This is a genomic window from Streptomyces sp. NPDC045022, assembly GCF_056432605.1.
In genome coordinates, this window is the sequence record NZ_JBWKIR010000030.1 from 1 (window position 1) to 89,460 (window position 89,460).

At 73.0% G+C, this 89,460-nt stretch carries 74 protein-coding genes, 1 tRNA gene, 4 pseudogenes and 1 riboswitch; of the genes and pseudogenes, 29 read left to right on the forward strand and 50 right to left on the reverse strand.

The window, feature by feature from the left end:
* Positions 1-314 precede the first annotated feature (314 nt).
* Entirely contained in the window at positions 315-866 is a 552-nt protein-coding gene (locus AC07C1_RS34385; RefSeq protein WP_478945547.1) for a YciI family protein, read from the forward strand.
* Between the two features lie 273 nt (positions 867-1,139).
* Positions 1,140-1,514: a hypothetical protein gene (locus tag AC07C1_RS34390; protein WP_478945548.1), complete on the forward strand. Its 375-nt coding sequence runs from the start codon at positions 1,140-1,142 to the stop codon at positions 1,512-1,514.
* A gap of 119 nt (positions 1,515-1,633) precedes the next feature.
* Here the strand turns inward: AC07C1_RS34390 and AC07C1_RS34395 are convergent, their stop codons facing one another.
* The 4 genes from AC07C1_RS34395 to AC07C1_RS34410 form a co-directional block, all read right to left on the reverse strand.
* Positions 1,634-2,875 carry a sensor histidine kinase gene (locus AC07C1_RS34395; protein WP_478945550.1) on the reverse strand — a complete coding sequence of 414 codons (1,242 nt, stop codon included), beginning with the start codon at positions 2,873-2,875 and terminating at the stop codon, positions 1,634-1,636.
* A gap of 75 nt (positions 2,876-2,950) precedes the next feature.
* Entirely contained in the window at positions 2,951-4,690 is a 1,740-nt protein-coding gene (locus AC07C1_RS34400) for a sodium/solute symporter (protein WP_478945552.1), read from the reverse strand.
* A 31-nt stretch (positions 4,691-4,721) separates the two neighbouring features.
* On the reverse strand, positions 4,722-5,105 hold the full coding sequence (locus AC07C1_RS34405; RefSeq protein ID WP_478945553.1) for a hypothetical protein: 384 nt from the start codon (positions 5,103-5,105) through the stop codon (positions 4,722-4,724).
* A gap of 127 nt (positions 5,106-5,232) precedes the next feature.
* Positions 5,233-6,045 (reverse strand): LytR/AlgR family response regulator transcription factor, encoded by an 813-nt coding sequence (locus AC07C1_RS34410; protein ID WP_478945555.1) that lies wholly within the window; start codon positions 6,043-6,045, stop codon positions 5,233-5,235.
* Positions 6,046-6,217: 172 nt separating this feature from the next.
* Here AC07C1_RS34410 and AC07C1_RS34415 point away from each other — a divergent pair, with 172 nt between their 5' ends.
* On the forward strand, positions 6,218-7,261 hold the full coding sequence (locus tag AC07C1_RS34415; RefSeq protein WP_478945557.1) for a bifunctional class I SAM-dependent methyltransferase/NUDIX hydrolase: 1,044 nt from the start codon (positions 6,218-6,220) through the stop codon (positions 7,259-7,261).
* A gap of 6 nt (positions 7,262-7,267) precedes the next feature.
* On the opposite strand, the gene AC07C1_RS34420 is transcribed toward AC07C1_RS34415, so the two are convergent.
* The 7 genes from AC07C1_RS34420 to AC07C1_RS34450 all read right to left on the reverse strand — a co-directional run bounded on the left by AC07C1_RS34420 (position 7,268) and on the right by AC07C1_RS34450 (position 17,876).
* Entirely contained in the window at positions 7,268-9,643 is a 2,376-nt protein-coding gene (locus AC07C1_RS34420) for a glycoside hydrolase family 65 protein (protein WP_478945558.1), read from the reverse strand.
* Positions 9,640-11,736 carry a xanthine dehydrogenase family protein molybdopterin-binding subunit gene (locus AC07C1_RS34425; protein WP_478945559.1) on the reverse strand — a complete coding sequence of 699 codons (2,097 nt, stop codon included), beginning with the start codon at positions 11,734-11,736 and terminating at the stop codon, positions 9,640-9,642. The genes AC07C1_RS34420 and AC07C1_RS34425 overlap by 4 nt, the downstream gene beginning before the upstream one ends.
* Positions 11,737-11,764: 28 nt before the next feature.
* The gene (locus tag AC07C1_RS34430; RefSeq protein ID WP_478945560.1) at positions 11,765-12,760 is read right to left on the reverse strand and encodes an FAD binding domain-containing protein; all 996 of its coding nucleotides are present in this window, start codon (positions 12,758-12,760) and stop codon (positions 11,765-11,767) included.
* Complete coding sequence (locus AC07C1_RS34435; protein WP_478945562.1) at positions 12,757-13,296, reverse strand: 2Fe-2S iron-sulfur cluster-binding protein; 540 nt, start codon at positions 13,294-13,296, stop codon at positions 12,757-12,759. The genes AC07C1_RS34430 and AC07C1_RS34435 overlap by 4 nt, the downstream gene beginning before the upstream one ends.
* Positions 13,297-13,369: 73 nt before the next feature.
* Entirely contained in the window at positions 13,370-14,230 is an 861-nt protein-coding gene (locus tag AC07C1_RS34440; RefSeq protein WP_478945563.1) for an SCO4651 family lipoprotein, read from the reverse strand.
* A gap of 87 nt (positions 14,231-14,317) precedes the next feature.
* Positions 14,318-16,498 carry an RICIN domain-containing protein gene (locus AC07C1_RS34445; protein ID WP_478945565.1) on the reverse strand — a complete coding sequence of 727 codons (2,181 nt, stop codon included), beginning with the start codon at positions 16,496-16,498 and terminating at the stop codon, positions 14,318-14,320.
* A 22-nt stretch (positions 16,499-16,520) separates the two neighbouring features.
* A complete protein-coding gene (locus AC07C1_RS34450) occupies positions 16,521-17,876 on the reverse strand; it encodes a lectin (protein ID WP_478945566.1) in 1,356 nt (451 codons plus the stop codon).
* A gap of 293 nt (positions 17,877-18,169) precedes the next feature.
* Between AC07C1_RS34450 and AC07C1_RS34455 the strand changes: the two genes are divergently transcribed.
* Positions 18,170-19,156 (forward strand): TIGR01777 family oxidoreductase, encoded by a 987-nt coding sequence (locus tag AC07C1_RS34455; RefSeq protein WP_478945568.1) that lies wholly within the window; start codon positions 18,170-18,172, stop codon positions 19,154-19,156.
* 459 nt (positions 19,157-19,615) lie between these two features.
* Here AC07C1_RS34455 and AC07C1_RS34460 read toward each other — a convergent pair whose 3' ends face one another.
* On the reverse strand, positions 19,616-21,511 hold the full coding sequence (locus tag AC07C1_RS34460; protein ID WP_478945671.1) for an ABC transporter ATP-binding protein: 1,896 nt from the start codon (positions 21,509-21,511) through the stop codon (positions 19,616-19,618).
* A 168-nt stretch (positions 21,512-21,679) separates the two neighbouring features.
* Here AC07C1_RS34460 and AC07C1_RS34465 point away from each other — a divergent pair, with 168 nt between their 5' ends.
* Positions 21,680-22,654 (forward strand): lysylphosphatidylglycerol synthase transmembrane domain-containing protein, encoded by a 975-nt coding sequence (locus tag AC07C1_RS34465; protein WP_478945570.1) that lies wholly within the window; start codon positions 21,680-21,682, stop codon positions 22,652-22,654.
* Positions 22,655-22,699: 45 nt separating this feature from the next.
* Positions 22,700-23,464, forward strand: a complete 765-nt coding sequence (locus AC07C1_RS34470; RefSeq protein WP_478945572.1) for a crotonase/enoyl-CoA hydratase family protein — start codon at positions 22,700-22,702, stop codon at positions 23,462-23,464.
* A gap of 340 nt (positions 23,465-23,804) precedes the next feature.
* Here AC07C1_RS34470 and AC07C1_RS34475 read toward each other — a convergent pair.
* The 3 genes and pseudogenes from AC07C1_RS34475 to AC07C1_RS34485 form a co-directional block, all read right to left on the reverse strand.
* Positions 23,805-24,800: pseudogene (locus AC07C1_RS34475) on the reverse strand (NAD(P)/FAD-dependent oxidoreductase); the annotation flags it as partial.
* 61 nt (positions 24,801-24,861) lie between these two features.
* Complete coding sequence (locus AC07C1_RS34480) at positions 24,862-26,286, reverse strand: FAD-dependent oxidoreductase (RefSeq protein WP_478945574.1); 1,425 nt, start codon at positions 26,284-26,286, stop codon at positions 24,862-24,864.
* On the reverse strand, positions 26,283-27,713 hold the full coding sequence (locus AC07C1_RS34485) for an FGGY family carbohydrate kinase (protein ID WP_478945672.1): 1,431 nt from the start codon (positions 27,711-27,713) through the stop codon (positions 26,283-26,285). The genes AC07C1_RS34480 and AC07C1_RS34485 overlap by 4 nt, the downstream gene beginning before the upstream one ends.
* A gap of 257 nt (positions 27,714-27,970) precedes the next feature.
* Between AC07C1_RS34485 and AC07C1_RS34490 the strand changes: the two genes are divergently transcribed.
* The 3 genes from AC07C1_RS34490 to AC07C1_RS34500 all read left to right on the forward strand — a co-directional run bounded on the left by AC07C1_RS34490 (position 27,971) and on the right by AC07C1_RS34500 (position 31,819).
* The gene (locus AC07C1_RS34490) at positions 27,971-28,960 is read left to right on the forward strand and encodes a hypothetical protein (protein ID WP_478945576.1); all 990 of its coding nucleotides are present in this window, start codon (positions 27,971-27,973) and stop codon (positions 28,958-28,960) included.
* A gap of 46 nt (positions 28,961-29,006) precedes the next feature.
* Complete coding sequence (locus tag AC07C1_RS34495; protein ID WP_478945578.1) at positions 29,007-30,539, forward strand: amino acid permease; 1,533 nt, start codon at positions 29,007-29,009, stop codon at positions 30,537-30,539.
* A 185-nt stretch (positions 30,540-30,724) separates the two neighbouring features.
* Positions 30,725-31,819 (forward strand): mechanosensitive ion channel family protein, encoded by a 1,095-nt coding sequence (locus tag AC07C1_RS34500; protein ID WP_478945580.1) that lies wholly within the window; start codon positions 30,725-30,727, stop codon positions 31,817-31,819.
* 57 nt (positions 31,820-31,876) lie between these two features.
* Here the strand turns inward: AC07C1_RS34500 and AC07C1_RS34505 are convergent, their stop codons facing one another.
* The 11 genes and pseudogenes from AC07C1_RS34505 to AC07C1_RS34555 form a co-directional block, all read right to left on the reverse strand.
* On the reverse strand, positions 31,877-33,313 hold the full coding sequence (locus tag AC07C1_RS34505; RefSeq protein ID WP_478945582.1) for an MFS transporter: 1,437 nt from the start codon (positions 33,311-33,313) through the stop codon (positions 31,877-31,879).
* Positions 33,306-35,219 (reverse strand): glycoside hydrolase family 15 protein, encoded by a 1,914-nt coding sequence (locus tag AC07C1_RS34510; RefSeq protein WP_478945583.1) that lies wholly within the window; start codon positions 35,217-35,219, stop codon positions 33,306-33,308. Before AC07C1_RS34510 ends, AC07C1_RS34505 begins: the two co-directional genes overlap by 8 nt.
* Before the next feature lie 21 nt (positions 35,220-35,240).
* Positions 35,241-35,672, reverse strand: a complete 432-nt coding sequence (locus tag AC07C1_RS34515; RefSeq protein ID WP_478945585.1) for a DUF7144 family membrane protein — start codon at positions 35,670-35,672, stop codon at positions 35,241-35,243.
* Between the two features lie 33 nt (positions 35,673-35,705).
* A complete protein-coding gene (locus AC07C1_RS34520) occupies positions 35,706-36,170 on the reverse strand; it encodes an SHOCT domain-containing protein (protein ID WP_478945586.1) in 465 nt (154 codons plus the stop codon).
* Positions 36,171-36,513: 343 nt separating this feature from the next.
* A pseudogene (locus AC07C1_RS34525) lies at positions 36,514-37,125 on the reverse strand (HdeD family acid-resistance protein); the annotation flags it as partial.
* A 315-nt stretch (positions 37,126-37,440) separates the two neighbouring features.
* Complete coding sequence (locus AC07C1_RS34530) at positions 37,441-37,638, reverse strand: hypothetical protein (protein ID WP_478945588.1); 198 nt, start codon at positions 37,636-37,638, stop codon at positions 37,441-37,443.
* A 102-nt stretch (positions 37,639-37,740) separates the two neighbouring features.
* Positions 37,741-38,259: a hypothetical protein gene (locus AC07C1_RS34535; RefSeq protein ID WP_478945590.1), complete on the reverse strand. Its 519-nt coding sequence runs from the start codon at positions 38,257-38,259 to the stop codon at positions 37,741-37,743.
* An 18-nt stretch (positions 38,260-38,277) separates the two neighbouring features.
* Positions 38,278-39,906 carry an MFS transporter gene (locus tag AC07C1_RS34540; RefSeq protein WP_478945592.1) on the reverse strand — a complete coding sequence of 543 codons (1,629 nt, stop codon included), beginning with the start codon at positions 39,904-39,906 and terminating at the stop codon, positions 38,278-38,280.
* 139 nt (positions 39,907-40,045) lie between these two features.
* Positions 40,046-42,715, reverse strand: coding sequence for a winged helix-turn-helix domain-containing protein (locus AC07C1_RS34545; RefSeq protein WP_478945594.1), 2,670 nt, complete (start codon positions 42,713-42,715; stop codon positions 40,046-40,048).
* A gap of 146 nt (positions 42,716-42,861) precedes the next feature.
* Positions 42,862-44,187 carry a hypothetical protein gene (locus AC07C1_RS34550; RefSeq protein WP_478945596.1) on the reverse strand — a complete coding sequence of 442 codons (1,326 nt, stop codon included), beginning with the start codon at positions 44,185-44,187 and terminating at the stop codon, positions 42,862-42,864.
* A 116-nt stretch (positions 44,188-44,303) separates the two neighbouring features.
* Complete coding sequence (locus AC07C1_RS34555) at positions 44,304-45,152, reverse strand: YhjD/YihY/BrkB family envelope integrity protein (protein ID WP_478945598.1); 849 nt, start codon at positions 45,150-45,152, stop codon at positions 44,304-44,306.
* A 250-nt stretch (positions 45,153-45,402) separates the two neighbouring features.
* Between AC07C1_RS34555 and AC07C1_RS34560 the strand changes: the two genes are divergently transcribed.
* The 4 genes from AC07C1_RS34560 (at position 45,403) to AC07C1_RS34575 (ending at position 47,556) form a co-directional block, all read left to right on the forward strand.
* Positions 45,403-46,101, forward strand: a complete 699-nt coding sequence (locus AC07C1_RS34560; protein WP_478945600.1) for a GAP family protein — start codon at positions 45,403-45,405, stop codon at positions 46,099-46,101.
* Between the two features lie 148 nt (positions 46,102-46,249).
* Positions 46,250-46,708, forward strand: a complete 459-nt coding sequence (locus AC07C1_RS34565) for a DUF6325 family protein (RefSeq protein ID WP_478945601.1) — start codon at positions 46,250-46,252, stop codon at positions 46,706-46,708.
* A gap of 59 nt (positions 46,709-46,767) precedes the next feature.
* Positions 46,768-47,073 (forward strand): SHOCT domain-containing protein, encoded by a 306-nt coding sequence (locus AC07C1_RS34570; protein ID WP_478945603.1) that lies wholly within the window; start codon positions 46,768-46,770, stop codon positions 47,071-47,073.
* Between the two features lie 48 nt (positions 47,074-47,121).
* Positions 47,122-47,556 (forward strand): DUF4186 domain-containing protein, encoded by a 435-nt coding sequence (locus AC07C1_RS34575; protein ID WP_478945605.1) that lies wholly within the window; start codon positions 47,122-47,124, stop codon positions 47,554-47,556.
* On the opposite strand, the gene AC07C1_RS34580 is transcribed toward AC07C1_RS34575, so the two are convergent.
* Positions 47,557-49,104, reverse strand: coding sequence for a M1 family metallopeptidase (locus AC07C1_RS34580; RefSeq protein ID WP_478945607.1), 1,548 nt, complete (start codon positions 49,102-49,104; stop codon positions 47,557-47,559).
* Positions 49,105-49,321: 217 nt separating this feature from the next.
* Here AC07C1_RS34580 and AC07C1_RS34585 point away from each other — a divergent pair, with 217 nt between their 5' ends.
* The 3 genes from AC07C1_RS34585 (at position 49,322) to AC07C1_RS34595 (ending at position 53,977) form a co-directional block, all read left to right on the forward strand.
* Entirely contained in the window at positions 49,322-51,541 is a 2,220-nt protein-coding gene (locus AC07C1_RS34585) for an NADP-dependent isocitrate dehydrogenase (RefSeq protein WP_478945608.1), read from the forward strand.
* Between the two features lie 277 nt (positions 51,542-51,818).
* Positions 51,819-52,610: an N-formylglutamate amidohydrolase gene (locus tag AC07C1_RS34590; protein WP_478945673.1), complete on the forward strand. Its 792-nt coding sequence runs from the start codon at positions 51,819-51,821 to the stop codon at positions 52,608-52,610.
* 137 nt (positions 52,611-52,747) lie between these two features.
* The gene (locus tag AC07C1_RS34595) at positions 52,748-53,977 is read left to right on the forward strand and encodes a cytochrome P450 (protein WP_478945610.1); all 1,230 of its coding nucleotides are present in this window, start codon (positions 52,748-52,750) and stop codon (positions 53,975-53,977) included.
* 23 nt (positions 53,978-54,000) lie between these two features.
* Here the strand turns inward: AC07C1_RS34595 and AC07C1_RS34600 are convergent, their stop codons facing one another.
* From AC07C1_RS34600 to AC07C1_RS34610, 3 genes are all read right to left on the reverse strand, one after another.
* On the reverse strand, positions 54,001-54,480 hold the full coding sequence (locus AC07C1_RS34600; protein ID WP_478945675.1) for a hypothetical protein: 480 nt from the start codon (positions 54,478-54,480) through the stop codon (positions 54,001-54,003).
* Between the two features lie 200 nt (positions 54,481-54,680).
* Positions 54,681-55,319, reverse strand: coding sequence for an RNA polymerase sigma factor (locus AC07C1_RS34605; RefSeq protein ID WP_478945612.1), 639 nt, complete (start codon positions 55,317-55,319; stop codon positions 54,681-54,683).
* Positions 55,316-56,740, reverse strand: a complete 1,425-nt coding sequence (locus AC07C1_RS34610; protein ID WP_478945614.1) for a S8/S53 family peptidase — start codon at positions 56,738-56,740, stop codon at positions 55,316-55,318. Before AC07C1_RS34610 ends, AC07C1_RS34605 begins: the two co-directional genes overlap by 4 nt.
* 85 nt (positions 56,741-56,825) lie before the next feature.
* Here AC07C1_RS34610 and AC07C1_RS34615 point away from each other — a divergent pair, with 85 nt between their 5' ends.
* On the forward strand, positions 56,826-59,429 hold the full coding sequence (locus AC07C1_RS34615; protein ID WP_478945616.1) for a CHAT domain-containing protein: 2,604 nt from the start codon (positions 56,826-56,828) through the stop codon (positions 59,427-59,429).
* Positions 59,430-59,565: 136 nt separating this feature from the next.
* On the opposite strand, the gene AC07C1_RS34620 is transcribed toward AC07C1_RS34615, so the two are convergent.
* Positions 59,566-61,284, reverse strand: coding sequence for a LuxR family transcriptional regulator AbsR2 (locus AC07C1_RS34620; protein ID WP_478945618.1), 1,719 nt, complete (start codon positions 61,282-61,284; stop codon positions 59,566-59,568).
* A 131-nt stretch (positions 61,285-61,415) separates the two neighbouring features.
* Here AC07C1_RS34620 and AC07C1_RS34625 point away from each other — a divergent pair, with 131 nt between their 5' ends.
* Entirely contained in the window at positions 61,416-62,309 is an 894-nt protein-coding gene (locus AC07C1_RS34625) for a M12 family metallopeptidase (RefSeq protein WP_478945620.1), read from the forward strand.
* A 283-nt stretch (positions 62,310-62,592) separates the two neighbouring features.
* Here the strand turns inward: AC07C1_RS34625 and AC07C1_RS34630 are convergent, their stop codons facing one another.
* From AC07C1_RS34630 to AC07C1_RS34665, 8 genes are all read right to left on the reverse strand, one after another.
* The gene (locus AC07C1_RS34630) at positions 62,593-63,969 is read right to left on the reverse strand and encodes an NtaA/DmoA family FMN-dependent monooxygenase (RefSeq protein ID WP_478945621.1); all 1,377 of its coding nucleotides are present in this window, start codon (positions 63,967-63,969) and stop codon (positions 62,593-62,595) included.
* Between the two features lie 19 nt (positions 63,970-63,988).
* Positions 63,989-65,197: an LLM class flavin-dependent oxidoreductase gene (locus tag AC07C1_RS34635; protein ID WP_478945623.1), complete on the reverse strand. Its 1,209-nt coding sequence runs from the start codon at positions 65,195-65,197 to the stop codon at positions 63,989-63,991.
* Between the two features lie 371 nt (positions 65,198-65,568).
* Positions 65,569-66,588 (reverse strand): ABC transporter substrate-binding protein, encoded by a 1,020-nt coding sequence (locus AC07C1_RS34640; protein WP_478945624.1) that lies wholly within the window; start codon positions 66,586-66,588, stop codon positions 65,569-65,571.
* 86 nt (positions 66,589-66,674) lie between these two features.
* Positions 66,675-67,466: an amino acid ABC transporter ATP-binding protein gene (locus AC07C1_RS34645; RefSeq protein WP_478945626.1), complete on the reverse strand. Its 792-nt coding sequence runs from the start codon at positions 67,464-67,466 to the stop codon at positions 66,675-66,677.
* Positions 67,463-68,443 carry an amino acid ABC transporter permease gene (locus AC07C1_RS34650; RefSeq protein WP_478945628.1) on the reverse strand — a complete coding sequence of 327 codons (981 nt, stop codon included), beginning with the start codon at positions 68,441-68,443 and terminating at the stop codon, positions 67,463-67,465. The genes AC07C1_RS34645 and AC07C1_RS34650 overlap by 4 nt, the downstream gene beginning before the upstream one ends.
* Positions 68,444-68,613: 170 nt before the next feature.
* The gene (locus AC07C1_RS34655; protein WP_478945629.1) at positions 68,614-68,763 is read right to left on the reverse strand and encodes a hypothetical protein; all 150 of its coding nucleotides are present in this window, start codon (positions 68,761-68,763) and stop codon (positions 68,614-68,616) included.
* A 32-nt stretch (positions 68,764-68,795) separates the two neighbouring features.
* A riboswitch (SAM riboswitch) is annotated at positions 68,796-68,906 on the reverse strand.
* 77 nt (positions 68,907-68,983) lie between these two features.
* On the reverse strand, positions 68,984-69,871 hold the full coding sequence (locus tag AC07C1_RS34660; RefSeq protein ID WP_478945631.1) for a glutathione S-transferase C-terminal domain-containing protein: 888 nt from the start codon (positions 69,869-69,871) through the stop codon (positions 68,984-68,986).
* A gap of 76 nt (positions 69,872-69,947) precedes the next feature.
* Positions 69,948-70,070, reverse strand: a complete 123-nt coding sequence (locus AC07C1_RS34665; protein ID WP_478945633.1) for a putative leader peptide — start codon at positions 70,068-70,070, stop codon at positions 69,948-69,950.
* Positions 70,071-70,244: 174 nt separating this feature from the next.
* Between AC07C1_RS34665 and AC07C1_RS34670 the strand changes: the two genes are divergently transcribed.
* The 6 genes from AC07C1_RS34670 (at position 70,245) to AC07C1_RS34695 (ending at position 77,409) form a co-directional block, all read left to right on the forward strand.
* The gene (locus tag AC07C1_RS34670) at positions 70,245-71,405 is read left to right on the forward strand and encodes an NAD(P)/FAD-dependent oxidoreductase (RefSeq protein ID WP_478945635.1); all 1,161 of its coding nucleotides are present in this window, start codon (positions 70,245-70,247) and stop codon (positions 71,403-71,405) included.
* Positions 71,402-73,099 (forward strand): FAD-dependent oxidoreductase, encoded by a 1,698-nt coding sequence (locus tag AC07C1_RS34675; RefSeq protein ID WP_478945637.1) that lies wholly within the window; start codon positions 71,402-71,404, stop codon positions 73,097-73,099. Before AC07C1_RS34670 ends, AC07C1_RS34675 begins: the two co-directional genes overlap by 4 nt.
* Positions 73,100-73,173: 74 nt before the next feature.
* On the forward strand, positions 73,174-74,070 hold the full coding sequence (locus AC07C1_RS34680) for a dihydrodipicolinate synthase family protein (RefSeq protein ID WP_478945639.1): 897 nt from the start codon (positions 73,174-73,176) through the stop codon (positions 74,068-74,070).
* Between the two features lie 15 nt (positions 74,071-74,085).
* Entirely contained in the window at positions 74,086-75,087 is a 1,002-nt protein-coding gene (locus AC07C1_RS34685) for a proline racemase family protein (RefSeq protein WP_478945641.1), read from the forward strand.
* A 13-nt stretch (positions 75,088-75,100) separates the two neighbouring features.
* Positions 75,101-75,796 carry a GntR family transcriptional regulator gene (locus AC07C1_RS34690; protein ID WP_478945643.1) on the forward strand — a complete coding sequence of 232 codons (696 nt, stop codon included), beginning with the start codon at positions 75,101-75,103 and terminating at the stop codon, positions 75,794-75,796.
* Between the two features lie 200 nt (positions 75,797-75,996).
* Entirely contained in the window at positions 75,997-77,409 is a 1,413-nt protein-coding gene (locus AC07C1_RS34695) for an amino acid permease (protein ID WP_478945645.1), read from the forward strand.
* 124 nt (positions 77,410-77,533) lie between these two features.
* Here AC07C1_RS34695 and AC07C1_RS34700 read toward each other — a convergent pair.
* Both AC07C1_RS34700 and AC07C1_RS34705 read right to left on the reverse strand, forming a co-directional pair.
* Positions 77,534-77,607 (reverse strand) — tRNA-Pro (locus AC07C1_RS34700).
* A 45-nt stretch (positions 77,608-77,652) separates the two neighbouring features.
* A pseudogene (locus tag AC07C1_RS34705) lies at positions 77,653-77,898 on the reverse strand (MFS transporter); the annotation flags it as partial.
* Positions 77,899-77,932: 34 nt separating this feature from the next.
* Here AC07C1_RS34705 and AC07C1_RS34710 point away from each other — a divergent pair.
* Positions 77,933-78,511, forward strand: coding sequence for a TetR/AcrR family transcriptional regulator (locus AC07C1_RS34710; protein ID WP_478945647.1), 579 nt, complete (start codon positions 77,933-77,935; stop codon positions 78,509-78,511).
* 105 nt (positions 78,512-78,616) lie between these two features.
* Here AC07C1_RS34710 and AC07C1_RS34715 read toward each other — a convergent pair whose 3' ends face one another.
* Positions 78,617-79,129 (reverse strand): hypothetical protein, encoded by a 513-nt coding sequence (locus AC07C1_RS34715; protein ID WP_478945649.1) that lies wholly within the window; start codon positions 79,127-79,129, stop codon positions 78,617-78,619.
* 166 nt (positions 79,130-79,295) lie between these two features.
* Between AC07C1_RS34715 and AC07C1_RS34720 the strand changes: the two genes are divergently transcribed.
* The gene (locus AC07C1_RS34720; RefSeq protein ID WP_478945650.1) at positions 79,296-79,640 is read left to right on the forward strand and encodes a cupin domain-containing protein; all 345 of its coding nucleotides are present in this window, start codon (positions 79,296-79,298) and stop codon (positions 79,638-79,640) included.
* On the opposite strand, the gene AC07C1_RS34725 is transcribed toward AC07C1_RS34720, so the two are convergent.
* The gene (locus tag AC07C1_RS34725) at positions 79,630-80,643 is read right to left on the reverse strand and encodes a LacI family DNA-binding transcriptional regulator (protein WP_478945652.1); all 1,014 of its coding nucleotides are present in this window, start codon (positions 80,641-80,643) and stop codon (positions 79,630-79,632) included. The two genes, AC07C1_RS34720 and AC07C1_RS34725, sit on opposite strands and share 11 nt — an antisense overlap.
* A 134-nt stretch (positions 80,644-80,777) precedes the next feature.
* Here AC07C1_RS34725 and AC07C1_RS34730 point away from each other — a divergent pair, with 134 nt between their 5' ends.
* Positions 80,778-81,938 carry a Gfo/Idh/MocA family protein gene (locus AC07C1_RS34730; RefSeq protein ID WP_478945653.1) on the forward strand — a complete coding sequence of 387 codons (1,161 nt, stop codon included), beginning with the start codon at positions 80,778-80,780 and terminating at the stop codon, positions 81,936-81,938.
* Here AC07C1_RS34730 and AC07C1_RS34735 read toward each other — a convergent pair.
* Together AC07C1_RS34735 and AC07C1_RS34740 are read right to left on the reverse strand one after the other, a co-directional pair.
* Positions 81,902-82,510 (reverse strand): poly-gamma-glutamate hydrolase family protein, encoded by a 609-nt coding sequence (locus tag AC07C1_RS34735; RefSeq protein ID WP_478945655.1) that lies wholly within the window; start codon positions 82,508-82,510, stop codon positions 81,902-81,904. The genes AC07C1_RS34730 and AC07C1_RS34735 overlap by 37 nt on opposite strands.
* An 11-nt stretch (positions 82,511-82,521) precedes the next feature.
* Positions 82,522-83,553, reverse strand: a complete 1,032-nt coding sequence (locus AC07C1_RS34740; protein WP_478945657.1) for a LacI family DNA-binding transcriptional regulator — start codon at positions 83,551-83,553, stop codon at positions 82,522-82,524.
* A 181-nt stretch (positions 83,554-83,734) separates the two neighbouring features.
* On the opposite strand from AC07C1_RS34740, the gene AC07C1_RS34745 reads away from it, so the two are divergent.
* Together AC07C1_RS34745 and AC07C1_RS34750 are read left to right on the forward strand one after the other, a co-directional pair.
* Positions 83,735-84,547, forward strand: coding sequence for an SDR family oxidoreductase (locus AC07C1_RS34745; RefSeq protein ID WP_478945659.1), 813 nt, complete (start codon positions 83,735-83,737; stop codon positions 84,545-84,547).
* Positions 84,548-84,654: 107 nt separating this feature from the next.
* The gene (locus AC07C1_RS34750) at positions 84,655-85,659 is read left to right on the forward strand and encodes a Gfo/Idh/MocA family protein (protein WP_478945661.1); all 1,005 of its coding nucleotides are present in this window, start codon (positions 84,655-84,657) and stop codon (positions 85,657-85,659) included.
* 51 nt (positions 85,660-85,710) lie between these two features.
* On the opposite strand, the gene AC07C1_RS34755 is transcribed toward AC07C1_RS34750, so the two are convergent.
* The 5 genes and pseudogenes from AC07C1_RS34755 to AC07C1_RS34775 all read right to left on the reverse strand — a co-directional run.
* Positions 85,711-85,905 carry a hypothetical protein gene (locus tag AC07C1_RS34755; RefSeq protein WP_478945663.1) on the reverse strand — a complete coding sequence of 65 codons (195 nt, stop codon included), beginning with the start codon at positions 85,903-85,905 and terminating at the stop codon, positions 85,711-85,713.
* Between the two features lie 160 nt (positions 85,906-86,065).
* Positions 86,066-86,974 (reverse strand): sugar phosphate isomerase/epimerase family protein, encoded by a 909-nt coding sequence (locus AC07C1_RS34760; protein ID WP_478945665.1) that lies wholly within the window; start codon positions 86,972-86,974, stop codon positions 86,066-86,068.
* A gap of 1 nt (position 86,975) precedes the next feature.
* Positions 86,976-87,887, reverse strand: coding sequence for an ATP-binding cassette domain-containing protein (locus AC07C1_RS34765; RefSeq protein ID WP_478945667.1), 912 nt, complete (start codon positions 87,885-87,887; stop codon positions 86,976-86,978).
* A gap of 3 nt (positions 87,888-87,890) precedes the next feature.
* Positions 87,891-88,967, reverse strand: a complete 1,077-nt coding sequence (locus AC07C1_RS34770; RefSeq protein WP_478945669.1) for an ABC transporter permease — start codon at positions 88,965-88,967, stop codon at positions 87,891-87,893.
* Positions 88,967-89,365 (reverse strand): annotated as a pseudogene (locus AC07C1_RS34775) (substrate-binding domain-containing protein); the annotation flags it as partial. The pseudogene AC07C1_RS34775 and the gene AC07C1_RS34770, both read right to left, overlap by 1 nt.
* Positions 89,366-89,460 lie beyond the last annotated feature (95 nt).

Sequence of the window (89,460 nt, forward strand, 5' to 3'; positions counted from 1 at the left end):
CAGCCGCTGAACGCCCACAAGGCCGGCACCATCAAGGGCCTCAGCGCCGAGGTCGGCGCCTCCGTCACCTCCGGCGCGGCCATCTGCGAGATCAACGACTGATACGACCGTTCTGAGTGACGCCCGGCGGGCCGCGACGTCCTGCCGGGCGTCCGGCATGTGCGGGGTGTTCCGTGCCGGCGGTCCTGACCGCCGGCCGTGTTCGCGGCCCTCCCGCCGACGCGGGGGCGTTCCGGCCGCCCTGACCCCCGCCAAGACGGCGTGCGCTGTGAAACCCGCTCGACCTGGTCACCTCCTCGAAGAGATTCTTGGGCATGGACTTCCTCTGCTATCACCGCGACCGGCCCGGCTCGCTGCCGCTGCGCGACGGGCTACTGGAAGAGCACTGGTCCTATATGGACCGGTACGCGAAGGAGATGATCGCCCGGGGTCCGACCCTCGCCGACGACGGCGACACACCCACCGGCAGCGTGCACATCGTCGACCTGCCCGATCCCGACGCTGCCCGCGCGTTCGCACTCGACGAGCCCAACTACCAGGCCGGCGTCTACCGGGACGTGCTGCTGCGACGGTGGCGCAACGCGCTGGGGCGAACCATGTGGGACTTCCCCGGCGGCCGGACCGGCGGCAACCGGTACCTGGTGCTCGGCCTCGGCACGGGGCAGGCCGCCGACCTCGCGGTGCCGGCCGACCGGGACGGGCTCATCGCCTACGGGCCGCTGCTGTCCGACGACGGCGCCACCTGGCTGGGCACAGCGGCGTTGCTCCGGGCGCCGGACCCGGACACGGCACGCGCCATCCTGACCCCGGACCGGTACGCCGACATCGAGGTGCACAACTGGCAGTTCGGCGGGCGGCCTTCATGAAGTAGCGGACGGCACGGTCAGGCTGCGCAGCACGTCATGGCTGGTCACGGCGGACCGCGTCTGTCCGACCCATCGGACAGGCCCTGGAACTGGCGGCTGTGCCCTTGTTCCCGAGGAGGTTCCAGCTCGCTCCCCCCTAATGCCGCTCCCCGCACCGCGCGGAAGGCGGTGTTGTGTCCCGGAGGGGTTCTGGCATGTGTGGTGGGAGGCGGGGCCGTTGGCGGCGAGGCCTATGACCGGTTTCTCGGGTTGTTGCGGAGCACGATCGAGGAGGTGCCCTCTTCGCAGCGCATCCCGGCGTTGGGCGACATAAGGACACGCAGTCGTGACGGGCTCGATGAAGTTCTCGGACCGGCAGGCTTCGCGGCGGTGGATTGGGAGACTGTTCCTGTCGATCTGAGCGGTCCGGTGGAACAGGTATGGGCTGCTGTTTCCAGCCTTTATGACCTTGGTCCGCTTGATGGGGCAGCTGTGGAGCGCCTGCGTGAGGCCTTCCTTGCCGAGGTGCGCGATCTGACGACAGCAGAGGGGATGGTCCCCTGCGCCTTCAAGATCCACATCGCAACAGCGCGGCTGCGTCAGCCCTGCCTCCAGGCCGAAACCTCCACCGCAGCTCGGTTGATCCACCAGACTTGCTTCTGGCACTGAGATCCATCAGGAGTAGCTCAGCGATATCACTCTTCGCCAAAGGGTTTCAGTGGTCCGCGACGAGTGCCGGCCACCGCCATCGGTACGCCGCCACCGGGGGCGTCGGCGCGAGCACATACTCAGCCGTCATCGGAACCTCCCCTCCACCGTTGTCGCGGCGGTGCCTGGATGCCCGGCCGGAACTTCGGGACGCGGACCGTGATCTTCGTGCCGGCTCCGATGCCCGTCTCGATGACGAGGCCGTAGTCGTCGCCGTAGACCTGGCGCAGTCTGCGGTCGACGTTGCTCAGGCCGATGCCGGTGGACGGACCGGCGGTGCCGCGCAGGATCGCGCGCAGGCGTTCCGGTTCCATGCCGATGCCGTTGTCCTCGATGACGACCCGGGCCTCGGTTCCCTCGTCCTCGGCGACGATCGTGACGCTGCTGCGGTCGACGGATTCCTCCAGGCCGTGCTTGAGGGCGTTCTCGACGAGGGGTTGCAGACAGAGGAAGGGGAGCGTCACGGGCAGCACCTCGGGGGCGATGCGCAGGGTGACCCGGAGGCGGCTGCCGAAGCGGGCGCGGGCGAGTTCCAGGTACTGCTCGATGGAGCGCAGCTCCTCGGCGAGGGTGGTGAAGTCGCCGTCACGGCGGAAGGAGTAGCGGGTGAAGTCGGCGAACTCCTGGAGGAGTTCGCGGGCTCGCTCGGGGTCGGTGCGGACGAAGGAGGCGATGCTCGCGAGGGAGTTGTAGATGAAGTGCGGGGAGATCTGGGCGCGCAGGGCCCGGACCTCGGCCTCGTGCGCGCTGGCACGGGCCCGGTCGAGGTCGGCGAGGTCGAGTTCCACGGAGAGCCGCCGGGCCGCTTCCTCGGCGGCCCGGACCAGCGAGGTGGACTCGGCGCCGCTGAGCACGGCGAGGGCGCCGACGGCCCTGCCGTCGGCCGTGAGGGGGACCAGTACTCCCCAGCGGACGGGGCAGTCCGCCTCGTCGCACGGCAGTGGGAAGCTCCGGGTGCGGGGGGCGGAGGAGAGTTGTGCCGCCAACCGGCCGCGATGGTGTTCTGCGGCCCCCTCCCAGGCGAGGACGGCGTCGTCGGTGACGGTTCCGTCGGCGGTGGCGGCGGTGACGGCGAGCGCGGGCGTGCCGAGCAGGGGGCGCAGTCGGCGGAGCGCCTTCCGGGCGCCGTCGGGGGTCAGTCCGGCGCGCAGGGGCGCCGCGGCGAGCGAGGCGGTGTGCAGGGTGTGGAAGGTGGCGTGCGCCACGTCGGTGTCGGCCGACTGCTCCTGCTGCCGGCGGGCCGCCCCGTGCCCGAGGGCGGCGCCCAGGGCGAACACGGCGAGACCGGCGAGGACGAGGGCGGTGGTGGCGAGCACGGTCATGGGCGGCACGCTCGATCCTGGTACGGCTGGTCCGGACGACGGGCCCTGGAACTCGTGCGCACGGCGGCTCCTCGGTCAGGTGGCGGGGCCGCGGCGGGCGGGCGCCGGTTCGGGGAGGTGCAGCCGGGCCATCGTCGCGGCGGTGCCCGCGGGGACGCGGTCGCGGGTGGCCAGGGAGGTCAGCACCATGGCCGCGAATCCCACGGGTACGGACCAGACCGCGGGCCAGGCGAGCAGGGTGTGCGGCCAGCCCGAACGGGCGCCGCCGGCGATGGTGACCGTCACCGCGGTGAGCGCCGAGCCGCCGCCGAGGAGGAGCCCGGCGATCGCGCCCGGCGGGGTCAGGCCGCGCCACCAGATCCCGAGGACGAGCAGGGGGCAGAACGAGGAGGCGGAGACGGCGAAGGCGAGTCCGACCGCGTCGGCCACCGGCAGATCGCTGACCACGGTGCCCGCGGCGGTGGGCACCGCGATCGCGGGCAGTGTGGCCAGCCGGAAGTGGCGGACGCGGCGGACGCCGAGCCTGGGCAGCACGTCCTGGGCGAGCACGCCCGCCACGGACATGGTGAGTCCGCAGGCCGTGGACAGGAACGCCGCACAGGCACCGCCGGCCACGAGCGCGCCGAGCAGGTCGCCGCCGAGGCCGCCGACCAGCCGCTGCGGCAGGACGAGGACCGCCGTGTCGGTGTCGCCGGTGAGCAGCAGGTCGGGCGCGTACAGCCGGCCCAGCATGCCGTAGAGGGGCATCAGCAGGTAGAAGGCGCCGAGCAGCCCGAGCACGATCACGGTGGTGCGGCGGGCGGCGCGGCCGTCGGGGTTGGTGTAGAAGCGGACCACGACGTGCGGCAGGCCCATGGTGCCCAGGAAGGTGGCGAGGATCAGCCCGTAGGTGGCGTACAGGCTGTGCTGTTCGCGGCCGGACGACAGCGGTCTGGCCCAGCTGGACGGGGCGGTGCGGTCGGGTGTCCGGTCCGTCAGGGGGACGCGGGCGCCGGCTGGGAAGCGCAGGGTGGTATCCGCACCGATCCGGTGGCGGCCCTCGGCCAACCGCAGTGAACCGTCCCGCACGGGGCGGCCGTCGACGGTTCCGGACGCGGTCACCCGGACCGGCTCGGACACGGTGAGGGTGAGGGGTCTGTCGAGGCGTACCTCGGTGGAGCGGTGGAAGACGGGCCGGTCGTCCCAGGCGGGTGCCGGGGTGTGGTCGGCGCGCCAAGCGAGCAGCAGGAACGCCACGGGCACCAGCAGGGCGGTGAGTTTCAGCCAGTACTGGAAGGCCTGGACGAAGGTGATGCTGCGCATCCCGCCGGCGGCGACGGCCGCGGTCACCACGACGGCCACGATCAGGCCGCCGAGCCGGACGGGGACGCCGGTGAGCAGTCTGAGGGCCAGGCCGGCGCCGCGCAGCTGGGGCAGCAGATAGAGCCAGCCGATGCCGACGACGAGTACGCCGGCGATCCCGCGGACCGCCCGTGACTCGAGGCGGGCCTCGGCGAAGTCGGGCAGGGTGTACGCGCCGGAGCGGCGCAGCGGGGCGGCGACGAAGGCGAGCAGCACCAGGAATCCGGCGGTGTAGCCGATGGGGAACCACAGCATGTCGGCGCCCTGGGCGAGGACGAGTCCGGCGACGCCGAGGAAGGAGGCGGCGGACAGGTACTCGCCGCTGACCGCGCAGGCGTTGAGCCGCGGGGCGACGGTGCGCGAGGCCACGTAGAAGTCGGAGGTGGTACGGGAGATACGCAGGCCCAGCGCGCCGATGAGGACCGTTGTGAGGGCCACGGCCGTCACGCCCGCTATGCCGTACGTCTGGTTCACCGGGCGGTCCCGGCGGGTGCTCGGCGCATGGTCAGGGGCGTTCCACGGGGGCGGGGTCGGCCCTGCCGGTCTCGTTGCGCTCGGCACGGCGGACATACCAGGCGCCGATGGCGAGCAGGGCCGGGTAGGGTGCCACGCCCAGGAGCAGCCAGACGGCCGGCGGGACTCGGGACGCGGCGCCGGCGAACGGCAGGAGGCGCAGGAACACGGGGAGCAGCCCGAGGAGGGCCGCGAGCAGGGCCGTGGCGATGAGGGCGGCCCGCAGCTGATGTCGCATCAACGTGCGCACGGAGTCGTCGAGTTCCGGTGCGGGCCGGGGCTCCGGCGAAGGTGCCGGGCGCGGTACGGTCGCGCCGTCGCGGGGACGCGGCCGTCCGGTGACCACCTCTCTGCGAGGGACGGACTCCGCACCCATGACGCACTCCCCGACGCCGCGGTGATCAGCTGTGTGCGGCGAGTGTACGCAGCGGGCCGGTGGGGAGACAGCCGGCGGACGAGAATCGCCACAGGTCTGTCACGCCGGGCCCGGTGCCGCGGCCGGCTCAGCGGGCCCGTGTCGCCGCGTGCTTGGCCAGCAGGTCCCGCAGTTCCCGGGCGTTGCGCCGGCTCACGGCGAGGACGCGGTCCCCGACCCGGACGGTCAGGTTGCCGCCGTCCAGACGGAGTTCCTCGATCCGGCCGAGGGCGACCAGCCGGCTGCGGTGGATGCGTACGAATCCGCGGTCCCGCCACTGTTCCTCCAAAGTGGACAGCGCGATGCGCACCAGGTGACTGCCGTGGCGGGTGTGCAGCCGCGCGTAGTCGCCGTGGGCCTCCACATGGCTGATGTCGGCGACGGGCACGAACCGGGTCACCCCGCCCAGCTCCACCGGGACCTGGTCGCCCGAGGCGGAGACCGGCTCGGGTCCGGGCACCGGCGGGGCGGCCGGGCGGGGGCCCTGCCCGGCCCGGATCAGCTCGGCGACCCGCCGTACGGCCTCGGCGAAGCGTTCCTCGCGCAGGGGCTTGAGCAGGTAGTCGACGGCCTTGAGGTCGAAGGCGCGGACCGCGAAGTCCTCGTGGGCGGTGACGAAGACGATCAGCGGCGGAGCGGTGAACCCGCCGAGCAGCCCGGCCAGTTCGAGGCCGTTCAGGCCGGGCATGTCGATGTCGAGGAAGACGACGTCGAACCCTTCCGGGCCGTCCGGACCCTCCTCGATGGACCGGCTCAGCCGGCGCAGCGCCTCGGTGGCCGACGAAGCGGGCACCGCGCGCCCGACCCGCGGGTCCTCGCCCAGAAGGTAGAGCAGCTCCGCGAGCGCGGGTTCCTCGTCGTCCACCGCCAGGACGCGCAAGGCGGTGTCGGTCACGCTCATGCGCGGCCGGCTCCTCTCTCCTCGGTCGCTTCACGGGAGCGTCCGCGACCGCTCCCCGGGCCATCGTGGTCCCTCCGGCCGCCGCCGTCGAGACCGCGGGCGGCGGTGTGTCACGGCCGTCGCCCGGTCATGATCCCCTTGTCCGCGGATCGACCAGCCCGGAGGAGGCCCGGTGGGACACGTGAAGCCCGAGCAGTGGGACGCGCACTACGCGAGCGGCGGCCGGTTCCGGCCGCTGGGCGATGCCGAGCGGCGGCTGCTCGCCGAGCATGTCCCGGCGCCCGCGGACGGGGTCGCCCTGGACGTCGGTTGCGGACTCGGCGAACTCGCCCGGTATCTGGCCGAGTCCGGGTATCGGGTGGACGCCGTCGACTGGTCCGCCGTCGCGCTCGCCGAGGCGCGGCGCACCGGCGGGACCGAGGTGGCCTACCGGCGGCTGGACATCGAACGGGACGACCTCGGCACGCTCCCCCGTCCCTCTTACGACGTGATCACCGTCCGGCTCGGCTGGGCGTTCGTCCGTGACCGCACCCGCGTGCTGAAACGGCTGCGCGAGCGGCTGCGGCCCGGTGGTGCACTGTGCCTGATCACTCCGGTCGCGGACACCGTACCGGACGGCGAACGGGACATCGCCCTGGACGAGGAGGAGATCGGGCTGCTGTGCACGGGCTGGGAGTCCGCCGAGCGGTACGACGCCGACGGCCTGGCCGTGCTCGTGCTGCGCGGCCCCTCCCCCGCCCCGCCCGGCTGCGCCGGCAAGGGACGTCCCTCCCCGCATGCCCTCGCCGGCGCCGGTGTCGTCGTCACCGATGAGGCGGGCCGGGTGCTGCTGGGCTGGTCGGTGCGGGGCGTGTGGGAGCTGCCCGGCGGCAAGAACGACCCGGGCGAGGACTTCTGCGCCACGGCCGTGCGGGAACTGGAGGAGGAGACCTCCCTGAGGGCCGACCCCGCCGGTGCGCGGGTGCTGGCGATCCTGATGGACCGCGTGCACGGCATGCCGAGGCTGACGGCCGCCGTCCGGGTCACCGGGTTCACCGGTGAACCGATCGTCACGGAGCCGAAGCTGATCCGCCGCTGGGAGTGGCACGAGGTCGCCGACCTGCCGGTGCTCGGCCGGCCCCTCTTCACGCCGAGCGCCCATGTCCTCGACACGGTGTGGCCGGGGCTGCTGCCGGACCTGCCGCCCGTGCACCGGTACCGGCTGGCGGACTCCTGAGCGGTCTCACTCCGGCAGCACCAGCCGTGCCGTCTCGCCGGGCCCGACCGGTACCACCCGGTCCCGCAGGCGGATGTCGATGGGGGAACGGTCCGAGGACGGTACGGCGATCTCCAGCAGGCCGCTGCGCAGGCGCAGATGGACGCCCCAGTGGCCGTGGTAGCGGAGGGAGAAGCCGTAGGAGGAGAGTTCGGGCAGCGGGACGGGGTCGAGGCACAGGGCACCGCCCCGGGTCTCCAGGCCGGTCAGTCCGCGCTGGACGAGGTCGAGGGTGCCGGCCATCGCTCCGAGGTGGATGCCCTCGCCGGTGGTGCCGCCCTGGAGGTCGGCGATGTCGCCGCGCAGGGCTTCCTGGACGAAGGCCCAGGCGTCGGCACGGCGGGCCCGGGTGAGGATCCAGCCGAGGACCAGGCCGCTGAGGGTGGAGCCGTGACTGGTGCGGTGCAGATAGTGGTCCACGGTCGCGGTCCAGGTCCGCTCGTCCAGCCGATAGCCCAACCGGTCGAAGAGCCCGCGGAGTTCGGGGGGCCCGAAGAGATAGCCGAGCATGAGGACGTCGGCCTGCTTGGACGCCTTGTAGCGGTTGACCGTGTCGCCCTCTGCCTCCAGGATCCGGTCCAGGCGGCGGATGTCGCCGTACCGCTTGCGGTAGTCGTCCCAGTCCAGCTCGGCGAGGTCGCCGTAACCCGCGAACTGGCTGATCACGCCGTCGTGGAAGGGGATGTGGAGGGTGCGCGAGATCTCCTCCCAGCGGGCCGGCTCGTCGCTCTCCAGCCCGGCGCCCTCGGTGAGTTCACGGCAGCGCGGCTCGGGCAGGGAGCGCAGCAGCTCCAGGGTGCGGGTCAGCACCCAGGCGGCGGTGACGTTGGTGTAGGCGTTGTCGTCCAGGCCCGGACGGGTCGCTCCGGGGTAGGCGTCGTGGTACTCGTCGGGGCCGACCACGCCCTGGATGCGGTACCGGCCGAGGTGGTCGTCGTAGCGGGCCGAGTCCGCCCAGAACTGGGCGATCCGCAGCAGCATCTCCGCGCCCTCGCCGTGCAGGAAGTCCGTGTCGCCGGTCGCCTCCCAGTACTGCCAGACGTTGTACGCCACCGCCGAACCGACGTGGTGCTGGAGCCGGGACTGGTCGGGCAGCCAGCGGCCGGAGCGCGGGTTGAGGTGGAGCTGCTGGGTCTCCTCGCGGCCGTCGCTGCCGCTCTGCCAGGGGTACAGCGCGCCCCGCCGGCCCAGCTGTCGGGCCGCGTGGCAGGCGGCGTCCAGGCGGCGGTGGCGGTAGTGGAGGAGGGCGCGGGAGACCTCGGGGAGGTGGAGGTTGAGGTAGGGCAGGACGAACAGTTCGTCCCAGAAGACGTGGCCGCGGTAGGACTCGCCGTGCAGTCCGCGCGCGGGGACGCCGACGTCGAGGTCGGCGGTGTGCGGGGAGAGCGTCTGCAGGGTGTGGAAGAGGTGCAGGCGCAGGATGCTGCCCGCCTCGCCGGGGACCTCGAGTACGGTGCGCCGCCACAGCTGCTCCCAGGCGGCGGTGTGCGCGTCCAGCAGTTCGTCGAAACCGGGCGCGGCGCGGACCCGGTCGACGGCCGCGCGCAGCGGGTCGCTGATGGCTGGGTCGTGGGAGGTGTGCAGGGCGACGGTCTTGTCGACGGTGACGGTACGGCCGGGCGGCAGGCGCAGTCGCAGGTGCTGTACGGCGCGATGGGCTTCGTTCGCGTGGCTGACCGGCGTCTCGGCGGTCAGCCGGCCGGCCAGTCCGAAGCGGATGTCGGAGGTGCGGGTCCGGCAGCGCAGCCACACCGTGCCGGGTTCGGTGGTGCCGACGTGGACGTGGGTGAGGTGCCGGCCGTCCAGGTCCCGGTAGCGGGCGACACCGGAGTTGGTGACGCTTGCGTCGAGGGCGGCCTCGACGTCCAGGTCGACGGTGCGGCCCTCGGCGGTGAACTCGGTGCGCAGCGCGGCGAGATGAGGGTCGGCCAGGTGGACGAGGCGCAGTTGCCGTACGAGGACTGTGCCGTCGGTGCCCAGGGTGTAACGGGTGCGGCGTTCCAGCAGGCCGGGGTCGAGGTGGAGCATCTGGTGGTGCTCGGTGACGGGAGCGGCGTCCGGGGTGAGCCAGCCCTCGCCGACGGGACGGAAGCGCAGCGGCAGCCAGTTGGGCAGGTTGACCATGTCCTCGTTCTCGACCCGGCGTCCGGCGACCTCGGAGGTGAGCCGGTTGTAGCAGCCGGCCGCGTAGGTGCCGGGGTAGTGGACGTCGTCCGCGGTGCACTCGGGCAGCGCCCCGCGGGTGGCGAAGTAACCGTTGCCGAGCGTGCACAGGGACTCCCGCAGGCGCTCCTCCTCGGGCCGGTAGCCGTCGTACTCCCAGGTCGGTCCCGTCACCGTCACCCCTCGGACAGCAGCGCGGTGAGGACCCGGTCGGGGGTGAGGGGCAGTTCGCGAAAGCGGATCCCGGTGGCGTGGTGGACGGCGTTGCCGAGGGCGGCGGCGGTGCCGACGATGCCGATCTCGCCGATGCCCTTGCTGCCCATGGGGTTGAGGTGCGGGTCGTCCTCGTCGATCCAGTCGGCCTCGATGTCGGGGACGTCGGCGTGGGCGGGCACGTGGTAGGCGGCGAGGTCGGCCTCGGCGAAGTCGCCGAACGCGCGGTCCACGGTGCTGTGTTCGGTGAGGGCCATGCCGAGGCCCATGGTCATGGCGCCGACGAACTGGGAGCGTGCGGTGCGGGCGTTGAGGATCCGTCCGGCGGCGTAGATGCCGAGCAGCCGGCGCACGCGGGTCTCGCCGGTGACGGTGTCGACGGCGACCTCGGCGAAGTGGGCGCCGAACGCGTGCCGCGCATAGGGGCTGTCGGCGTCGGCCTTCCCTGTGGTGTCGGCGCGGACCTCGATCCCTTCGGTGGGCAGCGGCCCGGTGTGGCCGGCCAGCCGGGACGCCAGTTCGGCGCACGCGTCGTGCACGGCCCAGCCCCAGGACGCGGTGCCGCAGGAGCCGCCGGCCAGCGGGGCGGGGGGCAGGTCGCTGTGGCCGACCTCGGTGCGGACCCGGTCCAGGGGCACGCCGAGGGCGTCGGCGGCCACCTGGGCGAGGACGGTACGGGCCCCGGTGCCGATATCCGCCGCGTTGACCCGGACGACGAAGCCGCCGTCGGGCAGGGCCTGGGCGGTGGCCGTGGAGGGGGCGACCTGGACGGGGTAGGTGGCGGCGGCGACGCCGGTGCCGATGAGGAAGGGCCCCTCGCGGCGGGAGCCGGGGCGTGGGTCGCGGTCGGCCCAGCCGAAGCGGCGGGCGCCCTCGCGCAGGCACTCCACGACGTGCCGGCTGCTGAACGGCTTGCCGCTTTCGGGCTCGCGGTCCGGTTCGTTGCGGATGCGCAGGTCCACCGGGTCCATGCCGAGCGCGTCGGCGAGTTCGTCCACGGCGGACTCCAGGGCGTACATGCCGGGCGCCTCGCCGGGCGCCCGCATCCAGGACGGGCTGGGTACGTCCAGCGGGGCCACCCGGTGGCTGCTGCGCAGGGCGGGGGTGGCGTACATGACGCGGGAGACGAATGCCGCGTGCTCCACGTACACCTTCACGTGGGAGGTGTACGTGGTCACCTCGTGCAGCAGGGCGGTGAGCCGGCCGTCCGCGCTCGCGCCGAGCCGCATCCGCTGCACGGTGGGGGCGCGGTGGCCGACGACGGTGGGCAACTGCCGGCGGGGGTAGGCCAGGGTGACGGGGCGGCCGGTGTGCCGTGCGGCCATCGCGGCGAGGACGACGTCGGGGCGCGGGGTGCCCTTGGAGCCGAAGCCGCCGCCGACGTGCTCGGCGACGACGGTGATCCCCTCCTCAGGCAGCTCGAACAGCTGGGCGAGTACGGAGCGGACGGTCGTGCCACCCTGGCTCGAGGTGTACACGGTGAGCCGGCCCCCGTCCCAGTGGGCCGTGGTCGCGTGCGGTTCCATGGGGTGGTTGTGCAGCGGCGGCACCCGGTAGACGGTGTCGACGCGGACGTCGGCGGCGGCGAAGGCGGCTTCCGGGTCGCCGTGCTCGACGCGGCCGGGCCGGCCGGCGACGTCGTCCGGCTCGTAGGCGTCCTGGTGGTCTTCAGTGAGGCCGACGTCGTGGGGTTGGGTGGCGTACGTGACGCGGACGGCACGGGCGGCGGCGCGGGCCGTCTCCGGGGTCTCGGCGACGACCAGGGCCACGCACCAGCCCCGGTGCGGCACGTCCGGATGCTGGAGGACGGCGAGGGTGGCGTCCTCGGGTTCGGCGAGGCGGGGTGCGTCGCCGGGGGTGAGGACGGCGAGGACGCCGGGCAGGGCGAGGGCGGCCGAGGTGTCGACGGCGGTGACCCGGCCGCGGGCGATGGCGGCGGGCACGGGCCAGGCGTGGGCGCGGCCGGGCAGGTGGTGCTCGGCGGCGTAGCGGGCGGCGCCGGTGACCTTCTGCCGTCCTTCCCGGCGCTCGGCCGGAGCACCCAGGGCGGTGCCGGTCATGGGATCCTCCAATGACATGCCGGTCGGCTCAGACCCTTGCGGGCGCCGGGGCGAGGCGGCCCAGGACGTCCAGGGCGAGGTTGCGGGCGAGGGGCACCTTGTAGGCGTTGTCCCGCAGCGGTTCGGCGTGCGCGAGTTCCAGCGCCACGGCGCCTTCGAAGGCGGCGGGGGTGGCCGGGGCTCCGAGCAGGGCCAGCTCGGTGTGGCGGGCCCGCCAGGGCCGGTGGGCGAGCCCGCCGAAGGCGACGCCGACCTGGTCGACGACTCCGTTCGCGACCCGCAGCATGACGGCCACGGAGGCGAGGGCGAAGGCGTACGACGCCCGGTCGCGGGCCTTGCGGTAGGCGGACGGGACGCCGGCGGTGGCGGCCGGGAGCAGCACGCCGGTGATCAGCTCGCCCGAGCGGATCCAGGTGTCCCGCTCGGGATGCTCGCCCGGCAGCCGGTAGAAGTCGGCGACCGGGAGGCGCCGGGTGCCCTCGGTGCCGCACAGCTCGACCTGGGCGTCCAGGGCGGCGAGGGCGACGGCCATGTCGGAGGGGTTCGTGGCGATGCAGTGCTCGGAGTGGCCGAGGACCGCGTGGTCGCGGTGGACGCCGTCCCGGGCGCCGCAGCCGCTGCCCGGGGCCCGCTTGTTGCACGGTTTGTCCAGGTCCTGGAAGTAGGGGCAGCGGGTGCGCTGGAGCAGGTTGCCGCCGGTGGTGGCGGCGTTGCGCAGCTGCCCGGAGGCGCCGGAGAGGAGGGCCTGGGACAGCGCGGGGTAGCGGTCGCGCACGCGCGGGTCGGCGGCCAGGTCGCTGTTGCGGACGGTGGCGCCGACCCGCAGGGAGCCGTCGGGCAGGTCCTCGATCGTGTCCAGCGGCAGCCGCCCCACGTCGATGAGGGCCCCGGGGCGCTCCACGCCGAGTTTGAGCAGGTCGACCAGGTTGGTGCCGCCGGCCAGGTAGCAGGCGCCCGGGTGGGCGGCGAAGGCCTCGACGGCCTCCTGAACGCTGCCGGGCCTGAAGTATGCGAAGCCGTTCACCGGATCACGTCCTCCACCGCCTCGACGATACGGGGATAGGCGCCGCAGCGGCACAGGTTGCCGCTCATGCGCTCGCGGATCTCGGGCCGGTCCAGCGGGACGGGCCGGCCGGAGGGGGCCGCGGGGTCGGTGACATGGGAGGGGTGGCCGGCCGCGGCCTCGGCGAGCATGCCCACGGCGGAGCAGAGCTGCCCCGGGGTGCAGTACCCGCACTGGAACGCGTCCCGGTCGAGGAACGCCCGCTGGAGCGGGTGCGGTTCCTCTCCGTCGCCGCCGAGGCCCTCCACGGTGGTGACCTCGCTGCCGTCGAGGGTGACGGCGAGCAGCAGACAGCTGTTGATCCGGCGCCCGTCGACCAGGACGGTGCAGGCACCGCACTGGCCGTGGTCGCAGCCCTTCTTCGACCCGGTGAGATCCAGGTCCTCGCACAGCAGGTCCAGCAGGACGCGCCGGTGGTCGACGAGCAGGGTGTGGGGTTTCCCGTTCACCCGGAGGGTGACCTCGGAGTGGTGGCCGGGCTCGTTCGCGCTGGTCATGGCACGGATGACCTTCCGGATGGGCGGTGGTGCCGTGCAGACCGCGTATCCAGGCGACGGCGGCTCACACGTATCAGCCGGTGCCCGTGCCGCTAGTGGTCATCTTGTCGGTGACGTCCGCGGTGTCCCCGGCGGGCGGCGCGCTGACCTGCACGTGGGTTCCGTAGTCCGAGAAGCGCAGCACGGTCGTGCTGGTCACGGCGGCGCTCTCCTGGCCCGGTGTCGTCTGCTTGAGCGGGTGCAGAGTGAGCCGGACGCTCTCCTGCCGCAGCCGGCCCTGCTCGTCCAGCCACAGGTCCAGGGGCAGCGAGGATTTCCCGAGCTGCCGCCGCAGTTCCTGCTCCTGTCCCGCGTTGCCCGAGGAGAGGGCGGAGACGGGGACGGACACGCGGTAGTGGGTGGTCCGGGTGCCGTCGAGGGTCTGGGTGCCGAGCCGGGTGACGTCCTCGGAGCCGACGCCCTTGAGGTAGCGCACCGGCTCCGCCGGGTCGCTGACCTGGGACCGGCCGGCCGAGCCGTGCTTCGCCAGCCGGGCCAGGTCGATCTTCATCCAGGTCTTGCCGCCCGGCACGCTCCCGCGCTGCTTGCCCGACGGCTTCTGGTACACCACGCCGTCGACGACGCGCTGCTCGACGGTGGTGCCCTGCGAGGTCAGGGTGACCCGGCTGGCGCCGTCCTTCAGGTCGGCCACGCCACTGCCGTGCGCGCCGAGGGCCTGGCCGTCGGCGACGACCTTGCTGGTGACGGTCATCTTCGCGGTGTCCGCGGCCACCGTCCTGCGGTAGGCGTCCTGGACGGCCCGGGCGGGCGGGGTCGCGCTCGGCCGGGCCTTGGCGTCCCCGCCCTTGCCACTGCCGTCCTCGCTGCCGCAGCCGGTCAGCCCGGCGGCGAGGACGAGGACGGCGAGGGCGCTGGTGATCTGGGCTTTCGACATGGTGCGGGTCTCCTTCAAGTCGAGCCTTTTTGCACGTACTTGACCCGACCTCGGTTTCCCCGTCCGGTGCCGCTCACGCCCTTCCGGTCACGGGTAGCGGACCAGGTTCGCCACGTTCGTACCGGAGTTGGAGGGTCCGCCCGTGTTGTTGACGACGTGACTGATGGTGCCGGTGCCGCCGAGGGAGACGGTCACCATGCTGGTGAAGCGCACCTCGGCCTTGTTCGGTGCCTCGATGGCACGGGCCGCGGTGACACCGGGGTCGGCGTTGAAGTAGCAGTAGCTGCCCAGGCCGTAGGCCTGATGGCTGGTGACGGAGTCGGCGACCTTGTAGGCGGCGTAGCCCTGGGTGGAGCCGTTCATCCAGGCGGCCTGGTTCGGCGGGTCGTAGGGCATCTCGTTCTGGAAGAAGTAGGTGCGGCCGCCGTTGCCGTTCCAGATCGTCTGGTACTTCTGGAAGTGCTCGACGAACAGGCCGTACATCGTCACGTCGTCGCCGTTGACCACGAGCCCGGTGTCCGCGGTGTTGCTGGTCCAGCCGACGCCGCTGCCGTGGTCGGCGCGCCAGATCCACATGTGGTCGCCGATGACGTTGTCGCTGTTGACGACGAGGCCGGTGGCCGCCTTGCCGACGCCCGCGCCGCCGATGCGGAAGTACACGTCGTGCAGGGAGGTCGGGTCGGCCGGGTGGGAGGCTGCGGAGCCGGCCGGCCCCACCTCGACGAGGGTCTTCGAGCTGGTCGTGCCGGCGTCGAAGAGCAGGCCCGCGATCTTGACACCGTCGACGTCGGCGACGGTCATGGCGGTGACGCCGTTGTCCGGGACGAAGGTCGCGAGGCCCAGGCCGAGGACGACCGTGTCGGGGCGGGTCACCTTCAGCGTCTGGTCGAGGTGGTAGACGCCGGGCGTGACCAGCAGGTTCTGGCCGGCGGCGAGCGCGGAGTTGATCTGTGCGGCGGTGGCGCCGGGCTTGACGACGTAGAACCGGCTCAGTGGCAGCGAGGACCCGGAGGGGCTGCCGCTCGCCCAGCTGGTCGCCGTGGAGTCGGTACGCAGGGACGGTACGAACACCTGGTAGCCGCCGGAGCCGTCGACGTACAGGAACGGCTTTTCCCGGGTGACCGGGCTCCGGGCGACGGTCGTGTACGGCGGGTTGGGGAAGCCGGTGGCCGGAACGCCCTGGCTGCCGACGAAGACCATGTTCCAGTTGGAGCCGGTCCAGCCGCCCAGCTGGGAGTTGCGGGTCAGCCACTGCTGCTGCGAGCCGGAGTTGACCTGTCCGTCGACCTTGCTGTCGGCGAGGTACCCGCCGGAGGACCAGCCGCCGTCGTCGAGGGCGAGGTTGCCGCGCAGATGCATCCGCCGGTACGCCGCCGCCTGCGAGACCGCCCAGCGGTCGCCGCCGCCCGTGGGGTTGACGGAGAGGTTCTCGGCGCCGCGCCAGAAGTTCTGGGTGGCGTTGCCCTGGAACCAGTCGGCCTCGGCGTGCACGGCACCGTTGACGGAGACCGCGTCCGGGGTGAGGCCGAGGCCCAGCACCTGGGTGTAGAAGCCGACATTGACGTTCGCGTCGTAGGTACCGGGCTTGAAGAGGACGGCGTAGCGCTGGGAGCCGAACTGATTGGTCTCCTGCTGTTTGAAGATCGAGTCCAGCGTGCTCTGGATGGCCGAGGAGGGCATCGACGGGTCGAAGACGACGACGTTGGGGCCGAGGTCGGGGTTGCCCGACTGGTTCACGGGGACCACCTGGAAGCGCTGGGCGGCGGTGCCGTTGCAGGTGTACTGCACGAACTGCACGCTGTCGGCGGTGGAGGCGCCGGCGTCGTCCAGGCACTTGCCGCTGCCCCGGTTCACGAAGTGGAAGGCGCCGCCGCCGTCGTCGACGGGCAGCCACTGCTGGTTGGTGCCGCCGCCGTAACCCCACAGGTGGACCGGTGCGTTGTCGGCCGTGGACAGGTCGGCGACGTCGACGACCTGGTTGGTGTCGTTGCGGTTGTTGATACGGACGTAGCCGTCGCCGGCGTCGGTGAAGCTCCACTGCTGGGCGGTGGTGCCGTTGCAGGCGTACTGCTGTACGGCGGTGCCGTTTGCGGCGGCGGCGGCCTTGGCGTCCAGGCACTTGCCGCTCGCGGCGTCGACGACGGTGGCGAAACCGGTGGGCAGGGCCGCGGCCTGGGCGGATGCCGGTGCGGCGGTGAGCAGGGACGCGGCCGCCGCGGCGACCAGCGCGGCCGCGAGGGTTCCGCGGCGGTGGGAGGGGCGAGGCACGGATTCTCCTGGTGGACGAGGGTCAGCCGGTGTAGGCGGCGAGGACGCGGGTGTAGTCCCAGGCGGACTGGGCGACGCCGGAGCAGCTGTCGGCGGGGCCGCCGGTGCAGGGGCGGTCGCGGTTCGCGGACCAGAAGGTGAGCCGGGCCAGGTGGTGCTGCCGTGCGTAGGCCAGGATGGTGCGGAAGTCGTCCACCGTGACGGTCTCGTTGTTGTCGGTGACGCCGTTCATGGACGAGATGCCCATGTCCCGGTAGGCCTGGTCGTCGCTGTAGTGGTAGGCGTTCTTCAGCGCGTCCTTCAGGCCCTCGGCGGCCTGTGTGGTGAGGTTGCCCATGTTCTGTCCGGCGCCGCCGAAGTCGAACGGCATGATGGCCCAGGCGTCCACGGTCAGCCCGGAGGCGGCGGCCCGGTTGATGAGGCCGGTGTCGGGGCCGCTCTGCCCGGTGCCGATGGTGATGTACACCTTCAGGCCGGGATTGTCGGCCTTCACGGTCTTCAGCGCGTCGACGGTCCGCTGCTGCACGGTCCCGTTGCCGTAGGCGTCGGCCTCGAGGTCGATGTCGATCGCCTTCAGGCCGTAGGTGCTGATCACCTTCTGGTAGGCGGCGGCGAGTTCGCCGGCGCTGGAGCAGGAGCTCTCCAGCTTGTTGCCGCTGTAGCCGCCGAACGACGGGATGATGTCACCGCCGTTCGCCCGCACGGTGTTGACGGTCTGCTGGTCGACCCCTCCGGTCAGCGGGCGGCTGCCGTCCCACTGCGGGTTGCAGTAGCCGTTGCTGAGCACGAAGGCGAGGGTGAACCACTTCACGCCCGTGGCCTGGGTGATGGTGGTGGGGCTGGGCGGGCTGCCCCAGCCGTTGTAGAGGTACGGCGCGACAGCCATCGGCGCGGCGGGGGTGCCGCCGTCGGCCGCGGGCGCGGTCCATTTCTGGTTGGCGCCGCCGGTGCAGCTCCAGATCTGGGTCCGGGTGCCGTTGGCGGAGTTGTTGCCGGTGACGTCCAGGCACTTGTTCGCCTGCGGGTTGACGATGTCGTGGGCTGCCGTGACGGCCCACTTCTGGTTCGCGCCGCCGGTACAGGACCACAGCTGCGCCTGCGCGCCGTCGGCGGTGGAACCGCCCGTCACGTCCAGGCACTTGCCGAGGGCCCGGATGGTGCCGTCGCTGCCGACCGTCCACTGCTGGGCGGCGGTGCCGTTGCAGTCGTAGAGCTGGACGGCCGTGCCGTCGGCGGAGCTTGCCCCGGCGACGTCGAGGCACTTGCCGGCCAGGCCGGTGACGGCACCGGTGGCGGCTTGGGCCGGGGAGGCGGTGAACAGTCCGGCGGAGAGGGTCAGGACGGCGAGGGAGACTGCCGCGGGGAGGGGTCTGGCCATGTGTGGGGACGGCCTTTCGCGTGGGGGGCGACGGGGCACGGGCGCGACTCATCGGCACGAGGCCGGAACCGACCCTGCGTCCGTAGGCTTTGTTTAAGGCGTGAAACTAAAGGTCCGGACCACGGCCGTCAAGAGTCGGAACAGCATTCAGTGAGGGGAACGGCAGAGTCACCGACCCGCGCATGGCCCGCGCGGCCCGCTTGCCGTGCTGGACGGCGACGGCTGCGCCTACGGCTGTTGAACACGTTCAAAAAAAGGGCTACGCTGATGTCGAGCGAAGCCGAGGGGGTTCGATGAAGATAGTGCTGCCCGGGGGAACCGGACAGGTGGGCACGATTCTCGACCGTGCGCTGACGGCGGCCGGCCACGAGGTCACGGTAGTGACCCGGCGCCCCGTGCGGGCGCACGACATCGGCTGGGACGGGGCCACGCTCGGCAGCTGGGCCGCGGCGATCGACGGCTGCGATGTCGTCATCAACCTGGCCGGACGCAGCGTCTCCTGCCGTTACACCGCCGAGAACCTGCGGACCATGATGGACTCCCGGGTGAATTCGACGCGGGTGGTCGGCGAGGCGATCGCCGCCGCCGCGCGGCCACCGCGCGTCTGGCTGCAGATGAGTACGGCGACGGTCTACGCCCACCGCTTCGACGCGGCACACGACGAGGCGACCGGGGTGATCGGGGGCTCGGAGGCCGGGGTGCCGGACTACTGGGCGTACAGCGTCAAGATCGCGGAGAACTGGGAGCGGGCGCAGGCCGAGGCGCCGACTCCCGCGACCCGGAAGGTGGCGCTGCGCTCGGCGATGGTCATGAGCCCGGATCGGGGCGGTGTGTTCGACGTACTGTCACGGCTGGCGCGACTCGGGCTGGGCGGTCCGGTGGCCGGCGGCGCGCAGTACGTCTCCTGGATCCATGACGAGGACTTCGTGCGAGCCGTGGAGTTCCTGATCGCCCGGGACGACCTCGAGGGGCCGGTGAACCTCGCCTCGCCCGGCCCCCTTCCGCACCGCGCGTTCATGCGGGCGCTGCGCACGGCCTGGGGCGTCCCGGTGGGGCTGCCGGCGACCCGCTGGATGGCCGGGTTGGGGGCGTTCGCGCTGCGCTCGGACACGGAGCTGCTGCTCAAGAGCCGTCGCGTGGTGCCGGGTCGGCTGCGCGCGGCCGGGTTCGCCTTCGCGTACCCCGAGTGGGAGAAGGCCGCTACGTCCCTCGTACCGCGGGCCAGGCTGGTTCGTGGGGCATCGGGTCGTGGTCGTGAATCGAGCAGCCACGCTCTGTAGACGACCACACAAGACGTCGGCGGGGTGAGGTCGGGTCGGGGGCGGGGTCGGTGCCATCGGGCGGGGTGACGCCGGCGTCCGGCACCGCCCCGGGCGACGTCGACGCCGACTTCCACGACCAGCTCGGGCCGCACCAGGGCGATGGGTGGCCGACGTGTGCCGTGCCCTGGCGGCTCTTCCCGGGCAGGACTCGGTCGGCGAGCCCGGCGAACCGGCCGACTTCGTCTCCGGCACACTCGGCGGCCTCGCTGTCGACGACCGTCCCGATCCGCTGTACCGCGTGGCTCCCGGTGGAGAGGACCCCGTAGCCGCTCGGTCCGCCGGCCCCTCCGCGGTGCGCTGGACAGTGCGGATGGCCGGGGCGGGGAGGGGCCGGCGGCGGCGTGAACCCGCTGTACGTCGGCTGCGGCTGCCGTGGGTAGCGGTACGCCGACGGGCCGCCCGGATCGCCGCAGTAGGTCAGACCGCCGGTGCCTCGGCCGCCGTCGGTGCCTGCTCCTCGCGCCGAGCGAACTGCGTCCGGTACAGCTCGGCGTACCGCCCGTCCGCCGCCAGCAACTCCTCGTGCGTGCCCCGTTCCGCGATCCGCCCGGACTCCACGACCAGGATCTGGTCGGCGGCCCGGACGGTGGACAGGCGATGGGCGATCACCACGGCGGTGCGGCCCTCCAGGGCCTCGGTGAGCGCTTCCTGGACGGCCGCCTCGGAGGTGTTGTCCAGGTGGGCGGTGGCCTCGTCGAGGATGACCACGCGCTGGCGGGCCAGCAGCAGCCGGGCGATGGTCATGCGCTGGCGTTCGCCGCCGGAGAGCCGGTAGCCACGCTCGCCGACGACCGTGTCGAGGCCGTCGGGCAGGGACCGTACGACATCGGCGAGGCGGGCCCGGCCGAGGGCGTGCCACAGCTCGTCCTCGGTGGCGTCCGGGCGGGCCAGCAGCAGGTTGGCGCGGACGGTGTCGTGGAAGAGGTGGCCGTCCTGGGTGACCATGCCGAGGGTGGCCCGCAGGGACGCGGCGGTCAGGTCACGGACATCCGCCCCGCCGATGCGGACGGCGCCCGCGTCGACGTCGTACAGGCGTGGCAGGAGCTGCGCGATGGTCGACTTCCCGGCGCCGGAGGAGCCGACGAGGGCGACGGTCTGCCCGGGTTCGGCGCGGAAGGAGATGCCGTGCAGGACCTCGGAGCCGCCGCGGGTGTCGAGGGCGGCGACCTCCTCCAGGGAGGCGAGGGAGACCTGGTCGGCGGCGGGGTAGGAGAAGCGGACGTCGTCGAACTCGACGGCGACCGGGCCCACGGGAACCTCGCGGGCGTCCGGCTTCTCCTCGATGAGCGGCTTCAGGTCCAGCACCTCGAAGACCCGCTCGAAGCTGACGAGGGCGCTCATCACCTCGACCCGGGCCCCGGCCAGCGCGGTCAACGGGGCGTAGAGGCGGGTCAGCAGCAGGGCGAGGGCGACGACCGCGCCCGCCTCCAGGGTGCCGTGCAGCGCGAACCAGCCGCCGAGGCCGTAGACGAGGGCCAGTGCGAGGGCGGAGACCAGGGTGAGGGAGGTGATGAAGACCGACTGGGCCGTCGCCGTGCGGACGCCGACGTCCCGCACCTGGGCGGCTCGCGCCGCGAACTCCGCCGACTCCTCCTCCGGGCGGCCGAACAACTTGACCAGGGTGGCGCCGGGGGCGGAGAAGCGCTCGGTCATACGGGTGCCCATGGCCGCGTTCAGCGCCGCCGCCTCGCGCTGCATCCGGGCCATCCGGCTGCCCATGCGGCGGGCGGGCAGCACGAACACCGGCAGCAGAACGAGCGCGAGCAGGGTGATCTGCCAGGACAGGGTGAGCATCACCGCGAGGGTGAGCAGCAGGGTGACCAGGTTGCTGACGACGCCGGAGAGGGTGTTGGCGAAGGCCCGCTGGGCGCCGATCACGTCGTTGTTGAGACGACTGACCAGCGCTCCCGTACGCGTACGTGTGAAGAACGCGACGGGCATGCGCTGCACATGATCGAACACAGCCGTTCTGAGATCGAGGATGAGTCCCTCCCCGAGCGTCGACGACAGGCGCCGGCCGAGGATGCCGAGCCCCGCCTCCGCGAGGGCCACGAGCGCGATGAGCAGGGACAGCCGGACCACCGTGCCGGAGTCGTGCCCCGCCACGATCGCGTCGACGACGCGGCCGGCGAGCACGGGGGTGGCCACGGCGAGCAGTGCGGTCACCACCCCGAGCAGTACGAACCGGACGATGCCGGCGCGGTGTGGGCGGGCGAAGGCGGCGATGCGGCGCAGTGTGGCGCGGGCGAAGGGACGGCGCTCCGACTGCGCGTTCATCACGCTGTGCAGCTGCGTCCATGCGGTGGTCTCCATGCTCATGGGAAAGAACGTAGAACCTCAGGCTTCGTTGAGGTCAAGGTCCGCGCTTTTTCCTCGCCACCGGCGTACCCCCGACCGAAGGCCCCGATGACCGCAGCCTGTAAGCCGCCGTCCCCGATCCCGCCACTCACCGTTGGGGAGCCGGGGAGAACCTCTGGGGATGTGACAGCCGTCCCGCTCCCTCCACTGCCCCGGGGACGACTCCCTCGTCGCGTCCCCCTCCGCCAGGTGCTGTGCCTGGTCCCGCTCGTGCTCGTCACCGTGGCCGCCGTACGGCACCGCTCGGTGCTCGCCGAGGGCTTCGGCCAGCTGCGCACCGCCTCCTGGCCATGGCTGCTCGCGGCGGCCGGCGCGACCTGCCTGAGCTGGGTGGCCGCCGCGTTCACCCGGCAGGGCGCGGTGGTGCAGGCACTGCCCAAGGGGAGGCTGCTGGCAACCCAGTTCGCGGCCGGCGCGGCCAACCATCTACTGCCGACCGGGCTCGGCGCGGGCGCCGTGAACCTGCGCTTCATGACCGTGTGCGGGGTGCCGCTCGCCCGCTCCTCGGCCGCGCTCGCCCTGTACCTGCTGGCCGAGTGCGTGGGCCGGCTCGGTCTGCTGGCCGCGCTGCTGCTCGCCTTCCCGGACGCGCTCCGGCTCGGCACCCTGCTGCCCGACGGCTCGGCGCTCCCGCTGCTGCTGGGCGCGGCCGGCCTGCCGGCCGCGGCGGCGGCCGCCCTGGCGCTCGTACGGCCGCTGCGCACCCGGGTGTGCGCGTTCGCGCGGGAGGTTCTGGGCGAGGCGCGGTCGGTGCACACCCGGCCGGCCCGCGCCCTGGCCCTGTGGGGCGGCTCGCTGGCCTTCCCGGCTCTCCAGGCGGCCGGTCTGGCCGCCGTCGGCCAGGCGCTGCGGCTGCCGGTGCCGCCGGGGCACATGGCGCTGGCGTATCTCGCGGCGACGGCCGCGGTCGCCCTGGTGCCCACGCCGGGCGGGCTCGGTTCCGTCGAGGCGGCGCTGATCGTGGCGCTGGTCGCGATGGGCGGCCCGGCCGCGATGGCCACGGCGGTGGTGCTGGCCTACCGGGTCATCACCGTATGGGTGCCACTGGTTCCGGGGGCGCTGACCCTGGGGGCGCTGGTGCGGCTGAAGGTCATCTGAGGCACAGTGGCCCTCCGAGCCACCCCCTGGGAAGGAGCGCCCACCGTGCCGGTCCGCGTGGAACGCAAGGAGTACGTCACCACGGTCGTCCTCTCCCGGCCGGCGGCCCGCAACGCGGTGGACGGTCCGACGGCCGCCGAACTCGCCGCCGCCTTCCGGGCGTTCGAGGAGGACGACGGTGCCCGCGTGGCGGTGCTGTGGGGCGAGGGCGGCACCTTCTGCGCGGGCGCGGACCTGAAGGCGATCGGCACCGAGCGCGGCAACCGGGTGGCCGAGGACGGCGACGGCCCGATGGGACCGACCCGGATGCGGCTGTCGAAGCCGGTGATCGCCGCGGTGGCCGGGCACGCGGTCGCGGGCGGCCTGGAACTCGCCCTGTGGTGCGACCTGCGGGTCGCGGAGGAGGACGCCGTGTTCGGGGTCTTCTGCCGCCGCTGGGGCGTGCCCCTGATCGACGGCGGCACGGTACGGCTGCCCCGCCTGATCGGTGCCGGCCGGGCCATGGACCTGATCCTCACCGGCCGGCCGGTGCCGGCCCGCGAGGCGTACGGGATGGGCCTCGCCAATCGGCTGGTGCCGACCGGGAGCGCCCGCGCGGAGGCCGAGGCGCTCGCGGCGGACATCGCCCGCTTCCCGCAGGCCTGCGTGCGCAGCGACCGCGCGTCGCTCCTCGACCAGGAGGGTCAGGACGAGACGACGGCCATGCGGACCGAACTCCACCACGGCGCCGGCGTGTTGGCGGAGGGCGTGGCGGGAGCGGCACGCTTCGCCGCGGGGGCCGGGCGGCACGGTACCGCCGCGGAGCAGTGAGCGCCGGGGACTGATCACCGGCTGCGCGGGCCGCGATCGGCCCGGGACGCGGCTGAGGTTCGCCCGTGGGCCGGGACCGGGCGGGCGGCTCGTGGCGACCCCGCCTGTCCGTCGCCCGCGGGACCAGGGCGCGGTCACACAGCCACAGGCGGTCACAGGCACCGGCACGTACGGGCAGAGGCGCCGGCACAGGCACACGCACAGACACAGTCGCCGGCACCAGCACCAGCACCAGCACCAGCACCAGCACGGGAACCGTACCGCACACGGTGCACGGGAGGCGGGCGTCCCGGGTGCGTGGCTCCTACCGGCTCGTCACCCGCGGATCCGCGGTCAGGTCGGGCCACTCGCCTGCCGCCAGCCACTCCAGCACCGCACCGCCCACCGACGTTCCGTCCCGGGTCGCCGCCCGGGCCCGCCGGCCCGGGACGCGGACTCCGCCGGCGGCGAAGACACCCGGCCGTGAGGTGTGTGGACGCGGGCCCAGGTCGAGGCCGCCCCGGCGGGCGAGTTCGTTCTCGGGGACGAAGTCGCCGGTGAAGACGATCGTGTCGCAGGGCAGCACGGCCGTACGGCCGTCACGGTGGCGGACGCGGACCCCGGACAGGCGCCCTCGGCCGAGGAGTTCGGCGACCGTGGTGCCGGTCAGCAGCGGGATGCGGTGGCGCAGACGGGCCGACTGGGCGCGGGCGCGGCTCGTGCGGGGGCGCGGATGTTCCGTGACCAGGGCGACGACCTCGGCACCGGCCGCGCGGACGGTGCCGGCCGCCGCGTACGACACGTCCTCGGCACCGACCACGACCGCGCGGCTGCCGATGTGCTGCCCGAAGAGGTGGACGGCCTGCTGGAGTTCGCCGGTGGTGTAGACGCCGGCGGGCCGGGTGCCGGGCACCAGCCGGGCCGGGCGCGGGCGCTCGCGGGCGCCGGTGGCCAGGACGACCGCCCGCGCCTCGATCGTCTCCGGTCCGCGGGGGCCGGTGGTACGCAGAACGATTCCCTCGGTCCCGGCCTCGCCCGCCGCCGGTCCGCGGGGGTCCGTGGTGTGCGGATGGAGCCCCTCGGTTCCCCAGTCCAGCACCGTCACCCCGGTCCGGATCACGGCTCCCGCCCGAGCGGCGGCCTCCGTCGACAGGCGGGCGTACCGGGGGCCGGTCAGCGGACGGGTCCAGGTGCCGAAGCCGCCGTGCACGCAGTGGCGCGGGACTCCCCCGGCCTGCGCCTCCCGCTCCAGCACCTCCACGCGCCCGGCACCGGCGGCGGCCAGCCGAGCGGCGGCGGCGAGCCCCGCGGGGCCGGCACCGACGACGAGCACGTCGACACGGCGCGCGGGCGCCATGGACCGCATGTCCTCGCCGGTCATGGCCGGCCCGTCCTCGCCGGTGACGGCCGGCACGCCCTCACTGGCCATGACCCGCCCCCTTCGCCGGGCCCCGCTCGAACAACTCCCGTACCGCGGCCCCGCAGTAGGCCCCCTGGCAGCGGCCGGCCCGCGCCCGGGTGCGGCGGCGCAGACCCTCCAGGGTCCGCGGCGGGACCGTACTGGCGAGGGCGTCGCGGATCTCCCCGCGGGAGACCCGCTCGCAGTGGCAGACGAGGGTGCCGTACTCCGGGTCGGTGGCGATGAGGCCGGGCTGTTCGCAGGGGCGCGGGAAGGCCGCGCCGAGGTTGGGCATGGTCACCGGCTCCAGCTCCCTCACCGGGCCGAGGTCGAGGCCGTTGGCGGCCAGCAGGCCGGTGACATGGGCGGCGATGGCCAGGGATGCGGTCAGGCCGGTGGAGCGGATGCCGCCGACGGTGACGTACGCCTGCTCGGGGTGGGCGGTGATGCGGTAGTCCTCGTGTCCGGTGGCCGCGCGCAGCCCGGCGTAGACGGCGGTGACCTCCTCGGCGAGCAGGGCGGGCAGGATACGGCGGCCCTTGTCCCGCAGCACGGCCAGGCCCTCGGCGGTGGAGTGCGTGGCCCGCTTGTCGTGCAGGTCCTCGGCGGTGGGACCCAGCAGGACGTTGCCGTGCACGGTGGGGGCGACGAGGACGCCCTTGCCGCGGGCGGTCGGCACGGGCAGGAGGATGTGCCGGACGAGCGGGCGGGCGAGTTTGTCGTAGACCAGGAGCTGGCCGCGGCGCGGGGTGACGGTGAAGTCCTCGTGGCCGAGCCGGCGGTCGAGGGTGTCGGCGTGCAGCCCGGCCGCGTTGACCAGGTGTCGCGTGTGCAGGGTGCCGCGGGTGGTGGTCAGGCGGTGGCCGGCGCCCTCGCGGGCGACCTGCCGCACAGCGGTGCCGAGGTGCAGATCGACTCCGGCGCGGACCGCCTGGGTGGCGTAGGCCAGGGTCGTCGTCCAGGGGCAGATGACGCTCTCGCCGGGGACGTGCAGAGCGCCGAGCGCGCCTGGCCCGAGGTGGGGTTCGCGGGCGTACAGCTCCGCGGCGCTCAGCAGGCGGGTGCCGGTGTACGCGTTGCGCGCGGCCTTCTCGGCCAGCCGGGGCAGGGCGGCCCGTTGCTCCTCGTCCCAGGCGACCAGCAGGGCCCCGACGCGTTCGACGGGGATGCCGGACTGGGCGGCGAAGGCGCTCAGGCGCTGGTAGCCGTCGCGGACGAGCCGGGCCTCCAGAGTGCCGGGGGTCGCGTCGAAACCGGTGTGCAGGATGGCGGTGTTGGCCTTGGAGGTGCCCTGGCCGACGTCGTCCTGGGCCTCCACCAGGGCGATGCGCGGACGGGGGTGGCGGGCGAGTTCCCGGGCGATGGCACAGCCGACGACACCGGCGCCGACGACCGTCACGTCGTACGGCGTCGCGGGCAGCGGTCCCTCCGCCGTGACGGTCACGCGTCGAGCAGGGCCGCGACGGCGGCGCGGAAGCCGGCGCGACGTTCGGCGGCCTGGCCGGCCGGGATGCGGGGTTCGTAGACGGCGGCTGGTTTCCGGTCGGGCAGGGCGTCCGCGACGCCGAGCGTGGGGTCCGCGCCGAGGCGGGCGAGGGCGGCGGCGCCGAGCGCGGTGGCGTCGGGCAGCGCGGACACCTCGACGGGGCGTTGCAGCAGGTCGGCCTGGGTCTGCATGAGCAGGGCCGAGCGGGTCAGGCCTCCGTCGACGCGGAGCAGGTCCAGGGGGGCGCCGAGGTCGGTGGCGGCGGCGTCGGCGAGTTCGGCGACCTGGGCGGCGATGCCCTCGCACAGGGCGCGCACCAGGTGTCCGGGAGTGGTGTCGAGGCCGAGCCCGGTGAGGGAGCCGCGCAGGTCGCCGCGCCACCAGGGGGCGGCGAGCCCGGCGAGGGCGGGGACGAAGGTGACACCGCCGCTGTCGGGTACGGCGCCGCCGACCGGGTCGAGGTCGGCGGCGGAGGAGATGACACCGAGGCCGGTGAGCCAGCGGACGGCGGAGGCGGCCGTGTAGACCTGGCCGTCCAGGCAGTAGCTGGTGGTTCCGGCGAGCCGCCAGGCCACGCAGCTGACCAGGCCGGAGGTGCCGCGCCGGGGGTGCTCGCCGGTGTGTGCGAGCAGGAACGCGCCGGTGCCGTAGGTGCACTTGGCGGCTCCGGGCCCGGTGACGCGCTGGGCGAGCAGGGCGGCCTGCTGGTCGACGATCAGGCCGGTGAGGGGGATCTCGCGGCCGAACGCCCGGGTGGTACCGACCGGTTGGGCCACGTCCGTCACCTCGGGGAGGCGTTCGCCGCTCAGGCCGTAGAGGTCGAGGGCGCGCGGGGACCAGTCGGCGTGGTCCAGGTCGAGGAGCTGCGTACGGCCCGCGGTGGCGGCGTCGGTGACGTAGGCGCCGGTGAGGCGGTGGACCAGCCAGGCGTCGGAGGTGGTGACGACGCCCTCGCGGGTGCGGTGGCGGCGGATCCAGGCCATCTTGGGCGCGGCGAAGTACGGGTCCAGGGGCAGGCCGGTCAGCTGTCGCAACTCCTCGCCGTGGTACGCGAGTTCGGAGCAGACGGTCTCTGCGCGCCGGTCCTGCCAGACGAGGGCGTCGGTCAGGGGGCGCCCGCCGGCCGGGTCCCAGGCGAGGACGGTCTCGCCCTGGTTGGCCAGGCCCAGCGCCACGACGTCCTCGCCGGCCTCGGCGAGCGCGCGCCGGCCGGCGTCGACCACCGAGTCGTACAGCTGGGCGGGGTCCACCTCGACCAGTCCGCCGGGCAGGTAGCGGGGGCGGACCTCGGCGAACCCGGCGCCGAGGACCCCGCGTTCCGGGCACACCACGAGGGCCTTGGTGCCGGAGGTGCCCTGGTCGACGGCGAGCACCGGCCCCGTCATCGCGCCCTCCCGCACTCCGGTCCCGAAGATCACCGCGTCAGCCTGCCGTCGGCCGGCGCCTCGCGTCAAGGGTCACCGGCTGACGGTCAACTGACCTGAGCGGATGGTTGAGTTGACAACAATGGTGAGGGGGGAACCCGCGCCTCTATAGTGACCGCCGACCACTGCGCAACACTTCGATCACCGCCCAGGGGAGGGCTGTTGCTACGTCACCCCGCCACCTCGCCCACGCGCCAGTGGCAGGGGGCCGACGGCTGATGGCCAGAGAAGCTCCCCGCCCCTCCTACGACCCCGCCGGCCCCGACAACGCCCTGCGCGGCGCGCTCCAGGATCTGCGCACCGGGCGCTGGATGGCCATGCGGACCCTGCTCGCGGACACCACGCAGTGGTGGCAGTGGACCCAGCGCACCCAGGTCCTGGCGGCGGCCGCGGCCGGCACCGACGTGGTGCGGGCCTGGCTCACGGAGGAACCGGGCAGTGTCCACGCGGTGGTGATGCACGCCCGGGTCGGCGTGGAGCGTGCGCTGCGCGCCCAGCGGGAACGGCACCGCCGCACCCATGAGTTGTGGATCGAGGCCTGGGACGCCGCCCAGTCCGCCGCCCGGGCCGCCCCGCAGGACCCCGTTCCCTGGGTGTGCCTGCTGGCGCTGGCCCAGCTGGACCCGGAACAGCGCTGGGAGGAGCACCGGGCCGCCGCGCCGGAGCCGATGCTGCCGCCGGCCCCCTGGGGGCTGCTGGCCGAGGCCGGCGAGCGAGACCCGTACAACCGCGAGGCACACCACCGGATGCTGCAGTTCCTGTACGCGCGCGGTGGCTCGGGCCGGCTCGCGGAGGCCGCCGGATACGCGCAGTGGGCCGCCGGGCAGGCGCCGCCCGGGTCCGCGCTGCACCTGCTGCCGCTGTACGTCCGCGTCGAGCGCTACCGCCGGGACAGCGGGCACGACGCGGCGCTGGACCTGCACTGGGTGGCGGAGGACGCGGCCCGTGAGGCGCGGCACGCCCTGCACTCCTGGTTCGAGCACACCCACCGCGCCGAACGCTCCCTGCTTGACCTCAACCACCTGGCCCACGCTTTGTGGGGCTCTCTCCGGTTCCCGGACGCGGCACGGGTGTTCGAGGCGATCGGCCCGTACTTCACGCCCCCTCCCTGGATGTACCGCACCCCCGACCGCGACCGTGCCGTCGAGGTCTTCGCGCAGGCCCGGGACCGCTGCCGGGCGGCCACGGACGGCACCACGGGGCACTGACCCCTCCCCCGTTTCTCGAAGTCCCCTGATTCCCGGAGGTTTCCGCATGTCCCGCACCCCCGATCCAGCTCCCTCCCCGGGCCTGCCGCGGCAGGACGAGGAGCAGCGCCTGCGCGAGCTCGGCTACCGGCCGGTGCTGGCCCGCCGCATGGGCGGCTTCGGCAACTTCGCGATCAGCTTCTCGGTGATCTCGATCCTGTCCGGCTGCATGACCCTGTACGGCTTCGGCCTGAACACCGGCGGTCCCGCCGTGATGCTGTGGGGCTGGGCGGGCGTCGGCCTGTTCGTGCTGTGCGTCGGCCTCGCCCTCGCCGAGGTCACCAGCGCCTATCCGACCTCCGGCGCCCTGTACTACATGGCCGACCGGCTCGGCGGCCGCCGCTGGGGCTGGTACACCGGCTGGCTCAACCTGCTCGGTCTGCTCGGCGCGATCGCCGGCATCGACTACGGCGCCGCCCTGTTCACCGGCGCCTTCGCCAACCTGCAGTGGGGCTTCGAGCCGACGCCCGGCAAGACCATGCTGATCTTCTGCGCCATCCTGCTGCTGCACGCGGTGCTGAACCTGTTCGGCGTCCGTCTGGTCAGCGTGCTCAACTCCGTCAGCGTGTGGTGGCACCTGGCGGGCGTCGCGCTCATCGTCGGCACGCTCGCGATCGTCCCCGACCACCACCAGTCGGCGTCCTTCGTGTTCACGAAGTTCGTCAACGAGACCGGCTGGTCGAACCCGCTGTACGTGGCAGCGATCGGCCTGCTGCTCGCGCAGTACACCTTCTCCGGCTACGACGCCTCCGCCCACCTGTCCGAGGAGACCTCGCAGGCCTCCGTCGCCGCGGCCCGCGGCATCGTCCGGTCCATCTGGGTCTCCTGGCTCGCGGGCTTCGTGCTCCTGGCCGGCCTGACCTTCGCCATCCAGGACTACGACGGCACACGCACCACCGGCACCGGGGTGCCGCCCGCGCAGATCCTCCTCGACGGCCTCGGCACCGACGGCGCCTGCGCCCTCCTCCTCGTCGTGATCATCGCCCAGCTGTTCTGCGGGAACGCCGAGGTCGCCGCGGCCAGCCGGATGGTGTTCGCCTTCAGCCGGGACGGGGCGCTGCCCGGCTCGCACCTGTGGCGCAAGGTGAGCGGCCGCACCCAGACCCCGGTGGCCGCCGTCTGGCTGGCGGTGGTCGTGGCGGGCGTCCTCGCCCTGCCGTCGCTGTACTCGGCGACGGCGTACAACGCGGTGACCGCCATCAACGTCATCGGCATCACCCCCGCCTACGCCATCCCCGTGCTGCTGCGGCTGCGCGCCGGCGACCGCTTCCAGCGGGGGCCCTGGCACCTGGGCCGGTGGAGCAGACCGATCGGCTGGATCGCGGTCGTGTGGGTGGCCTGTGTGACCGTGCTGTTCTGCCTGCCGCAGGGCTCACCGGTCACGGTCGACACGATGAACTACGCCTCGATCGCCCTCGCCGTCGTCCTGGTCCTCGCCAGCGTCTGGTGGTATGTCGCACGCCGGTCGTACGGCACGCCGGCCACCGCCGCGTACGGCAGCGACCGTGACCAGGCCGAACTCGCCGAGGGCATCGTCTAGTCGCACGTCGGTGGTGCCGGTCCGGGTGCGAACTGGTGTGCCGGATAGGGCAGGATGTGCGAGCGCGTGGGCCTCCGTGGCCGGCCGGCCCGCGCGATCGCACATCCCGGACATCGAGCAGGTGACAACGTGACGAGACTTCACAGCAGGCTCAGCGCAGCCGCTTTCCGTTCCGGAGGTGACCGGTGAACCGCGCGCTGACCCTGGACGACCTCGTTCTCGCCGGAATCGCCCTGGGGGCGGGCCTGCTGCTCGCCTTCATGTCACGCACGCTGCTGCGCTGGCTGGCGGGGCACGCCAAGCGGACCCGGTGGAGCGGCGACGACGTCATCGTGGACGCGCTGCGCTCGGTCGTCCCGTGGGCGGCCATCGCGGGCGGCGCGGCGGCGGCAGCGGCGGTGCTGCCGCTGACGCGAACCGTCCAGCACCACGTCGACCAGATCCTCCAGGTCTGGCTGATCTTCGTGGTGACCCTGTCCGCGGCCCGGGTGATCGCCGGCCTGGTCCGTTCGGTCACCCAGTCCCGCTCGGGCGTGGCGGGCTCGGCGACCATCTTCGTCAACATCACGCGCGTCCTGGTGCTGGCGATCGGCTTCCTGATCGTGCTCCAGACGCTCGGCATCTCCATAGCGCCCCTGCTGACCGCCCTGGGCGTCGGCGGTCTGGCCGTGGCCCTGGCCCTGCAGGACACCCTCGCCAACCTCTTCGCGGGCATCCACATCCTCGCCTCCAAGACCGTCCAGCCGGGTGACTACATCCGGCTCGGCAGCGGCGAGGAGGGCTACGTCGTCGACATCAACTGGCGCCAGACGACGGTCCGCCAGCTCTCCAACAACCTGGTGGTCATCCCCAACGGCCAGCTGGCCAAGGCCAACATGACCAACTACACGCGGCCGGAGCAGGAGTTGACCGTGCTGGTGCAGGTCGGCGTGAGCTACGACTCCGACCTGGAGCAGGTCGAGCGGGTGACCGCGGAGGTCGTCACGGAGGTCATGACCGACGTCACGGGCGCCGTCCCGGACCATGAGCCCGCCATCCGCTTCCACACCTTCGGCGACTCCCGCATCGGCTTCACGGTGATCCTCGGCGTCGGCGAGTTCAGCGACCAGTACCGGATCAAGCACGAGTTCATCAAGCGCCTGCACCGCCGCTACCGCGAGGAGGGCATCCGCATCCCGGCGCCCACCCGTACGGTGGCCCTGCAGCAGGGCACGGTGGTGATCCCGCAGCAGCGCAGCGGGGAGAACGTGACACCCGGTTCGTCCTCCCTGGCCGACTGAGGCCGGCGAGGCGATCCACTCCTCCGCCGCCGTCCGGGGCCGCCACGCGGCCTGCGATCAGCCGCCCCGGGGCCGCGTTCCCGGTGCGGTGGCCGAGATGCCCTGGCTCGGCGTGGCGGCCGGTGTCCGTGGCAGGAGCGCAGCCGCGACGAGGCCGCCCAGGCCGATCACTCCCAGCGTGATCATCGCCGCGGCGTAGGCGCCCTTGGTGAGTCCGGACACGAGGATGGTGCCCGCGATCGCCGTACCGAAGGACGAGCCGAGGTTGGACACGCTGCGGGACAGGCCGGAGATCTCGCCCTGGAGTTCCTCCGGGAAGCTCGACTGCACGATGTTCACCGACGGGGTCAGCATCACTCCGAGGCCCACCCCGACGAGGAGCAGCCCGGGAACGAAGGCCCAGGCTGTGGAGAAGCTGCCGACCAGGGCGACGAGCAGCGCCACGCCGACGACGGAGAGGACGAAGCCGGTCATGATCAGGGTCCGTTGGGGCCGGCGCCGCGTCAGCGCCTCGGCGGACAGCGACGTCATGAGCAACCCGAGCGTGGCCGCCGTGAAGACCACTCCGGTCTGGATCGCGTCGTAGCCCCGGACCACCTGGAGGTAGGCGGCCACCGTGAAGGACGTGCCCATGAGCAGCAGCCACTGGGCGTTCTGGGTGACGAGGCCGAGGTTGGAGGTGCGGTTGCGGAACAGGGCGAGCGACAGCAGCGGCTCCTGGCCGGCCCGTTCCTTGGCACGCGACGAGCGGAAGAACCAGCCGAGGACGAGGATGCCGAGGACGATCAGGGCGATCATCAGCCAGACGTTGTTGTCCGCGGCCAGGATGCCCATCACGATCAGGACCAGGCCCGCCGCGGACAGGACCGCTCCGGAGGTGTCGAAGGGGCGGCCCGGATCGGGGGGCAGGGGGTCCTCGATACGGCGGCTCAGCCAGACGATCACCGCGATGACCAGAGCCTGGAAAACGAAGGCCGCGCGCCAGCTGATGCCGGTGGTGATGAGCCCGCCGATGAGCGGTCCGGCTGCCGCCCCGACGCCGCCCAGCGCCATGATGATCCCGAACGCCCGGGCGCGCGAGGTCAGGTCCGGGTAGAGCAGCGTGGTGAGGATGTACACGGGCGGGATGAGCAGGGCGGTGCCGACTCCCTCGAGGATCGAGTTGCCCAGGATGAGGACACCGAGCCCCGGGGACACCGCGCTCAGCAGGGCGCCGACGGCGTAGACGACGAGACCGACGACGAAGCACCGCTTGCGGCCGTAGCGGTCGGTCAGTTTGCCTCCGGGGATCATCAGCGCGGCCATGACCAGCAGGAAGACGGTGATGGCCACTTGGACGCCCTGGACGCTGGTGTCCAGGTCCCTGCTGATGTCGTTGATCATCACGTTCATGTTGGAGCCGGCGAAGCTGCAGATGAACTGGGCGAGAGCCAGCGCGGCGAGGACCCGCCGCTGCCCCGGCCGCGCGGTCACCGGAACTGCTCCGTCAGCCACGGTCGGTGCCTCCGTCCGTCGTTTCGGGGGGCGCCGTGAAGCCATGGATCGCGGGGTGCCGGGTGCCGCCGGTCCGCGGTGCCGCCTGCGTCCGGCCCAGCTCCTCGTCGAGCGCCATGGCGGCGGTGACCAGGGAGAGATGGGTGAACGCCTGCGGGAAGTTGCCGAGTTGCTCGCCGGAGGGGCCGATCTCCTCGGCGAACAGGCCGACGTGGTTGGCGTAGGTGAGCATCTTGTCGAAGGCGTGCCGGGCCTGGTAGAGGCGGCCGGAGCGGGCGAGCGCCTCGACGTAGAGGAAGCTGCACAGGTTGAACGTGCCCTCGGAGCCGCGCAGTCCGTCGGGCGAGGCGGTGGGGTCGTAGCGGTAGACGAGGCTGTCGCTGACCAGTTCCGCGTCCATGGCGTCGAGGGTGCTGATCCAGTCCGGGTCGTTCGGGGAGAGGAAACCGACCCGGGGCATGAGCAGCAGCGAGGCGTCCAGGACGTCGGTGTCGAAGTGCTGCACGAACGCCTTCCGCTTGTCGTGCCAGCCGTGCTCGATGATCTGCTCGAAGACGGCGTCCCGGACGGCCGTCCAGCGCGTGAGGTCGGCCGGGCGGGAGAACAGGGTGGCCGCGCGGACGCCCCGGTCGAACGCCACCCAGGTCATCAGCCGGCTGTAGGTGAAGTTCTGCCGGCCTCCCCGGGTCTCCCAGATACCCTCGTCGGGCTGGTCCCAGTGGTCGGCCAGCCAGTCCAGCACGCCGCTCAGCGCCTTCCAGCCCCGGACCGCGCCGACGTCCCTGCCGACCACCAGGGCGTCGGAGGCCTCGCCGTAGATGTCGAGCTGGAGCTGGTCTGCGGCCGCGTTGCCCGCGCGCACCGGCCGTGATCCGAGGTAGCCCTCCAGATGGCCGAGGACCTCCTCGGTCAGGTGGGGGTCGCCGTCGACCCGGTACATGATCTGCAGGGGGTCGCCGGAGGTGGTGGCACCGGCCTCGACACGGTCGCGCAGCCAGCGGCGGAAGGCATGCGCCTCCTCCGCGAAGCCGAGATCGGTCAGGGCCCGGACGGACAGGGACGCGTCCCGGATCCAGGTGTAGCGGTAGTCCCAGTTGCGCTCGCCGCCGACCTGCTCGGGCAGGCCCATGGTGGCCGCGGCGACGGGTGCCCCGCTCGGTGCGTAGGTGAGCAGTTTGAGGGTGATCGCCGAGCGGTTGACCACGTCCTGCCAGCGGCCACGGTAGGTGCAGGAACCCAGCCATGAGAGCCAGAAGTGCCGGCACTCCTCCACGTCCTCGGCGACGGTCTGCAGGGACGGCGCCGGCGGGGCCGCGGCTCCCTCCGCCGTGCTGGTCAGGACGACGGCGGCGGCCTGACCGGCGGAGAGGGTGAAGCGGGCGGTGACGTCGTCGCCGTCGGCCCGCAACGGGACCCCGGTGGTGGACTGGACGTGCAGTTCGGTGCCCGGACCGTGCAGGACGGCCGCGTGCGCGTCGGTGAGGCCGAGCCTGTGCGGGGCGCGCCCGTAGTCGAAGCGCGGCCGGCAGGTGAAGACGAAGGGCAGGCTGCCCCGCACGACCCGGGCGACCCTGGTCATACGGTGCCGGTCGGTGGGCGTCGGGGCGTCGATGGGTGCCATGAAGTCGGCGACCTCACCGACGCCGCCGGGCCCCATGAACCGGGTGACCAGGATCGCCGTGTCGGGCAGGTACAGCTGCCGGACCGACATTCCGTCCCCGTCCGGGGGTTCGGCCGCCAGCCGGCAGTGCCCGCCTCGCTCACTGTCCAGGAGCGAGGCGAAGACACTGGGCGAGTCGAAGCGGGGAGCGCACCACCAGTCGACGGTCCCGCCGGACGACACCAGGGCCGCCGTCTGGAGGTCGCCCACCATCCCGTGTTCGGCGATGGGTGGATACCGGTCCATTCTCGATCCTTCCACCGGGTCCTACGGGCCCATCACCGAGTCGTCCGGCTTGACCACGCAGAGGGCCCAGATGATGAAGCCCGACACCGCGATCATCACGACCGACCAGACCGGGTAGTACGGCAGGGAGAGGAAATTGGCGATGATGACCAGTCCCGCTATGGCGACTCCGGCGACGCGTGCCCACATCGCCGGGGCGAACAGGCCGAAGCTGACGGCCACGGCGATCACGCCCAGGACCAGGTGGATCCAGCCCCAGCTGGTCAGGTCGAACTTGAAGACGTAGTTGGGGGTGTTGACGAAGACGTCGTCCTGGGCGATCGCCATGATGCCCCGGAAGAGGCTGAGCAGTCCGGCGATCATGAGCATGACGCCCGCGAAGCCCGTCAGGCCACCGGCCCACTGCTCCTTGGCGGTGCGGGTGTGACCGCGTGCGTGAGGTGTCGTGGTCATGTGGTGATCTCGTTTCGTTCTCGTGGGCGCGGCTCAGCGCCCGGAGGTGGTGGGAACGGAGTCGGAGCCCCGTGCCGGTCCGGCGTTGCCGAGGACCAGTTCCTTGGCCTTGCGGAACTCCTCGTCGGTGATGTCACCGCGGGAGCGCATGTCGGAGAGCTTCGCCAGTTCGTCCGCGCTGCTGACCGCACCGCCCTGCGCGGTCTGCCGGACGTAGGAGTCGAAGGCCTCCTGCTGGCCGCGTGCCTGCGCTATCTCCCGCTTGCCCATGCCCTTGCCGCGGGCGATCAGGTAGACGAAGACGCCCAGGAAGGGCAGCACGATGACGAAGACCGTCCAGCCGGCCTTGCCCCAGCCGCCCATGTCGTCGTCGCGGAAGATGTCGGCGATGATCCGGAACAGCAGGACGAACCACATGATCCACAGGAAGAACACCAGCATGGACCAGAAGACGCTCAGCAGCGGATAGTCGTACGCGAGATAGGTCTGCGCGCTCATGTCACTCCTCCGTCAACGGGCCGGCTCGTCGAGTGCGTCAAGCCGGTCTCGGCTGCTCTCAGCGTGCACACGGCAGGGCGGGGACGTCCTCACCCGAGGCGGGTGATCGTGCGGCCCAGCGGGGTCACTCCGCGGGACCGGGTGCGCCCGGCTGCGTGCCGGTCGCGTCGGGCCGGGTGCCAGGTCCGCCCGGCTGCGTGCCGGTCGCGTCCGGCCGGGTGCCAGGTCCGCCCGGCTGCGTGCCGGCCACGTCCGGCCGGCTGCCAGGTCCGCCCGGCGTGCCGGTTGCGCCCGGAGTGCCGGTCGCACCAGGCCGGGTGCCGGATTCGTCCGGCTGCGTGTCGTTCCTGCGGAGCGCGGCCCGCCACGCGATCGCTACCACCAGCTCGACCAGGCCCAGCAGCACCAGCCACAGACCGAGCAGCCGGGTCAGCGCCCGCGCCGACTCCGTGGGCAGCGCCAGCACCACGATTCCCGCGACGATGCCGAGCAGCGCGGCGCCCAGGACGACACCGCGGTGCGGCAGGTCCCTGGCGGCGATCGCCGTGTGCAGCGTGAGGATGCCGGACGCCAGCCAGGCGAGCCCGACGATCAGTGACAGCGCGGAGATCGTCTGCAGCGGGTTGCGCAGGCAGAGCACGCCGGCCAGGACGTACAGCACCGCGATCAGCAGTCCGGGAAGCCGTTCCCCGTGGCTCTCGCGCGCGAACACCGTCACGAACCGCAGCGCGCCGGTGAGCAGCAGGTAGAGGCCGATGAGGACCGCGAGGACATGCAGAGTCTCGTCCGGCCAGACGAGGATCAGCACGCCTGGTACGAGCGTCGCGATCGCCGACGCCAGGATCCAGGTCCACGAGCGGGCGATCCCCGTCATGGAGGCCCCGGGGCCGGTCGCCGCCTCGCCGGGCGGATACGGCAGTCCGCTCCACGGCTCCTGTCCACGCGACTCGGTCATGGCTCCTCCTCGCGTGTTCGAAACGCTGTCCGCGGACCACCACCGGCGCGGCGGCGCGGCCCCTCAGACGGAGAGCATCGCCAGGGAGCGGGTGCGGCGGATCACCCACCACGGGTGATCCCGCCGCCCGCCCGCAGGGGTGGGGTGGATCCACCGGCGGCCGGCCCGGTGCTCCTGGCCCCGGCACCGCGGGAGCCGGTTCGGGGAGCGAACGGCGGGCCCCAGGACCAGGAGGGTGGATCATGGCCGCACCGGGTGCCTTGGGCGAGGCCGCGCGCTCGGGCCGGATCGTGGCGGCCGATCTGTGAGCCGTGGTCACTCCGGCAGTTGCCGCATCTCCACGACCCGCAGACCCAGCGACTGGCAGCGGATCAACAGCCCGTACAGGTGCGCCTCGTCGACCACCGGCCCGAACAGGACCGTCTGCCCGGACATCATCACGTGATCCAGCTCCGGAAAAGCCTCGGTCAGGGTTTCCGACATGTGTCCATCGACGCGGATCTCGTAACGCATGGGCCGTTCTCCCGCCGCGGGCCGGCTGCGGTCTCAGTGGATAGCCTGCTCCGCGCCGGGGCACCGGTCCTCACCCGGCGCAGGTGATCCGGGGCCGGCGGCTCAGTGCGTCAGGGCGATCTTGAACGTGATGATCACCAGGCCGAGCAGCAGATTGACCGAGGCGGTGCCCGCCACCAGGCGCCAGGACGCCCCGGTCCGCCGTGCGCCGACCGCCGACCAGCCGACCTGCCCGGCCACGGCGACCGCCACCGCCAGCCAGCCGGCACCCTTGACGCCCAGGCCCAGCAGCGGGCTCACGGCGACGGCGAGGGCCGGCGGGACGGCCGCCTCGACGATCGGCCACTCCTCACGGCACACCCGCAGGACGGTCGGACGGTCCAGAGAGCGTTGCGCGAGACGGGCCCCGAACAACTGGGCGTGCACGTGCCCGACCCAGAAGACGAGGCCGGTGAGCACCAGCAGCAGCACCAGTTGCAGGCGGGGAAACGCGCCCGGGCCGCCGGCGCCGATCACCACCGACGCGGCGAGCATCGATCCGTAGACCGCGCCCGTGTAGTCGGCGTGCGAGCGGCGCTCGGCTCGGGGTGCCCGCGCCGCGGTCCGGTGGGTCGAGGACATCGCCGTACCCCTTCGCGCTCAGTCCGTGGCGCCGGTCAGGCCCGCCGGTGCGCCGCCCTTCACCGGCGGGGGACGGCGGGGCGGGGCGGTCGGCAGGTGGGAGGTGACGAGGAAACTCGCGAGAGTGATCGCGCCGGTGGCGAGGATCGCCGCCTTCAGGCCGGCGAGCTGTGCCGAGGCGTACGAGTCCGTGAGAGCGTCGATCTCGGACGACGGCAGCCCGGCGCGCTGGGCTGCCGACCGCACCTGGTCGGTGGGCACGAAGTTGATCCCGGCTTCCAGCGCGACGCCGGTCTGCTGCCGGGCCTGGTCCGACACTCGCGGGTTGCTCTCCACCTCGGCGGTGAACGCGTGCGCCAGCGCGCCGATGAGTATCGACCCGATGAGTGCGGTGCCCAGCGCCGAGCCGAGGTTCTGCGCGGTGAACTGCAGACCGCCCACCTCACCGCGTTCCCGCTCACCCACGCTGGACTGGACGACGTTGCCCAACTGGGAGGCGAGCAGCCCCATTCCGATGCCGAGCACGGCCATGGCGCCGGCGAACTGCGCGTCGTCGATGACCGGGTCGATGGTGGCGAGCAGCCACACGATGGCCGCTGCCAGCGTCAGCAGGGCCAGCCGGACGATCCGGCGCGGCCCGAGGGTCCGGCCGAGCCTGGCGGCGGCGAGGGAGGTGACGAGCATGGTGAGGGACACCGGAAGCAGCCGCAGTCCGGTCTGGAAGGCATCGAATCCCTGTACCACCTGCAGGTACAGCGGGACGGTGAAGAACAGGCCGAGCAGGATGAGGTTCTGGCTCAGCAGGGTCAGCAGACCGCATCGCAGCGGCGGTACGCCGAACAGGGCCAGGTGCACCAAGGGGTCGGCGCCCGCGGCCTCACGTCTGCGGTCCAGGCGCACGAAGAGGGCCAGCACGGCCACCCCGGCGCCGACGACGAACAGGGTGGGTGCGAAGCCGAAGACGGTGAAGGGGGGGTTGCGCGGCTGCACCCAGCCCCAGGTGCTGCTCTGCAGCACCCCGAGCACACCCAGCCCCAGTCCGGCCGCCGAGAGGACCGCGCCGACCACGTCCAGCCGGGGCGGCGGTCCGGTCCGCGCGGACGCCCTGATCACCCGGTGGCAGCACAGGACGACCACGACGACCACGACCTCGCCGGCGAAGACGAGCCGCCAGGTCAGATACGTCGTCACCCAGCCGCCCAGCAACGGGCCGACGGCGATGCCGGCACCGGCCAGTCCCCCGATCACACCGTAGGCGACCGCCCGGTCCCTGCCCCGGTAGGACTCGGCGACCAGGGCCGCCATGGCCGGCAGCACCATCGCGGCGCCGATTCCCTCGATGACGGACCAGCCCAGGGCGAGAACCCACAGGGTGGGCGCCAGCGCGGTCAGCGCCGATCCGGTGCCGTACACGACCAGGCCGAGCAGGAACAGACGACGACGGCCGTGGATGTCGCCGAGCCTGCTTCCGATGATCATGAACGCGGCCATGACCAGCGCGTACAGGGTGATGACGCTCTGGATGGCGGTGACATCGGTGTGGAAGTCCTCGACCAGCCGGCTGATGGAGACGTTCATGACGGACGTGTCCAGGACCATCAGGAACTGGGCCATCCCTAGCACCATCAGAGCCCGCCAATGTGCCACCGTGTCCACCTCGCCGAGTGCTCCGGGCGACCGCTCGGTCCCGCAGTGGCGGCCCGGGCGTGTCCGGTCGCCGTCCTCATCGCAGCAGAGGTGGCCGGTGCGCGCCTCACCCCCCACGGGCGAACAGCCGGGCCGGCGCTCAGACCTGTCCGCTGCTCCTGGCCCGGCGCACGGCCTCGCCGCGCCCGCTCACCCCCAGTTTCCGGTAGACGCTCTTGAGGTGGGTCTTCACCGTGTTGACCGAGACGCACAGGTCGGCGGCGATCTCCTCCGTCGACATCATCTGGGCCAGGCTGCGCACGACCTCCCGCTCGCGTCCGCTCAGCTCCTCGACGACCAGGGACGAGCCCTCCGCGGACGCGCCCGGACCGCCGTTCGGCGTGGCGCCGCACGGCGTCAGCCAGCCCTCGGCCAGGTCCTGCAGGGGCGGTGCGCACAGGAGGCGCCGGAGACCCGGTCCGGCTTCGAGGAAGGGCCGCCGCAGCCGCTCCCGCCGGGCCTCCAGCAGGGCCCGGGCGAGCAGTTTGCAGGCGGTGCCGGCATCTCCCGTCTCCTGGGCGGCCCCGGCGCGCACCAGCATGGCCCGGACGCTCACCCCGGGGCCGGTGCGGCCCCCCGTGTGCGTGTGGTCGAGCAGGTCGATGGCCGTCTCGCGGTCCCCGGCGGCCAACCGGGCCCAGGCGATGTCCGCCGCGTAGGTGGATCCCGTGTCGCAGGGGACGTCGTCGAGCACCTTGACGGCGCTGTCCGGGCGGCCCTCGGTCAGATGGGCCGCGGATGCGGCCAGCCCCGTCAGGGCCGCCGCCCAGGGGGAGACCGCCAGGGCCGGTACGGCCGGATCGGCCGCCGCCGCTGCGGCCCGTGGTTCGCCCCGCGCCAGCAGCAGCCGTGCCGTCGCGAGCGACCGGCCGGCGGCCGTCACCGGATCCGGCGGGGTGCCCGAGCCGGCCGCGTCGTCCAGGAGGGACTGTGCCTGCCGGAGTTCGCCGCGATCCACGGCCACGGCCGCCAGCACCAGCTGCCCGAGCCCGGAGCCGGAGGGGCTGGTGCGGCACAGGCCGAACTTCTCCGCTTCGCTCAGGGCCGCCAGCGCCTTGCGCTCCGCCCGGCTGAGCCAGCCGTTCAGGTAGTCGATCAGTGCCAGCTGTCCGAGGGAGTCCTCTCGTGGCATGGCCGTCGAGGCGCCGCTCGGGCATCCGGCGACCTCGGACAGGGCCGCGCGCGCGTCCTCGAAGCGGCCGGCCCACAGCCGGGCCGAGCCCAGGTGGGTCAGCAGCAGGGCGGTGAGTTCGGGGTGTTTCTCCAGCAGCTGTGCGGGGACCTCGCCCCGCAGTTCCCCGGCCGTCGCCACGGCCTGCTCGGCCATGCCGGGGGAACCGGTCAGCCGGGCCGCCAGGGACTCCAGCAGCACACAGCTCAACCGGCCCACGGCGTCGGGAGCCCGCGAGGCCAGGCGGTCCTCGGCCTGACGCAGATGGACCAGGCCGTGGTCCACGTCCCGCTCGGACAGGTCGCGCGCGGCGCGCACCAGGTGCGCCGCCACGCTCGTGGCCTCGGGCCCCATCCGGGAGAACAGCTCGGCGAGGTCGCCCGCGCGCAGGCCGGTGAAGAACTGGCCGATCGCCAGGTCGTCGACGAGAGCCTGGGCGGTGAAGTCCCAGTCGTCCGCGGCGGCGCCGTGCGCCAGCGCCTCGGGCAGGGAGCCCGAGTCGCGCAGCCACCGCGCGGCCCGCCGGTGGAGTTCGGTTTCCAGGCCGGGTGAGCGGACCCGCAGATGGGCCCGGAGGATCTCGGCGAACAGGGGATGCAGGCGGTACGCGTGCCCGACGGCCTCCACGAAGGCGTTCTGGCTGTGCAGGTCGGCGAGGATGGGCTCGACATCGCCGCGGCCGGTCAGTTCGGCCACCAGTCCGGGACCGAAGCACTCCACGACGCTGACGCGCAGCAGGAGGTCCTGCGCACGGGCCGGCTGCCGTTTCAGCACCTCGGCGAGGAGAAAGTCGGCGATGGTGCTCCGGCCCGCCTCGAAATCCCTCAGGTACGTCTCGGGGTCCGGGCTCTGCTGGGCGGCTAGGGCGCACAGGCGCAGCCCGGCAGCCCACCCGCGGGTGCGCTCCACCAGGGCGCGGGTGGCTTCCGGGGAGAGCCTGAGCCCGTGCCGTTCCAGGAGCGCACCGGCCTCGTCGGCGGTGAAGGCCAGCTCGGCGTCCCGGATCTCGGTCATGGCCCCGGCCGCACGGTAGCGGTGCAGCGGCAGCAGTGGCTCGGTGCGGGTGACGAGGATCAGGCGCAGCCCCTGCCCGGCGTGGTGCAGGACGAATTCCAGCTGTTCCGCGATCCGCGCGGAGGTCACCCGGTCGAACTCGTCGAGGACGAGGAGGGCGGCCTCTTCACGCCGGCTCAGGGCGTCGGCGAGACGGGCCAGCAGTTTGCGGTCCACGCGGCTCGCGTCCCCGGGGCAGCCGATCTCGGCCGGGACCGGTACGTCGGCGGCGCGCAGGGCCTGGAGCACATGGGCCCAGAACACTCCGCAGCCCTGGTCCCCGGCCCCGTTGGTGAACCAGGCGACGGGTCGGCCCAGCCGGGCGGCCCAGTCGGCGACGAGCAGGGTCTTGCCCGCGCCGGCCGAGCCGTTGACCATCGTCAGCGGTGTCTCGACGGCTTGGTCGAGATGTTCGTCGAGCCGCGGGCGGCGCAGGAAGGTGGCCGGCCTGGCCGGCAGGGCGAACCGTGTCCGCAGAAACGGCTCTCCCAGAGGATCGACGTCCGCGACGGCCGGTCCCCGCCTGTTCTCGTGCCTGGCAGCCAAGGGGATCACCACCCCTGTCCTTCGGGCCGTGGAGGGGGCTCCACACGATCAGCATCCCAGTCTTCCCGCTCCGCCGCACAAGGACGGCCGGCCCACCCGCGGGTCCCCGCGCCGCGCGCGGCCGCCGGCTCCGGCGGGTGCCGCGGTCAGTGGTCGGCGTCCCGGGCCCGGCCCGGCTCCCTGCGTGCCGCGCCGAGCTGGACGCGGCCACCGGCCGCCAGCAGGGCGAGCAGCGCCAGGACGCCGAGCAGCACGAGGACGAGCAGCAGCACCGTGAGGACCGTCGGATGGTTCCAGAGCGCGAAGACGAGCGCGATGATCAGCAGGGCGGCCAGGCTGAGCCGGCGGCGGTAGGCCAGGGTCCACGCGCCGACGCGCCCGGTGGTGACGTGATGCCCGGCCGCCCACCGGGCGGCGGAGTCCGCGGTGTGGTCGGACGCGCCGCGGACGGCCACGGGCAGTCGTCCCGGACCGACGAGGTAGGCGCCGAGCGCGACGACGACGCACAGGACGATCGCCGTCCGCAGGCTGACCCGCAGGAAGCGCAGCAGGGTGTCGAAGACGGCCCCGGCCGCGGCCTTGGACTGCACCTGGGCCGGCAGGTGGTCGAGGTAGTAGCGGCGGGCCACGACCAGGGCGATGGCCACGACCAGGCAGGCGAGGGCGGCGCCCAGCACGGTGCGCACCAGGGCCCGGCGCCGCCGGTGGGCCAGGAGCACCCCGGCGGCGCCGAGAACGACGACCAGGACCGGGAACCAGTTCCCCACGACGTCGAGCAGGTGCGCGCCCTTGCGGAACTTGGCGAGCTGGTCGGAGTGGAACAGCACCAGCTGCTTGTTCACCTGCGGGATCTTGTCGGCGGGTTTCAGGCCCGCGTCGACCAGCTCCTGCTTGACCCGGTCGACGGCCGTACCCAGGTCCAGGGTCACCGTGCCGTCGCTGACCCCGACCGCCCCGCGTCCCTCGCCGGTCAGGGCGTGCACGACGGCGTTGTGAGCCGCGCGGTTGGCGCCGCGCCACACGGTCGCGAACGCGTCGCTCTCGACGACACGGGTGGCCGCCTTGGTCACGGCCTGGTTCGCGGCGGAGTCGAGCTGCGGTCCCAGCCCCCTGATGGCGTCGGCGGCGCGGGGCGGCAGGCCCTGCTTCTGCAGCCACGAGGCGATGTCGGCTGCGGCCTGCGGGCCGTTCACGCGCGCACCCACGGCCTCGCTGATCCGGTGGACCGCGGCGTCCTGGACGGCCGGGTCGTCGGCCAGCGGCGCGACCGTGGCCACGTACCGGTCGGTGTCGAGCGCGATGTCGTGCACCCACGTGGCCAGGAGCGCGACCGGAACGAGGATGCAGGTCAGCACGAGGAGCACGGCCGAGGCGGTGCTGCGCGCGACGCGGCCCGCGGCATGGTCCGTGCGAGGCGCGGCCTGGTCCGGGGCGTGGGGATCCGGCGCGGTCGGTTCGGGCGGTTCGGTCACGGGGGCCCTCCCGGCGCGGTGGATGCCTGAGAACACCCATTCCGTCAGCCGTGGTGGCGTTCCGCGCGCTGGGGGAGGCCGGACGGGCGACGCCGGGCACTCCCCCGCGTGAAGCGTCACTGGTCCGGCGACTCGCGGTCACGCAGGGGAGGCGGGCTGCCCAGGCGGTGCGCCAGGAAGGGCTCCTGCGCCAGGACGGCACCCACGCTGAGGCTGACGGAGGCCGCGACACAGACGACGATCAGCCAGGACAGCAGCACGAACACGGAACCGACGGAACCGAATTCCGCGAGTGCGCGGTTGAGGGCCCGCGGCATGTACAGGCGCGCGGTCACCGACAGCGTGGTGAGGACGGTCGCCGCGAACAGGGCGCCCGGCAGCAGGGGTTTCCAGCCGATCGTGGCGCCGAGCAGCAGATGCTGCGTCCACCACCACAGGCCCACCTGGCTCACGAACGTGAGGGGAACGCCCAGCCAGGCGCCCACTCCGAAGCCCTCGCGCAGAGGGCCCTGGAGGACCATGGCCGTGAGCCACAACGCGAGCCACGCCAGCCATCGCCAGGGGGCGATCCGGGTTCCCGCTCTCGGGACCTCCCAAGCGCGTCTGCACAGGCGTTGCACCGCCCGGCTGACGGCGGTGGCCGACAGCAGGACCATCAGACCGCCCACCACGCCGGTCGCCTGTTGCAGGTCCTGCGGCGCCGGCTGGAACACCTTGTCCAGCTCGGTGCTCGTCGCGCCCGTCAGCCCGAACACCGCCTTCACGGAGCCGATCAGCTGGTCGCGCACAGCCGGCGGGGCGTACGCCGCGACGACGAAGAGCAGCGGGACCGCGGTCACGAAGCACTGCGCGGCGATGCGCGTGGCGGAGTCGAAGATGTTCACGGACACCATGCGGTCCGCGAGATGAGTGACCACCGGGAACCGGGCCTCCGCCCGCCGGTGGACCGATTTCACCCAGGCCATCAGCCTCTGGGTGCGCCCTCCCACTGCCATCACCGGCCCGGGGAAGCTCCGTGGCGGCACGGACGGCGCGCTCCCGCTGACGGCGCCGGTTCCGTGGTCGGCATGACGTCGCTCCCTTCGCTGCGTCCAGAGTGGGGGGCGTGGCGGACGACGGCACCCCGAGAACGCCGCGTCGGCCGCCCGGGGGCCAGGAGATGTCATCCACGCGGCTCCTGCCTACTCTCGTCATGTCCCGGCGGATGGGGTCGCCATGGTGCTCGACCTGCTGCTCATCGCCCTGGCCATCGCGCTCGACCCGCTGCCCGTCATGGCGTTCGTCCTGGTGGTGGCGTCGGCGAGGGGCGGGTGGAAAGGCCTGGTCTTCATCCTGAGCTGGCTGGCGTGTCTGGTCGTGGTCATCGCCCTCGTCCTGGCCCTGACCGGTGGGCAGCCCCCACCGCCCAGGTCTCCGCCCTCGACGGCCGTCCTCGCGGTCAAGCTGCTCATCGGGGTGTCGCTCATCGTCTACGGCGAGCACCGGCGCCGACGACGCGCCGCCGTCCGCCCCCGGGCGGACCGGGGCCCGGTGTCCGGGGTGTCCCGCGCGGACGGCCGGGCGTCGTCCTCGGACCTGAACGCGCGGATGGACCGCGGCTCGGTCTGGTCCGCGGCGGGACTCGCCGTGCTCCTGCAGCCCTGGGGCATGGTCGCGGCGGGAGCGACGACGGTGGTGGAGGCGGACACCTCGCACTTCGTGACCTGGGTCGCGCTGTTCTGCTTCTGCCTGCTCGCCACCGCGAGTCTGCTCGCCATCGAGCTGTACGTGGTGTTCAGCCCGGCCGAGGCGACGGCGCGTCTGCTGCGCCTGCGCGCGCGGATGGAGCATCACCAGGAGCAGGCGCTGGTGACCATCTGCCTCCTGCTGGGCCTGTGGCTGGTGGGGAAGAGCATCTACCAGCTCACCGGATGACGCCTGCGGGCACGGACGTGCGAGGTCCACCGCCGCGTGCTGGACTGGAGGGGCAAGGGGGACGACGACCGTCGGCCGTGCGCACCGCCGGGGAGGCAGATGCGCGGGTGGGCGGTCCCGGCTTCCCTCCGGCTCCGAAGGAGTGGTCATGGACAGCGTCGAAGAAATGGGACCCGTCGATTACCTGGTCATCGAGTTTCCCGGCAACCGGATGACGGGTGAGGCGTTCCCGCTTCTGGTCGATCTCGCCGAGCGCGGCATCGTCCGGATCATCGACCTCGCCTTCGTCCGGAAGGAGACCGACGGTTCGGTGGTCGGTCTGGAGTTGCGGGACCTCGGTGACGAGATCGACCTGTCGGTGTTCGAGGGAGCGTCGGCCGGTGTACTGGACCAGGGTGACCTGGACGAGGCCGCCAACGCGCTGGAGCCCGGCAACTCGGCCGCGGTGCTGGTGTACGAGAACCTGTGGGCCGCTCCCCTGGCCGGCGCGTTGCGGCGCAGCGGGGCCCAACTCGTCGCGAGCGGCCGCATTCCCGTGCAGGCCCTGCTGGCGGCGCTGGAAGCCACGGAGGAGACGGTGCCGCCCGGCGGCTCCGTGGTCGCCTGAACGGCTCGACCGGGCCGGTTCCGTACCGGCCGACGCGTTGACTTGGGAGATGACCGAACATGCCCGGACTGCTTCGGGGCGTCGCACGCACAGCCGTCGTCGCCGGAACCGCCACCGCCGTGTCCAACCGTGTCTCACGGCGGCAGGCCGGCCGCTGGGCCCAGCAGGACTACGAACAGCAGCAACAGGGTCAGTACGAAGAGCAGCGCCAGGCCGCGCCGCCCGCTCCCGCCGCACCGCCGGCCGCCGCGCCCGACGACATGACCCACAAGATCGATCAGCTCAAGCAGCTGGCCGACCTGAAGGCCCAGGGGGTACTCACGGACGCGGAGTTCGAGAACCAGAAACGGCAGCTCCTGGGCTGAGCCGCACGGGTTGGGGCAACGCGGAGCGCGACTTAGGCTCGAGGCACCATGACCTCCTCGCCCGGCCCTCACTCGCCCGACTCCCGGCCCGCCGGCCGCCGCTCGCTGGATCAGCGACTCGACGCCCTCGCCCGGCAGCCGTTCCGGGCGAGGTTCCACCTGCGGGGGCGGGACCGGGCGACCGCCGAGCTGAAGGGGCCGGCCACGATCCGGTGGCACGCGTACGACCTGATCGGCAAGCGGCTGGCGCCGGCCGAGCCGTACAAGGACGGCAAGCAGACGCCGTACCGGGGGCATCCGGTCTTCGTCGCCCAGCACGCGACCGCGACCTGCTGTCGCGGCTGCCTGGAACGCTGGCACGGGATCGCCAAGGGGCGGGAACTGACCCGGGCGGAGCATGTGTACGTGGTGGACGTGATCTGCCGGTGGATCGAGCGGGAGATGGCGGGCGGGGCCGGTGCGGACCCCGCCCGCCACGGCTGATCAGAGCGTGGCCGAGTTCTCGTGCCAGTGCCCGCCACGCTTGCTGTGCGGGGCGGCGAAGGACGAGGCGACCGGGTTCACGGTCCAGTCGGGGTGCCCGGGCATGCGCGGGGTCTTCGTGCCGTACAGCCAGTCGCTCAGGAAGCCGGACTGGTCCTGGCCGGTGACCTCGGAGGCCACCGCGATGTAGTCGGCCGTGGACGCCGAGGAGCCCCGGAAGCGCTCCAGGAACGTGCGCTCGACGGTGTTGAAGACGTCTTCGCCGACCAGCTGCCGGAAGGCGTACAGGGTGAGGACGCCGCCGAGGTAGCGCTGGCTGTCGAAGAGGTTCACCGCGTTGGGGGCGGCCACCGGGCCGGAGTCGTGGCGCCACTGGTCGCCGCGGGCGTAGGTGTCCTTCATCCGGGCCTCCATGGTGGTCAGGCCCAGTGAGTCGGTCCAGCCCCGCTCGTAGCGGTAGAGCAGCCCGTAGAAGTCGGCGTGGCCCTCGTTCAGCCACAGGTCGGCCCAGGTGGCGGGACTGACCAGATTGCCGAAGTAGGAGTGGACCAGCTCGTGCATCATGTGCGAGCCGATCTTCTTCTCCTCCTGGAGCAGGAAGTTCGGCTTGTACAGGGTGAGGGTCTGGGTCTCCAGGCCGGTGAAGTCGAAGGCCTTCGGGTCGTCGGAGTTGCACGGCAGCAGGCCGTACGTCTCGAACGGGAAGGCGCCGAGGCGGTCCTCCAGCCAGCCCACCAGGCCGGGGGTGAGGGCGAGGGCCGGTTCGAGGGCGGCGGCACGGGCGGTGGGGACCACATCGCGCAGCGGCAGGCCGTGCGGGCCCTGCCGGTCCTTGATCACGTAGTCGCCGACGGTGATCTGGACGAGTTCGGTGGCGATCGGGGACGCCGAGCGGTACGCGTACGCCGTGCGGCCGTCCGAGAGGGTCTCGGTCCCGGTGAGCAGGCCGTTCGCGACCGCGCGCAGTCCGTCCGGGACGGTCAGGCGGAAGGAGAAGGCCGCCTTGTCCGAGGGGTGGTCGTTGCACGGGAAGACCGTGTGCGCGGAGTTCGGCTGCGGGCAGATCGCGAAGCCGTCGGGCGTGGGCACCCAGGCGGTGTGCGGCAGTGTGCGGCGCGGGTCGGCGGAGTAGGTCACGCAGACGGTCACCGTCGTCTGCGCCGGGAGCGGCCCGGCGGGGGTGATCCGCAGTTTCTCGTCCGTCTGCTCCCAGCCGGCGCCGCGGCCGGCGACGCGTATCGCGCGTATGTCCAGGCCGAGGGCGTCGAGGGAGAAGCGGCTCAGCGCCCGCGTGGTGCGGATCCGCAGGGTGGCGGTGGCCTCCACCAGCTTGGTCGCCGGGTCGTAGGCCAGGTCGAGGTGGTACGACGACACGCGGTAGCCGTCGTTGCCGAGAGCCGGGAAGACCGGGTCGCCGAGGGTCTCCGGGCCCGGCTCCCCCGCCTGCCTGCCGGTGGCGGCCTGGGCCGGGAGGTCCAGGGTCAGAGCCGTCGCCGTACCGATCATCAGGGCGGCCGCCGGGGCCGTCACTCTGGTGCGATATCTCATGGTCCGCTTTCGCTCGGGCGGCCGGGAGGTCAGGACCGGCCGCCGGTGAGTGGGGGATCGCCCGTGGTCGGCGGGTGATCGCTTGTCATGACCACATGAGCCGGGATTCGGTTGCAGCGGCGCCGCATGTTTTCCGGCCGGGACCCCTGTCGAACCGACCCCGGTCACGAGATATCTTGATGTCGAGCAATGTTGCAGACGTGGAGCGGAGCACCCGGTGACTGACTCGACCATCATCTACACCTACACAGACGAGGCCCCGGCCCTGGCGACGCATTCGTTCCTGCCGGTGATCCAGGCGTACGCCTCGCAGGCCGGTGTGCCCGTGTCGACCCGCGACATCTCGCTGGCCGGGCGCATCATCGCCGTCTTCCCGGAGTACCTGAACGAGGACCAGCGCATCCCGGACGCGCTGACCGAGCTGGGCGAGCTGGCCAAGACCCCCGCGGCCAACATCATCAAGCTGCCGAACATCTCGGCGTCCATCCCGCAGCTGAAGGCCGCCGTCGCCGAACTGCAGGGCAAGGGCTACGCCCTGCCGGACTACCCGGACGACCCGAAGACCGACGAGGAGCGCGAGATCCGCGCCCGCTACGACAAGGTCAAGGGCTCCGCCGTCAACCCGGTGCTGCGTGAGGGCAACTCCGACCGCCGTGCCCCGGCCTCGGTGAAGAACTACGCCAAGACCCACCCGCACCGCATGGGCGCCTGGACCCCCGAGTCCAAGACCGACGTGGCGACCATGGGCGAGAACGACTTCCGCTCCACCGAGAAGTCCGTCGTCGTCGCCGAGGACGGCGCGCTCCGGATCGAGCTGGTCGGCGAGGACGGCACCACCACCGTCCTCAAGGAGTCCGTACCGGTCCTGAAGGACGAGGTCGTCGACGCCTCCGTGCTGCGCGTCGCCGAGCTGAACTCCTTCCTCGCCGCGCAGGTCGCCCGCGCCAAGCAGGAGGGCGTCCTGTTCTCCGTGCACCTGAAGGCCACGATGATGAAGGTCTCCGACCCGATCATCTTCGGTCACGTGGTGCGCGTCTTCTTCCCGAAGACGTTCGCGAAGTACGGCGAGACCCTGAAGGCGGCCGGCCTCACCCCGAACGACGGTCTCGGCGGCATCCTCAAGGGCCTGGAGAACCTGCCCGAGGGCGCCGAGATCAAGGCCTCCTTCGACGCCGAGCTGACCGAGGGCCCGGTCCTCGCCATGGTCGACTCCGACAAGGGCATCACCAACCTGCACGTGCCGTCGGACGTCATCATCGACGCCTCCATGCCGGCGATGATCCGCACCTCCGGCCACATGTGGGGCCCGGACGGCCAGGAGCACGACGCGCTCGCCGTGATCCCGGACTCCTCCTACGCCGGTGTCTACCAGGCCGTCATCGAGGACTGCCGCGCCAACGGCGCCTACGACCCCTCGACCATGGGCTCCGTCCCGAACGTCGGCCTGATGGCGCAGAAGGCCGAGGAGTACGGCTCCCACGACAAGACCTTCGAGATCCCGGCCGCGGGCACCGTCCGCCTGGTCGACCAGGCCGGCAACGCCGTGATCGAGCAGCCGGTCGCCAAGGGCGACATCTTCCGCGCCTGCCAGACCAAGGACGCCCCGATCCGCGACTGGGTCAAGCTGGCCGTCACCCGCGCCCGCGCCACCGGCGACCCGGCCGTGTTCTGGCTGGACGAGGGCCGCGCCCACGACGCCAACCTGATCGCGAAGGTCAAGCAGTACCTGACGGAGCACGACACCGAGGGCCTGGACATCCGGATCCTGTCCCCGATCGAGGCCACCAAGCTGTCGGTGGAGCGCATCCGCCGCGGCGAGAACACCATCTCGGTCACCGGTAACGTGCTGCGTGACTACCTGACCGACCTGTTCCCGATCCTGGAGCTGGGCACCAGCGCCAAGATGCTGTCGGTCGTCCCGCTGATGGCCGGCGGCGGCCTGTTCGAGACGGGCGCCGGCGGCTCCGCGCCGAAGCACGTCCAGCAGCTGGTCAAGGAGAACTACCTGCGCTGGGACTCGCTCGGCGAGTTCTTCGCGCTCGTCCCCTCCTTCGAGCAGTACGCGGCGGCCACCGGCAACACCCGTGCCAAGGTCCTCGCCGACACCCTCGACCGCGCCACGGCGACCTTCCTCAACGAGGACAAGTCCCCGACCCGTCGCGTCGGCGGCATCGACAACCGCGGCAGCCACTTCTACCTGTCCCTGTACTGGGCGCAGGAGCTGGCGCGGCAGACCGACGACGCCGACCTGGCCAAGGCCTTCGCGCCGCTCGCCGAGACCCTCGCGGCGGGCGAGCAGCGGATCGTTGAGGAGCTGAACGCCGTCCAGGGCTCCCCGGCCGACATCGGCGGCTACTACCAGGTCGACAAGGCGAAGGCGGACGCGATCATGCGCCCGTCCGCCACCTGGAACGAGGCGCTGGCGTCGCTGAGCTAGTGCCCGCGGCGCCTCGGCGCCCGTCGGAGTGACCCCTCCGCCCCGGTCGGTGCCCCCGGCCGGGGCGGAGGCATGCCGGCGGCGAGGGAACGGATCGCCAGGACTCCTCGCCCATCTGCGCGAGGAGCACCATGAGCAGCCGGCCCGGCGGCTCCGTCACCGCCGGCAGGTGGGCGCGCTCGGGCGGGAGTTGCCCGGCTGACACCTTCCCCCCTTGTCAGTGCCGTATGACACCTTGATCCTGCACCACGCCACTGACAACGCCCTGGAGCAGCCCGTGACCGAGCCCGCCCCCTCCTTCGAACTCCTCCCGGGAGCCGCCGAGTCGCCCGTGCTGCTGCACGTGCCGCACTCCGCGCGGGCGATACCGGACGACGCGCGCAAGGGGATCCTGCTCGACGACGCGGCGCTCGAGCTGGAGCTGGACCACATCACCGACGCGCACACCGCCGGGATCGCCGAGCGGGCGGCCGCCCTGGCCGGGGTCACCCCCTGGCGGTTCGTGAACCGGCTGTCGCGGCTCGTGGTGGACCCGGAGCGGTTCCCGGACGAGCGGGAGGAGATGCTCGCCGTGGGGATGGGCGCCGTGTACACGCGGACCACCCACCGGGGCGAGCTGCGGCCCGCGGACACCGATCCGGAGCCGCTCGTCGAGCGGTACTTCCGGCCGTACGCCCGGGCCATGACGGAGGCGGTCTCGGGACGGCTGGCCGCGACCGGGCGGGCCGTGGTCATCGACGTGCACTCGTACCCGTCCCAGCCGCTGCCCTACGAGCTGCACAGGGCCGGTCCGCGGCCGCCGGTGTGCCTGGGCACGGACGCCTTCCACACGCCACGGGAGCTGACCGAGGCGGCCCGCGAGGCCTTCGCCGGGTGCGGGGAGACGGGGCTGGACAGCCCGTTCGCCGGCACGTACGTGCCGCTCGAGTTCTACGGCGCGGACGCCCGGGTCAGCGCGCTCATGGTCGAGATCCGCCGGGACACGTACATGGCGGAGCCGGGCGGTCCGGCCGGTCCGGGGCTCGACCGGCTGGCCTCCGCGCTGGCCGCGCTCGTCGACGCCCTGTAGTCCGGGCCCGGCCGGGAGGAGTGGTCCAGCCGCCCGGAGCGGCACCCTCTCCCACGGACGCGCGCGGGCGCCCCGATGGCCGTCCGGCTGGAGCACTCCCGCAGGACAGCGGGCGGGACGCGTACGAGGGTGGGTGCATGACGACCGGGGAGACAAGCACGCCCACCGGCCAGGCCCCGGCGCCGCCGGTGCGGGACTGGCCCGCGGCCGACCTGGACGGGACGGACTTCGACCCGGTCCTCGCCGGTCTCATGCGCGAGGGTCCGCTGACCCGGATCCGGCTGCCGTTCGGCGAGGGCTGGGCATGGCTGGCGACCCGCTACGACGACGTCAGGCGGATCACCAACGACCCGCGGTTCAGCCGCAGTGAGGTGACCCGCCGTCAGGTGACCCGGCTCGCGCCGGACTTCGCGCCCCGGCCGGGCTCGCTCGCCTGGGCCGACCAGCCCGACCACAACCGGCTGCGCAAGCCGGTCGTCGGCGCCTTCACGGTCAGCGCGACGAAGCGGCTCCGGCCCCGCGCGCAGACGATCCTGGACGAGCTGGTGGACGGGGTCGTCCGGGACGGCCCGCCCGCCGATCTGATCGAGCGGGTGCTGGAGCCGTTCCCGATCACCGTGGTCAGCGAGGTGATGGGGGTGCCCGCGGCCGACCGCGCGCAGGTGCACGCCTGGACCCGGCAGATCATCTCCACCGCCGGCGGCTCGGAAGCCGCCGGCCAGGCCAAGACCGGCCTGTACGGGTGGATCAGGTCGATCGTGCGGGCCCGTGCGTACAGCACCGACGAGGACGTGTACTCCCTGCTCGGCGGTGCCGTGGAGCGCGGGGAGATCAGCGAGGAGGAGGCCGTCGGGCTCGCCGGTCCGCTGCAGATCGGCGGTGAGGCGGTCACGCACAACTGCGGGCAGATGCTGTTCCTGCTGCTCACCCGGCCGGAGCTGAGGGAGCGCATGCAAGCCCGTCCCGAGGCACGCGGTCCCGTGCTGGACGAGCTGCTGCGGCACATTCCGCACCGCAGCACCGTCGGGCTCGCCCGGATCGCGCTGGAGGACGTGGAGGTCGCCGGTCACCGCATCGCCGCGGGCGAGCCGGTGTACGTCTCCTACCTCGCCGCCAACCGCGACCCGGACGTCTTCCCCGATCCCGACCGCATCGACCCCGACCGGGATCCGAACCCGCACCTGGCGTTCGGCACCGGCCCGCACTTCTGCACCGGCGCCGTACTGGCCCGGCTGCAGACCGAACTGCTCGTGGACACGCTGCTGGACCGGCTGCCCGGCATGCGGCTCGCCGTGCCGCCCGAGCGGGTGCGGTGGCGGCACCAGACGATGATCCGCGGGCCGCGGACGCTTCCGGTCAGCTGGTGAGCGGGCCCGCCCGGTGAGGTGGGTCAGGCCCGCAGCCACTCCGTGACGATCACCTCCGCGCCGGTCCGCAGCCGCAGGGCGAACGGGCCGGCCGGCGGGGTGTCGCTGGTGAAGCGGCCGAGGGTGTCGACCGTGACCGGGCGGGCCGTCTGCGGGCCGCCGAGCACCTCGATGCGTGCCGACCGTGGCGGCAGTACCTGGCCGATCAGCCCGTCGTCGGTGACCTCGACGTCGACCGTCAGCTCCCCCGCCCGGAACGTCAGCATCCGCGGCGTGTCCGTGACGCCCCTGACCGGCAGGGCGTCCACGAGCGAGTCGAAGGTCAGCTCGGCGATCCGGGCGTCGAGGTCGTGCAGGGCGTAGGCGTCCAGGGCGAGTTGGCGCAGCCCGTCGGGGACCGGGTCCAGCACGGCGGCCGCCTGGCGCAGCTCCTCCTCCAGCAGCGCGTCCGCGAACTCCTCGCCGCCCATGTCCCGCGCGCCCGCGAACTCCTCGCCGCCCATGTCCCGCGCGCCCGCGAAACCCTCGCCGCCCGCGCCCCGCGCGCCCGCGAAACCCTCGCCGCCCGCGCCCCGCGCGCCCGCGAAACCCTCACCGTCCATGTCCCGCGCGCCCGCGAAACCCTCACCGTCCATGTCCCGGGCGCCCGCGAAACCCTCGCCGCCCGCGTCCCGCGGGGGTCGTCCGTTGTCGTCGTGTCCGTTCACGCCGCACCCCGTGCGTTCATCCGGGCCCGCAGCCGGCGCAGACAGCGTTGGCGCAGCGGTCCGATGCTGCCGACCGCGATGCCGAGGGCGGCCGAGATCTCCTGATAACTGGGTGGCGGGGAGGCCATCAGCACGCGCAGCAACTGCCGGCACCGGTCACCCAGTCCGTCCAGCTCCTGCCAGAGACGGCGGACCCGCTCGGCCCGGTCCGCCGCCTCTTCGGAATCGATCAGCGACTCCTCCGGCGTCCGGTCCTCGCTGGCCCGGTCCAGCACCTGCGAATCGTCGGTGAAGGTCAGCCGGGTCAGGCCCTTGAGCACCTTCAGGCACTCGTGGCGGGCCGTACTGGCCAGCCAGGAGCCGGCCTTGTCGGGTTCGCGGATCCGGCCCAGGTGCTGGGCGAAGCGGAACCACACGGTCTGGTAGACCTCGTGTCCGTCGGCGTCGGAGAGCCGGTGTGCGCGCACCACCGACCACACCAGCGGGCTCATCCCTTCCACCAGCGCCTTCCAGGCCGCGGCGTCCCCGTCGACGGCGGACTGGACCAGCGCGCCGACCTCTGTTCGGTCCACGGCTCCACCCCTCGTGTACGGGACGTCATCGTACGCGGTGGAGAGGAGGGTTCCCGCCCTCATGCGGGCAGCGCCGGGAGCGCCACCGGGAGGGGGCGCCAGGTGGGCGGGCGGAGCGCCGGGACGTGCGCCCCGCGCACCTCGGCCCGTTCGGTGGTGCCCGCCAGCAGCCGGGCGCCGGCCGTGCGCGGGTCGCGCTCCCGGTGTGCCGTCATATGGGCGGCCACGAGCCCCGCGGCGACCGGGGTCGCGAAGGAGGTGCCGCTCCACTGCGCGAGGCCGTCGAACATCACCTGGTCCGGTTTGGCCCCGGTGCTCTCCCGTCCTTCGCTCAGCACCCCGGTGTGGCTGGGGAACTGGCAGGTGCAGGCGTAGCCGGACCCGAACCGGCAGCTCTCGTAGGTGGAGTGCTGGTAGAGGTACGGCACGGGGGTGTCGAAGCCGGTGAGGGCACTGATGAGGCGCTCGCCGGGGGCATAGGCCCGGACCCAGGGACCGTGGTTGCTGAAGCATGCCTCGGCGTCGCCGTCCGCGCGCAGCGCGCCCACCGACAGCACGCTGTCGGCGTATTCGGGCAGGGCGGCGTAGGCGGCGGGCCAGAACGGCGTGTCGCTGCCGTTGTTTCCGGCGGCCGCGACCAGCAGGGTCCGCTGGGCGCGCAGTTCCCGCATGAAGGCGTCCAGGCCGATCAGACCGTCGGCGCCCTCGGCGGGCGTGCCCGCGGACAGGCTGATGACGTCGGGCCAGCCGTCCCGGTCCACGGCCTCGAAGAGCTTGGCGCCGAACTCGGACTCCAGGACGGCCCCGGCGTCGTTCAGGGTGCCGCGCACGGTGACGGCGCTGTTGGGCGCGACGGCCGCCAGGATGCCGGCGATGAACGTGCCGTGGCCGACGTACTGGTGGAGCACGCCGTCGCCGTCGGTCTCGTTCAGCTGGGCGTCGCCGGTGGTGTGGGCGAGGAGCGGGTAGGAACGGTGGTCGTGCACGAGACCGTTGTCGACGACCAGGACCCGGACGGCGGAGTCCGGGTGGTAACCGCCCCGCACGGCAAGGGGGTTGGCGTCCTCGGTGCGCGCGACCGGTACCGGCTCGTCGCCGGGGCAGGCGTTGACCGCGATGTGCACCACGTGGTTGCGGCTGACCAGCCGGCGGCCCCGGCGGTCCTCGGCCTCCCGCAGGGCGCGCAGGGCGTGCGGCACGGCGTCGTCGCCCTGGCCCGGCTCGCCGACCCGGATGCGGGTGACACCGGTGCGGCCGGTCCGCGGGCCCGTGCGCCGTACGTGCTCGGGGAGCAGCCCCCGGGTCTCGGTGAAGTGGGCACGCACGGTGTCCTCGACCACCCGGGCCTCCTCGCCGTCCCGCGCGAGGACCACGCCCTTCTCGTACAGGAAGTGGGCGTCGTCGTCCGGGCCCATTGCCAGGGGGACGTCGGGCATCGAGCGCTGGATGTGGTCGAACTGCTCGTGGAATCGCTGTGGTGCCATGGCGTGTCCTCCCCCTCAAGACGGTGTTCGACAGTGAGAGTCGCGGGGCCACCGTCTGATACAGCAGGCCACTACCATGCGAGGCGTGACGGCGGGAAGCGAGTCGGTTCTCGAACTGCTGCCCCTGGTGTTCGCGGACCCGGGCGCGGCCCGGGCGCGCGCGGAACAGGTGCTGCGTGCCGCACCGCCTCCGTTGCACGCCAGCGTCGCCCACCAGGTGCTCGGCATCTGGCAGCGGGACTTCGGCGATCTGCGGATCGCGCTGCGGCATCTGCGGCGGGCCCGGGACCTCGCCGCACGCGCCGAGTCGGCCGACCGGGAGGCCGATGTGCTCGCGACGCTGGGGGTCGCGCTGGTGCACGCGGGGCGCACGCGGCAGGGGCTCGCGTCGTTCGAGCGGGGTGCCGCACGGGGCACCGGACACACCCGGGCCCGGGTGCTGTACCGGCGGGCGTACGTGTGGTGGGTGCTGGGGCATCACCGGGAGGCCCTGGAGGACGTACGGCGGGCGCTGCCGGTGCTGCGGCAGGCCGCCGACGACATCTGGACCGCGCGGGCGCTGACCCTGCGGGCCACCGTTCACCTGGCGCTCGGCGCGGTGGACCGGGCGGTCGCGGACTTCACGGCGGCGGAGCGGCTGTGGGACACCACCGGCCAGGAGCACGACAAGGCGGACGCGGTGGAGAGCCGGGGGCTCGCCGCGTTCCGGTCCGGGGACATCCCGGCGGCGCTACGGCTGCTGGACGAGGCCGAGGAGCGGTACGGGAAGCTCGGCACGCCGACCTACATGCTGTCCGTCCGGCGCTGCGAGGTGCTGATGACGGCCGGGCTCGCCCCTGAGGCGCTGGCCGAGGCGGACACGGCGACAGCGCTGCTGGACCGGATCGGCGGGCAGTCCACCCGCAAGGCCGAGCTGCTCCTCGCCGCCGCGCGGGCGGCTCGCTCCGCCGGTGACCCGCACACCGCGATCGCCCGCGCGGCCGTCGCCGTACGGCTGTTCGCGGCGCAGCGGCGGATGTGGTGGGAGACCCACGCCCGGCTGGTGCTGATCGAGGCGCGGGTGGCGGCCGGGCGCCGGTCGGGGCGGCTGGTCGCGGACGCGGCGGCGGTCGCCGAGCGGCTGGCCCGTTTCGGCTCGCCCGCCGCGCCCGAGGCGTCGCTGCTCGCGGGCCGGATCGCGCTGGCGCTCGGCTGGACGGCGGACGCGGAACGGCACTTGGCGGTGGCCGCGCGCAGCCGGCACGGCGGCCCGCCGACGGCCCGGATGACCGGCTGGGCGGCGCAGGCGCTCAGGGCACGCGCGGCCGGTTCCCGGCGGGGCGTGCTGGAGGCGTGCCGGCGCGGTCTGGCCGTGCTGGACGACCACCGGATGACCTTGGGTGCCTCGGAGCTGCGGGCCCACGCGACCGCGCAGGGCGCCGAACTGGCCGCGGTGGCACAGGAGGTGAGCCTCGCCCAGGGGGACCCGCGGCGGCTGCTGGTGTGGAGCGAGCGCTGGCGGGCGACCGTGCTGTCCACGCCACCGGCCCGGCCGCCCGACGATCCGGCGCTGTTGAGCACCCTGACCGCCTACCGGGAGATCGCCGCGCGGGCGGAGGGCGCCCGGATCGAGGGCCGCCCGGTGCCCGCGCTGGATCGTGAACAGCGGCGCCTGGAGCGGGAGATCCGCTCCCGCACCCACCACATGCGCGGGGCCGCGCCCGGCACCGGGGACCGTTTCGACGTGGCCCGGCTGCTGGACCGGCTCGGCGACGGCCGGCTGGTCGAACTGGCCGTGGTGGACGGGCGGGTGCACGTCCTGCTGTGCGGGCGGGGGAAGGTACGGCGGTTCACCGGTGGGGCGCTGGCGGAGGCGGTGGCCGAGGCCGAGTACGTGCAGGCCGGGCTACGTCGGCTCGCGCATCCCGGTGCGGAGGCGCGGCTGCCGCTCGTGGAGGCGGCCGGCCGGCGGCTGGAGGAGCTGCTGCTGGGCGGGGCGGCGGCGCATCTCGGCTCGGGTCCGGTGGTGATCGTGCCGCCGGGGGCACTGCACCGGGTGCCGTGGGCGCTGCTGCCCGCGCTGCGGGACCGGGTGCTCAGCGTGTCCCCGTCCGCGGGCAGCTGGCTGCGCGCCCGGGAGACGGAGCCCCCGCCGGACGGCCGGGCCGTGCTGGTGCGCGGCCCCGGCCTGGCGACGGGTGGTGCCGAGGTGGTGGAACTGGCGGACCGGTACGCCATGGCGACGGTCCTGGAGGGCGCCGAGGCGCAGGTGCCGCGTGTGCTGGCGGAACTCGACGGGGCGGGCCTCGCGCACCTCGCGGCGCACGGCACCTTCCGCGCGGACAGCCCGCTGTTCTCCGCGCTGCGGATGGCCGACGGCCCGCTGATCGTGCACGACTTCGAACGGCTCGCCCGCAGTCCGTACCGGATCATTCTCTCCAGCTGCGACACCGCCCGGCTCGCCTCCGTCGGCGCCGACGAACTCCTCGGCGTGGTCACCGCGTTGCTGCCGCTGGGCACGGCCGGGGTGGTGGCGAGCAGCGCGCCGGTCAACGACGCGGCGGTGGTGCCGCTGATGCTCGCCCTGCACAAGGGCCTCGGCGCCGGTCTGTCCCTGGCCGAGGCCCTGCGCGACGCCCGCACCGCACTGCCCGGCGACGCGGTGCACCAGGCGACGGGCTGGGCGTTCGCGGCGTTCGGGGCGGCGTGAGGGCACCCTCACGGCCGGCGACACGTGATGTGGCGCGCGGCCTGTGTCGATGTGCGGCCCCGCCGCCGGACGCGCCCAGCCATGACGCACCCGCAGGCCACCGGCCCGCCGTGCCCGCGCTCCCCGGCACCCCCGGCTACGCCGACTCCGCGACAGGCAGGTCCACCAACCACGGCAGCGCGCCCCGGTCCCCCGTTCCGAGCCGGGTGTACGCGCTGTACAGATGGTTCCCCACCGTGCGTACCGACAGAGTCAGGCGCTCGGCGATCTCCCGGTTACTGAGCCCCGCCGCCGCGAGAGTCACGATCTGCCGCTGCCGAGCGGTGAGTTCACCGAGGAGGAGTCCGGTCAGCGCCGGCGTACGAGCCCCCTGGCATCGCCCGGTCAGGGCAAGCGCACGGGTACGGGACCGCCCCGCCGCCCGCGGATCCCGGTGTACCCGCGCGGCCTGCGCGTACGCCTCCGCGGCGAAGAGCAGAAACCCGCGCTCCTCCAGGGCCTCCGCGGCCCGGTCCAGCGTCGCCCCGTCACCGCGGGTGAGCGCTTCGGCGTGCCGGGCCAGGACGCTGCCGGCCGGCAACCGCCCGGCCGCCCGCTCGGGTGCGCCGAGGCGTACGGCTTCGTACGCCGCGTGGAGGCCGGCGCCGTCGGGATCGCCGTCGGCCGCCCGGACGATGTCGGCCGCCTCTCCCGACTCGGCTTCCGCGCGCTCGAGTTCCCTCCGGCATCCGGGGTCGCCGGGCGCATGGCGCAGGCCCTCCCGGGCCCACGCCGCCGCGTCCCGTACCTCGCCGCGCAGGCGCGCGTACCGGGCGCGGGTGGCGGCGTAACCGGCCGGGAGCGGGGCGCCCTCCGCCACCAGCCACTCCCCCACGGGCGTGGGCACCGGCCGGACGTCCAGCTGCTCGATCCGCCGGGCCAGGGTGCGCTGTTCGGCGTCGAGGGCGGGGCCACGGCCGTCCGGGGCGCGGACCAGCCGGCGGGCTCGCAGCCGGCCGGTCGTGGCGCGCAGGACCGGGCCGTGCAGGGGGTGGGCGAGGGTGACGGCGCCCTGGTCGTCGGCCTCGATCAGGCCGTGGGTCTCCAGGCGTTCCAGGACGTCGAGGTCGAGGTCCTCCAGGGGTACCGGCAGGGGCTCGGCGAAGGCGAGGCGTTCGAGGGCGTCGCGTTCGACGGGGCCGCAGCGCTCCAGGGCCGGGGCGAGGCGCTCACGCACGGCCGGGGTCACCGGGAGCGCGCCCCGCCAGGCCCGCTCGCCGGTGCCGGGGACGGGGACCAGCCGCCCGGCGGCGCCGAGCGCTGTCACCAGGTCGCGCAGCAACCTCAGATCGCCCCGGCACACGTGATGCAGGCGGCCGACCGTGAGGGGCTCCAGGCCTGCCGCCGCGAGCAGCTGGGAGGTGTCCTCGCGGGGCAGCGGGGCGAGGGGCAGCCGGGACAGCAGCTCGCCGGTCCACAGCCGGGCCACCGCGCTGGGCGCGGGCACCTCGTCCACCGCGGCCACGAGCAGGCGGGTGCGTCCGTGGACGGCGAGCTGGTGGACCAGTGCGGCGGAGGCCTCGTCCAGCAGGTGGGCGTCGTCCACGACGAGCAGCCGTACGCCGGACAGGAGCTGGACCGCGCGGTGCAGGGAGACGGTGTCCGGGAGCAGGTGTGCGAACGCCGCGAAGGGCAGGCCCCGGGCCTCGGGGGTGCCGGTCACCCGGGTGTGGTCCGTGCCCCGGACCGCCTCCGCGATCAGCCGGGTCTTGCCGTGGCCCGCCGGGCCGGTCACCACGATGCCGTGCCGTCCGGTGGTCAGCGAGTCGCGCACCAGCTCCAGTTCGTCCTCCCGGCCGGTGAACGGCCAGGGCATCTCGAGTGTCTTCGCGTCCTGTTCGTAAGTCCTCACATCATCCGGAGCGCGCGTACTCAGGTTTGATACAGGTGGACTTGAGTAGCCCCCGACTCAGGCGCCCGGTACCGGTGGGCGGGCACGCTGGCCGCATGACCCGACGCCTCTGCTCGCTTCCGCGGCAGCCGGCCCCGTCCTTCGCGGCGGGGCTGACGGCCGAGCGGCTGGGTGCGCTGCTCGCCGGGCGCAGGATGTGGGTCAACGGCACGGTCCTGCACTACTGCTTCCTCGACGCCGGCTCCGACGCCTCGGTGATCCCGGTCCCGGGGACCGGGGAACTGCGCCGGGTGCCGTGGACCGGGGGCGAGGAACAGCGGAACGTGGTGCGCGAGTGCTTCCGCGAGTGGCAGGGGCTGGGCATCGGCGTCACCTTCGCCGAGGTCGGCGACCGGGGGGAGGCGGAGCTGCGGATCGGCTTCCAGGCCGGCGCCGGTACGTGGTCGGCGGTGGGCCGGGAGGCGCTGTCGGTCGGCCGGGGCGAACGCACCATGAACCTCGGCTGGGACGTGACCGCGCCCGGGGAGCGCGGGACCGTCCTGCACCAGGTAGGGCACGCGCTGGGCATGGTGCACGAGCACCAGAGCCCGTTCGCCGGGCTCCACTGGGACGATGAGGCCGTGTACGCCGAACTGGCCGGCCCGCCGAACTTCTGGAGCCGGGGCACGACGTACGCGAACGTGCTGCGCACGCTGGACGCCGGCGAGGCGAGCTGCTCCCTTCGGCGACGCCGACACCGTGCTCGTGGTCTTCGAGGAGCGCGCCGGGGAACCGCGCTTCCTCGCGGGTCACGACGACGGCGGCGGCCCGGACAACGCCGTTGTCGGGGTGCGGCTCGTCAAGGGCCGCCGCTACTTCGTCCGTGTCCGACTCCACTCCACGTGGGGCTCGGGAGAGACGGCCGTCATGTGCTGGTGACGGCACACGGACGCGGGACCACCGTCCGGCGCCGGGGGAACGGTCGCGGACGTCACCCACGGGGGAGGTGACGTCCGCGGCCTCCGTCGTCTCCGGCGTTGCGGCGGTCGCCGAGGCAGCGCCCCGCGGGGAGTTCCCGCGGGGCGCCGCCGGGTGCCGACGCGGTCCCGCACCAGCGCCCGGTGTACGGCTTGCCGAGGACGCCGGACGGCTGGACGGACGCCCGGTACCCGTCCACGGCCTCCTGCCCGGCGCCGGGACCGGCGGGGCCGGCGGGCTCGGCGTGTGTGCGTCGGCTTCGTCCCGCCCGTGACCGGGTCCGGCCGGTCCGCGGCAGGGTGATCGCGAGGGATCTCACGACGCGGCCCGCTCGGCCGGGGCGCCGGCGTCCGGGTGGGCCAGACCCAGGTGGTCGCGCAGGGTGGTGCCCTCGTAGTCGGCGCGGAAGACGCCCTGTTCCTGCAGGAGCGGGACCACCTTGTCGGCGAACGGGTCTAGGCCGGCGGGGGTGATGTGCGGGACGAGGATGAAGCCGTCGGAGGCGTCCGCCTGCACGAAGTGGTTGATGGTCTGCGCGACGGTGGCCGGGGAGCCGATGAAGGTCTGCCGGTTGCCGGTGTTGATCACCAGGTCACGGATGGACCACTTGTTGGCCTCGGCGAGCTGCCGCCACTCGCGGGCGATGGCGATCGGGTCACGGTACATCCGCACCTGGGCGCGGCCCCGGGAGATGTGCTCCTCGCTCACCACCGGGTCGACGTCGGGCAGCGGCCCCTCCGGGTCGTACGCCGACAGGTCCCGGTTCCAGACGAACTCCAGGTGCTTGATGGCGGTGGCACCGCTGACCTGCTGCCGGCGGACCTCGCGCGCCAGCTCGGCGGCCTCCTGGTCGGTGTCGCCGAGGACGAAGGTCGCGGCGGGCAGGATGAGCAGTTGGTCGGGCCGGCGGCCGTACTTGGCGAGGCGGGACTTGACGTCCGTGTAGAAGGCCTGGCCCTCCTTCAGCGTGGCATACCGGCTGAAGATCGCGTCCGCGCCGGCGGCGGCGAACTCGCGGCCCTCGTCGGAGTCGCCCGCCTGGAAGATCACCGGGCGGCCCTGCGGGGAGCGCGGGACATTGAAGCGGCCGTGGATGTCGAAGTGCTGCCCCTGGTGGACGAAGGAACCGGCCTCGGCGTCCCGCAGGAAGGTGCCGGTGGCCTGGTCGGCGAGGATCTCGTCGCCCCGCCAGGAGTCGAACAGCTCGTTGGCGGTGGCGAGGAACTCCTTGGCGCGGGAGTAGCGCTCCTCCTGCGGCAGGAAGCCGCCGCGGCGGAAGTTCTCCCCGGTGAAGGCGTCCCAGGAGGTGACCACGTTCCAGGCGGAGCGGCCGCCGGAGAGGTGGTCGAGGGTCGCGAACTGGCGGGCCACCTCGTACGGCTCGTTGAACGTGGAGTTGATGGTGCCGGTCAGTCCGAGCCGGTCGGTGACGGCGGCCAGCGCGGTCAGCACGGTGAAGGTGTCGGGGCGGCCGACGACGTCCAGGTCGTATATCTTGCCGCCCTGTTCGCGCAGGCGCAGGCCTTCCGCGAGGAACAGGAAGTCGAACTTGGCGCGTTCGGCGGTGCGGGCGAAGTGCACGAAGGAGCTGAACTCGATGTGGCTGCCGGCGGCCGGGTCGCCCCACACGGTGGTGTTGTTGACGCCGGGGAAGTGGGCGGCCAGATGGATCTGCTTCAGCGGCTTGCTCATGGCGTTGCGTTCCTCCGGCTCAGGCGGTGGCTGCGGCATAGCGGTTGGCGGGGCGGGCAAGGCCGAGGAGACCGCGCAGGGTGCCGGCCTCGTAGGCGTTCCGGAAGCGGTGGCGGCGCTGCAGTTCGGGCACCAGGTCTCGGCTGATGCGGGGCAGGTCGTGGCCGGCGACGGCGGGCCGCAACCGAAACCCGGTCAGCCCGCCCGTCGCCAACTCCTCCAGAAGGTCGGCCAGTTGGATCGCCGTACCGGTGAAGACCCGGGCGTCACTGGTGTACGGCTCACCCGCGAGGGCGTCGAGGCGGTCCCGGCGGGCCTCCGCCTCGGCCTGGCTGTCGTCGAGGAAGACGACGAGGTCGCCGAAGACGTGCACGGTCTGGTCGGCGCGGCCCGCGGCCTGCTGCTCGGCGCGGATCTCGGCGACGATCGCACGGGCCTGCGCCACGTCGTGCGGGGTGACGTATCCGACGTCGGCCTGGCGGGCCACGAGCCGGTACGGGATCGTCTGGTGCGCGAGGGCGGTGACCAGCGGCTGGCCCTGCGGCGGCCGGGGCGTGATGGAGGGGCCCCTGACGCTGAAGAAGCGGCCCTCGAAGTCGATGTAGTGCAGCTTGTCCCGGTCGATGAAGCGGCCGGTCGCCGCGTCCCGGATCTCGGCGTCGTCCTCCCAGCTGTCCCAGAGCCGGCGCACGGCCTCCACATGGTCGGCGGCCTCGTCGAAAAGCTCGGTGACCAGCTCCCGCGCGGCCGGACTGTCGTAGGCGTCGATCCGCCGGATGGTGCGGCGGCCGAAGTGTGCGGCCTCGCTCGGGCGGGCGGTGATCTGCACGCGCAGCCCCGCGCGTCCGGTGCTGACGTAGTCGAGGGTGGCGATCGCCTTGGAGATGTGGAAAGGCTCGGTGTGTGTGGCCACCACGGTCGGGACCAGGCCTATGTGCCGGGTGAGCGGGGCGACGCGGGAGGCGACGAGGACCGCGTCGAGCCGGCCGCGGACCTGGTCGGTGCGCTCGTCGGGGTCCAGGAAGCGCGAGGACTGCGGGCCGAGGCCGTCCTCGATGGTGACGAAGTCGAGCAGGCCGCGTTCGGCCTCGGCGACCAGGTCGGCCCAGTAGCCGGCGGTGAACAGATCCCGGGGGCGGGCGACGGGCTCGCGCCAGGACGCGGGATGCCATCCGGTGCCGTCCAGGGCGACGGCAAGGTGCAGAGGAGTAACGGGAGTTGAGGACACGTCGGTGCCTTCCTTGATGTCCGTACGAGAAACCGGCTCGCGGAGCGGGGCGTCGGCGAGGGACGAGCGCGGCAGGAGGAGATCTGGCCCGGGGCCGGGGGGGAAGTCAGTGGCGACAGAGCGCGGCGGACACGCGCTGGAGATCTATGTGCGGCCGGCAGTGCAGGCGGACGGAGCGGTACGGGTGCGGAACGCGCAACGGGAGTACACGCGTCACGGCCGTCACCTCCGTCCGTCGGGCGCGGCGGGCCGGGTCGGCGACCGCCTGGTGGATCTCGTCGTGACTCACAACGCCCGCCCGCCGCGGAATGTTCCCGGCCGTGGACGGCTGATGTTCCGCTCGCCGGCTGCGCACGGCATGGGCCGCTCGGTCAGGAGTTGTCCAGCGGCAGTCCGGGCGGGTTGACCTCCGACTTGGCCACGGATTCGTTGGAGAGGTTGTAGGCGGCCAGCCACTTGGCGTACTGCCCGTGCCCGATCAGGTAGTTGATGGCGTCCGCGAGCGGCTTGGCGAGCCCGCTGTCCTTCTTGGCGGTGGCGGCGATCAGGCCCTGGAGCGTCTCGCCGGCGCCGGAGAAGGTGCCGGCGTTGCGGGTCGGCTCGGGCGTGTTCGCCGTCTGCCGGGCACGGTAGGCGACACTGGGGTTGGGACCGAGGAAGGCGTCGATCTTGCCGCTGCGCAACGCCAGGTTCGTGGAGTTCTGGTCCGGGAAGTACTTGACGGTGAGCTTCTTGCCCTCCTTGGCCAGCTTGGCCTTCCACTCCAGGAGGATCTTCTCCTGGTTGGTGCCGGAGCCCACGGAGACCGTCCTGCCGGCGAGGCTCTCGTAATTGCCGTCGAAGTTCCAGGTGTTCTTCTTCAGCACCTCGAAGGCGAGGTTGTCCTGCCGGTAGGAGGCGAACTCGTACTTCTTCTTGCGCTCCTCGGTGTCGGTGACGTTGGAGAAGGCCACGTCCACCTTGCCGCTGTCGACGCCGACGAAGAGGTTCTCCCAGGTGGAGTTCCTGATCTCGGGCTGGAGGCCGAGGACGGCGGCCACCAGGCGGCCGAAGTCGGGCTCGGAGCCGGTGAGGGTCTTCTGGTCGCTGCCCACGTAGTTCAGTGGCGCGGATCCCGAGGGCAGGGCTCCGACGCCGATGACGAGCTTGCCGCTCTTGCGGACGGAGGCGGGCAGTTCGGCGCTGATGGACTTCACCTCGGAGACCTTCAGCTCGGTCTCCTCGGCTGCCCCGTTGGACAGCTGTCCCACGGTGACCGTGCCGGTGGCGTCGGTCTTGGCGGCTGCCTCGCTGTCGCCCCCGCAGGCGGCGAGCCCGGTGGCGAGGGTGGCGACGGTGGTCGCCGCGGTGATGCCGCGTATCAGGCCGCGTCGGGAGATGTGGCTGGGCATGGCTTGGCTGTCCTTGTCTCGCTGAAGAGGGTGATGAGCGTGCTGCCGTGGGGGGAGGTCGTGGGGTGCGCCGCCGGGGAACGGGGTCAGAGCACCTTGGCGAGGAAGTCCCGGGTCCGTTCGTGCCGGGGGTTGTCCAGTACCTGGCCGGGCGGGCCCTGTTCGACGATCCGGCCGCCGTCGATGAAGACGACCCGGTCGGCGACCTCGCGGGCGAAGCCGATCTCGTGGGTGACGATGACGAGGGTGGTGCCGCTGGTCGCCAGGTCCTTGATGACGGCCAGTACCTCGCCGACGAGTTCGGGGTCGAGCGCCGAGGTCGGCTCGTCGAAGAGGATGACCCCGGGCCGCAGGGCGAGGGCGCGGGCGATGGCGACGCGCTGCTGCTGCCCGCCGGACAACTGCCGTGGGTAGGCGCCGGTCCTGTCGCCGAGGCCCACGCGTTCGAGCAGTTCGCGGGCCAGCTCCTGAGCCGCAGGCCGGGGCAGCTTGCCGGTGGCGACGGGCGCGGCGGCGACGTTGTCGAGGGCCGTGAGGTGCGGGAAGAGGTTGAAGTTCTGGAAGACGAAGCCGATCCGGCTGCGCTGGGCCAGGATGGCGCGCTCGCTGAGTTCCTTGAGCCGCTCACCGGCCCGCCTGACGCCGATCAGCTCGCCCCCCACGCTGACGTGGCCGATCTCGGGCTTCTCCAGGTGGTTGACGACCCTGAGCAGCGTCGACTTCCCGGAGCCGGACGGCCCGAGGATCACCGTGACCTCACCGGGGCGGATGGTCAGGTCGATGCCGTCGAGGACGCGGTGGGCGCCGTACCACTTGTGGACGTCGTGCACCTCGAGCGCGGCGGGGGCGGCCTTGTCGAGGATCCGGGCGCTGGTCATACGGCGGCCTCCCTGCGCAGCCGGGCGCGCAGGCCGGCCAGGCCGGCCCGGGCTTTCTGCAACGGTGTCGGCGGCAGGGTGCGGGTGGCGCCCCGGGCGTAGTACCGCTCGACGTAGAACTGGACGACGGACACGGCGCTGGTCAGAATCAGGTACCAGACGGTGGCGACCATCAGCAGCGGCACGACGTCACCGGGGTAGGTGTTGCCCATCGACTGCACCGTGCCGAACAGGTCGAGCAGGGACACGTAGAACACCAGGGACGTGCTCTTGATGAGGCCGATCAGCTGGTTGACGTAGTTAGGGGTGATGGACCTGAGGGCCTGCGGGAAGACGATCCTGCGGAATCGGTAGCCCTTGGGCAGGCCAAGCGCGGAGGCCGCCTCGTGCTGTCCCTGGTCGACGGAGAGGAGGCCACCGCGGACCACTTCGGCCGCGTACGCCGCCTCGTTGAGGCTGAGGCCGATGACGGCGATCGCCATGTCGCCTGCCAGCTTCGACTCGTCGAAGCTGGCGAAGGCCGGGCCGAACGGCACACCCAGGCTCAATGTCTTGTACAGCGCACTGAAGTTGTACAGGAAGATCAGGACCACGATCAGCGGTATGGAGCGGAACAACCAGGTGTACGTCCAGCTGACCGCGCGCAGCACCGGGCTTCCGGAGAGCCGGCCGAGCGCCAGCAGGATGCCGCCGACCAGGCCCAACGCCGCGCTCAGCGCGGCGACTTCGAGGGTGACGGCGAGGCCGTCCAGCACGGCCGGGCGCAGGAACCAGTAGCGGAAGCGGTCCCACTGGTAGAAGGGGTTCGTGACCAGGCCGTGCAGGACCTGCGCGACGAGCACGAGGACGACGGCGGTGACGATCCACCGGCCGGGCCGGTGCAAGGGCTGAACGCGCTGCTGAACCAGGCGTCTTGACGGTATGTCGGTGGGTGGCGCCTCGGCGAGGGAGAGGGTGGCGCCTGGGGGTTCACTCATGGCGGGCTCCGGCGGAGTCGGACACCCCGGGACGGCGGCGAGCGGGCGTGGGGCACGACGGCACTACGGCACGAGGCGGCACACGGGAACGCGCGGAACCGGGAACTGGGCGGACAACGGCACACCACACGGACGGTGTGCGTGACGAAGCGGGGGCTGGGAAGGGGAGGTCAGCCCCGACAGCGGGCAGAGCCCGGCGCGGTACACAGTGCGCTGTTGACGCGGAGCAGGTCGACGGCGCGGTTGGCGACGAGGAACTGGGCGTACGACGGTACGCAGCCCTGGGAGCGGCTCGCGGCCGTCCTGGGAGCTGCGTACATGGCGTCACCTGTCACTGTTCCGGCCCGGTGGGGCCTCGCGCTTACCGAAAACGTCGTCCGGTCCGGTCGTCACCTGGGGCACCCCACCGCGCTGCGAGGGTTGCCGGTCAGCGAGCCAGGGCTTGGCGCTGACGCTCATGACCGTTCTGAGCGGCAAGTAAGGCAGTTGTCCGTTCGATTGTCAACGACAGTCCGCCCATTGGACGTCCGAGGTCGGCCCTCACCTGCGGGAAGGGTCCGGGACCTCCCCCGCGTGGCCGGCCCAGTCCAGGATCTGGACAGCCGCTCCGGCGGCTTCGAGGCCCTCGCAACGGCCGTGGTGACGGCGGGAGATGCCGTCGAGGTCGAGGTGGCGGCCGAAGGCGGGGTGGGCGGCCAGGCGGCGGGCGTAGGCCCACAGGGCGCGGTGGTCGGCGATCCGGTGCACGGCGGAGGCGTCGAGGTGGCAGCGGTGGACGGTGTCGAGCTGCACCAGGGCCACCCACAGCTCGATGTCGGCGGCGGTGAGCCGGTCGCCGACCAGGTACTCCTCACCGGTCAGCCGCCGCTCCAGGCGGCCCAGGGTGTCGAGCAGCACGTCGAGGGCGGCGGCCTGCTCGGCGGGCTCGGCACCGGCGCGTCCGGCGCGCTGGGCGGCGTCCTCGATGCCCTCGGCGCACATCCGCTCGGCGGCCTCGATCACGGACTCCGTACCGCACGGGTACAGGGAGGCCCGGCCGTCATGAGGGAAACGGTCCAGGTCGCGCAGGATGTCGGGGGCGTGTGTGCTGACGATGCGTCCGGACCAGTCGTCGCTGAGGACGGGCGCGAGGGCGGGGCCGGTGTAGTGGTGGGCGCTCGCCTCGTACAGCGGGCGCAGCGTCGCGTGGCCGCCGGCGGGACAGTCCGGGACGGCGGGCAGACGGTCGACCGGACAACTGCCGTCCAGGTCGAGGAGGCTGTGTCCGACGGCGAGGCGCAGCCCGTCGGGGCAGGCGGTCGAGAGATGGAGCCGGTACCGGTGGGACACGGCGTAGTGGCCGCTGCGCGCGTCCCGTCCGATCCGGCCCCGGAAGACGGGGGCGGTGCGGCGGATGTGCGAAGCGGCGGCGAGCGGACTGATGGACATGCGTCTCCCCTGGTCATGGGCGTGCGGACGGGCGCGCCGACAGGCGCGGTCCTTCGATGAGGGCGAGGGGCCGGGCTCAGCGCCGGCCGCTGATCGCGCTGCAGACGCGCAGCAGGTCGATGTGGCGCCGGGAAGTGAGCAGGGGCGCGTGCAACGGCGTCCGGCCCGCTCGGCCGGTGACCGTTTCGAGGCGCGCCATGATTCCCTACCTGTTCACTAGGATTCCCTACCCGAGTGTCGATCCGGCTTGGTACGACGTCAAGGGGGCGTCCACGCCTGGGAATCCCGGCGGCCGGCGAGGCGGACTGCGGCGCGGGCGGCGCGCAGTGCGCGAGGTCTCCCCAACTAGAGGAACATGTGACATAGTACTGCCGTGGCGAAGCGACTGACCTGCGATGTCGTGGTCGTCGGAGCCGGGATGGTGGGCGCGGCGTGCGCGCTGTACGCCACCCGGGCCGGCCTCGACGTCAGGGTGGTGGACCGGGGTCCGGTGGCCGGCGGCACCACCGGCGCGGGAGAGGGCAACCTGCTCGTCTCCGACAAGGAACCGGGGCCGGAACTCGAACTGGCGCTGCTGTCGGCTCGGTTGTGGGCGGACCTGGCGGAGGAACTGGGCACGGTGATCGAGTACGAGCCCAAGGGCGGCCTCGTGGTCGCCTCGACGCCCGCCGCCCTGGCCGCGTTGGCGGACTTCGCCGTGCGGCAGCGAGCCGCCGGAGTCACCGCCGATCCGGTCGGCGCGGACGAACTTCACGCGCTGGAGCCCCACTTGGCGCCCGGCATGGCGGGCGGCGTGCACTATTCGCAGGACGCCCAGGTCATGCCCGCTCTGGCCGCCGCCCACCTGCTTCGCGCCTCCGGTGCCCCGCTGCACACCGGCCGAGCGATGACGGGGGTGCTGCGGGCGGCGGACGGCGCGGTGTACGGCGTCCGCACCGACCGGGGCGACTTCCACGCGCCGGCGGTGGTGAACGCGGCCGGCACCTGGGGCGGCGACGTCGCGGCACTGGCGGGCGTCCGGCTGCCGGTGCTCCCCCGGCGCGGCTTCGTGCTGGTCACCGAGCCGTTGCCGCGGATGGTCCGGCACAAGGTGTACGCCGCGGACTATGTGGCCGACGTGGCGAGCGACTCGGCCGCCCTGCGCACCTCGCCGGTGGTGGAGGGCTCGGCCGCCGGGCCGGTTCTGATCGGCGCGACCCGTGAACGGGTGGGCTTCGACCGCTCGTTGTCCCTTCCGGCGGTACGGGCGCTCGCGGCCGGGGCGATCGGGCTGTTCCCGTTCCTCGAGCGGGTGCGCGCGCTGCGGACGTACGCGGGCTTCCGGCCGTACCTGCCCGACCACCTCCCGGCGATCGGCCCCGACCCGCGGGTCCCCGGTCTGTTCCACGCCTGCGGACACGAGGGCGCCGGCATCGGACTGGCCACCGGCACCGGGCAGTTGATCGCCCGGACGCTCACCGGGAAGACGGCGGAGCTGGATCTCACTCCGTTCCGGCCGGAGCGGTTCGACACCGACGGAGGCGACACGCCGTGAATCCCAGGGAGTTGGTCCGGGCCCGGCCGGCCGAGACCTGCACCGTCACCTTCGACGGCCGGCCTCTGGAGGCGCTGTCCGGACAGACCGTCGCGGCGGCACTGTGGGATGCGGGCGTGACGGCCTGGCGCAGCACCCGCGGCACGGGACGGCCGCGCGGGGTCTTCTGCGGGATCGGAGTGTGCTTCGACTGCCTCGTGACCGTCAACGGCCGTCCGAACCAACGGGCTTGCCTGGTGCCGGTACAGCCGGGCGATGTCATCCGCACACAGGACGGGACGGGACGGGACGGGACGATGGCTGAACGACCGCGTCTCGCCGTCATCGGCGCGGGCCCGGCAGGCCTCGCCGGGGCGCTGGCGGCTGCCGCACGGGGCATCCATGTCATCCTGGTCGACGCGGCCGACCAGGCGGGCGGACAGTTCTACCGGCAGCCCGCCCCGGCCCTCGGCGCGCGCCGGCCGCAGGCCCTCCACCACCAGTGGCGCACCTGGGAGCGGCTGCGGGACGGACTCGACCGGCACCGCGCCACAGGACTGATCAGTCATCTGACGGATCACCACGTCTGGTGCGTGCAGCGGGGTCCGGGGCCCGGCTCCTTCTGCGTGCACGCGCTGCACGGCCCCGCGCAGGAGGAGGGCGTCACCGTCCGCGCGGATGGGGTGCTGCTCGCCACCGGCGGCTACGAGCGCGTCCTGCCCTTCCCGGGCTGGACGCTCCCCGGGGTGGTCACGGCGGGCGGCGCGCAGGCCATGCTCAAGGGCGGGCTGGTGCTGCCCGGCCGTACCGCCGTCGTCGCCGGAACCGGGCCGCTGCTGCTGCCCGTGGCCACGGGCCTCGCCGCGGCCGGCGCCCGGGTGGCCGCACTGGTCGAGTCGGCCGATCCCCGAACGGTGCCGGCCCGGACGCGGGCCCTGGCCGCACAGCCGGACAAGCTCGCCGAGGGCGCCGGGTACGCGGCCCGGCTGCTGCGCCACGGGGTGCGCACCCTGCTCCGGTACGCCGTGGTGGCGGCGCACGGCACCGACCGGCTCGAGGCGGTCACCGTGGCCGCGCTCGACCGGGACGGGCGGACCAGGCCCGGCAGCGCCCGCCGCATCCCCTGCGACACCCTCGCCGTCGGCCACGGCATGCTGCCGCACACCGACCTCGCCGAGACGCTCGGCTGCACCCTCGCCGGCACCGCCGTACGGGTCGACGACGAGCAGCGCACCGATGTGCCCGGCGTCTGGGCCGCCGGGGAGACCACCGGCATCGGCGGCGCCGCCCTCGCGCTCGCCGAGGGCCACATCGCCGGACGCTCCATCGCCGCCCGACTCCACGGCACCGCCCCCGACCCGCGCCGCTGGGCCGCCGCCGCCCGGGCCAGGACCCGACTGCGGCAGTTCTGCGCGGCGCTCGACGCGGTCTGCGTACCGCCGGCCGGCTGGGCCGACGCGGTCACGGACGACACGGTGGTGTGCCGCTGCGAGGAGGTCACCGCCGGGGAGGTCCGTACGGCCGCGGGCCCGCTCGGCGCCTCGGACCTGCGCACCGTGAAGCTGCTCACCCGGGCCGGAATGGGCTGGTGCCAGGGCCGGATGTGCGCGCCCGCGGTGGCCGGACTGACCGGCTGCCCGCTCGCTCCGGGGCGCCGGCCGTTCGCACGGCCGGTGCCGCTCGGGGTACTGGCCTCGCTACCGGAACCGGACTGATCCGCTCCCTCGGGACAGGGAAGGCCACCCCACCGACTCAGTAATATGTCACACCCTACTGGAGGGCGAATCCCATGACCCACCCGCAGCACCGCCCCTGGCGCGGCATCCTGGTCGCCACCGCCCTGCCCCTGCGCGACGACCTCTCGGTCGACCACGACCGCTACGCCGAGCACTGCGCCTGGCTGGTCGAGAACGGCTGCGACGGCGTCGTACCCAACGGCTCGCTCGGCGAGTACCAGGTACTCACCCCCGAGGAACGGGCCCGCGTGGTGGAGACCGCCGTGGCCGCGATCGGGGGCGAGCGGGTGATGCCGGGCGTCGCCGCGTACGGCTCCGCCGAGGCGCGCCGCTGGGCCGAGCAGGCGGCCGAGGCCGGCTGCGCGTCGGTGATGCTGCTGCCGCCCAACGCCTACCGCGCCGACGAGCGGTCCGTCCTCGCCCACTACGCGGAGGTCGCGAGGGCGGGGCTGCCGGTGGTGGCGTACAACAACCCGATCGACACCAAGGTCGACCTGGTGCCCGAACTCCTCGCCCGGCTGCACGCCGAGGGTCATGTCCACGGGGTCAAGGAGTTCTCCGGTGATGTCCGCCGCGCCTACCGGATCGCCGAACTCGCCCCGGAACTGGACCTGTTGATCGGCGCCGACGACGTCCTGCTGGAGCTGGCCATGGCCGGCGCCAAGGGCTGGGTGGCCGGCTACCCCAACGCGCTCCCCCGGGCGTCGGCCGCGCTGTACCGTGCCGCCGTGGCCGGGGACCTCACCACCGCGCTCCCCCTCTACCGGCAACTGCACCCGCTGCTGCGCTGGGACTCACGGGTGGAGTTCGTGCAGGCGATCAAGCTGTCCATGGACGTCGTCGGGCGGTACGGCGGTCCGGTGCGCCCGCCGCGGGTCCCGTTGCCGCCCGAGCAGGAGGCCGCGGTCCGGGCGGCCACCGAGAAGGCCGTCGCCGCAGGGCTCGTCTGACAGGGAGACCGGAACATGCGCAGCAAGCTCGTCCTGCACGCCGTCGACTCGCACACCGAGGGCATGCCGACCCGTGTGATCACCGGCGGGATCGGCACCGTACCCGGTGCGACGATGAACGAGCGGCGGCTGTACTTCCGTGAACACCGCGACGACCTCAAGCGGTTGCTGATGAACGAGCCGCGCGGCCACTCCGCGATGAGCGGCGCGGTCCTGCAGCCCCCGAGCCGCCCCGACTGCGACTGGGGGGTCATCTACATCGAGGTCTCCGGCTATCTGCCGATGTGCGGGCACGGCACGATCGGGGTGGCCACCGTGCTGGTCGAGACCGGCATGGTGGAGGTCGTGGAGCCGGTGACCACCATCCGGCTCGACACCCCGGCCGGGGTGGTGGTCGCCGAGGTGGCGGTGGAGAACGGCACCGCGCGGAACGTGACGCTGAGGAACGTCCCGTCGTTCGCCGTCGCCCTGGACCGCAGGACCACCCTCCCCGACGGCCGCACGGTCACCTACGACCTCGCCTACGGCGGCAACTTCTACGCGATCCTCCCGCTCGACGCCTTCGGACTGCCTTTCGAGCGCTCCCGCAAGGACGACATCCTGGCGGCCGGCCTGTCCCTGATGAGCGCGATCAACGCCACATCGGAGCCGGTGCATCCCGAGGACCCGTCCATCCGCGGCTGCCACCATGTCCACCTCTACGCGCCCGGCGCCACCGCCCGGCACTCCCGCCACGCGATGGTCATCCACCCGGGCTGGTTCGACCGCTCCCCGTGCGGTACGGGTACGAGCGCGCGCATGGCGCAACTGCACGCGCGCGGCGAACTTCCGTTGCACACCGAGTTCCTGAACGAGTCCTTCATCGGCACCCACTTCACCGGGCGGCTGCTGGGCACGACCGAGGTCGGCGGGGTGCCGGCGGTGCTGCCCAGCTTCACCGGCCGGGCGTGGGTCACCGGGACCGCCCAGTACCTGCTGGACCCCGCCGATCCCTTCCCGGAGGGGTTCGTCCTCTAGACTCACCCCGGTGATGCGTGACATGGCACCGAACACGCCGGGCACGGACCTGCCCGCCCTCCCCCGGCTGAGCGGCCGGCGGAGCAGTTACCGCGAGCGAGTGGCCGACGCGCTGCGCGCCGCGCTGATCGCCGGCGAGCTGCGGCCCGGTGAGGTCTACTCGGCGCCCTCGCTCGCCACCCGCTTCGGTGTCTCGGCGACGCCGGTGCGGGAAGCGATGCTGGACCTGGCCAAGGAAGGGCTGGTCGACACGGTGCCCAACAAGGGTTTCCGGGTCACCGCCGTCTCCGACCGGCAGCTGGACGAGTACACGCACATCCGCGCGCTCATCGAGATCCCCACCGTGGTCGAGCTGGCCCGCACGGCCGACCGTGTCTCACTGGAGGCGCTGCGCCCGGCGGCCCGCGAGATCGTCACCGCCGCGGTGGCGGGGGACCTCATCGCCTACGTGGAGGCCGACACCCGCTTCCACCTCGGCCTGCTGGCCCTGGCGGGCAACGCCCATCTCGTCGAGGTGATCGCCGACCTGCGCAAACGCTCCCGGCTCTACGGACTCACCGCGCTGGTGGAGGCGGGCCGGCTGCTGTCCTCCGCCCAGGAGCATCTGGAACTCCTCGACGCCCTGCTGGAGCGCGACGGCAAGGCCGTGCACGAGATCATGACCCGGCATCTGGGGCACGTCCGCAGCCTGTGGGCGTCCACCGACTGATCTCGGCCGCCCCCGGCGTGCATCCCCCGAGGGCGGCCGGACATCTCACGGCGCCAAGGCCCCGGCACAACGCTTTTTGCGCGATCCGGCGGGTCCGACGGAACAAGGATCGGCGATTTTGCGCCAGATCGGCACATCCCCGACCATGGGCCCGTCCCGGCGATCCCGGGAACGTCAGTTCCATGAGAGGCGCACCCCCCATGCACAGCACCGGAACCGCCCCGCAACCGGCTCCGGCCCCCTCGGAGACCCGCGCGGTTCCCGTCGAGGACCCTCACGGCGACACCGGCAGGCACGCCCGCCGGTTCGGCCTGCCCGTCGCCACCGCTCTGGTGATGGGCAACATCATCGGCGGCGGCATCTTCCTGCTCCCGGCGTCCATCGCCCCCTACGGCACGGTCAGCCTGGTCGCCTTCGGTGTGCTGACCGTCGGCGCCATCGCCCTGGCCCTGGTCTTCGGCCGGCTCGCCGCGCGTGACCCGCGCACCGGCGGTCCGTACGTCTACGCCCGGGAGGCCTTCGGTGACTTCGCCGGCTTCCTCGCCGCCTGGTCGTACTGGATCACCACCTGGGTGTCCAACGCGGCGCTCGCCGTCGCCGCCGTCGGCTACCTCGACGTGCTGGTCCCGGTGGGCGGCCACCGCTGGACGGCGTGCCTGGCCGCCCTCGCCCTGCAGTGGCTGCCCGCACTCGCCAACTTCGCCGGCACCCGCTACGTGGGCGCCGTGCAGCTGGTGTCCACGGTGCTGAAGTTCGTGCCGCTGCTGCTCGTCGCGGTGGGTGGCCTGTTCTTCTTCGACCCGTCCCGGCTCGGGCCGTTCAACTCCAGTGGCCACGGCGCGGTCGGCGCGGTGTCCGCCTCCGCGGCCCTGCTGCTCTTCTCCTACCTCGGCGTGGAGTCCGCCGCCGTCAGCGCGGGCGAGGTCAGGAACGCCCGCCGCAACGTGGGGCGCGCCACCGTCATCGGCACCGCGGGCGCCGCGCTGGTCTACCTGCTGGGCACGCTGTCCGTCTTCGGCACCGTCGCGCACGACCGCCTGGTCACCTCCACGGCGCCGTTCTCGGACGCCGTGAACACGATGTTCGGCGGCAGCTGGGGCGGTACGGCGGTGGCGCTCGCCGCGCTGGTGTCGATGACCGGCTGCCTCAACGGCTGGACGCTGCTGAGCGCCCAGACGCCGTACGCCGCGGCGAGGGACGGACTGTTCCCGGCCGCCTTCGCGCGCCGCCGCCGGGGCGTGCCGACGGTCGGCGTCGGCGTGACCGTCGCCCTGTCCTCCCTGCTCACCGCCTACAACTACCTGTCGGGCTCGGGGAAGGTCTTCGAGGTCCTGGTCCTCGTCACCACGTTCACCGCGACCGTGCCGTACCTGCTGGCCGCCGCCGCGCAGATCTTCCACCTCGTCTCCGGGCGCGGACCGGTCGACCGGGCGCGGCTGGTACGGGACTCGGTGGTCACCGCGGTGGCGGCCGCCTTCTCCGTCTGGCTGATGGCGGGCGCCGGTTACGCGGCGGTGTACCAGGGCGTGCTGTTCCTGTTCGTCGGGATCATCGTCTACGCGGTACTGGCGGCACGACGCCAGCGACGCGAGGCGCCGACGGGCCGGGCGTAGGCGGCGGCGTCCCCCTGGTGGGGACGCCCCCCTTCCGCGCTTACGCGACCCGGAAACGACGAAGGGCCCCGTCCCACCGAAGTGGAACAAGGCCCTGGCCTGGGAAGGTACCCCAGGCACTCCGTCGGGACGACAGGATTTGAACCTGCGACCCCTTGACCCCCAGTCAAGTGCGCTACCAAGCTGCGCCACGTCCCGCCGCGGTCTCACCCGGGATGCCCCGTGTGATCACGCAGGTCAACCCTACCGCACCCGCGCCGGTGTCCGAGTCGGCCCCGCCGCTACGGCGTGTGTGGTGTGCTCGGGGCGGCGGACCGGGACCAGGAGGGCGGCGCCGGCCGCGGCCAGGCAGAGAAGGGCGAGCAGGGCCCAGCCGTGGGTGTAGCCGGAGGCGTAGGGAAGGCCGGAGGGCTGGAGCCGGCCGGTGACCAGGACGCTGGTGAGCGCGGCGCCGATGCAGCCGCCGATGGTGAACTGGCGGATGTGTGCCTCCGCTTCCACGACCCCCTCCCAGGAGGCAGCAGTGACGTCCACGCCGTTCCCCGTCGGCGCGATCGTGGCGACCCGCCGGCCGCACCGCAAGGACGCGGCCCGCAACTACGACGCCCTGCTGGCCGCCGCCCGGGAGGCCTTCGCGGAGCACGGCTCGGACGCCTCCCTGGAGGACATCGCCCGCCGGGCGGGCGTGGGTATCGGCACGCTGTACCGGAACTTCCCCACGCGCCGCGATCTCTTCGAGAGCGTCTACGCGGACGAGGTGAACGCCCTGTGCCAGGCCTCGGTGGAGCTGGCGGAGCGGGAGCCGTGGCAGGCCCTGACCGCCTGGCTGGACCGGTTCGCCGGCTACATGGTCACCAAGCGGGCGGTGCGGGAGGCCCTGAACAACGAGTCGGACATCTTCACGGCCTGCCGTGACTCCATGTACGCCGCCGGCGGCCCGCTGCTGGAGCGCGCGCAGCGGGCGGGCGTTGCCCGGGCGGACATGGACTTCGGCGATCTGCTGCGGATGGTCGCCGGGATCACGGCCACGGCGTTCGAGAACGACGACCAGCGCGACCGGGTCCTCGCCATCGCACTGGACGGGGTCCGCACCGGCCGCTGACCCCGCGCGGCGCGAGACCGGTGAATCGGGCGAGGCCGGGCGAGACGTCCCCCCGTGCCGGTGGCCTCCGTGGTCCTGCCGGCTCCCGCCCAGCGCCCCGGGCGCCTACTCGATGAACGCGTTCGCCACCACGACGAGCACTCCGAGCAGGGCGTCACCCACACCGGTGGCCACCGCGACCGCCCATCCGCGTCTCGCGCCCCGAGCCGTGACCAGACCCAGCACGAACAGCAGGGCGACGTTGAAGGCGAACACCGGGTACTCGACGCCGGCGGCGGGCCACCAGCCCCAGCCGGCTCCCGCGACGATCAGGACGGTGGGCAGCATGGCCACGACGAGCGGCCACTCACGGGTGAGGACGCGCAGGGCCTGCCGGCGGCGGCGGGGGCCGCGCTCGGCGATGTAGTGGGCATAGCCGTGCGCCAGTGCGGAGGCGAACCCGGTCACGAGCAGCCAGGCGGCGTCGTAGCGCCGGCTCTCCCTTGTGGTGTGCCCATGCTGGATGAGCGCCGCGACCATCGCACTGGCCAGGACGGCTCCGTAGACGCCGCCGAAGAGCAGGAGCGACCTGGGGTCGTGCGCGGACCGGTGGGGGACGGCCGCCGGGGTGTCCACCATGAGCTGCTCTCTTCGCGGCGTACGGAGACGGGCCCCTCAACGATCACCCGAGCCGCACGTCGCCGCCACTTCGCCGTTGGGCCGCGACGAAGTGTCCTGGCGCCCGCGCCGATGCCCCACACTCTGTCGACGTCCGGGGGCCGTCCGCCCCGGCTAGGGTCACCCCATGACGCACAGCTTCGCCCTCCACATCCCGGACGCCGGCCTCGAACCCGAGCCCCTCGACCCGGAGCAGATCGTCTCCGGTGACCCCGAGGTGACCGGGAAGGTGGTCTGGGAGTCGGCCGACGGCCGGCAGCTCCGCGGGATCTGGCAGATCACCCCCGGCGTGGTCACGGACACGGAGGCGGACGAGCTGTTCGTGGTGATCAGCGGCTCGGCGACGATCGAGGTCGAGGACGGGCCCACGCTGACGGTCGGCCCCGGCGACATGGCGGTGCTGCGCGCGGGCGACCGCACGACGTGGACCGTGCACGAGACGCTGCGCAAGGCCTACTCGATCAACCTGTGAGACCTGGGAGACCGGGCGGCGCCGCCGTCGTACCCCGGACCTCGAGGGTCGGTACGGCCAGTTGCACGCGTCCCTCTCCCTCCGGCCGTTCGAAGCGGTCCAGCAGACAGCGGGCGGCGCGCCGGCCGACCTCGTGCGGGGCGGTGTCGACCGTGGTCAGCCACACGTGCCGCAGCCGGGAGACGCCGGTGTTGTCGTAGCCGGCCACCGACAGGTCGCGCGGCACCCGAAGGCCCAGCTCCTCGGCCGCCGAGAGCGCCCCGATCGCGGCCATGTCATTGACGGCGAAGAGTGCGGTGGGCCGGTCGGTGCGGCCGAGCAGGCGTACGGTTCCCCGGTGGCCGCCCTCCTCCGTCAGGTCGCCGGGCTCCACGAGCGGTTCGGAGCCGTGCGCCCGCATGGCCGCTTCGAAGCCGCGCCGGCGCAGCGCTCCGACGGCACCATGGCCGGCGAGATGGGCGATCCGGCGGTGCCCGAGGCCGAGCAGGTGCTCGGTGGCGAGCCGGGCCCCCTGCTCGTCGTCCCCGGCGACGACGTCCACGCCCGCCGGCCGGGGCTCGCGGGCGCCCGCCACGACCACCGGTATCCGCCGCGCGAGCGCGTCGAGCCCGCGCGCGTCCGGGACCGTGCCGACCACCACCAGCCCGTCGACGCCGAGGTCCATGAAGGGTTCGGCGAGGTCGTGGCCCATCCGCCGGTTCAGGCGGGCGTCGGCGAGGAGCATGTGCAGGCCGGCCGCGTGGAGCAAGGAGTTCAGACCGTCGAGCAGGTCGACGAACCAGGGGTTGCGCAGGTCGTCCAGGAGGACGCCGACCGTTCGCGTGCGCCGCTCGCTCAGGCTGCGGGCGGCGGCGTTGGGCCGGTAGCCCAGCTCGCGTACGGCCCGCAGGACGGCGTCCCGCTTCTCCGCGCGCACCGGGCCCGAGCCGCGCAGCACCAGCGAGACCAGCGACTTCGACACTCCGGCCCGCTCGGCCACGTCGCGGATGGTCGGGGACCTCATGGGATGGACCGTTCCATGTGCCCGACCGGGCTGTCAAAGGCCCGGGGCGGGATGGACGCCCCTGCTTGACAGCCGCTTCATGTCCGGACATGGTGACCGGGACAGGAGATGGACCGGTCCAACAAGGGGCTGTCATGGTGGATGCAGTCGGTGTCGCCGTTGTCGGATTCGGCTGGATGGGCCGGGTGCACACCCAGGCGTACGCCCGTCTCCCGCACCACTACCCCCGACTGCCGTTGCGCCCGCGGCTGGTCACGGTCGCCGAAGAGGTACCGGGCCGGGCCGAGGAGGCCGCCGAGCGGTTCGGGTTCGCCTCCGCCACCCGCGACTGGCGGGAGGTGGCGGCCGACCCGCGCGTGCGGGCCGTCAGCATCACCGCGCCGAACTTCCTGCACCGCGAGATCGGTGTGGCGATGGCCGAAGCCGGCAAGCACATCTGGATCGAGAAGCCGGTGGGACTGACCGCCGGGGACGCCCGCGCGGTCGCGGACGCGGTCGCCAAGGCCGGCGTGCAGGGCGCGGTCGGCTTCAACTACCGCAACGCGCCCGCCGTCGAGGCCGCCCGCGAGCTGATCGCCTCCGGCGGGATCGGCACGGTCACGCATGCCAGCATCCGCCTGTTCAGCGACTACGCGGCCGACCCGGACTCCGCCCTGACCTGGCGGTACGAGCGGGAGCGCGGCGGCAGCGGGGTGCTCGGCGACCTGGCCTCGCACGGCGCCGACCTGGCCCGCTTCCTGCTCGGCGACATCGCCGCCCTCACCGCCGACACCGCGATCTTCGTGCCGGAACGGGCCCGCCCGGCCGTCGCCACCGCCGGCCACACCCTCGCCCGCGGCGGCGAGCCGGGTCCGGTCGAGAACGAGGACTACGTCAGCTGTCTGCTGCGCTTCGCCTCGGGCGCCCGCGGGGTGCTGGAGGCCTGCCGGGTCTCGGTCGGCGAGCAGAACAACTACGGCTTCGAGGTGCACGGCACCAGGGGCGCGGTGCTCTGGGACTTCCGCCGGATGAACGAACTCGGGGTCTGCCGCGGTACGACGTACCAGGACCAGCCGGTGAGCACGGTGTACGTCGGCCCGGGCGCCGGGGAGTTCGCCGCGTTCCAGCCGGGCGCGGCCAACGCGATGGGCTACGACGACCTGAAGGTCATCGAGGCGTACCGCTTCCTGCGGTCCATCGCCGAGGGCACGCCGTACGGCACGACACTGGCGGACGCCGTACACAGTGCGGCCGTGCTGGACGCGATGGCGCGGTCCGCTCAGCGCCGCTCCTGGGTGGACGTCGACGGAGACTGAGCGAGCCGGACGACTCCGGCGACGAGGGCGTCGACCACCGGCTGCGGGGGTGTGCCGGACGCACCGGTGGTCCGGGCCGGGAGCGGCAACTCCACCTGTACGCCGCCCAGGCGGGTCAGGTTGACCGGGTTCCCGGGGTGCAGGCCGCGCAGGGCGGCCGGGATCGCCTCCAGGTCCGTGACCGTCCGGAACCCGGGGGCGAGGGCGAGCAGTTCCTCGGCGAGGACGAGTGCCGCCGCACGGTTGCCGCCGCCCAGGAAGAGGGTGCGCGGCGCCCGGGGCCGCATGTGCCCGTGCAGGGAGACCGTGAGGCAGACCCGGCCCACGAACTCGCGCAGGAGCGCGCAGTGGTCCGCGGCCATGCGCGGGGACGGGATGTGCACGGGCCGCCGCGCCCCCGGCTGGGTGAAGACCAGGCTGGTGGCGCCGCAGCGGCGGCCCACGAGGTCCGCGAGCTCGGCCGTGCCTCCCTCATTGCTGCCGTGCAGCGCCAGCAGTCCGATGCCGCTACCCGCTACGAGGGTGGCGACCATCGGTACACCCTCGATCTCCACCTGCTCGGTGCGGGCCACGGCCTCTCCCTTCATCCGGCCGTCTGCGCGGGCAGGTTGTACGGCGTGACGACCTGGATCGCGGACGACGGCGCCGGCCCGGCCGGGGGCAGCGCGCCGTGCGCACGCATCACGAGGTGGCAGGCCTCGCGCAGGTCCTGACGCAGATCGTGGTGGAGGACCGCGGACAGCCGGTGCCCGCGCAGCAGGCGGGTGTTGTCGTGGTCGAGGTCGTGGGCGATGAACACCGCGCACGCGCGCCCGGCATCGGCGAAGGCCCGCAGGGTGGCGTTGTTGCCGCCGCCGATGGAGTACACGGCCCGGATCTCCGGATCACGGGCCAGGGCGGCGCGGACGAGGTCGTACTGCGTGGCGTCCAGGCCCTGTCCCTCGGCGATCTCGACCAGGGCCCGCTCGGGATGCCGGGACCGCATCACGCTCCGGAATCCCATCTCGCGCTCCTCCTCGTTGCGGAAGAATCCGCTGCTGAGGCTCGTGAGGACGTTGCCGGGCCGGTCGCCGAGCCACTGGCCCATCAGGTAGGCGGCGGTCGCGCCGGCCGCCCGGTTGTCGATGCCGACGTAGCCGAGGCGCCCGCTGCCGGGCAGATCGGTGACCAGGGTGACGACCGGTATCCCGGCGGCGGTGAGGCGGCCGACGGCCGCGGTGACCTCGGGGACGTCGGGCGCCTTGAGGATCACGCCCTGCGAGCCGCGCCGGGCGATCCGGTCCAGCGTCCCCACCGTCTCCGGCCCCGGGCCGGTCTCGCGGAAGTGGAAGCGGGAGCGGATCACCGCCGGATGCAGGGAGGGCAGCTCGGCCTCCAGGGCGGCACGCACGGCGGTGGTGAACCGCTCGGGCGCCTGCACGACGATGTCGACCATGAAGCTACTGCCGACCAGCCGGACCTGGGTGCGCTGCCGGTCCAGATCGGCGATCGCCCGGTGCACCTCCCGCGCGGTGCTCTCCCGCACCCCTCCCCTGCCGTTGAGCACACGGTCCACGGTGGCCTCGCTGAGACCCGCCTGACGTGCGATCTCCCGGATCGGGAACGGGTGGCCCACGGACCGCCTCCTTGAGGGGTTTTTGATGGCTGCCTGCTGGTTGTTCGAGGGGTTTGTACTGACAAGAATGGCAGGGCCGCGCCGCTTCCGGGCCCGAAAGAAGGACACCGGTGTGGGCTCCGGGGCGGCTGCGTGAGGAACTCCGGGCCGGCGGCGAACGCCGGGAGAGCTGAGGAACGACATGGAACCTCTCGACGGGCGTCCCGGCGGGCTTTCCGGCGGACTGCTGCGGGGCAAGGTCGTGCTGGTGAACGGCGGCAGCCAGGGGGTGGGTGCCGCGACCGCGCGGGCGGCCGTCCGCGAGGGTGCGGTGGTGGCGGTGACCGGGCGCCGGCCCGAGCCGGGCGAGGCTCTGGTGGCGGAGCTGACGGCCACCGGCGGCAAGGCGCTGTTCGTGCGGGCCGATCTGGCGGACGCCGCGCAGGCCAGGGCGTCGGTGGCCGAGGTCGTGGACGCGTACGGCCGGGTCGACTGCCTGGTGAACTCGGCCGGGCTGACTTCCCGGGGCACGCTGCTGGACACCACGCCGGAGCTGTTCGACGCGCACATCGCCATCAACCTCAGGGCGCCGTTCTTCGCGATGCAGGCGGCGGTCGCCGACATGGTGGCCCGCGAGGCGCCCGGCACGATCGTCAACATCATCACCTCGTCGGCGCACGGCGGGCAGCCGTTCCTCGCGCCGTACGTCGCCGCCAAGGCGGGCCTGGTGGGCCTGACCCGGAACGCGGCGCACGCCCACCGCTGGGACCAAATCCGGATCAACGGACTGAACATCGGCTGGACCGCGACCGAAGGCGAGGACGCCACCCAGCGGGCCTTCCACGGCGCCGGTGACGACTGGCGGGACCGGGCAGCGGCCCGGTTGCCGATGGGCACGCTCGGCCGGCCGGACGACATCGCGGACTTCGTGGTCTTCCTGCTGTCCGACCGCTCCGGCGTGGTCACCGGCTCGGTGATCGACTGGGACCAGAACGTACTGGGCGGACTGGACTGAAGGAGACCCGCCCGTCCGGCGTTCGGGGACGGGCCCGGAAGGCGACCGGGGTCCGGGCCGGAGCCCCGGCGGCGGACCGCAACCACACACAAGGAAGCAGCGAAGCAATGCGCATCGGAATCCTCGGCCTCGGCCGCATCGGCGCCTTCCACGCCGAGACCCTCTTCGGACTGGACGCCGTCGAGTCGCTCGTCGTCGCCGACCCGTTCACGGACGCCGCCAAGGCCGCCGCCGAGCGGTTCGGGGCCGAGGTCGCGGACTCGCCGGAGGCGCTGCTGGCGGCCGGGGTGGACGGCCTCGTCGTCGCCGCGGCCACCGATGCCCACCCCGCGCTGATCCGGGCGGGTGTGCAGGCCGGTGTGCCGGTCTTCTGCGAGAAGCCGGTGGCCCGCACCATGGCGGAGGGCGTGGAGGTGCTGAAGGCCGTGCGCGACAGCGATGTCCCGATCCAGATCGGCTACAACCGCCGCTTCGACGCGGGCTTCGCCGCCGCGCGGGCCGCGGTGCGGGCCGGCGAGCTGGGCAAGCTGCACACGGTCCGCTGCACCACGTTGGACCCGGCGCCGCCGCCGGCCGCGTACGTCGCCGCGTCCGGCGGGATCTTCCGGGACTGTTCGGTGCACGACTTCGACATCATCCGCTGGGTGACGGGCCGCGAGGTCACCGAGGTGTACGCGGTGGGCGGCAACCGGGGCGCCGACCACATCAGGGCGGCGGGCGACGCCGACACCACCGGCGCACTGCTCACCCTGGACGACGGCACCATCGCGGCGGTCTCCAACTCCCGTCACAACGGCAGGGGTTACGACGTGCGCATGGACCTGCACGGCTTCACGGACTCGATCGCCGTCGGCCTGGACGACAAGCTGCCGCTGCGCTCGGCGGAACCCGGGGTGACGTTCCCGGCCGGCACCCCGCACGACTTCTTCATGGACCGCTTCACCGACGCCTACCGCGCCGAACTCGCCGCGTTCACCGAGGTCGTCACCGGAACCCGCCCCTCCCCCTGCACGGTCGAGGACGCCCTGGAGGCGGGCTGGATCGCCGAGGCCTGCACCCGGTCGCTGCACGAGCACCGGCCGGTGACACTGGCCGAGGTGCGGGAGGACTGAGCCCACGCGGCGGCGCCGGGCCCGGGCCCGGCGCCGTACGGCTCGGCTCTGTCAGCCGCAGTAGCGGATCAGCCATTCGTCCGGGTTGTACGTGTCCCGCGCCGGGTCCGGCAGGGTCACCGGCCTGGTCTCCACCGTGTCCTCCGGGCGTATCCGCTCGGGCAGCGTGCCGAAGCGGTCGCGGCGCAGGGCCGACGCGTCGGTGGTCTCCTGGGGCGTGTGCCGAGGGTCCGTACGGTGTGTCATCTCGTCCTCCCGTCTTCGCGGGCGTCCCCCGTCACCGTGCACAACGCCCGCGTGCCCCCGGTTGGTTCCCGGACCTCCCCTGGCCGAATCCCGTGTGGTTGCGCAGGAACCAGGGCGGCCGGGGCCGCGCGAGCCGGCGCACGCCGTGCGCCGGGAACGGTCAGGCTCCGCAGGACCTGAGAAAACGGCGGGTGCGCAGCGCGATCGGCAGCGGCTCGTCCGGCTCGCACGGGTACATGTCCTGCTCGACGATGGCGAACAACTCCACGCCCAGCTGCTGCGCCGCCTCCAGCACCGGCCCCAACTCCGGTACACCCGAAGGTGGTTCACACATGACACCCCGCTGCACCGCGGGCCCGAACGGCACCTCGTTCGCGACCACCTCGGCGAGGACGTCCGGGTCGACCTGCTTGAGGTGGAGATAGCCGATGCGCTCGCCGTAGGTCTCGATCAGCTTGACGCTGTCCCCGCCGCAGTAGGCGTAGTGCCCGGTGTCCAGGCAGAGGTTGACCAACTCGGTGTCGGTGGAGTCGAGGAAGCGTTCGACGTGGTCCTCGGTGTCGATGTGGGTGTCGGCGTGCGGGTGCACGACGAGGTCGAGGCCGTACGTCTCCTTGACCTCGTGGCCGAGCCGTTCCATGCCCTTGGTCAGATGCGCCCACTGCCCGGCGGTCAGCTCCGGCGGCTCCAGGATCGCCGCGGTCCTGTCGTCCCGCCAGAAGGAGGGGATCACCACCAGGTGCCGGGCGCCCATCGCCTGGGTGAGCGCGGCCACCTGGCTGACGTGCGCCCAGGTCTCCTCCCAGACCGACGGGCCGCGGTGCATGCCGGTGAAGACCGTGCCCGCCGACACCCTCAGGTTCCGCTTGGCCACCTCCTCGGTGAGCCGTTCGGGGTCGGTGGGGAGGTAGCCGTAGGGGCCGAGTTCGATCCAGTCGTAGCCGGCCGCGTGGACCTCGTCGAGGAAGCGTTCCCAGGGGACCTGCCGCGGGTCGTCCGGGAACCAGACGCCCCAGGAGTCGGGGGCCGAGCCGACCCGGATACGGTCCAGAGGAGACGGGTTCGCCATGTCAGGTGGTCCCTTCGGGGGAGGCCGCCACCGGTGCGGAGAGGTCGCCCTCCTCAGGCAGCTCCTCCACGTCGACGCCGCGCACCTGGGCCAGTTCGTGCTTGAGCGCGGCGAGTTCGGCACCGCCCGCCATGTGGTTGGTCAGCTCCTCGAGGCTCACCGCGCTGCGGTCGGCACTCAATTCCAGGGTTCCCAGCCGCAGCACGCTGAAGTGGTCGCCGACCATGTAGGCGTGGTGGGGATTGTGGGTGATGAAGATGACGCCGAGGCCGCGGTCGCGGGCGGCGGCGATGTACTTCAGCACCACGCCGGACTGCTTGACGCCGAGCGCGGCCGTCGGCTCGTCCAGGATGAGGACGCGGGCGCCGAAGTAGACGGCGCGGGCGATGGCCACGCTCTGCCGCTGGCCGCCGGAGAGGGTGCCGATCGGCTGCTCCAGGTCGTCCAGGACGATGCCCATGTTGCGCAGTTCCTCGTCCGCGGTCTTCTTCATGCGGGCGATGTCGAGACGGCGGACGGGCCAGGGGCCCCTGGTCATCTCGGAGCCGAGGAAGAAGTTCCGCCACACCGGCATGAGCGGGACGGTGGCGAGGTCCTGGTAGACGGTGGCGATGCCCTTGTCGAGTGCCTCGCGCGGGGTGCTGAAGCGCACCGGCTGCCCGTCCACGAGGAACTCGCCCTCGGTGTGCTGGTGCAGTCCCGAGATGATCTTGATGAGGGTGGACTTGCCGGCGCCGTTGTCGCCGAGGACACAGGTCACCCGGCCGGCGTGGACCTGGAGGTCGACGCCGTGCAGGGCGCGGATGTTGCCGTAGGACTTGCCGGCGCCGTGCAGTTCGACCAGGGGTCCGTCCCCCGCGGGCGGGCCGTCCTGGAGGACGGCGCCGTGGGTTCCGGTTGCGTTGTCAGTCATCGGTCACCTCCGGGTCGCCGTGCGCTGGACCCATAGATTGATCAGGACGGCGCCGAGCAGCATCACGCCGAGGAAGGCCTTGAACCAGTCGGGGTTCCAGCCGGCGTAGACGATGCCCTGCTGCACCATGCCGAACATGAAGGCGCCGAAGACCGGGCCGATCGCGGAGCCGTAGCCGCCGGTGAGGAGGCAGCCGCCGATGACGGCCGCGGCGATGTAGATCAGCTCCTGTCCGACGCCCTCGCCGGACTGCACGGTGTTGAACGAGAACAGGTTGTGCATGCCGACGAACCAGGCGCCGAAACCGACCAGCATGAACAGGGAGATCTTGGTGAACCTCACGGGGACGCCGACGGCGCGGGCGCTCTCCTTGTTGCCGCCGACGGCGAAGATCCAGTTGCCGTACTTGGTGCGCAGCAGCACCCAGGTGGCGAGGGCGGCGAAGACGAGCCACCAGACCACGGTGATCTGCACTTGGACGCCGCCTACGTCGAAGGAGGAGGCGAAGATCTTCTTGGCCTGGCCGAAGCCGTCCATGTCACTGATGTCGTCGGTGGCGACGTTCCCGGTCACCAGCTTGGTCACCGCGAGGTTGACGCCTTGCAGGATCAGGAAGGTGCCGAGGGTGACCAGGAAGCTGGGCAGCCCGGTCCGCACCACCATCCAGCCGTTGAGGAACCCGATCGCCAGGGAGACGATCAGGGCGACGATCACGCCGGTCCACACGTTCAGGGTCAGCTGATAGCTGAGCATGCTCGCGGTGAGCGCCGAGGTGATCACGGCGACACCGGCGGACAGGTCGAACTCACCGCCGATCATCAGCAGGGCCACCGGGAGGGCCATGATCCCGATGGTCGAGGACTGGTAGAGGATCGTGGCCATCGAGCTGCCCTGGCGGACCGAGGGCGCGACGATCAGGAAGAAGACCAGTACGGCGGCGGCGCCGAGGAAGACGCCGACCTCGGGCCGGGCCAGCAGCCGGAGCGCCAGTGGGCGCCGGGCGGTGCGGCCGTCGGTCCCCTTGGGGCCGGACGCCGGCGGCCTGCCCACCGCCGGCTCTGCCTGCTGGGCCATGCTCATCACCGGGTGCCCTTCGCGGCGAACTCGGCGACCTTGTCCACGTTGGACTTGTCGACGAAGGCCGGACCGGTCAGGACCGGCGCCTCGCCACCGCCGCTGTAGTTGCCGTTGTTCTTGTAGAGCCACAGGGAGTCGACCGCCAGGTAGCCCTGGAGGTAGGGCTGCTGGTCGACGGCGAACTCGATGGAGCCGTTCTGGACGGCCTTGACCAGTTCCTTGTTGAGGTCGAACGTGGCCACCTTGGCCTTGCTGCCCGCGCCGCCCACGGACTGGACCGCGGTGACGGCGAACGGGGCGCCGAGGGTGACGACGGTGTCGATGGAGGTGTCCTGCTTCAGCTTCGCCGTGATGGTGGACTTCACGGACGGCATGTCGGTGCCGTTCACATACAGGGTCTCAGAGGTCGTTTTCACCTTAAATGCCTTGGTATCGGAGGATTTCTGTAGTGCCGGATGGCGGTGCGGAAAAGGCGGCAGATGCGGTCGGGGCTTCT

Excerpts from the sequence above, each read along its gene's own strand:
- AC07C1_RS34515 (WP_478945585.1), bottom strand. The coding sequence starts at position 35,672 with ATGACCACGACACCTCACGCACGCGGTCACACCCGCACCGCCAAGGAG.
- AC07C1_RS34575 (WP_478945605.1), top strand. The coding sequence starts at position 47,122 with ATGACCTCCTCGCCCGGCCCTCACTCGCCCGACTCCCGGCCCGCCGGC.
- AC07C1_RS34770 (WP_478945669.1), bottom strand. The coding sequence starts at position 88,967 with ATGAGCATGGCCCAGCAGGCAGAGCCGGCGGTGGGCAGGCCGCCGGCG.
- AC07C1_RS34580 (WP_478945607.1), bottom strand. The coding sequence starts at position 49,104 with ATGAGATATCGCACCAGAGTGACGGCCCCGGCGGCCGCCCTGATGATC.
- AC07C1_RS34685 (WP_478945641.1), top strand. The coding sequence starts at position 74,086 with ATGCGCAGCAAGCTCGTCCTGCACGCCGTCGACTCGCACACCGAGGGC.
- AC07C1_RS34385 (WP_478945547.1), top strand. The coding sequence starts at position 315 with ATGGACTTCCTCTGCTATCACCGCGACCGGCCCGGCTCGCTGCCGCTG.
- AC07C1_RS34495 (WP_478945578.1), top strand. The coding sequence starts at position 29,007 with ATGTCCCGCACCCCCGATCCAGCTCCCTCCCCGGGCCTGCCGCGGCAG.
- AC07C1_RS34715 (WP_478945649.1), bottom strand. The coding sequence starts at position 79,129 with ATGGTGGACACCCCGGCGGCCGTCCCCCACCGGTCCGCGCACGACCCC.
- AC07C1_RS34645 (WP_478945626.1), bottom strand. The coding sequence starts at position 67,466 with ATGACCAGCGCCCGGATCCTCGACAAGGCCGCCCCCGCCGCGCTCGAG.
- AC07C1_RS34605 (WP_478945612.1), bottom strand. The coding sequence starts at position 55,319 with ATGAGGGCGGGAACCCTCCTCTCCACCGCGTACGATGACGTCCCGTAC.
- AC07C1_RS34625 (WP_478945620.1), top strand. The coding sequence starts at position 61,416 with ATGACCCGACGCCTCTGCTCGCTTCCGCGGCAGCCGGCCCCGTCCTTC.
- AC07C1_RS34745 (WP_478945659.1), top strand. The coding sequence starts at position 83,735 with ATGGAACCTCTCGACGGGCGTCCCGGCGGGCTTTCCGGCGGACTGCTG.
- AC07C1_RS34565 (WP_478945601.1), top strand. The coding sequence starts at position 46,250 with ATGGACAGCGTCGAAGAAATGGGACCCGTCGATTACCTGGTCATCGAG.
- AC07C1_RS34620 (WP_478945618.1), bottom strand. The coding sequence starts at position 61,284 with ATGCCCTGGCCGTTCACCGGCCGGGAGGACGAACTGGAGCTGGTGCGC.
- AC07C1_RS34410 (WP_478945555.1), bottom strand. The coding sequence starts at position 6,045 with ATGAGCGTGACCGACACCGCCTTGCGCGTCCTGGCGGTGGACGACGAG.
- AC07C1_RS34530 (WP_478945588.1), bottom strand. The coding sequence starts at position 37,638 with ATGCGTTACGAGATCCGCGTCGATGGACACATGTCGGAAACCCTGACC.
- AC07C1_RS34440 (WP_478945563.1), bottom strand. The coding sequence starts at position 14,230 with ATGTCGAAAGCCCAGATCACCAGCGCCCTCGCCGTCCTCGTCCTCGCC.
- AC07C1_RS34720 (WP_478945650.1), top strand. The coding sequence starts at position 79,296 with ATGACGCACAGCTTCGCCCTCCACATCCCGGACGCCGGCCTCGAACCC.
- AC07C1_RS34455 (WP_478945568.1), top strand. The coding sequence starts at position 18,170 with ATGAAGATAGTGCTGCCCGGGGGAACCGGACAGGTGGGCACGATTCTC.
- AC07C1_RS34560 (WP_478945600.1), top strand. The coding sequence starts at position 45,403 with ATGGTGCTCGACCTGCTGCTCATCGCCCTGGCCATCGCGCTCGACCCG.
- AC07C1_RS34660 (WP_478945631.1), bottom strand. The coding sequence starts at position 69,871 with ATGTCCATCAGTCCGCTCGCCGCCGCTTCGCACATCCGCCGCACCGCC.
- AC07C1_RS34535 (WP_478945590.1), bottom strand. The coding sequence starts at position 38,259 with ATGTCCTCGACCCACCGGACCGCGGCGCGGGCACCCCGAGCCGAGCGC.
- AC07C1_RS34665 (WP_478945633.1), bottom strand. The coding sequence starts at position 70,070 with ATGGCGCGCCTCGAAACGGTCACCGGCCGAGCGGGCCGGACGCCGTTG.
- AC07C1_RS34725 (WP_478945652.1), bottom strand. The coding sequence starts at position 80,643 with ATGAGGTCCCCGACCATCCGCGACGTGGCCGAGCGGGCCGGAGTGTCG.
- AC07C1_RS34690 (WP_478945643.1), top strand. The coding sequence starts at position 75,101 with ATGCGTGACATGGCACCGAACACGCCGGGCACGGACCTGCCCGCCCTC.
- AC07C1_RS34600 (WP_478945675.1), bottom strand. The coding sequence starts at position 54,480 with ATGGGCGGCGAGGAGTTCGCGGGCGCGCGGGACATGGGCGGCGAGGAG.
- AC07C1_RS34425 (WP_478945559.1), bottom strand. The coding sequence starts at position 11,736 with ATGACCGGCACCGCCCTGGGTGCTCCGGCCGAGCGCCGGGAAGGACGG.
- AC07C1_RS34630 (WP_478945621.1), bottom strand. The coding sequence starts at position 63,969 with ATGAGCAAGCCGCTGAAGCAGATCCATCTGGCCGCCCACTTCCCCGGC.
- AC07C1_RS34510 (WP_478945583.1), bottom strand. The coding sequence starts at position 35,219 with ATGGACCGGTATCCACCCATCGCCGAACACGGGATGGTGGGCGACCTC.
- AC07C1_RS34730 (WP_478945653.1), top strand. The coding sequence starts at position 80,778 with ATGGTGGATGCAGTCGGTGTCGCCGTTGTCGGATTCGGCTGGATGGGC.
- AC07C1_RS34750 (WP_478945661.1), top strand. The coding sequence starts at position 84,655 with ATGCGCATCGGAATCCTCGGCCTCGGCCGCATCGGCGCCTTCCACGCC.
- AC07C1_RS34520 (WP_478945586.1), bottom strand. The coding sequence starts at position 36,170 with ATGAGCGCGCAGACCTATCTCGCGTACGACTATCCGCTGCTGAGCGTC.
- AC07C1_RS34680 (WP_478945639.1), top strand. The coding sequence starts at position 73,174 with ATGACCCACCCGCAGCACCGCCCCTGGCGCGGCATCCTGGTCGCCACC.
- AC07C1_RS34405 (WP_478945553.1), bottom strand. The coding sequence starts at position 5,105 with ATGGGTGCGGAGTCCGTCCCTCGCAGAGAGGTGGTCACCGGACGGCCG.
- AC07C1_RS34555 (WP_478945598.1), bottom strand. The coding sequence starts at position 45,152 with ATGGCCTGGGTGAAATCGGTCCACCGGCGGGCGGAGGCCCGGTTCCCG.
- AC07C1_RS34755 (WP_478945663.1), bottom strand. The coding sequence starts at position 85,905 with ATGACACACCGTACGGACCCTCGGCACACGCCCCAGGAGACCACCGAC.
- AC07C1_RS34460 (WP_478945671.1), bottom strand. The coding sequence starts at position 21,511 with ATGGAGACCACCGCATGGACGCAGCTGCACAGCGTGATGAACGCGCAG.
- AC07C1_RS34650 (WP_478945628.1), bottom strand. The coding sequence starts at position 68,443 with ATGAGTGAACCCCCAGGCGCCACCCTCTCCCTCGCCGAGGCGCCACCC.
- AC07C1_RS34450 (WP_478945566.1), bottom strand. The coding sequence starts at position 17,876 with ATGGCCAGACCCCTCCCCGCGGCAGTCTCCCTCGCCGTCCTGACCCTC.
- AC07C1_RS34695 (WP_478945645.1), top strand. The coding sequence starts at position 75,997 with ATGCACAGCACCGGAACCGCCCCGCAACCGGCTCCGGCCCCCTCGGAG.
- AC07C1_RS34485 (WP_478945672.1), bottom strand. The coding sequence starts at position 27,713 with ATGACGGGGCCGGTGCTCGCCGTCGACCAGGGCACCTCCGGCACCAAG.
- AC07C1_RS34490 (WP_478945576.1), top strand. The coding sequence starts at position 27,971 with ATGGCCAGAGAAGCTCCCCGCCCCTCCTACGACCCCGCCGGCCCCGAC.
- AC07C1_RS34595 (WP_478945610.1), top strand. The coding sequence starts at position 52,748 with ATGACGACCGGGGAGACAAGCACGCCCACCGGCCAGGCCCCGGCGCCG.
- AC07C1_RS34765 (WP_478945667.1), bottom strand. The coding sequence starts at position 87,887 with ATGACTGACAACGCAACCGGAACCCACGGCGCCGTCCTCCAGGACGGC.
- AC07C1_RS34610 (WP_478945614.1), bottom strand. The coding sequence starts at position 56,740 with ATGGCACCACAGCGATTCCACGAGCAGTTCGACCACATCCAGCGCTCG.
- AC07C1_RS34640 (WP_478945624.1), bottom strand. The coding sequence starts at position 66,588 with ATGCCCAGCCACATCTCCCGACGCGGCCTGATACGCGGCATCACCGCG.
- AC07C1_RS34760 (WP_478945665.1), bottom strand. The coding sequence starts at position 86,974 with ATGGCGAACCCGTCTCCTCTGGACCGTATCCGGGTCGGCTCGGCCCCC.
- AC07C1_RS34395 (WP_478945550.1), bottom strand. The coding sequence starts at position 2,875 with ATGACCGTGCTCGCCACCACCGCCCTCGTCCTCGCCGGTCTCGCCGTG.
- AC07C1_RS34655 (WP_478945629.1), bottom strand. The coding sequence starts at position 68,763 with ATGTACGCAGCTCCCAGGACGGCCGCGAGCCGCTCCCAGGGCTGCGTA.
- AC07C1_RS34435 (WP_478945562.1), bottom strand. The coding sequence starts at position 13,296 with ATGACCAGCGCGAACGAGCCCGGCCACCACTCCGAGGTCACCCTCCGG.
- AC07C1_RS34570 (WP_478945603.1), top strand. The coding sequence starts at position 46,768 with ATGCCCGGACTGCTTCGGGGCGTCGCACGCACAGCCGTCGTCGCCGGA.